Source organism: Olsenella sp. KH3B4 (assembly GCA_900111695.1).
Taxonomy (GTDB): Bacteria; Actinomycetota; Coriobacteriia; order Coriobacteriales; family Atopobiaceae; genus Tractidigestivibacter.
Genome location: FOHD01000001.1, coordinates 1 through 115,343 on the forward strand (window position 1 = coordinate 1; position 115,343 = coordinate 115,343).

Genomic DNA, 115,343 nt, shown 5'->3' on the forward strand with positions numbered 1-115,343 from the left:
CACGTGGAGCACTCGGGCGATCTCGGACCTCGAGCGCCCGGCGGCATCCATCGACCGTATATCATTCACTGTGTCCAGGGGCACGGTCATCTCCTCCATCCTTCCCGGGCGGGCTCGCCAAAGTAACCGCCCGGGGAAACCATACGGCGAGGGCCGCGCCCCCGGTCCCCGGGGCGTGGCCCTCCTGCTTAAACTGCTCAGTTTCTCGTGCTCACGGTGCTCATTTCCCAGTGATTACTCGGACCACTTCTTAGTGAACATCAACAAACGGTTCCTGGTGGCGAGCAGTTGACTGGGGAGGGTGCTTCTCTGCGGGAAGCTGGCAGGACATGGCTGCAAAGGCGCAGAACTACTGGAGCGCCACCAACTACCTCATCCTTGTTGACTGCACCTCCAACCGTACCGCCGTCTATCAGTGGGACAACGGCTGGTATGCGATACACGAGTGGTATTGCACGACTGGCGCAAACAACTGCACGATGAAGGGTCAGTACACCACCAACCTCAAGGGGTACTCGTTTGGCAGTGGGTTTACCTGCTACTACTACACGCAGTTCTACGGGAACTACCTGTTCCACTCCGTTCTCTACTATCAGAACAGCGACAGGATCATGGATGGTAGGCTTGGCATCAACGCCTCCCACGGCTGCGTGCGCCTTGACATCAACAACGCAAAGTGGATCTATGACAACATTCCTCGAGGAACCAAGGTCGTGACGTACTAGCATCGCTCGGTTTCTATTCGTTTCGCTTGGCTGGTTGTCCTGAACTCGTCCGGCTGTCTGGAATATCCCGACAGTAGGACGAGTTCTTTTGCAATCATTGCATGAGGACTTCAGGCTGTCCTCATCTTTGAGTTCCTGGTATGGCGAAGCGTTTCCAAACAAAATCTAGTGCTCTGAGGGGATTCTTGAGGCGCTAGCCTTGTCTGGTAACTCTCCTCTCTTATCAAACGGTAAGGAGAACCTCGTGCCTCATGTTTCACGACGCGGCTTTCTTGCCCTTACAGCTGGCTCTACTTCGCTTCTCTCGCTCCCCAAGGCCGTGCTTGCGGACACTGAAGAAGGCGAAGCTGTCTCTGATGCCCCCGGATCGCCATCGACAGATTTGTCGGAAGATGCCTCGGAAGACCTGCTCTACCGCATGGAGCATGACCTTCCCGAGAGCTTCCGATACTCAAGCGACAATTCTGATTGTGGGGACGCCGCTTCCAGTTCAAGCTCAAACTCAATTTCAAGCTCCCTTCGTCTGAGGAGCGTCTCCTCTGGGGATGCGTGGTCCGAGACCGATGGTGGCTACCTTTCCTCAAATGGCTCGCTCATTCCCCATGCCGTCGCCAAAGGCATCGACGTGTCTGAGCACCAAGGGAAGATCGACTGGGATTCCGTTAAGGATGCGGGCATCGACTTCGCCATTCTCCGCTGTAGCTATGGCTGGCCAGATGACGTGACCTCTGCGAAGCAGCATGACAAGGAGTTTGCACGTAATGCCTCGGAATGCGAACGCGTGGGTATTCCATACGGTATCTACCATTACTCCTACGCAATCGGCGTTACCTCGGCGGAGCAGGAGGCGCGCTACCTTCTCGCTTCGATGGGCGATGCCTCCCCATCGCTTCCCATCTATTACGACCTTGAAGACGTTACCTTGCCGTATGGCGACGCCTCGTTACTGGGAGACATGGCCACACGATTCTGCGAAGCCGTTAAGGCTGCTGGGTATACCCCTGGGGTCTATGCAAACCTCAACTGGTGGAACAACTATCTTACCGATCCACGCTTTGAAAACTGGTCGCGATGGGTTGCCCAATACAACTATAGGTGTGACTACACGGGTGGCTATCGATATTGGCAATGTACCTCTTCGGGAAAAGTAAGCGGCGTTCCTGAGAACGTGGACATCGACTTTCTCCTGCGGCGAGACTCGGTTACCGTACACCGGCTCTACAACCCATATTCAGGGGAGCACCTCTACACGCTGGACTCAGACGAGAAGGATAACCTCACTGCAGTTGGCTGGCGCTATGAGGGAACTGGCTGGTATGCGCCGACCTCAGGCGATAGTGTCCTGCGCCTCTACAACCCCTATAACGGCGAGCACCTCTATACCGTTGACGAGTCGGAGTACGAGAGTCTCCAGGAGATAGGCTGGAAGGGGGAGGGGCTTGCCTGGCATACATCCGTGCCCACCTCCGGCGAGCCGCTCTTCCGACAGTTCAACCCCTATGAAACGGTAGGGACCCACAACTACACGCTGAGCGCCTCGGAAAGGGACTCCCTCGTGCCCCTCGGTTGGAGGGACGAGGGTGTAGCTTGGTATGGAGCCTGAGAAGCGCCAGGAACCAAATGCTCCGAGCTGGTACCATTATCCCTACGTGCATTTCTAAACAAGTTGGGGGATCAGCATGGGGCGTCGTTTCCTTCGTGCGTGTGCGTGTTGGGGCGTAGCATTGGTTCTGGCTGTCGGGGTGTCGCTTGGCGTTCATGCCGACAGGGCTTTCGCCGGTGAGCCACTCCAGTCCGTCGCGATGTGGCGGGTCTACAATCCTTACTCCGGTGAGCACCTCTATACTGCCCAGTCTGGGGAGGTGGCACATCTCAGCTCGCTAGGTTGGAGATACGAGGGCATCGGCTGGTATGCTCCTGTGGAATCCTCCACACCGGTCTACAGGCTCTACAATCCTTATTCCGGGGACCATCACTACACGGTTGACAGCGGTGAGCGTAATCACCTCGTTTCTCTTGGTTGGATCTATGAGGGGGTTGCCTGGTACTCAGACGACAACCAAGGTGTCCCGCTTTTCAGGCAGTTCAATCCCTATGTCTCCATTGGCACCCACAACTATACCACCTCGAAGAGCGAGAACGACTACCTCGCCTCGATCGGGTGGAGACCCGAGAGTGTTGCTTGGTATGGGGTGGACTCGGTTCACGTTGGCACCGTGGTCAACTGCACTCCGTTTATGGGTGATAGCAGAAACTCGCAGGAACAGGTAACATCTCATCTTAAGGCGCAGCTCAAGGCACGCGGCAGGGAGTTCCCCTCGGAAGTCTATGCTTCATATGGTGCAGCTACTGCAGATGAGTTCATCGCTCGACTCTTTGAGGCTGCAACCGCAGAGGGCGTTCGTCCTGATGTCATGTATGCTCAGGCGATGCTTGAGACCGGATACCTTTCCTTTGGTGGAGCCGTCAAGCCAGAGCAGTGCAACTTCTGCGGGCTTGGCGCAACCGACTCTGGTGATGTGCCTGCAAGTTTCTCCTCCGTTTACGAGGGATTCCTCGCTCAGGCCCAGCATCTTCGTGCCTATTCTGGGAAGGCCCCGCTCTCGAGCACCATCGTCGATCCGCGCTATTCGACGTGGCTTTTTGGCAGATCCAGCACTGCTGCGGGAACCATCGAGGGCCTATCTGGCACCTGGGCAACGGATACCAGCTACGGCTTCAAGATCCTGACTATTCTCAATAGCATTTAATCGGGCTAACCTGTGACCTGCTCATATGAAAAGAAGGAAGTAACGTCTGTCAATGCTCATATTGAAAAACCCGACCAACCTTGTTCTTGCTGGTATTTCCGCTTCGGCCCTGACCCTTGGGATCCTATTCGCTCCCGCGCCAGCTGTTGCCGAAGAGGCAGAGGCACCCGTGGAGACCGTATCGGCCGGCGTCCTTGAGAGTGATTTCTCTGCCCAAGCCTCTGACCCTTCCGCTGCAAGGCTAGATTCCTCTGCCAGCAACAACGCCGTTGCCGAAGATGCCGCCTCCTCCGCCTCTCCAGATTCGTCAGGGTCCATGGCAAGCGGTCTGACAAAGGCCGACCAGACTGATGGCGTCGACGCTGTTGCGAAGTCCAAGGACGCTCTTGGTTCAGAGGCTTCTGGTCAGCGCGATGCTGCCTCTTCGGCAGAGTATGCCATCGCCGGTCAGGCCTCGGAATCCGCCACCGCCACTTCGGCTGCCGTTGCGAATTCCCTGGCTGTGTCCCCGTCTTCGAGCACAAACTCAAAGGAGTCCTCGAAGGTCCCGGTGTATCGTCTTTACAACCCCTATACTGGCGAGCATCTCTTTACGGAGGCATCGAGCGAGGCAACGAACCTCATCCCGCTCGGCTGGCAGGGAGAGTCCGTGGCGTGGTTTGTTCCGGGGTCCTCCTCAACCAAGGCATTCAGGCTATACAACCCCTATACCGGGGAGCACCACTACACCACCAACGCCGACGAGTACAATTACCTCGCTACCATCGGGTGGAGGCAGGAAGGCTCCTCCTGGCTTTCTTCTGACGAGGAGGAAGTGCCCATCTACAGGCTCTTCAACCCCTATGCTAAGCGATACACCCACCACTTCACGAAGGATGAGGCAGAGTACAACTATCTTGCGACCCTTGGATGGCAAAAGGAGAACATCGCCTGGTACGGGGCTTCTGTTCCTTCGGATGGCTGGTTTGTCACCTCTAACGGCGACGAGCTAGACATACAAGACGGCGTTGTGATGTCGGACAAGGTGGTGAGCAACAAGTCTGGTCAGAAGCGCTACCTCACCTCGGCGGGTTTCGTTGCCAAGGGGTCGACGTGGTCGTCCCCCTCAAACGGCTGCACATACGTCACGTCTTCCGATGGGACGATTACGCAGACAATCAACCCGAGGGCGGGACTTGACTACTGCTGGCTCAAGGACTCGTCCTATTGGTCCGGTGCTGGCGTGGTCAAAGAGCTGCTCATGAACAAGCACTACTCAAAGGGTCGCTATGGACAGTCAATCTCGAAGATTGTCATCCATCACAACGCGGGCAATCTCTCGACTGAGAGCATCTATCAAACTTGGCAGACAAGGGCGGCGTCTGCGCATTACCAGGTCGAAGGTAACGGCACGGTCGGCCAGCTGGTTCTCGATTGCGACACGGCGTGGCAGGCGGGCAACTGGACCATCAATATCCAGACAATCGGCATCGAGCACGCGGACTACGTTGACTCCAATGGTCGGTGGCGCATGACCAAGGCAACCATCAATTCGGGTGCACGACTCGTTGCGGCGCTCTGCCTGCAGTACAAACTCGGCAGGCCCCAGTGGGGAGTCAACATGGTTGGACACAACGAGTGCACCTCCACGGAGTGCCCTGCCTCGCTCGCAGTGGGAGGCTCGCAGCACGACGAGTACGTTGCCAAGGCCCAGGAGTGGTACGACAAGCTCTCGAGACTCTAGCGATAGCTTAGCAGCGATAAAAGAAAGCGCGCCTGGCGAAGGGATTCGCCAGGCGCGCTTTCGTTAGAAGCTCCAGTACGTATCGAGCGGCTCGTATGAGCGAAGGAGTGGGCTGTAATATGGGTCGCCCAAACCGTAGTAATCCGACCAACGCTCCCGCATGATGCCCACCTCGTGGGCAAAACGCTTGACTCGACTGGTGGAGTAGTCCGAGCCCCTCGAGACGGACTCGAAGTGCGTGAGTGCCACCTGAGGCGTGTACACCACGAGCAGCCCCATCTCCCTCAGTTTGAGGCAGAAGTCAACATCGTTGAAGGCGACGGCAAGCGATTCGTCAAGCCCGCCGACCTCCTCGAAGAGGGCTCTACTCACCATGAGGCATGCGCCGGTTACCGCAGAGAGGTCCTGCTCGCACTCAATGAGGTTGCAGTATCCGTGGTCGCTCTCAGGGAGGTCGATGCCAAAGTGGTTGGCGCAGCTCCCGCTTACGATGACGCCGGCATGCTGGATGGTGTTGTCAGGGTAGAGAAGGCGCGCGCCCACAGCCCCTACGTCCTTGCGCGAGGCGAGGCCCAACATCCGCTCTAGCCAGTCGGACGTCCTAAGCTCCATGTCGTTGTTGAGGAGTAGGAGATACTCGCCGTCCGATTCCCGTGCGCCAAAGTTTATGAGACCGGAGTAGTTGAAGCCGCCCTGTCCCTTCCACGTCGCAATGCGCACGCGCCCCTGGCTCTCGCGTTGCACGCGATCGTAGTACGAGAAGGTCTCCTCGCGCTCGCTGTTGTTCTCGATGACAACCACTTGATAGTTGTCATAGGTGGATTTCGAAAGGATGGAGTCCACGCAACGCCCGAGTAGTTCGACGTGGTCGCGCGAGGGAATGAGTATGGATACGCGCGGGTTGGATGCGGGTGGCCTATGGAACACATGGTAGGAGAAGGGCCTTTCGCCTTCACCTACCTCTGCGTCAACTCCAATCCGCTGGAAGTGCGCCCTCACGGCAGCCATGCCGGCCTCCTGGGCGTAATCCTTTGCGCCCTCATTGGTTGCGGTGGACGTCTCCCACATGCGCCAGTGATAGAGAACGCGAGGCACGTGCGTCACGCGACGAGCCTTCTCCACTGCCTGTAATGTGAGGTGGTGGTCCTGGGCGCCGTCATATTCGGGGTTGTCGAACTCCAACCTCATCAGGAGGCTGCGACGCACGGCAAGCATGTGGCAGATGTAGTTCTTGCAGGTGAGGAGGTCGATCTCGAGCTGCGGCTTGAGGAACGGCCATACGTGTCTGCCGGTGGGGTCGATTTTGTCCTCATCGCAGTAGAGGACGTCCGTCTCCGGCGTAGTGTTCACGGCTTCCGTGTAGTGGAAGAAGAGGTCTGGCTCGATTGTGTCGTCGTGGTCGACGAAGCCAACGAAGTCACCAGTCGCCGACCTTATGCCTGCGGCCGTGTTGAGTGTGATGCCCAGGTTCTTCTCGAGCGTGACACAGCGTATCCTTGCGTCCGATGCGACGGCGTCTGCAACCTGGCTTGCAAGCCCCTTGTCCTCGGGTGATGCATTGACGAGGATAAGCTCCCAGTGTGAGTACGACTGGTCGACGAATCCCGCCACGAGGTCCTCGAACTGCTCATGTGTGGTGTGAAACAGTGGCACCACGACACTCCAGGTGACCTCGTTATCAAAGCGGACTACACTCTGGAGACGCAGCTCCCAGGGTTGAACTCGCTGGCCTTGGAACCACTCGTTGTAGTAGGGGTCGCGATCGGCAGACATCGTGAGGACCTCGGTGTCGTGGATCAGGCTGTCCAGGTCGGGCTTGGCAAGCTCGAAGAACGTGTGCTGGTGAGGGTCTGCCTTGTCCCAGGCGTCGAAGATAACGGTTCGGTTGTCTCGTGGCAAAACGGCCGAGAAGACCGTCTCCCGGAACTTGACTGTACCCGAAAAACGAGAGTCAAACTGCTGAGAGCCCATGAGCGTAGGAGCGGGGTCAATGATGTTAAGCGACTGGTCGCAAATGCGTATCGCAACCTCGCCGTCCTCTCGCCAAGGCACGCGAACGGCGACTCTGACGATTGCCTTGCCCCTGTCGGGAATCGCCTTCTTGATGAAGATCGTGGAGAAGAGGAACGCGTGGCCGAGATCGTAGTCGCGAATGCGTGCGGTAAGGTCGCGATGCATTCGATAGTTCACGCGAGACTGCCACTTGGCGTCGCTGAAGCTCATGGTCGCAGAGCCTACTTCACGCCAGGCGTCACGATCTGTAATCGGCCAGTCCGATGCGAAGAGCGTGTAGGTTACAGTCGAGGCGCCAGAGTGCTCGTCGATGAGAACCACGACTGCTTCCGTTGGCGTATCCCGGAAGACCTTTGCTGGGACATTGTTGCCCTTGTCGTCCTGTGCAGTAATGTCGAGAAGGGCATCTTCCGGAATCCCATCTATGGATACCAGCTGGTAGATCTTCTCCACATGCCTGCAGATGCCCAATGAGTTGATGTTCACGAATGCCACCTTGTAGACGTTCGGGTCTAGATGCGTTACTCGATTATACGTTTGCTGTGCCCGTGGGCGGATAGGCGAGCGTTGCGTTTGTTCCGCTTGCCGGCAATTCCGATACTTACCGGGCGCTTCGCATAGAGGCATTCTCGATGGGATAACATGATCATGTTTCGAGTTTACGTAAAGGTTGGTGGTCTTCATGGGAAGAAAGCCTGTTGATGTTATGCACGTCGTGATGGCAGTTTCAGCCGCGCTATTCCTCTTTGTACTTGCGATGCCAATGCTTGCGGTTGGGGAAAGCGACTCTTCGAGCAACACGTTTCCGATGTACCGGGTCTACAACTGCTGGAGCGGCGAGCACCTCTTCACCGCTGATGCCGACGAGTACGTCTTCCTTGGTTCTATCGGATGGAAGCAGGGGGGTATGGCCTGGAAGTCACCTGCTTCTGGCAACCCCGTTTGGCGCCTTTACAATCCTTATTCCGGGAACCACTTCTACACGGGGAACGCCAATGAGTACGCCCGTCTTGGTTCCATTGGTTGGAGACAGGAGGGGCGCGCCTTCTATTCAGCTCCGGACATGAGTGCAAAACCTATTTACCGGCTTTTTAACCCTTGGCTCACCCAAGGAACTCACCTTTTCACAACCGACGCCAGCGAGTATGCCTACCTTGGCTCTGTTGGCTGGCAGCAGGAGGGAGTCGCCTTCTACGGTGCTTCTGAGAGGGTTCCCCTGTCTAAGGCATTCGCCACACTCTACGATGACGGTGAGCTAGTCATTGATGGCTCCGATGCCACTGACGCCGGACGCAAGGTTGTTGTCCATGGAAGTGCTGAGGAGCTTCTCGCTAGAACGGATTTCAGCGCCAGTGGCGGCCTCTCGGGGTCTGGCTCAAATGCGGTGTGCGCCAGGTACGCGAAGAAGATCTCCTCGCGATGCGAGTTGGTACTGAGCGGCTTCGACAACGTTGGCTTTACGAACTAGTCCTCACTTGAGGACATATCGGGTCTCTCCAACTGGGATGTTACAAGCTTCCGTTTCCTTAAGGAATTCTTCTGGGGATGTGCGACCCTCTCGGACATTTCGCCCTTGTCCAGTTGGGATACCTCGAAGGTCACGAATATGGGCTGGATGTTTAACGAGTGCTCGTCTCTTCATGACCTCACGCCCCTGGCCAGCTGGGATGTCTCAAACGTCAGCAACATGGAAGGAATGTTTACACTAAGCAACTCTGTCTCGGACCTCAGACCGTTGTCCAAGTGGAACGTCTCTAAGGTTAAAAATGCGGTGCGCATGTTCTACAGCTGGGGAAGCGTTTCTCTCAAGGATGCAACTGCCCTTGATTCTTGGCAGTTGCCGAACGATGCAAACACTACGTCAATGTTCCCGTATGGATGTAAGACACCTTCTTGGTACGTTGTCGGATAGACTGAGGCCGCAAGGTATTTTGGGCTGACGAGAGCTTGCTCTTGTGGGGGCGTTTACTTGGGGGGCTCGGCGCGAAGGCGCGCCGGGCCCCTCTGACTATAATCTCAGTACAGTCCTAGCGCACTCGGCTCTACACCCCACGGCGCAATTTAGGGGCAGTTGGGTATCTTGCGGCTGGCTGCTAGGATGTTGAACTACATCGAAATGACTAACAACAGGCACGTAGGACTTACTGTCGATGGGTAGCATCGTGCCGGACAGGAGATACGATGACCGAGTCGCTCGCGCTCTCTGTTGTAGTCCCCGCACACAACGGGGGACGACACCTTGAGGAATGTGCAATGAGCATCCTCGGGCAGTCCTTTTCCGAGCTCGAGCTTCTCTTGGTGGACGACGCCTCGGCTGACGATACTAGGGATGTCATCCTGTCGCTTGCTGAGCGTGACTCTCGAGTGCGGCCGGTTCTTCTCGACACAAACGTCGGCACACTTGGTGCGCGACAGGCGGGAGTGGCAGCCTCTTGCGGAGCCCATGTTATGTTGGTTGACCAGGATGATGAGCTTGCACCTGGGGCATTGGACCTTGTGATGGCCCATGCAGACGAGGCCGATATCGTCCACTTTGGCGTGCGGGTAGTCCCAGAAGGAGATGCTGCGAGCGGTGCTGCAGCTGGTATGCAGGGCTTTCTCACGCCAATTCCGCGACGCCTCAATGGCGCAGACATCATGCGTGTCCAGTTTGCCGAGAAAGACAGCTTTGACTGGCACGTGCACCACAAGCTCTTCTCCGGGGACCTTGCTCGCAGGGCGTGGGGCATGGCTGCGCACACGCGTTTGCTCCTCTCGGATGACATCTATCTGTGCATGATTCTCGACGCGCTTGCCTTGACATACGTCGGACTGTCTGACTCTCCGTGGTACCTCTACCATCTTGGGCGCGGCGAGACGCTTGGCTCCCGAGAGACCCTCGATGCGCTTAGAAGGACGTCAGAGCGCGAGTTTAAGGGTTGGCGTCTCATGCGTGACTTCGCCTGCGAGCACGCGACGGACATTCCCCGCGACGACTGGGACGAACGGGTTGCTGATGCGCGTGATCGAATTTTCGAGAATGTCTCGAATGAGATGATTGATGAGCTTCCAGAGGTAGAACTCCCTGAGGCGGTGGACTTGCTGCTCGGACAGTGGCCGACAGATGCCGTTGCGGGAGAGCTTTGGCGATATGTGCGTGACCGCGCATACGAGCGATACGATCGGCACGTGGAGCCTACGCGGGGCGATTCCCTTGACCAGGTACTCTGCCTTGCGCGTAAGGCGGATGCACAGGTAACCGCTGGTGAGGGGTCTTCCCGGTATCAGGAGATGCGTCGCGTTGCGCATATACATCTGCGCGAGCTTGCCGAGCGATACCCGGAGCAGGCTGAATGGCTGACGGGTGCCCCCGGTGGTCGAGAAGAGGGGACTGCCAACAGTGACGGTCCCATTGCGGGGCTCCGTCGTCTTTTCGGCAGGCTTCGCAGGTAAGGCGCGGCCGTCCGAACGCGCAGGTGTCTGTCGAGCCAGCAGCTGCCGTGCTAGCGCCTATTGAGAAGAAAATCGACCCATAACGATGTCCTAGCGGCCCATTCTGTCGATTTTCTTCTCGGCAGCGCATGGTGAACGCGAGGGGGGCCAGCGGAGGGCCAAGCCAGTCCGCAATCATCGTGGAGCCTCGCCACGCGAGTCTTGGCTTGGCTACAATAGATTGGCTAGAGCGCCTGCGTGTCCCCCTTGAACGCCGGCGCACCAAAACCGTAGCTGTTGCGGCTGGCGGCACATGGCCGTCAGAACTGCTCACTAGATATCGGCGAAAGCCGAGCGTATCAACCACGAAGAAAGGATTTATCCCGCAATGCCAAAGAAAGACACCGCCCTCAAGATCATCCCGCTAGGTGGTCTTGATGGGATCGGCAAGAACATGACCGTGTTCGAGTACGGAGACGACATGGTCATGGTTGACGCCGGCCTCATGTTCCCCGATGACGAGCAGCCAGGCATCGACCTCATCCTCCCGGACTACACCTACGTCCTTGAGAACGAGGACAAGCTGCGCGGCATCATCATCACGCATGGCCACGAGGACCACACGGGCGCCCTTCCGTATCTCCTCCAGGACCTCACCCACAAGGTCCCCATCTACTCGAGCAAGCTCACGCTTGGGATCATCCAGGGCAAGCTCGCCGAGCACAACATCAAGAGCCCCAAGTTCCGCGAGGTACAGGATGGCTCCACGGTCACGCTCGGAGCCTTCAACATCACGTTCTTCTCGATGACGCACTCCATCCCCGCCGCGTTTGGCGTCTTCATGAACACGCCCGCCGGCAACGTGATGCACACCGGTGACTTCAAGCTCGACCAGACCCCCATCGACGGCGTTCGTCCCAACTACGCCGCCATCAACCGCTTTGCGGCCGAGGGCATCGACGTCCTGCTTTCCGACTCAACCAACGCCACGCGCCCCGGCTTCACTCCTTCCGAGGCTGCCGTCGGACCGGCTCTCCGACACATCATCAAGAACGCGCCTGGCCGCGTCTTCGTCGCCTCGTTCTCGAGCCACATCCACCGACTCCAGCAGATCTGCGACGCCTCGGTGACCGTTGGCCGCAAGGTGGTCGTGACGGGCCGCTCGATGGTCACAAACACCAAGGTCGCCCGCGAGCTGGGCTATCTCCGGATTGCCGATGACGACATCATCGATGCCTATGACCTCGAGAAGATCCCGGACGAGAAGATCGTGGTCCTCTGCACCGGCAGCCAGGGCGAGCCCCTCTCGGCGCTTGCCCGCATGGCAAACGGCGAGCACAAGAGCCTCTCGATTCACGAGGGCGACACGGTCATCATCTCGGCCAACCCCATTCCCGGCAACGAGAAGAGCGTCCAGGGCATCATCAACTCGCTCTCCAAGCTGGGCTGCGACATCTACGACAAGAGCCAGGCGCTGGTTCACGTCTCTGGCCACGGTTCGCAAGAGGAGCTCAAGCTCATGCTCGCCATGGTCAAGCCACGCAACTTCATGCCGGTCCACGGCGAGGCGCAGCACCTTCGCGCCCATGCCAAGCTTGCTCAGCAGGTGGGCATCCCAGAGAAGAACATCTTCATTCTGGACAACGGCGACTCGCTCGAAGTTCGTCACGGCAAGGCCCGTCGTGGCCCCTCGGTCGACTCCGGCGTGGTCTACGTCGACGGTCTCTCCATTACCGACGCAAACCCCGTGGTTCTGCGCGATCGCCAGCGACTTGCGCAGGACGGCGTCATCACCTGCGTCGTTGCCGTTCGTTCGCGGAACCACTCTGTCGACACCATTGATCTTTCCGGGCGCGGCGTGTCGTTTGCTACGGACGAGGCGCTCATGGAAGACGCTCGCGCGCTCGTGCGTTCGCAGGTGGAGCGTATCGAGAAGGGCAATGGCGCCAGCATTGACACCGTGCGCAAGGGCGTGAGAAACTCACTATCCAACTTCCTCTGGAGCAAGACGCACACGCGGCCGATGGTGATACCGGTCGTGATGGAGGTCTAGGCACATGCCCTCAAATCGCAGATCAAACGTAGCAGGTAAGGCAGCTAAGAGGGGGTCCGGCTCGCGGAATGGCGGTTCGCGCCAGGCATCTCGCGGGAAGGGCTCCGCGGGTAAGGCGGCGCAGGAGGGCCTCTCGTCCACCCAGAATGACATCGTCGGCGTTGTCCTTGCCGTCGTGGCCGTTGCCATGTTCGTCTCGCTGGTTGCTCCTTCTTCGGCTATCGTGACGAGCATGGTTGGCCATGCGCTCACCCTGGGATTTGGTGCCGGTGCGATCCTGGTGCCCATAGCGCTCTTCATCTTTGCGTGCACCTTCTTCATGGACGAGGACGGACCCATCTCCGGTCGCGTTGCCGGAGGCCTTGTGCTCATCGTGCTCGCTGTTCTCGCCCAGCTTTCGCTCAACCAGCCTGGCGTTGCCGACAGCCCCGCCGTTGCCCTTGCTGAGCCAGCGCTCGAGTCCGCCGGCGGTTACGTAGGCGGGTTTATCGCCTTCCTGCTCGTGGGGCTCGTTGGCGTCATCGTGGGAAACGTGGTGCTTGTGGGCGTCATCGTTGCAGGGGCAGTGGTCTGTGGATTCTCCATCTCGGGCGCTGTGGCGAAGATTCATCTGCGTGCCCAGGAGGCCTCTGAGAACCGCCGCATAGCACGTGAGGAGCGCGAGGCAGAGCGTGATGCGGCGCGCGAGGTTGCGGCTCCCGCGGCGCAGGTCGCTGCTGCAGCACCTAGCCGCGCTCAGGGTTCGCTCTTTGACGAGACGGGCGAGGGTGAGACTTCGTTCATTGGCTCCCGCAAGACAAGCGTGCTGCGGCGTGGCCGCGGCAAGAAGGCAAATCCCGGCGTGGTTGGCGCCACTGCCAATGGTGAAGACTCAGAGGCTGAATCTACCACGCTTCTCGACGCAGCCCCCACGACGCTGCTCGACAAGCCCACACTGTCTGCTAAGGCAACCAAGGGGCGTGCTTCTCGCAGGTCAAAGGAGAAGGAGAGCACGCCGGCGTTTCTGGCCGGGCACGCCTCCGGCGCCAAGCCCGTTACAGCGGCTGCGGCCTCGAGCGACGAGGACGGCAAGGATCTTCCCCCTGTCGACATGCTCAAGGTGAACCCCAACTCCGGCGTGAGCGCCGAGTCCGACGAGGAGCTCTCCTCGGTTGCCGCCAAGCTCCAGGGCACGCTCGAGGAGTTCGGTCTCACCTCGCGGGTGGTTGGCTGGGTTGCTGGGCCTTCCGTCACCACCTTCAAGATCGAGATGGGCGAAGGTGAGCGCGTGAGCAAGATCACCAACCTCCAGGATGACATCGCGCTATCGCTGGCCTCTCGGTCGGTGCGCATCTTTGCGCCTATCCCCGGTACCTCCCTTGTGGGCATCGAGATTCCCAATAAGACAACGCAGCCCGTCTATCTGGGGGACGTTCTTCCCTACGTCAAGGGCGGCCCGCTCGAAGCCGCCTTTGGCCGCGACTCCGAGGGCAATCCCGTGGTAGTGGACATAGCCGGCCTGCCGCACCTTCTGGTTGCAGGCACCACCGGCTCGGGTAAGTCTGTGCTGCTCAACAGTATTGTGATGACCATTCTCATGCGCGCCACCCCCGAGGAGGTCCGTCTCATCATGGTGGACCCCAAGCGCGTCGAGTTCACGTACTACGCCGGCTTGCCTCATCTCTACGTCCCCGTGGTGACCGAGCCCAACAAGGCGGCGAGCGCGCTCTCCTGGGGTGTCACTGAGATGGAGCGCCGCCTCAAGGTCTTCGAGCACTACAAGGTGCGTGACATCAAGTCATACAACCGTGACGTCGACGGTAACAAGTATGCCGACATGGAGAACCCTCCCAAGCACATGCCGTACTTTGTCATCGTGATCGACGAGCTCTCTGACCTCATGATGGTGGCCGGCAAGGACGTCGAGGCATCGATCGTGCGCATTGCCCAGCTTGGCCGTGCCGCAGGAATTCACCTCATCGTGGCCACGCAGCGTCCCTCGGCAGACGTGGTGACGGGCCTTATCAAGGCCAACATCGACAACCGCGTGGCCCTCTCGGTCGACAATGGCATGAACTCCCGCATCATCCTTGACCAGACGGGTGCCGAGCGCCTTCTTGGCCATGGCGACATGCTCTACAAGCTGCGCGGCTCTCGTCCAAGACGCGCCCAGGGCTGCTTCGTCTCGGAGGAGGAGGTCGAGCACGTGGTGGACTTCATCAAGGAGCACCACGACACCGACTATCACGACGACATTCTCACGGCCGTATCTCCCATGACCCCCGGTGGCCCCAGCGAGGCCTCCGCGCCGGCGGACGACCCGCTGCTCTGGGAGGCCGCCGACATCGTTGTGAACTCTCAGCTGGGTTCTACGTCTAGCCTGCAGCGCGCCCTCTCGGTGGGGTACGCTAGGGCGGGAAGAATCATGGACATGCTCGAGAATAAGGGCGTCGTGGGGCCCGCCAATGGGTCGAAGCCCCGTGAGGTGCTTCTCGACAAGGAGGGCCTCGAGGACCTTAAGGCCGCCGAGCAGGATTTTGAGGAGGTGTAGCCCACCATGCCGTCGCGTCCGCGCTTCAGCGAGATGCTCCTTGACCGCCGTCGCCAGCTTGGGCTCACGGTGGGTCAGGCCTCTCAGGTCCTTAAGCTCAAGGAGCAGGTTCTCATAGCCTTCGAGGAGGGCGACTTCGAAAACATTCCCCAGAGCGGCTATGCCCAGGGCATGCTCTCCTCGTATGCGCGCTACCTCGGTCTCAATCCGCGTGAGATCGTGGACCTCTTCCAGGAGGAGCTCTACGAGCACGTGCACGGCACCTCCTCACACGAGCTTCGCCGTCGCACCAGAGACACCCAGTCCGGGCGTGGCGTACAGGGCTACGACGTCGTGAACGAGGCGGAGTCTCGCCCCAAGGCATACGTGCAGTACCGTGGCCTTCTTCCTACCTCGGGAGGGCCTGCCGGCGACATGGGTGCCTTCGCCACCACCTCCGGGCCAAGGCCCAGAACGCCCTCCTCGGTACCACTTGCCGGCTCGAGCTACCCCACCTCCTCGCGGAGCCAGACCCCCTCGTACTCGCATGCCGAGTATGTCTACGGGCGACCCTACAATGCCACCTCCGAGCGCGATAGAGACCGCGACCGCGAGAGGGACCGCTACACCTCACGACAGCGCGGCAGGCACGCGCAGCAGAGGCGCCGCGTCGACGACCCTGCAAACCGACTTTTGCGCGAGGGACAAAACGGCGTCGAAGAGAGGCGTGAGACGGCTCGCGCCTATCGTCGCGACACCTCCCGCGCCCAGAGGCTCTACGAGCGCGATAACGTGAGCACGAGGAGCGTGCGCGCCGGCGAGTACACCGACGACCTTCGCTACAACGATGGAGTCCGGCCTTATGACCGCGCCTCGACCATCTCGGGCAGGCGCTCGTCACGAAACATTGCCAGCGTTGACAGGCCCAACGTTCGCCGTCGTTCGGAAGGGCAGCGAGGGAGGCTCTCTGGCGGCTCGCGTGGTCGCGGAGGGCAGGATGGCCGCAGGACCACCCTGCTCATCATCCTTGCCCTCGCACTGGCGCTTACCCTCATCCTGGTCTTCTCGATTCGCTCCTGCGTTGGCAGCAAATCGAATACCCCCCAGGAGTCAAAGACAACTGTTCCCGTGAGCACAACCTCGACGGACTCCACGTCTACTGACACCACCTCGACCGATTCGTCGTCGACGCCAACAACCACCACATCTACGACGAGCACTGAGTCGTCTGTGGACGGCTCTTCGACCGATGGCTCGTCCTCGGACTCTTCGACGCCCACCGAAACCGTGGTTACGGTGTCTGTCGCCAGTGGCGAGACCTCCTGGCTCGAGATCACCAATGACGGCACTAGCGAGGAGGCCAGCACGGTCACAGGTCCCTGGGAGCAAAGCTACACCGTCACGGACTCCATCACCATCCGTGCCGGCAACCCCGGCGTGGTTACCGTTACCGAGAACGGGGCCCAGAAGAGCTTCGATTCCAGAGCTTCTGGCATTGGGTCCCTCACAATCCAAGGGACGCCGGCCGCCTCGACCGATGAAGCTTCCACTGATTCTTCGACGAGCAGCGGCAACACCTCGAGCGCGTCTTCGGCGAGCACGGGTACGTCTTCGTCGAAGACGTCCAACGGCACCGCCTCGACGTCCTCCAAGACGTCGAGCACCACGAGTTCTTCCAAGAGCAATTAGGTCAGGGGCCTCGATTGGCCCTCAGCTTTCGAACATCGCCCGTCGTTGACCAGATAGTCGCGCGTCGGGCGGGGGAGGATGACATATGGCAAAGGATTCCAGCTTCGACGTGGTCTCCACGGTCGACATGCAGGAGGTGGACAACGCCTTCCAGCAAGCAACCAGGGAGATTTCCCAGCGCTACGACCTCAAGGGGACCGGCGCGTCGCTCGCCCTTGCCAAGGGTGAGGGCACCTTCACGGTCGAGGCTCCTTCCGAGTTCGTCGCGGGGCAGGTGCGAGACATTCTTGGATCCAAGCTTGTCAAGCGTGGGGTTGACCTTTCCGCCCTGCGCTGGGACAAGCCGCAGGCCGCCTCGGGCATGAGCGTCCGACAGCTGGGTCACCTTGTCCAGGGGATTGACGCCGACCTTGCCAAGAAGATCTCGAAGGACATCCGAGACTCCAAGCTCAAGGCCAAGGCCACCATCGAGGGCGACAAACTCCGCGTGAGCTCTCCCTCTAAGGATGCGCTACAGCAGGTCATCGCCTTGCTCCGCGGCAACGACTATGGCCAGCCCCTCCAGTACGTCAACTACCGATAGGGTCAACCAATGCCAAGCATTCTCTTCATCACTCGTGGGTGTGCCAAGAACGAGGTAGACACCGACCGCATGCGCGCCTTGCTTTTGGGCGCAGGCTACGACGAGACGGACGACCCCGACAAGGCAGACCTTGCGCTGATCAACACCTGCTCATTTCTCGTCTCGGCTACACAGGAGTCGCTCGACACCACGCTCGAGCTCGCGCAGCAAGAGGAGGGGGAGGGGCACACGCTCCCCATCGTGATGTGCGGCTGCGTGCCCTCGCGCTATGGCGCTCCGCTCGCCGACGAGCTTCCAGAGGTCTCGGCGTTCGTGAACGCTGACGATGAGGACGGGATCGTAGGCGTGGTGGATGACGTGCTGGGCCTTGAGCGCGACGTTGCGCCAGGCGTCCCACAGGGGGTTCTTCGCACGGTTGACGGGGCAAGCGCGTACGTCAAGATTTCCGAGGGCTGCGACAGGTTTTGTGCCTTCTGCGCGATTCCCTACATCCGCGGCCGCTACCACTCCCGCGACTCGCGCGAGATCTGCGACGAGGTTCGCTCTCTTATGGAGGGCGGCGTACGTGAGATCGTGCTTATCGGGCAGGATACCGGCATCTGGGGCTCCGATTTCGAGCAGCCCCGCACCCTGGCCTCGCTCCTCCGCGAGGTTGCCGAGGTTATTCACCCCTATGGTGGCTGGGTGCGCGTTCTCTACCTGCAGCCCGAGGGCATGACCGAAGAGCTCGTCTCAACCATTCGCGACGTCCCCGAGGTGCTCCCCTACATCGACATCCCTATCCAGCACTGCTCCGCCACCGTGCTAGAGCGCATGGGCCGCAAGGGCTCCGCCGAGGAGTTCTCCGCACTCTTTGCGCACCTGCGCAAGGAGATCCCCGGCATGGTGCTTCGCACGACGGCGATGGCGGGCTTTCCAGGCGAGACGGACGAAGAGGCCCAGGAGCTGCTTGACTTCCTCCAAGACGAGGAGTTTGACTACTGCTCCGTCTTCACGTACTCCCCTGAAGAGGGTACGCGCGCCGCAGCTATGCCCGACCAGGTGCCCGACGACATCAAGACCGAGCGCACGCAGCGACTCATTGACCTCACTGAGCAGCTTGGCTTTGCCGCTGCGGAGCGGCATGTGGGCGAGCGTGTGCGTGTCATCATTGACGGCGTGGAGGATGGGCCAGACGGCGCCGAGTTCATTGGCCACGCATGGTTCCAGGCGCCGGACTCCGACGGGGTCGTGCACATCGAGAGTGGGGACCTTGCTGTTGGCGACGTCGTGACCTGCGATCTTGTCGACTCGTTCACCTACGACCTTGTAGGCGAAGTTGTCGAGGATGAGGAGAGCGCGCGATGAGCGCTGCAACCTCGAACGGAGATCACGGCCATACCCCGTCTATCTGGACGCCCGCAAATGTCGTGACCTGCATCCGCGTAGTTGCCGTCCCCCTGTGGCTCCTCGTGGCAGAGCTTTCTCCTGCCGCGGGCATTGGCTCCGCTCGGTCTGTGGGGGTCTTTCTCTTCTTTGTGGCGCTCTCCCTCACCGACAAGCTCGATGGCTATCTGGCGCGCAGCAGAAACGAGGTCACGACCTTTGGAAAGTTCCTCGACCCCATTGCCGACAAACTCGTTGTGGTGGTAGCCCTGTGCTTCCTTCTCGAGCGAGGCGAGGTCTCCTCGTGGGTGCTGCTGGTGATTGTCGCACGTGAGTTTCTCGTGTCTGGCCTGCGCATGGTGGTGGCCTCCGCAGGTACCGTGATTGCCGCATCGCCTCTGGGCAAGGGCAAGACGGCCGTCACCATGGTTGCCATCTCCGCGCTGCTCTTGGCCATGGCTCTACCTGCGGGCATAGTATCGGGTGGGTTTGAGCTCATTGGCCAGATTCTCATGGTTGCTGCCGTTATTCTCACGGCATGGTCGGGCATCGACTACTTCGTGAAGGCCTGGTCCTTCATTGCTGGGGAGCGATAGCTATGGTTCCATCAGTTATCTTCGACGGTGAGACGCTCGACGCCTGCGAGGCCCTTGTTGCCGCGTGCCGTGCTTCCGGTGTCACCGTGGGTACGGCGGAATCCTGCACCGGTGGCCTCGTTGCTTCCGCAATCACCGCCATCCCTGGGTCCTCCGAGGCCATCCGCGGTGGCGTCGTGAGCTATGCCATCCCCGTAAAGCACGAAGTTCTTGGTGTCTCGAACAGTATTCTTGACGCTCCGGGCGTGGGAGCAGTCTCAAGCGAGTGTGCTGCTGCCATGGCCGAGGGCGCTCGCCGGGTGCTTGGCTGCGACGTTGCCGTCTCGGTGACGGGCATCGCTGGCCCCGGCGGCGAGGAGCCGGGCAAGCCCGTGGGCACCGTGTGGTTGGGGCTTGCCACTCCTAGCTCGACGCGAACCTTCCCCAACCTCTTCGAGGGCAACAGGGGAGAGGTCCGTGCTCGTGCCGTTCGACGCGCTCTCGAACTTCTTGCGCAGGGCGTCAGGGATGCTGCCGAGAAGGACTAGTTCCGTTTTTTCACTACGGGTTTTTGTTGGGCGAAGCCCTCTCTGGGATGCCACATTTTCGCAGGCAGAGGCCCGTGTCTGTCAGAATCGTGGCGGCCGTGCGACAGCGGCGTGCTCGCGCGGCGTCAACCTAGTGCAAGGGCTCACCTGTACGCTTTGTCTAGCGATGTTGACTACGAACGGATGTTCGTATATCATCGAGGAAGCCAACAGATGAGGAGCGAGCATGGCCAAGAGCAAGGGAACGGTCAAAGAGGTCAACCATCCAGAGACCACTGAGGAGCGCGACAAGGCGCTTGAGGTCACTACCCAAGAGATAGAGAAGAAGTTCGGTAAGGGCGCCATCATGCGCTACGGTGATGACAGTGCCAGCCTAGAGGTCGAAGCCATCCCCACGGGATCACTTGCGCTCGATGCCGCCCTTGGCATAGGCGGCGTGCCCCGTGGCCGCATCGTCGAGATCTATGGTCCCGAGTCCTCGGGCAAGACCACACTCTCTCTCGAGATTCTGGCTGAGGCGCAAGCCATGGGAGGTGTCGTCGCATTCATCGATGCCGAGCACGCCCTTGATCCGGGCTATGCTGCTCGTATCGGCGTTGACATCGACGAAGTCCTCATCTCGCAGCCGGACACGGGCGAACAGGCGCTCGAGATTTGCGACATGCTCGTCCGTTCTGGTGCCATCGACGTGGTGGTCATAGACTCGGTGGCCGCCCTTGTCCCACGTGCCGAGATCGAGGGCGAGATTGGTGACACCACAGTGGGACTTCAGGCTCGTCTCATGAGCCAGGCCCTCCGCAAGCTCGCGGGTTCTCTCTCCAAGTCAAACACCACCTGCATCTTCATCAACCAGTTGCGCGAGAAGATCGGCGTCATGTTTGGCAACCCAGAGACCACGCCCGGCGGCCGCGCCCTCAAGTTCTTCTCGTCGGTCCGCATGGACATCAGGCGCGTGGACAGCATCAAGGTCAACGGTGAGGTCGTTGGCAACCGCGTGAGGGTCAAGGTCGTCAAGAACAAGGTCGCTCCTCCGTTCAAGTCTGCCGAGTTCGACATCATGTATGGTACGGGCATTTCCAAGGAGGGGTCGGTGCTTGACATGGCGGTCGAGTACCAGATCGTCGACAAGTCCGGTTCCTGGTTCACGTACGAGGGCGAGCGACTTGGCCAGGGCCGTGAGGCGGCCAAGACATTCCTCGCTTCCAACCCAGATCTCCTGGAGGAGATAGACCATAAGGTCCGCGTGGCCTGTGGTCTTGTCCTCGGTGATGAACGCGTTGGGGAGCCGGTCGAGGGTGCTGCTGCCAGTTCTGGGGACGTCCAGTAGTGACGCGTGCCAACAAGGGCGCATGGCCCAAGACAGACCTTGACTGGGAGGTCCGCCTGCCCCAGCGCGGAACGCGCGGCCTGGGGCAGGCGGTTCCCCGCGCCGAGGTCATACTACGAACAACCCAGCGTGGCGAGGAGCACATCCACGTGCCGCCTGCGGTGGCGCGCGCCCTCGACGCCAAGGCAAGGGCACGGGAGCTACTCCCGTCCTCGCGTGCGGAGCTCATGTTCGCGATGGGGGAGGTCTCACGGAAGTGCGCCATGGAGCGCGCGGCGGCGCTCATCGATCGTAGGGACTACTCCGAGGGAGAGCTTTCCTCTCGGCTGGCGCGTGACGGCTATGCTGCTCAGACGGTTGAGACCACGGTGCGAAGGTCTGTCGAGTGCGGTCTTGTCGACAACGCCCGCTTTGCAGACGCCTTCATTCGCTCCAAGCTTGCCCAGGGTTGGGGAAGGGTACGCATCGAGCGTGAGCTCTCGCGTCGAGGCGTCGATGCGAGCGGCGTTCCTGGCTGGCCAGAGCTCTACCTCACGGATGAGACCGAGGAAAACACTGCCTACGAACTTGCCTCCAGGCGACGTCTCACAGGCAAGAACGATTACGAGAAGATTGTTCGGTTCCTCTCCTCGAGGGGTTTCCCGCTCGGCCTTGCCACCCGCACGGCTCGTCGCGTGCTGGAAGAGCGCCGGGAGCAGGAAAATCTGTAACAGGACATACGTCTCCACTGTCCACATATTCCGTGAAGCGCGCTGGGTTTGGGTGTGGGCGGTACCACAACGGTTTGACAGGTATCAAATGCGAACATATGATTGAAAAGCCTGAGAGCGTATCTTCCGCTGGTTTACCAGCTGTGCATTGTTTTGGTTTCACTGCGTCAGCATCATGGACCGTCATGTTTTTTTGGCATCTGCGGCCGGATACCCCCGATGGCGGGTTCCCCAACGTTGTGCGTTGGGGTCTCCTGAACAATCTCGTGATTTCGTCATCTGAGGAGTAGCCATGGAACTTGTCATAGGGATTATCTGTCTAGCTGTGGGAGCTGGGTTGGCGTACTTCTTCCTCGCGGGGAAGAGCAACTCCAAGCTCAAGTCTGCAAACGAGCAGATCGAGAGCGCGCGGGGGAAGGCCGAGCGCATCACCTCTGAGGCGCGCCGTCAGGCGGACACCGCCAAGAAGGAGGCCGTTCTCGAGGCCAAGGAGGAGATTCTGCAGCTCAAGCAGAATTCCGAAGCTGAGGAGAAGAAGCGCAAGGGCGAGCTCCAGTCTATGGAGGGTCGCATCATGCAGCGCGAGGAGTCCCTCGACCGCCGCAACGATGCCTTGGATAAGCGCGAGCGTCAGCTGTCGGGGCTCCAGAGCCAGCTCGATCGTCGCAAGAACGACCTCGATGCCCTCGAGGGCAAGCAGACCACCGAGCTTGAGCGCATTGCTGGTCTCTCCAAGGACGAGGCTCATGACGAGCTCATCTCTCGCGTCCGCGCCGAGAGCGTGCGTGACGAGGCCCAGATTCTTCGCGAGGCCGAGCAGAACGTCCGCGCCAAGGCCGACAAGACCGCGCGCGAGATTATCTCGACGGCCATCCAGCGTTGTGCCGCCGACCAGGCGGGCGAGATAACCGTCACCTCCGTGCACATTCCCTCCGATGACCTTAAGGGCCGCATCATCGGCCGTGAAGGCAGGAACATCCGCACCTTTGAGCAGGTCTCTGGCGTTTCGCTCGTCATCGACGACACTCCCGAGACCGTTGTCCTCTCGAGCTTTGACCCCGTTCGTCGAGAGACGGCTCGCGTGGCCCTCGAGAACCTCATCGCTGATGGACGCATTCACCCCGCGCGCATCGAGGAGCTTTACAAGAAGGCAGAGGACCTTGTCAACGAGCGCGTTCGCGAGGCGGGCGAGCAGGCGGCCTTTGACGCCGGAATCCATGACCTTCACCCCGAGATCGTGAAGACCCTCGGTGCGCTCAAGTACCGCACCTCCTTTGGTCAGAACGTCCTCTCGCACTCCATTCAGGTTTCCGCGCTCTGCGGCATTATGGCCTCAGAGCTTGGCATGGACCCTGCCGCAGCAAAGCGTGCTGGCCTTCTGCACGACATCGGCAAGGCCATCGACCACGAGGTCGAGGGACCGCACGCGGTGATTGGCGCCGACCTTGCCCGTCGCTATGGCGAGCGTCCCGAGATCGTTCACGCCATCGAGGCGCACCACGCCGATGTCGACCCTGATACCGTTCTCGACGTTCTCGTACAGGCCGCAGACGCCATCTCCGCAGCCCGTCCCGGCGCGCGCCGCGAGTCTGCCGAGACCTACATCAAGCGCCTCGAGAAGCTCGAGGAGATCTCGAACGCCCACGAAGGCGTCGAGCGTACCTACGCCATGCAGGCTGGCCGTGAGCTTCACGTGATGGTCGAGCCCGAGAAGATCTCTGACGCGCAGGCAACCGTGCTTGCACACGACATAGCCAAGCAGATTGAGGACGAGATGGAGTACCCCGGCCAGGTCCGCGTGGTTGTCATCCGTGAGTCCCGCGCTGTCGACGTTGCCAAGTAATCGAGAGGCGGCACCGTGGCAGGTGAGCAAGGGTCCAGTTCGGGCGATCTGGCCGATTTCGTCTCTCGTATGGGTGGCGAGCGATCGCTTCGGGTCGAGGAGAACCTCGGCGAGGGCTATGTCCGCCTCCGCGTTGCGGAGGCGGAGCGCCGCCAGGCAAAGCATGACATTCGCTGCGTGGAGGACATGGTAATAGAGCTTCTCCGCAACTCTCGCGACGCGGGCGCAAAGCGCATCTACCTCGCCACATCCCGCGAAGGCGACCTTCGCACCACTACTATCCTCGACGACGGCTCTGGTGTCCCGCAAGACATGCAGGAGCGCATCTTCGAGGCCCGCGTGACGTCAAAGCTCGAGAGCGTTCATGTGGACAGATGGGGCGTTCACGGCCGAGGCATGGCACTTTACTCCGTGAGGGAGAATGCCGTGTCCGCGCATGTGGCGTCCTCCGCACTCGGCAAGGGCACGTCGATAAGCGTCGTTACCGATGCTACCAAGCTCGCCGAGCGGGCGGACCAGTCCACCTGGCCTACGCTCGGCGAGGACGAGGATGGCAAACGCACCTGCGCTCGTGGTCCTCACAACATTGTACGCACCTGCTGCGAGTTTGCGCTCGAGGAGTACGGGACCTGCGAGGTCTATGTGGGCTCTCCGGCAGAGATTGCGGCGACAGCCCGTGCCCGTGTCACCCCATCCGTCGATGGCTCCGATCTGCTCTTCATTGACGACTTGAGTGCCCTTCCTGTTTTGGAGCGTCTTCGTGCGGCAGCGGATGCCAGGGAGCTTCTCTCTGTCTGCAGGGGGCTCGGCCTGGAGATGAGCGAACGGACGGCCCACCGCGTGGTCGCGGGGCAAATCAAGCCCTTGCGAAGCGTCGCCTCGCGCATGCTTCGCAAGGCAGATGCCCCAACTGGTCCTAAGCCCATTGACCTCTACCGTGACAGGCGGGGCCTCAAGCTCTCAAAGCCCGATGCAGAGGAGTTCTCGCGTGTGCTGGCGAAAGACTTCTCCTTCATTGAGGATCGTTATTACGTCTCGTTGGTGAACGACCCCAAGGTGAGGGTTGGCAAGGGTCGCATCACCGTGACCTTTGACTTGGAGGAAGCTGACTAGACGTCCGTGCCAAGTGGTACCTCTGGAATTACACTTCCCGTTTGCATAAACTAGCTGGGACATTACAATCGTTCATATATACATTTTCACCACGGTCGTCCAATCGCACCACACTGACAACCACTGCACTATTGGAGTATCAGCAGCATGGATTTCTTGAAGGTCTCGAGCAAGTCGTCTCCGGCATCGGTTGCCGGAGCCATAGCTGGCATGGTAAAGGATGGGGTTCCCGTCAACATGCAGTGTGTGGGGGCTGGTGCGGTCAATCAGGCCGTGAAGGCGCTCGCCATTGCACGCGGTTTTCTCATCCCCACGGGCGTTGACATTTCCTGCGCCCCCACCTTCTCCGACATCGATATCGCTGGCGAGAAGCGCACGGCGATTCGCTTTGCCGTCTATGTTCACAGGCTCACCCCGCAGAGCACCTCGGCAGATGCTGTTGACAATGGGGAAGTGGTCGCGTAGATGGCTTCCCCTGACGCCCAGGTACTTGTCGGCAAGACCTACAACATCAAGACCTTTGGCTGCCAGATGAACATGCACGACTCCGAGAGGGTCTCAGGCCTTCTCGACTCGTGTGGTTGCATTGAGGTTGCCAACACCGACGATGCCGACATCGTTGTATACATGACCTGCTGCGTTCGAGAGAATGCCGATCAGCGCCTCTATGGACAGGCGTCCGCCATGGTGTCTGCCCCCACACCGCCCTCGGGCAGGCGCATCGTGGCCGTTGGCGGCTGTATTGCGCAGCGCGACGGCGAGCGGCTTCGTGCTCATATCCCCAACGTGGACGTCGTTTTTGGCACAAGCGCACTGGCGAGTCTTCCCAGGCTTCTCGCCGATGCGTTTGGGGAGCAGCCCGGTTCCATCGAGGTTGATACCGAGGAGCCTTGCACTGGCTTCTCGACTGATCTTCCCAGTCATCGCGCCGAACGCTATCACGCATGGGTTCCCATCATGAGTGGTTGCAACAACTTCTGTACGTACTGCATTGTCCCGTACGTGCGTGGCCGTGAGCGCAGCCGTACCATCGAGAGCGTTGTTGCGGAATGTCGCCTGCTCGTCGCCGATGGCGTGCGCGAGATTTGCCTTCTCGGCCAGAACGTCAATTCCTATGGCAGGAACATCTATGGCGAGCCGCGCTTCGCCGAACTCCTTCGTGCGGTTGGCGAGACGGGCATCGAGCGCATCCGCTTCACCTCGAGCAACCCCAAGGACCTCTCGGATGAGACTATCGCCGCCATGGCGGAGGTCCCTGCCGTGATGCCGCATCTTCACCTGGCGGTGCAGTCCGGCTCCACTCGTGTCCTCAAGGCGATGAACCGCAGCTACACGCGGGATGAGTACCTTGCGCTTGTCGGGCGTCTGCGTGCTGCCATCCCCGATATCGCCCTTTCCACCGACATCATCGTCGGCTTCCCCGGCGAGACCGAGGAGGACTTCCAGGACACGCTGTCGCTCGTGCGCGAGGCTGGCTTCTCCTCTGCCTTCACGTTCATCTATTCTCCCCGTCCCGGTACTCCTGCCGCCAAGATGGAAAACGATACGCCGCACGAGGTCATTCAGAATCGCTTCGATCGCCTTGCTGAGCAGGTTGCCCAGCAGGCTCATGACGCCAACCAGGATGACCTGGGACAGCTCGTAGGAGTCTTGGTCGAAGGGCCGTCTAAGCGCGACAGCTCCGTGATGGTCGGCCACAGCGAGAAGAACCGCACCGTCCACTTCCGGCTTCCCGCGGGCATTGGTGCGCAGGATGCCGTGGGTAAGATTGCTCACGTTCGCGTCGAAGAGGCCCGCACCTGGTACCTGCGCGGCTCTGTCGAAGGCGAACTTTCGTGAGCGATTCCGTGGTTTCTGGGCGGGTCGTTTGCATCGTTGGCCCTACGGCTTCGGGAAAGAGCGCGCTTTCCGAGCTCGTCGCCCAGAGCCTCGGGTCTTCCGTTATCTCCGTGGATGCCATGCAGGTGTATCGGGGCATGGATGTGGGTACCGCAAAGACACCCATCACCGAGAGGCACGCGCCTCTTCTCATGGTGGATGTCGCCGATGTGGACGAGGACTACTCGGTCCAGCGCTTCCAGTCCGACGCTCGCTCCTGTGTGGATGGGCTTCTCGGGCATGGTCTTATCCCCGTCCTATGCGGCGGCACCGGCCTCTACCTTGATGCGGTTATTGACGAAATGGACTTCCCCTCAGGTGAGCTTGGCGACGAGCGCCGGCAGAAGTACGAGCGCATAGCCGCTGAGCAAGGCGCTCAGGCGCTCCATGACCTTCTCGCTCGGCGCGATTCTAAGAGCGCGGCTCTCATACACCCCAACAACGTGCGACGCTGCGTGCGTGCGCTCGAAATGCTCGACGAGGGCGTGAGCTACGCCCAGAACCACGAGGGCCTCAAGTCCCGTGTCCCTCACTATGACGCGCGCATTTGGGCCATATCGATCCCTCGCGAGAGACTCTACGCTCGTATTGACCGGCGCGTCGACAAGATGTTCGAGGACGGGCTCGTGGATGAGGTCCGTGGTCTTCGCTTACGCGGCCTTGACCGGTCCCACACCGCTGGCCAGGCCATCGGCTACAAGGAGGTGCTTGCAGCCCTTGCGGGCGAGTGTACGCTCGCTGAGGCAAAGGCTGAGATTAAGCGCCGCACGCGTCACTATGCCAAGCGGCAACTCTCTTGGCTGAGAAGGGATGGGCGCGCTCGCTGGGTCGACGTCAATGAGGTGGAATCTGGACAAGCCTGCAGCATCATTGTCCAAGATGCGCTCGGACACACTGAGCCTTGTGACGGGCTTGGTACGGAGGAGGAATAGCCATGGCCCGCTTTGAGCCTAAGTCCACGGCCCCGGTCCGCGAGAGGGCCATCCTTGTGGGCGTTGACTTTGGGAGAAGCTCAGACTGGACCCTTGACGAGTCAATGGCCGAGCTCGCGCGTCTCGCTGACACAGATGGTGCCGACGTGGTCTTCACGCTTACGCAGCACCTTGAGTCCCCAGTTCCGCGCACGTTCATTGGCAAGGGAAAGGTTGAGGAACTCGTCTCGTACGTGCGGAACCTCGATGCGGACGTTGTAATTTTTGATGACGAGCTTACGCCTTCTCAGCAGTCTAACCTCGAGAAGATCGTGGGCGAGCCCGTCAAGATCATCGATCGTACGGCACTTATCCTCGACATCTTTGGTGTTCACGCGAAAACGCGCGAGGGGCGTCTGCAGGTACAGCTTGCGCAGCTCCAGTACGTTCTCCCCAGGCTTCGCGGCATGTGGAGTCACCTCGTTGGAGAGCAGACCCGTGGTGGCATCGGGTCGCGATTTGGTCAGGGCGAGAGCCAGCTTGAGGTTGACCGCCGTCTGGTTCGCAAGCGTATCTCGACCCTCCGTGATGAGCTTGCTCGTCTCGAAACCAGGCGAGAGGTGCAATCGAAGGCCCGCTGGGACTCCGGGGTCTATCGCGTGGCACTTGCAGGCTATACCAACGCGGGCAAATCGACACTGCTCAATGCCCTCACGGGCTCTACCGTGTACGTGCAAGACGAGCTCTTTGCGACCCTGGACCCAACAACGCGCTCGATCGAGCTCGAGGAGGGCCGAAGGGTCACCCTCACCGATACCGTGGGTTTTATCCAGAAACTACCCACCACGCTGGTGGAGGCTTTCAAGTCGACGCTTGCTGAGGTGAGGGCTGCCGACCTCGTTCTGCTCGTAGCCGACGCATCCGACCCTGGGGTGGATCGGCAGATACATGCCGTGCGTTCCGTTCTGGAGGAGATCAGTGCAAATCAGATTCCTTCCGTTCTTGTACTCAACAAGAGCGACCTCGTTACGGCTGAGGATTTGACAAACATACAGGCGAAGTATCCCGGTGCTGTTACTATCTCGGCACGCGAGGGGACCGGAATCGCTGGCCTGCTGTACCGCGTCGCCCGAGAGGCGTCACGTGGGGATGCCACTGTGACGGTTCTGGTGCCATTCTCCAAGGGCATACTCATGAAGATGGTCCACGAGCGATGCCAGGTGATACGGGAGGTCTATACCGAGCAGGGTTTGCTCGCAACAGTGAGCGCATCAGAGCGCATGCGTTTGACCCTTGCTCCGTATGCTGTGCCTGATGACGATGCGGGCGTCTGGCAGGACAGTTCTCCGGCTACGGAAGAGTAGCCACGACAGGCCAAGCGAAAGCTAAACTACGCCCGTAAGCAGAAGCAACAGAGGTTGGTGCACCACATAGACGAGAAGAGCATGACGGCCCACAAGGTTAAGAAGGGGCACGTTGGCGCGTCTCGCCCAATCAGGGTAGCCTGTTTCCTTGAGCCATGTTCCAATGGCTGTCCCTGTTAGGTACATGAGTACAAAGGGAACGAGGGGGTAGTAGTCTCCTGACGAGAATCCAGGGCCCGGAATCCCCAACCATGCAAGTCCAGAGACACGGTACAGAGAGTGGGGGAGAGCAACCGAGAGGGGACCGATGCCAATGGTCCCTGACGGGAGCCCCAAAAGCAGGATGAAGCACGCAAATAGGATTGCTCCTGCAACTGGCCCCCGGGGAAGCATGCCGAACCTCCCCAAGACCCAAGCTACCAGTGTGCAGGCAGCCATGCAGTAGATGATGCCAAACGAGATGGGTGTGTCGACTGACGCCAGAGCCGTGACAGCATAGATTGTCAACGCAACGGCCCCATAGGTAAGGCCACGCTTGAGATTGTTCCTTGAAAGCGGGCACATGCATCCTGCGATGAACAAGAACGTCCACGATATGCTTGCCCGCCAAATATCTTGGAATGGCGGCGCAAACCAGGTGAGACTGACACCCGCAAGGAATCTCAGGTCGTAGCAAAGGTGGAAGAGTACCATCGATATGACCGAGAAGCCTCTCAGGGTATCGAAGAGACCTATCCTTCCCGGCCCATTGTTTTGGGCTTTCGCAGCAGCAGATGAGACTCGGTTGGTTGTATCGTCAGGCTGATCTGCCATGATGCTTACGAGATGGACCGGACAAGTGCCGTCACACGGCCAAGGATGACCGGGTTGTCGGCATAGATGGGGCTCATGTGATCGTTCTCTGGCTGAAGGCGAATGCGGTCCTTCTCGCGATAGAAGGTCTTGACCGTTGCCGAGTCATCTATGAGGGCAACCACGATCTCTCCGTCATGAGCGTCGTGCTGCTCCTTTACCACTATGTAGTCGCCATCCAAAATGCCGGCATTGACCATCGACTCGCCACGGACTCGCAGTATGAACGAGCTGGAATCCCCAACAATGCTTGTGGGAAGCGTGAGTGACTCCTCAACGTTCTGCTCAGCAAGAATGGGCACTCCTGCAGCAACGCGTCCAACAAGCGGCAGTGTAATTGAGTTCTTGTCAACGTCCTCCTGCACCGAGACGAGCTTTGTCTGGGCTGTTCCATCCTCTGACACCTGCTTGTCAGGAACGACCTCAATCGTTCGTGGCTTCTTTGGGTCTCTGCTGATAAGGCCCATCTCTTCGAGGACCTTGAGGTGCATGTGGACAGTCGAGGGCGAAGCAAGCCCGACGGCAGAGCCAATCTCCCTCACCGAGGGAGGATAGCCGTGCTCGTCTGTATAAGAGCAGATGAAGTCATAGATTGCCCTCTGACGCTTGCTGAGCTTTCCCTTTGGCATGGCGTCTCCTCTCGTTTGAGTTAATCATACTCGCTTGGTAGAAACTTTGCAAACAAATGTTCGAATGAGGCTTGACACGAACAAATGTACGTTGATACTAGAGTACAGATGTTCGGCCTGTTTCGCAAGATTGTAATTTGTGTCCCGCCCAGCAGCTATAAAGGTTCCCGACAAGCACACAAGAGGGGAGCACATAATGACTCACACCATTCGCACGTATTCAACAGAGGGCACTACTGCCCTCGTACCTTCCTACTCGCCACTCGTACTTTTGGATGGCGGTGCTGACAAGCGCGGCAATGATTCGCTCTACCACGCTCCAAGGACTGCTTCTAAGAAACAGCAGAGTTCTCGTTGGGACGTCGTTACTGTTCTTGTCTGCACGGTCCTTGTTACAGCCAGCTTGTTTGGTGCGCTTATTGCAAGCAATGCTGCCAGTGCCTCTCGTATGGCTGTGGCTCTCTCTAACCTTCCTGCCGAGGAAATAACGGTTGCTTCGGGTGATTCCGTTTGGGGCCTTGCGGCGCGGCACAGCGTAGATGGATACAGCACCTCAGAGCTTGCTCGGTGGATCACTGAGAAGAATTCCCTCGGCTCCTGTGAGCTTCATCCCGGACAGTCTCTCCTGGTTCCTGCCTCTTCTTAACGCAGACTGCCTGCTGCGTGGTTTGTATCCCTCGGCTTCTCTTGTCTGCACCATGGGCTCATCTATTCGAGTTTGGTTATTTGCGACATCTTTATGGTGGGATTTTGGACACTTTGTGTTAAGTTCCTAATGGAGTCCATTAGGAGGTTTGATGCGCTGTCCAAAATGCGGGTGCGAGGAGTCAAAGGTCGTCGACTCCAGGCCATCGGAGAGCAATGACGCGATTCGTCGTCGGCGCGAGTGCGTGAAGTGCGGCTATCGTTTCACGACGTACGAGAGACGCGAAGATATGCCGCTCCTAGTGGTAAAAAAGGACGGTCGCAAGGAGACGTTCGACCGCCAGAAGCTCATGCGTGGCCTTCTGGCTGCTACCGTCAAACGCAGCGTGCCAGTTGAATCTCTCGATCGTCTGATTGATGACATCGAGTCTGAACTTCGTGACGAGGGCGTCAATGAGGTTGCCTCGCATGACTTGGGAAGCATGGTTCTCAAGCGATTGGTTGCCGTGGACAAGGTAGCCTACATCCGTTTTGCTTCCGTATACCGCGATTTCAAAGACGTCGATGAGTTTAGCGAGGAGCTGAGGAGTCTCAACAAATGACAGACAACAAGGTCACCCTTCCCATCAAGCGCCTAGATCCCACGGTAGAGCTTCCAAGCTACGCATATGAGGGAGACGCGGGCCTCGATTTACGCTCGAATGAAGACGTCACACTTGCCCCCTTCGAGCGAAAGCTCGTTGGTACCGGCCTTGCCATTGCCATTCCGGAGGGTTTTGCGGGCTTTGTGCAGCCCCGCAGCGGCCTCGCCCTTCGAGAGGGTCTCTCCATGGCTAACACTCCAGGTCTCATCGATGCCCACTATCGTGGTGAGCTCAAGGTCTGCGCAATTAATCTTGATCCGTCTAAAAGCATTCACATCGAGCGTGGCGAGAGAATCGCGCAGCTCGTTATCAAGCAGGTTCCCGCTGTCTCTCTCCAAGAGGTTGACGAGCTCGACGAGACAGACCGCGGCGTTGGTGGCTTTGGCTCGAGCGGAGTCTAGGGCCCTTTCCCCCTTGTTCTCCTGCCGCATGCGCACCTGAGTTGCGGCGGGTTGTCTAGTCCCTTATCTCTCGAGAAGAAAGGATGGGAATGATGGAACAATTCTTTAAGATGGGGGAGAGAGGATCATCCACGGGGCAGGAACTTCGTGCTGGCCTCACCACCTTCCTCGCCATGGCCTACATTATTGCCGTTAACCCCTCCTTGCTCGTTGCTGCGGGCGTGCCCATGAACGCTGCGGTCACCTCGACCTGTGTCGGTGCCGGTATTATGACCATATTCATGGGCCTCTTTTCCAACAGGCCACTTGCCTGCGCTTCTGGCATGGGTATTAACGCCGTCGTTGCCTTTACGCTTGCGGCCATGAACGGCGCCGACTGGCAGGTGTCGATGGCGGTCATCTTTGTCGAGGGCTGCGCGATCCTCATCCTGGTTCTCTGCGGGCTTCGTGAGGCAATCATGGATGCCATCCCCGTCTCGCTGCGCCACGCCATCTCCGTTGGCCTTGGACTCTTCATCGCCATGATTGGCCTGGCAGACGGCGGCATCATCGTTGCCAATGAGTCCACCATGGTATCTTTTGGTGACGTGACGAGCCCCACGTTCCTCGTTGGTCTCATTTCCATTGTTGCCACAGTCATCCTCTATTCGATGAACGTCAAGGGCTCCATCCTCATCGGTATCATCATCGCCGTGCTTTGCGGCATTCCCCTTGGCGTCACGCAGATGCCCGCGGGCATCGTCTCCGCCCTTGATTTCTCCTCATTTGGTGCCCCCTTCATGACGGACTCCACTGGCACTGTCGCCGTTGTCAAGGTCCTTACTACCCCCATCCTTCTCGTCTTTGCGTTCTCCCTCATGATGTCCGACTTCTTCGACACCATGGGAACCGCTATGGCCGTTGCTAAGCAGGGCGAGTTCCTCAACGACGACGGTACCGTTGAGAACATCCGCGAGATCCTGATTGCCGACTCTGCTGCTGCGGCAGTTGGTGGCCTTGTTGGCGCGTCTTCAATCACGACCTTCGTTGAGTCTGCCTCTGGTGCTGCCGACGGTGGTCGTACGGGTCTCACCTCGGTTTTCACCGGTATTCTCTTCATCATCGCGGCCTTCTTCGCGCCAGTCATCTCTATCGTGAGCAGTGCGGCAACCTGCGGTGCCCTTGTCATCGTTGGATTCCTCATGATGACTGATGTCGTCGACATCGATTGGACTGACCTTCTTGAGGGCTTCCCCGCCTTTATGGTCATCGCTGGTATTCCTCTTACATACTCGATCTCCAACGGCATCGGTATGGGTTTCATTGCCTACGTCATCGTTGCCCTGGTTACCGGCCGTGCTAGCAAGGTCAAGCCACTCATGTGGGTCTCAACCGCAGCCTTCCTCGTATATTTCCTGCTTTCATAGGCTGTCGCGGAGCGTTCCAGAAACAGTGATTCAACGGGGACCCGGAGGGATTCTCTTCCGGGCCCCCTCAAAATCAGATGATGTTTGACAACATGCTGGAGAGAGACAACCAAGCGGCTCTATGATCTTTCCGGCTTTGGACAGAAGGAGTGTGGTCTATCGCATGCACAGACACGAACGAGAGATAATCGGCGTCGATGACAGGGTCTCGGTCTCGCGCGCCATCCCGCTGGGCATCCAGCACATGATGAGCATGTTTGGCTCTACGGTTCTCGTACCGGTTCTCACGGGCCTCGACCCAAACGTGGCCATCATGTGCTCGGGCATCGGCACCATCTGCTACCTGCTCGTCACAAGGAACAAGATCCCCAGCTACCTGGGTAGCTCCTTTGCCTTCATCAGCCCAATCGTTATTATCGGCGCCACGAGAGGCCTCAATGCGGCGCTCTCCGGCGTTGTCGTGGCTGGCCTCGTGTTTCTCGCGGTGGCAGGAATCATCAAGCTTGTGGGCACCGGATGGCTTGACAGGCTTCTTCCGCCGGTCCTTGTCGCCTCCGTCATGGTCGTCATCGGCGTGGGACTTTCGGCAACGGCTGCAAAGATGGCCTTCCAGACCACGGCAGCCGATGGAACCACCGTGTTCTATGGGCTTGGCGCCATCATTGCAGCCGTCACGCTTTTCGCTGCCGTCATCTTCTCGAGCATGGGTGGTCTCATTGGTACCGTCCCCGTGCTTCTCGCCATTATTCTTGGCTATCTTGTTTCGCTTGCCTGTGGACTCGTAGATTTTCAGCCGGTCATCGATGCTGCTTGGATTGGCCTCCCCACGTTCCAGCATCCCGTCTGGGATTGGGGCGCCATCGCCCTTATTGGCCCGGTGGCCCTCGTCGTGGTAATTGAGCACATCGGTCACCTGCTTGCCGTCGGCGAGATTGTTGGCAAGGACTACCGCCCCATGCTTCCGCGGTCACTTGCCGGCGACGGCATCTCAACGGTGATCTCGGGTTTCCTGGGTGGCCCTCCAACCACCACCTATGCCGAGAACATTGGCGTCATGAGCGTTACACGCGTCTACTCGACCCAGGTTTTCTGGTATGCCGCTGGGTTCGCTCTTCTCGTCGGCGGCTTCTGCCCTAAACTCGCTGCGCTCATCCGCTCAATTCCGTCTCCCGTGATGGGTGGCGTGAGCCTCCTGCTCTTTGGCCTCATCGCCTCAAATGGTCTGCGGATGTTCGTAACCAACAAGGTTGACTTTGGCATCAACCGCAACCTCATGATTGCGTCTGTTGTCATCATCCTTGGCGTTGGCATGGAGACCTCGGGCATCTCGATCCCCATAGGCCAATATGCGCTGCCCGGTATGGCAACTTCGACGCTCGTCGGCATCATCATGAACCTCGTGCTCCCCATGCCACCTGCAGAGAAGGCGGCAGATGGTTCTGAGGATTCGGAAGCTTCGACCATGCCTGAGGAGTAGTGCGGACGTTTCGATTTGCTGGCTGCTTTACCTCTATGTACAGTTTCCCCACGGGTGCCTTTCGCGAGCTTCCCGTGGGGATTGTTATATGCAAGTCCAGAAGTGGTATATGTTACCAGCTCAGTTGGGTATAGCAGGGGAGAGCAAGCACGAGAAGAATGGACAGGGGAGAGTCACGCGCTCTGCAAGTCCCCTACCGGATTGGATTGCCATGGAAAGCACTAACCAGCAGGTAAAAGACCTTGTCATCGTCGGCGGCGGACCAGCTGGCCTCACGGCGGCCATCTATGCCCAGCGCTCACTTCTTGATGCTGTGACCCTCGAGCAAGAGGCCTTTGGGGGTCAGACCATCCTAACGAGCGAGATCGACAACTACCCAGGTCTCCCGCACACGGATGGCTACACGCTCTCGGAGGCCATGCGCTCCCAAGCGACCGACCTCGGAGCGGACGTCCGCATGGGGCAGGTGACAGGCATCGCTCACGACGGCGCGAGCGGGCTTTTCAGCCTCAGTACGCCAGACGGGGACCTTGTAACAAAGTCCGTCATTCTCGCTGGCGGAGCTACGCCCCGTCGAGCTGGCTTCCAGGGCGAGGAGAAGTTCGCATCACATGGCGTCTCATATTGCGCTACCTGTGACGGCATGTTCTACCGCGGCAAGCGTGTCTTTGTTGTGGGTGGTGGGAACTCCGCCGCTGAGGAGGCGCTTTTCCTCACACGTTTTGCTAACGAGGTTATCCTCATTGTGCGTAAGGATCACCTTCGTGCACAAGCTGCCGTCGCTCGCGAACTCGAAGCGAACGAGAAGATAACAATTAGGTACCTTACGAGTATTTTCTCGCTAGATGGCGGAGAGCTTCCGAGCTCAATAACCTTCAGAAACAACGAGACGGGCGAGACCACGGTCGAAACCTATGACGAAGGTTCCTTCGGCGTCTTTGTCTTCGTGGGCCGTGTGCCCGCAAGTCAGCTCGTCAAGGACCTTGTCGATGTTGACCCGTCGGGCTACATCATGACCGACGAGCGCATGGCAACAAGAACGGCGGGGCTGTTTGCCGCCGGCGATGTTCGCAAGACGCCGCTGCGCCAAATTGTGACGGCAGCGGCTGATGGTGCCATAGCGGCAAATAGCGCAGCTGCGTTTCTTGGAAGGCCCGTCGAGGGCTAGCGAGCCCTTCGAGTTATAGAGTCTCACTTGTGGTGTGGCGCGTCTTGGGTGGCTTATGGCCCACTAGAGACGCGCCCCTTGCTTTGCTCGCTATGCTCATCTTTAAGAGCGATAATATATCTTATGTAAAGTAGAGTAGTAAGTAGTATTTTCCGAGAGAGTATAAGGCGATGGAAGAAGCTGACGCTCGCCTGGCACCCTCCCACCCTTCAAACCCGTTGCATTCGTCGCAACGTCAGGGTTGGCCACTTGCCCTCGCTGCTTGGAGTGAGCCTCTCTGTTTGTTGCACGATATGAGATAATTTCGTAAGGACATCCTGGGCTTGCGGAGGCAATGCCATGGTCTCTCAAAGGCTGCGCAATTGGTCGATCGTACTGCTTATCGTTTTTTGTGCTCTCTTCGCCTGGATATTGTTGCACACCCAGCTACCTACAAACGTTTCTGGCGCACACCTGGATTACGTCTCGGGAACGGTGATATCCGTTGAGCCTGAATCGCACGCTTTGTCTATCCAAGTTAGCGGCTCGGATAACGACTGTACGTTCCCCGAAGACCCCATTCGATTTGTAATGCGAAATGATGAAGATCTCTTTCAAAGTGACGTTGGTGAGGAAGTCACCGTTGGCTACATCCACGGTGAAATCGGCGAAGAGGGCGCCCGACCTGGCTATTGCATCGATTTCAATACCTCGGAATCTCCCGCTGCTCGAAATCCAGAACTAGCGGATGCCCGAGATTCGTCCTCCTCGCCCGTCTACTCCTGTGAAGGGACAATTGACTCCATCGACGCTGAGAATAACATTGTCAGTATCACCGTCAGCGCAGCCTCGCCTCATACAGAAGACCTTGGAGTTACTGCTGGCGACTCGTGCTCGTTCGATTTCTCTGCATGGACCATGTCTCAAAACCTCGCCACATACCATAACGGAGACAGTATCGACGTTTGGTTCTCAAACCAAATAAATGACGATGGCTCATACAAGGCATGGTGCGCTCAGCCCACGAGCGTGACCGAATGCTCGCCTTTTGAATAACATAAAGCCGCGTTGAACCAGAAGGCACTATCTCATACTCGGTGGCGTCCATTGCGTGTCTATGCCCGCCCGTGTCATCTGCTGGAGCTTGAGACTCGCGTCACTCTCCGTGTCGGTATCCATGATGATGAGCAGGTTGTCGAGCGCAATGATGCGCGTGCTGCCCGTAGGCACAATCTCTTGTCCTGCGCGCTCGACCGTTACCACGCGCACGCTATCCGGCCACGGAATGTCACGGATGAGCATTCCCTCGATTCGGGCACCCGTACCTACCGTATATGTGTGAACAATCTTCTCGCCGGCATCTCCGTTGGCCATGGGGTCATCCGGGGTCACTCCCAGAAGCTTTGCAAGCAGATGCTCGTAGAACGGATCGACTCGTAGCACGTTTGCCGTGACGTATGCCAGGATAGCCACGATGGACACGGACAGCAGCGAGTCGAGCGACCCGGTGAGCTCGAATACAAGCACCACAGCGGTCACAGGTGCCCGCACAACGCCCGAGAAGCATCCTGCCACACCCAGAGCCACAAAGTTCACCACGTAGGCCTGTGGAAGCCCAAGCGCGTTGATGGCGATGACGCCAAAGAGTCCGCCCACCAGTGAGCCCATGGCGACCAAGGGAAAGAGCGTACCGCCGGGCGCCCCAGAGGCAAAGCTGACGGTCGTAAAGAGGTACTTGCCCAGAAGAAGCCCCATGATGGTCCACCAGGTAAGGCCACCCGTCTGCTGGATGGTCTCTACGATGGCGTCACCACCACACATGAACTGGGGAAACGTAAACGCCACAACACCAGCGATTGCAAACGGGATGGCGAGGCGAGCGTACGGAAGGTGTCGCTGGATTTTGTCGTAGCATCGCTGGGCGAAGAACATTCCGCGGTTATGCAAGGCTCCAAGCACACCGCAGGCAAGGCCGAGAACCACGACGAGTGCATAGTCGATGTGCGGAAGATCTGCAGCAAAGGAAAGGCTGAGCACCGGACGCACACCCAACACCTGCGAGACCAGAAAGTCTGAGACGACAGAAGCCGTCATGACCGAGATGATGAGAGGCGCGCTGAACTGCTTGTGTATCTCCTCAACGGCAAAGAGGACCCCCGTGAGCGGCGCGTGAAAGGCCGCAGACATGCCGGCCGCCGCCCCACAGGTGACGAGGAGGCGTTCCTCTCCCCTGCCGCGCTTGAGCGCCCTCGCCACCGCCTTACCGGACATGCCTCCAAGCTGGACGGACGGTCCCTCTCGACCAAGCGAGAGGCCGGCAAACGCACAGAGCGTCCCCTCGGCGAACTTTGCTGCGATTACTCGGTGCCAGGGCATATCGATGCGCCCGATGACCTCAGCGTCAATTTGGGGGATGCCACTCCCCTGGGTATAGGGCTCCCAGAGCAGAAGCTTGGAGACCACCACAAGGATAACGGCAAGAATGGCAAACCACGCGGCCATGAGGATGGCGTGACCTGCGAATTCGCCTGTGATCGAGCGCAGGCCCTTCTCGGCGAGCGAAAGCGCCAGGCGGTAGAGCGTTACCACTCCACCGCCAAGAAGGCCCGCAAGGGCGCCCTCCCCCACAAGATTGACCTGGAACCGCCGCGAGAGACGACGCCCTACGGTGAGCTTGCGTGCCGCTCGCTCAGTCATGCACAAACCACCACTCTCAACGCACCATTGCTCCCACAAAGCCTATCCAGCTTACTCCAAAGCACGCGTGGCTTGATACGGGGACCGGGGACAAGAAAACGCACCCCCGCATGGCGAGGGTGCGCAGACGATGCCCAATGATGGTGCAGGTCCTAGTACGAGCCGCCTCCATAGAAGCCGTAGATAGGTCCAACAATGACACCCGAGGAGGGATTGGCGGCGTGGACAATCTGCCCGTTGCCAAGGTAGATTCCCACGTGGCTACCGCCGTACTCGAAGACAAGGTCACCGTAGGAAAGTTGGTCCTGACTCGTCTTCCAGCCACCGCTTGCCTTGATGGAGCTAATCATGGAGTACGTGGTGCGACCGCGCGCGTAGCCATAGACATAGCAGACGAGGCCCGAGCAGTCGAACGCGTTGGGCCCGGTCGCCTCGTACACGTAGGGGTGACCCACAAGGGAGAGCGCTGCGGAGACGCCACCACCAGAGGGAACGTTGGAGCTGCTAGACCCACTGTTTGTGTGCGAGCTGCTGTTGGAGCTCGAGCTGCTGTTCGTGCTATTGCTTGTGCTCGTGTTGCTGCTCGAGCCACCATTTGATGAGGTAGCAGTGTTAGATGTGGTGTTAGTAGTGGTGTTGCTCGTGGCGGACTCAGCCTGCGTGGTGGTACCGCCACCGTTGGAGTTGATGGTCTCCTGGGTCTGGATGGCCTGGACAACCGTGGTGACAGAGCTCTCCTCCTGGGACTCTGCCGCAGCGGCCGCCTCAGCGGCGAGCTGCGCCTGAATCTCCTCGTTAAGGGAGTCGTAGTACTCCTGGGCCTCGGCGACCTGGTTCTGGTAGTCGGTTGTCTGAGACTGGAGGCTGTCTACCTGAGACTGCTGGTCTGCCTGCTGCTGTTCGAGGTCACTCTTCTGCTGCTCGAGCTGGTTCGAGAGCGTCTGAACCTCAGAGATGGCCTGGGCATCGGCCTCGGAGACCTTGTCGAGGTAGTAGATGTTGGAGGAAAGCTCCTCGAAGGAGGCAGATGAGAGGATGAGGTCGAGCGCGCTTGAGGAGCCAGACTTGTACGAGCTCTTCATGCGGGCGCCCAGCTCCGAGCGCTTCTCGTCCAGCTGGGTCTGCGTGTCAGAGATCTGCTGCTCGGTGTCTGCGATGTTATAGGTGGTCTGCTCGAGCTCTGAGGTAGCTGAGGAGAGCTGATCCTGCAGGGAGGAAAGCGTGGAGCCGAGCGACTCAAGTTTCGCCGATGCAGCAGAGAGATCATCCTCGGGGCTCGCCATGGCAACGGTGGGCGCAACGGTGAGCGCGCAGGGCGTTGCGAGGGCAAGAACCAATCCGGCTGTGATGATGCATCTTGCATGGGTCATTGCGTAGTCCTTTCGACGCTTGCAGAACATTCTACGTCAGGCGTAGGCAAACGGCACTGCTTTCCATACGATGGGCAGAAGGCTCTATGCAACTTGGCCGCCCCCAGACGGAAGCGGCCAAGAACGGTGCAAATGCGTGCGACTCCCCTACTTGACGGGAATGAGGGTGTAGACCTCGCGATCGGGGTACTCCTTGGCAATCACGTCGCGGGGGTTCAGGAACGTGAGCTCAAGGATGAAGGAGAAGCCCTCGATGCGGGCGCCGGACTGCTCCACGAGCTTTGCCGTGGCAGCCGCCGTGCCACCGGTAGCAACGAGGTCATCGACGATGAGAACCACATCGTCGGAGCTGAGGGCGTCCTTGTGGATCTGCAGCTCGTCGGTGCCGTACTCGAGTGAGTAGGTCTGCGAGTAGACCTCGCGGGGAAGCTTGCCGGGCTTGCGCGCCGGAACAAAGCCCGCGCCGAGCTTGTATGCCACGGGGGCGCCTACGAGAAAGCCACGGGCCTCTGCGCCAACGACCTTGGTGATACCGCGGCCAAGAAAGTGGTCGGCGATGTCATCGACGAGGTGCACGAGGCCATCAGGATCGGCGAACAGCGGGGTGATGTCCTTGAAGATGACCCCCTTCTCCGGGTAGTCGGGGATGCTCACGATGCGGCTCTCGTAGTCGAAATCAGACACGTGCGGTTCCTTTCTCGTGGGTTCTGTTGGCTATGGGCCAGGGGGCGCCCGGGGGCTAGCCCTCCATGTCCTTGAATGATTGATGCACCAGCCTGCGTATGAGCTCGGTTCGTACAACGTCGGTGAGCGCGAGCATGCGCGAGAAGGCCTGCTCGAAGCGTTCACGCGACTCGTCGGTGACTTCTGCCTCGACGCCGCCGCCCTTCTTTGCGTACACGACCAAAGCCTGCTCAAACATTGCTGACTCACGGTTGGCAGAGTTCACGTACTGGCGCAGGTTCTTTGGGCCAATACCGTAATGGCGAAGTTCATCGCAGGTGCGGATGAGCCCAATGTCATGGCCGTCGACCAAGTCGCGGCCGTGAGGAGAGCGCTTGAGCGCGATGACGCCTGCCTCGGAGAGCTGACGCACGAAGCTCACCGATACGCCTGCAACCTCGGGCATGCGGTCGATGGGATGGAACTTCTCGGCCACTTCCTCGTCTACTGGCCCCACAAGCGATACCTCGACTGCAGACTCGGCAGCGGCCACAGGCGGCTCTCCCGCATCCTGCCGGTCGAGCTCGTCCTTGATGACCGAAAGTGGCAAGAACCTATTCTTTTGCAGGTAGAGAATGGTCTCCAGCCGCTTGATGTCTCGCTGCGAGTACAGACGGTACCCGCCGGGCGTGCGAGACGGGTTGAGGAGCCCCTCGTCCTCGAGGTAGCGGACCTTCGATATGGTGAGGTCGGGATAGAGGGCCTGGAGCCGCTTCACGACCTTGCCGATGGTGAGGTATCCGGCGTCAGGCATGGTCTAGCCCTCGGCGTCGATCCTGCGCGGACGAGCGTTGGTGTGGAACACCATGCGGAAGGTGCCAATCTGGATGGTTGAACCGTCCTTGAGCGAGGCCTTGCTCACAATGGCGCCGTCAACCCAGGTGCCATTGAGGGAGCCGAGGTCCTCGACCGTAGCCCTGCCCTGAGGGCAGGCAGACAGGTCCATCTTCGCGTGGTGACGCGAGACGGTCATGTCGTTCAGGAAAACGCTGTTGCGCGGGTCGCGACCGAGCGTGATGATGGGCGTATCGAGCTCAAACGTCTCGCCAATCTGGGGACCCTTGACAATGGTCAGCGTGGGGTGCGCCGGCTTCTTCTCGGCCATGAGGTCAGGGACGGTGGCGTCTGCAGACGGCATGCGGAATATCTCGGTTGCCCCCATGTCGGTGGCGTGGTTGTTGGTGGGCTGCATCGAATCTCCCCTCAAGTGAACCTTACTCTCTCATGATACCGCTTACCTGCAGGCCACGCAGTCCATCTCGACAAGTGCGCCAAGAGGGAGGGCGGACACCGCGACCACTGAGCGCGAGGGCGCAGGCTGCGGAAAGCGCTCCGCAAAGACCTGGTCCATCGCGTCAAAGTCTTCGATGTGGGCAAGGTAGACGGTAGCCTGGGCCACGTCGGAAAGCGAGCAGCCCACTTCGGCAAGGATGGCCTCGACAATGTCAATGACCCGTGAGGTCTGCGTTGCCACCGACGCCCCGACTATGGTCTTGCCATCCGGGGCAACGGGCAGCTGGCCGGAGGTGTAGACGAACCTCCCGGCCGTCGTGCCCTGTGAGCAGGAGCCATAGGCGTCCGGCGCCAGCGCGGCGTTGATTGCATACTTCATGTGCTCTCCCTACTCCCCGTGTATTCCGCGCGCGCCAACATAGTCATTCCCGCGGCGCAGGAGCCCCCACGCGCGCAGATCCTGCTCTGAAATCTCGACAACGTCGGTTGAGTCGAGCCGCTGCATCCAGGGGAGCTGCGACCAAGCATCGAGCACGGCATTGCGCCCAACGGGCTCGACCCACGTGAACGAGAGAAGGCTGCGCCACATGATACGGGCGGCGACCTTTGGAACGAGAAGAATATAGGAGGGTGTCCCGGCGGCGATGTCGAGCGGAATGCCCATCAAGAGCGCAGGGATGTGCCCATCGAGGGTCACGCTCTCGACGGCACCACGAGCGGGAAGGGCGCGGGCGGCCTGTGGCAGGTAGTCTGCGAGAAGCTCGTTTGCCCGTGCACCCATGATGAGCAACGGGACAAGCATGCCACTTGCCTCCTCGACGGTGGTGCCTTCATAGGGAGCACCGTCGCTGCTTTTCACCTGCGAGAGGAACGTGAGCCAACCAGCCACGACTGGCCCCCTGTGCGTAGGGTCGAGCAGCACGTACTCGTGCGTGCCCGTGCGGGCAAGCAGGGCTACCGAGGTGATGGCGCCGTCTCCCGTGAGGGCCGGCTCGAATGCGCACTGTCCAACCCCAAGCTTGCGCGCACAGAACGCTGCCTCGCACAGCTCCTGTGGGTGGGCTCCGGATACAAGCCGATACGTGGCGCCAGTGAGGTCTGAGATTGCTGCTCCCTGGAGCGTGACCTCAAGCTTGTGCTCGCCAGGATACGATGCAGGGAAGGCAAGACCGGTGTCCTCTGCGCGTCCAAGGCTCCCGCCCAAAGCAAGGTGCTCTTGGTAGAGCTCACCTCGTACCGTCCCCGACGGTGCGCAACTCCCCTGCCGCTCGCGCTTGTCTGCCACAAGAACCCCTTTCTGGCGCCTCTTAGCAGGGCGTCACATGCACTTCTCTATACGGCATACCCATACAGGGGCAGTGTGAACACGTTCACCCTTGGCATACTCTTCAAAGTTAGTCGCGCGACATAATGGACGCTTCCTGCCGTTCTACCATCCTGAGTCCAAGCGGTAGACCCCACAGGCTGCCCATTGTCGACCAAGAGGTTACGCTGGAGCACGGTTGAGCTAAAGGAGAGACTCCCGCCCTCCGGCCACGTGACAGCGGTCTCGTTGTCCGTTGGCGTCACCACACATGACAGGGCGAAGTTGTCGGCAAAGGGCCGTACGCCTACGACCCACGAGCTCCTCGCCACACGCGTCCGCTTGAAGTTCGCGTATGCCCATTTGAGAAGCGACACCGTGTCCGTGAAGCGGCCGGAACTGGTCTGCGCGCCAAGGACGCAGGTGAAGAGCTCCACGCCATTGCGCTGACAGGCGCCCAGGAAGGCGGCGCTTCCCGCCACATAGCCCGTCTTGATCCCTCGAATTCCCTTGTAGGAGCCAAGGAGCTCGTCCGTCGAGTAGAAGGTCTTTTTCGCACCGGCAACGCTTACCATGACAGACCTCGTGTGCACCGTTGCCGCAATGAATGGGTACTCGGAGAGGGCGACTCTGCCCATAAGGGCAAGGTCGGAGACCGTGGAGTAGTGCCCCTCGGCATCGAGCCCGTGGGGGTTCTCGAAGTGGGTGTTGGTCATTCCCAGCTCCTGGGCCTTCTCGTTCATGAGCTCGACAAAGGCGTCCTCGGAGCCGGCCACGTTGAGGGCCACGTTCTCTGCCGCGTCGTTTGCGGAGTAGACAAGCATCACGCGGAGAAGCTCTCGCAGCGTGGGGGTGTCTCCCTCCACAAAGCCGGCGGTCTGTGAGTCCGCTCCCAGGTCCGTTGCGTGGATCTGGCAGGGAGTATCCAGGTCGATTCCCGAGTCAAGCGCCACCATTGCCGTCATGACCTTGGTGATGGAGGCCATGGGCATCTGCGTGTCCGAGTTCTTCTCGTAGAGCACATTGCCCGCAGAGTCCTCAACGATGGCGCACTGCGCCTCGCTAAGGACGGGGTCCGTGATGGCTTCCTCGTCAGCCAGCGCTGCCTGGGGCGCCAAGAGCAGCAGTGCAAAAGCGAGAAGAACTGCTGGAATGGGGTACTGGCGGAGAAACGTCACTGGTCCTTCTCCTCCTCCTGCTGCTGCCCACCAAGCGCCTCGCGGCGAATCTGGATGCCCTCCCGCGTGTAGATGACGGCGGTGGTTATCGAGCACACAAGGCCTGCGTACACAAAGAAGATGCCCAGCGTGGCCGCCTGCGCATTGAGGCCAGGGAGCCACGACACATCGAACAGCTCAAGTCCGGGGACTACGGGAGCACCCAGGAGCAGATCACAGAAGCCAAACATGAGAAGTGCCGTCGTGACCTTGCCAATGTAGACCACGTCTACAGGGCGTCGGCGGTACTTCTGGAGGACAAGCGCTCCAATGGCCAGATAGCAATCGCGTCCTATGACCAGCACGGCAACCCACACCGGGAGCTCTCCGGTGAGCACGATGGCAAGCACTCCCGTGAAGAGCAACACGCGGTCCATGATGGGGTCCATGACCTTGCCAAGCCAGCTCACCGTCTGGGTGCGCCGGGCAACTTGCCCGTCAAGGAAGTCCGTCACGGCAGCGATGGCGTAGAAGCTCAGCGCCAGCACGCGATTGGTGCCCTGCACGAAGAGCACGAGGAAGGCAATCGTGAGCGCAAGACGACACGCCGTAATGACGTTGGCAACCGTGAGAATCTTGAAGGAGGGGTTGTTGGGCGTTCCCTCCGGCGCGGTAGTAGTCCCCGAACGTTGGGCGGTCTCGGCGTCCGAGTCGGTGACGCTCCTGATCTGGGAACCCAAGCTTTCGAGATTTCTTACCACAGCCATGCCCTTCCGGTGTCATCAAACGTGACTTCGAACTATGCGGAAGCCCCTGAAGTCCTCATACTACCCCAAAAGCTTGCCTTCTCTCCCCTCCTGCCAAGGGGACCAAAACCTGAGCAGAACGAAAGGCGACTCATGCGGAGGAGCTCGGCTAGAGGACGGTCCGTTCGAGAAGACGCACGAGCACGCGAATTCCCTGCGCATACGTGCGACGAGAAATGCGCTCGTTCACGCCGTGGACGCCAGTGGCCTCCTCCTCCGGCGTTGGCCTGAAGGGAATGACACGCAGAATTGAGCCACATACCGCCTCGTAGCGAATGGCATCGGTGCCGCCACAGACAAAGGAGGGCACCACGTCGACGTCGCGGTAGTAGTGCCCGAGCGCCTCGGCGACCTCCGCATAGCCTGCACCAACAGTGGAATCCATCCTGCCGGCAGGGGTGTAGTGGACTGGCGTTGCCGTGACGCCCGTTCCTCTCAGCGCCTCCCTCACCCACGCGAGCACGTCGTCTGCCGTGGTTCCCGGCAGGAGCCGGAAGTTGATGGTCGCGCTCACGTCGCCAGGCATGACGTTGGGGGCAGCCGAGCCACCCTGGAGCATGTCGACTGCCATGGTGGTTGCCACAAAGGGGAAGAGCTCGCGTCTGGTGGCGGCGAGCGCCGCAATCTTCTCGGCGTTGCCGTCCACGTCCCTGACGAGCGTGCTGAGTGGCTCTTCGGCAATATGAGGGGCAAGCGCACGGAAGGTGTCGCGCACGATGGACGTGAGCCTGGGCGCGGGGCGCGAGTCGGCGATGCGAGTGATTGCCCGGCAGAGGCGCTCGAGGGAAGATCCGCCAAAGGGGTTCGAGGAGTGCCCGCCTTCGCCATGAGCATCAAGGCGCACGTCGAGGTAGCCCTTTTGCGAGATACACACGTCCGCGAGGACGCGGCCTTGAGCTCCCCACATGGCGCCGTCAATCATGGTTGTCGTGCCCTCGTCGAGAAGCCACGCCGCTCGGACGCCACGCTCCTTGAGAAGTGCGGCGAGCCGTGTGGCCCCCGCGCTCGCCGTCTCCTCGTCCGCACCAAAGGCAAGGACAACGGTGCGGCGGGGGCGCTTGCCGTGGGTGAGGAGGTACTCAAGCGCCTCGAGCTCCCCCATGAGCATGTCTTTGATGTCAAGCGCTCCCCTGCCCCAAACGAAGGTCTCGTCGATGTCACCAGCAAAGGCGTCGTGCTGCCAGTCCTTCTCCGTGCCTGGCACGACGGGAACCACGTCCTGGTGGGCGAGAAGGAGCACACAAGGCAGTGACGGGTCCGTTCCCGGGCAGGTGATGAGAAGGTTCCTGCCAACCTCCTCGAAGCTTGAGGCCTCCGTGACGTGGGGATAGGAAGCGCGCACGAGCGCGTGTAGCCGCTCGAAAGGAGCATCGTCGGTCTTCTCGCCGCAGTCGACGGTCTTGCACGAGAGAGCCGCCGCAAGCCTCCTGCAGGCGCTGTCGTAGTCGAGGTCTGGGTAGTCTTCCTCGTGTGCGTAATGCGCATATACATTGATACCGCTCATGGTTTCCCTCCTACCGTCCACGGCTTGGCACGCTTTTCTTTTCCATGGTAGACGGCGTAATTCGGGCAACTCACCGAGAAGGCGCCGCTTTCACGTTCAAGAAATGATTATGCAGATAAACTCAGTCTGAGGGCGCGGAAGACGCCCGGTCCCGGATGAAGGAGAAGCCATGGCGGAAGACGAGGAGTACTTCGAAGACGCCGAGCTCGACTTTGACGAGCTGGGGGATGAGGACTATGGCCTCGGGGACCAAGGCGGCTGGGCCGACGACGACCCCGAGACCATCACGCTTGAGTACGATGACGGAACCTCTGAGAAGTGCGACGTGCTGGGAATCTTCCCGTACGACGGCAGGGAGTACATCGCGCTTGCGCCCGAGGAAGACCAGGAGTCGCTCTATCTCTACGGCTACGTCGAGCACGACGACGGCTCCAACGACATAGTGCCCATCGAGGACGACGCGGAGTTCGACGCGGTGGCTGCCGAGTACCAGTCGCTGATGGAGTAACGGCGTACAAGCAACGTCTCAAACAGCAGGCGGAGCAATGACGGCCGCCCCATCCAGATGCGTCTGGGTGGGGCGGCGGTGGAAAGCACGTGCTGCGCGAGGGGTTACGCGCGGATGACGCGGATGCGACGGACGCCCTCGGCCTGAGCAAGGTAATCGATGACGTCAGTGGGAACCTCGCCGGCAATGTCGATGAGGGTGTACGCCATGGCGCCACGGCTCTTGTTCGCCATGTTCTCGATGTTGATGCCCGAGTCTGCCAGGTACTGAGAGAACTTGCCGATCATGCCCTGAACGTTCTGGTGGATGATGGCCAGGCGCTCCCCAGAGGCAATGGGGCCAAGGTCAACGGCACCAAAGTTCACGGAGTGGGTGATGTTTCCGTTCTCGATGAAGTCGCGTAGCTCCTCTGCGGCCATCACTGCGCAGTTTTCCTCTGCCTCGGTTGTGGAGGCGCCCAGGTGCGGCAGGACGATGGCATTCTTCATGTCGGCGGAGACGGGGTTGGGGAAGTCGGTCACGTAGCGTGCAATGTGGCCCTCTGCGAGCGCCGCGGCCATGGCCTGCTCGTCCACGATGGTGTTGCGGGCGAAGTTGAGCACCACGGCGCCGGGCTTCATCTGGGAGATGAGCTCAGCGTTCACCATGTTCTTGGTCGAGTCCATGGCAGGCACATGGATGGTGATGTAGTCACAGTCGGCCACAAGGCGGGAGAGGTCGTTCGCGTGCTCGATGCGGCGATCGAGGTTCCACGCGGCAGAAACAGACAGGTACGGGTCATAGCCCACGGCCTGCATGCCAAAGCGCGTGGCGGTGTTGGCAACGGCCGCGCCAATGGCGCCAAGGCCAATGACGCCCAGTCGCTTGCCGGCTAGCTCGTGGCCCGCAAACTGCTTCTTGGCCTTCTCCGCGTGCTTAGCGAGGTCGGGGTCGTCAGCATTGGCGCGCACCCACTCGATGCCGCCCACAATGTCGCGGCTTGCGAGGAGCAGGCCCGCAAAGACGAGCTCCTTCACGGCGTTGGCGTTAGCACCAGGGGTATTGAAGACGACGATGCCCTCATCGGCGCAGCGGTCGAGCGGGATGTTGTTCACACCGGCACCGGCGCGCGCGATGGCGAGAAGACCCTTGGGGAACTGGGTCTCGTGGAGGCTTGCGCTCCTCACCATGATGGCGTCGGCATCCTCAAGGGTGTCGGTGAGCTCGTACTTTGCCCCAAGTCGGTCAGTGCCCGCCTTGGCGATGTTGTTCATGCAGTGAACCTTGTACATGGAATGACTCCTTGATGGTGGTGGCTAATGACAAAGATGCGCTGGCGAGAAGAGCTAGGCCTTCTTGTGGGAGCGCTCGAAGCCATCCATGAAGTTCACAAGCGCCTCGACGCCCGCCTTGGGCATGGCGTTGTAGATGGAGGCACGCATGCCGCCGACGGTGCGGTGACCCTTGAGGTTAACGAGACCGGCCTCTGCCGCCTGGGCAACAAACTCGGCGTCGAGGTCCTTGTCGCCGGTAACGAAGGGGACATTCATGAGGGAGCGGCTGTTGGGATCGGTCACCGTGGGGTGGAAGAGCTCGGAGGCGTCGAGGTAGTCGTAGAGGACCTTGGCCTTCTCGGCGTTCCTCTCGTGCATGGCTGCAAGGCCGCCATTCTCGAGCAGCCACTGGAACACAAGGCCACACATGTAGATGCCCCAGCAGTTGGGGGTGTTGTAGAGGGAGCCCTTGTCGGCCTGGGTCTTGAAGCGAAGCATCGTGGGAACACCAGGCAGGTCATCTGGGATGAGGTCCTCGCGCACGATCACGATCTGCACGCCGGCGGGGCCAACGTTTTTCTGGACGCCCGCGTGGATGCAGCCAAACTTGGTCACGTCAACCGGCTCGGAGAGGAACATCGAGCTCTGATCGGCCACGAGCGTGTGGCCCTTGGTATTGGGCAGCGTGTGATACTGCGTGCCGTAGATGGTGTTGTTCTGGCAGATGTAGAGGTAGTCGGTGTCTTCGCGGATGGGCAGGTCGGAGCAGTCGGGGATGTAGGTGAAGTTCTTGTCGGCAGAGCTGGCCACCACGTTGGGGTCGCCAAGGATCTGCGCCTCCTGATAGGCCTTCTTGGCCCAGTTGCCGGTGATAACGAAGTCTGCCTTGCGATGCGGGGCCAGGTTGATGAAGGTGGTCGCAAAGAGCAGCGAGTCACCGCCCTGCAGGAAGAGCACCTTGTAGTTCTTGGGGATCCCCATGAGGGTGCGGATGTCGGCCTCGGCCTTGTCGATGATGCCCTGGAACACCTTTGACCTGTGGCTCATTTCCATGACGGACATGCCCGAGCCCTGATAGTCGAGGATTTCGGATCCCGCGCGAGAGAGCACCTCCTCCGGAAGTACGGCGGGGCCGGCGGAGAAGTTGTACACGCGCGCCATGTAGATCACTCCAATTTCTGGTGCATCGCGGTTTCCCGACTGCAGGCCGCCACGGGGCGTCGAACAGTCGGCTCATGTTTCACCATGATAGCTGGCCGATGACGCGTGTTTTCATCCGTTACGTTTTGATAACCTAGGCCACAGGTGGGATTTAGGGGCGCTCTTTCCCATCCTAATGAATGGCTCGCGCTTGCCGGCTGCTGATAGACTTGTGGCAGCGGATTCGAGCTAGGGGGCAATCCATGGGACAGGCGGCGGCACGCGTGAAGGCAGGGACCCTCGCAGGCGTCGACGTGGTCTTCTTCGACATCGACGACACCCTGTACGACCAGGCAAGGCCCTTTGCCTATGCGGTTCGGCGCGTCTGCGGGGACATCCCCGGTGCAAGCGATGTCGCGCTCTACGATGCGAGCCGCACGCACAGCGGTCCCATCTTTGCGGCCTTCTCGGCAGGTCGCACGCCCACTAGGGAGGAATACGCCCTCCGCATACAGCAGACGCTTGCGGACTTTGGCGTCGCAATCGACTACAGAACCGCCGTGGAGGCCCAGCGCGTCTACGCCGACGAGTCGGGCGTGGCCATGTCGCTCTCCCCTGCCATGGCATCCTGCCTGGACGCATGCCGGGAGCGTGCCCACCTGGGCGTGGGCGTCATCTCGAATGGCCGCGCGGCGCTTCAGGCGGAGAAGCTTAGCATTCTCGGCATCCAGCACTGGGTTGACCCTGGTGCGGTATTTGTCTCCCAGGCGATAGGGCTGGCAAAGCCGGACCCTGCGCTCTTCCGGTATGCCTGCAGTCACCTTGGCACGGAGCCCGCGCGCTGCGTCTATGTGGGCGACGCCTGGGACACAGACATCGTTGGGGCACATGCTGCTGGCATGCCATGCGTGTGGCTCAACAGACGCAGCCGAGCTCGGCCGCAGAACGCGAAGGGGGTCTCGCCTACCTGGGAGGTCCGCTCGGAGGAGGGGCTCTTGGCACTTCTCAGAAGCGATGCCTTCTGGCAGACGGGTCAGGCGTGACGAGCACTATGATGGGCACACGCTAAGAGAGAGGGCAGGATATGGATTCAAGGCTTGAACCACTGTTCACTCCGTGGAGCATCGGGGGATGCGAGATAAAGAACCGCATCGTCATGACGTCCATGGGCGGTACCAACATCTTTGGGTGGATGGAGCGAAATCACTTCGACCGCGATGGGGCCCGCTTCCTCATGGAGCGCGCGCAGAACAACGTGGGGTTGCTCCTCCCCGGCTGCCAGCCCGTCTACAACCCCATCGGGGGGCAGTGGCTCGACAAGAACCGCACCATGTACGAGGAGCTCAAGCCCTTCATGGAGCAGCTGCACTCCACGGGCGCAAAGATGTTCGTGCAGCTCACCGCTGGCTTTGGCCGCAGCTTCACCGTTTCAGACTCAATGGAGGAGCTCTATACCAACCCGCTCCTGCGGGCGCTGTCGCGGCCGTTTCTGGACCTTGACAAGATCTGTGCCACGGCTTCGCCCTCGCCCAACCGCTGGTCAGACAAGGTGCCTTCCCGCGAGATGACCACGGGCGAGATAGACCGCCTGGTAGAGGCGTTTGCCACCTGCGCCAAGATGCTGCGCGACGCCGGCGTGGACGGCGTCGAGGTGCACGCCGTCCACGAGGGATACCTTCTCGACCAGTTCACGCTCCCCTACGTGAACCACCGCAGCGACATCTACGGCGGCTCGCGCGAGAACCGCTACCGATTCCCGGTGCGCATCGTCCATGCCATCCACGACGCCGCGGGCGAGGACTTCCCCGTGTCCCTTCGCTACTCGGTGGTCAGCCGCACCAAGGGCTTCCGCGAGGGGGCGCTGCCCGGCGAGGACTACGTCGAGGTGGGTCGCACCATGGAGGAGTCCGAGTGGGCTGCACGCTACCTCACCGACCAGGGCTATGCGATGCTCAACTGCGACAACGGCACCTACGATGCCTGGTACTGGGCCCACCCGCCCATCTACATGCCCGAGAACTGCAACCTCGCGGACGTTGAGCATATCAAGGGCTTCGTGGACGTTCCCGTGGTCTGCGCCGGCCGCATGGACCCCTACGTGGGTGCGCAAGCCGTGGCCGAGGGCAAGCTCGACGCGGTGGGCTTTGCTCGCCAGTTCCTGGCCGACGGCGAGTGGGTCACGAAGCTGGCCGAGGGGCGCGAGAAGGACATTCGCCCCTGCATCTGCTGCCATAACGGCTGCTTCAACATGTGCCACTACAAGGGTCACGCCAACACCCAGACGCTCGAGGACTCGCTGCACCTCTCGCGCTGTGCCGTGAACCCCGAGACCATGCAGTACGAGAAGCACCACATTCGCCCAACCACCACGCCGCGGCGCGTCGCCGTGGTGGGCGGCGGCATTGGCGGCATGGAGGCAGCCCGCGTGCTCGCGCTCCGCGGCCACTGGCCTGTGATCTACGAGCAGTCTGACCACCTGGGTGGCGTCTTCCGCGAGGCCGCTTCCGCGAGCTTCAAGGGAAAGCTCCGCGACCTTCTCGCCTGGTACGAGCGACAGATGAAGGAGCTGGGCGTCGAGATCCACTACAACCGCGAGGTCATTGACGTCCAGGAGCTCGACGAGGATTACGCCATCGTCGCCACCGGCGCCACGCCAAAGCGGCTGCCGGTGCAGGGCTTCGAGCGCGCGCTGGACGCCCTCGACTATCTCGACGGCGCCGACGTGGGCCAGCGCGTGGCGGTCATCGGCGGCGGCCTCACCGGCTGCGAGGTGGCGCTCGAGCTCTACCTCTCGGGCAAGTCGCCCATCATCGTAGAGATGAAGGATGATCTGGTGGCCCAGGACGGGGTGTGTCTCGCCAACTCCAGCTATCTGCGCGAATTCTTTGCGTGGAAGAAGGTGCCGGTCTATCTGGAGACCACGGTGCGCGCCATTGGCGAGGGTTGGGTGCAGGTCTCGCACAAGGACGGCACGCTGGAGCGAATTGCTTGCGACTCGGTGGTGAGCGCGGTGGGCTACACGCCCGACCCCATCTCGGAGCCAGAAGGCCGCCATGTGCAGCTTGTTGGCGATTGCGCCGGCGTGGGCAACCTTCGTTCGGTCATCTGGCGCGCCTACGAGGCTGCGTCGCGCGTCTAGCAATGGGGGAACACGAGAAGGAGGGAGGCCAGCCCATGGAGCTGACCCAGGAGGAGCGTGACATCCTCGACGGCAAGCGCGGAGAGACGCTTGCCAAGGTGATGAGGACGCTCGTTGAGTACGGAGAGGCATTTGGCGCCACTCGCATGGTCAAGGTGACGGCACCGGGACACCTGGTGACGAGCTTTGGCATCTCGATTCTCGACGCGAACTTTCGCCTAATGGACGAGCTAATCAAGGCGGGCCTCAAGACCAAGGAGCCCTTCACCGTGGACCCGCGACCCATCGATAACGCGGACGTCCCGGCAAGCCTGGTCCAGAAGATCGTGGGTGCGGTCACCTACAGCAAGCAGGACTCCTACGAGCGGCAGCTCCGAGCCGTGGGTCTCAAGGACGACAACGCCTTCACCTGCGCCTGCTACCTGCCCGAGGTTGGCAACGAGCCCAAGCGTGGCGACATTCTCAGCTGGGCCGAATCCTCGGCGGTGGTATACGCGAACTCCGTCCTTGGTGCGCGCTGCAACAGGAACAGCGGCTTCATCGACCTCTTTGGCAACATCGTGGGCGAGGTCCCGGAGTTTGGCTTCCTCACCGACGAGGGCCGCAAGGCCACGTGGGTCGTGGACGTGGAGTGCACCGAGAAGCCCCAGGCGCAGGTGCTGGGCTCGGCCATTGGCATGAAAGTCATGGACGAGGTTCCCTACATCCGTGGCCTCGACCAGTGGCTTGGCGGAACGCTCGACAATGCGAGCAAGGCTTACCTCAAGGACATGGGTGCTGCCACTGCGTCAAACGGTGCCGTGGGGCTCTACCACGTGGCGGGGATCACGCCCGAGGCCGCAGAGCTCGGAGAATCTCTGGTGGCAGATGGCGCCAAGCACTACGTGATCGATGACGCCGAGCTCGAGCGCGTGAAGGCGAGCTACCCCAACATCTGGAAGAAGTCCGACGCCCGCCCCCGCCTGGCGTTCATCGGCTGCCCGCACTGCTCGCTTGACCAGCTCAAGGACTGGGCGCACCGCATTCCGGAGGCGCTTGCCCGCGAGGGGCGCACGCGCGTGGCGGTGCCCACGGTTGTCTCGAGCGCTCCTGACGTGCTTGCCGCCTTCGACGGCACGCCCGAGAAGCGCAAGCTCCTGGCGACGGGCGCCAAGCTCACCTACATCTGCCCGCTCATGTACATGGACAATCCCGCCACGGACCTGCCGGTGGTGACCTGCTCCAACAAACTTCGCACGTATACGAGCGCTCGCTACTTTGACGAGGACGACCTGCTCCGCATCATCGCGAGGGGAAGGATCGACTAATGGCTGAGAAGACCTTCAGGGGGCGCCCCGTCGTCGCCGGCACGGTGAGCGCGAAGGCGCTCGTAAGCCACAGCGGCTTCAACACCCTGGCAAGCTACCAGCAGCCGCTCATCCTGAAGAATGTGAAGGCGCCCTGCTCTGACCAGAACAACCCCGACCTCTACAAGAAGCCGCTGCAGGGGGCGGCGATCTGCCTGCCGCAGACCATAGGTTCAACGACAGGCGGCATGGTCCTCATGTGCGCATGCGACATGGGTGCGGGTCCGGCGTGCATGCTCTTCTCGAAGGCGATTGACCCCCTGGCGGCGGCAGGAGCCATTCTCGCGAAAAACTGGACCGAGCACCCGTTTGTCGTTGTCGACCAACTTGGAGACGAGTTTCTCGACTACGTGCGCGACGGCATGGACGTGAGCGTGGCAGAGGACGGCACCGTTACCGTAGCCGAGTAGCTGGTGGCATTGAGACGGTGGCCCTTGTGACGGTTGCCCCTGTGGCGCACGATTGGCGCCACAGGGGCAGTTTCGGCAGCGACCTCGTACGAAACCCGCGCTGTGGCGTCAACCGCTGGCAGCGCTGCTTCCCTATCGGTTGATCTCGCTGAGAAATACCGCCCCATAGCGTTCGAGCTTTGTCTTGCCAACACCGGAGACGCTGAGCAGTTCTTCCGCAGTTGTAGGCCTGCGCCGCACCATGGCGCGAAGCGTGGCGTCCGAGAAGACCACGTACGGCGGAACGCGGGAGGCGTTCGCCAACTGCTTGCGCAGAGCACGCAGCCGTTGGAACAAGCGCTCGTCCTCATCGGTGACCTCGGTCTCGCTGGGGAGCTCGCGTGTCCTGTATCTGCCTGAGACCGATTCCGTGCCCGAGCCGCCAAAGACCCGGCGGGGCCTGTTGGACCGGAGGTACTCCTCCGCCGAGCTCCCCAGACAGACCGAACAACCGCCACATCCAGCACTCCCCGACTCCGCCCCAAGCGATGACGCGTCCTGGCCAAAGTAGCGAAGCACACGCGCACGCAGGCACGAGTCGCTCATCGCGTAGCCAATCATCGACGAGAGGAGACGGTTTCTGTTGCTGAGCAGGGCGTTTCTCTCCTCCTGCGAGGTCTCGGGAGGGAACTCGGCGTTGTCGATGAAGAAGTGGCAGGTTCGTATGTCCCCCCGACTCCAGAGCAGGTAGCACTCCGCTGGCTCGCCGTCGCGGCCGGCGCGGCCCGCCTCCTGGTAGTACTCCTCGAGTGAGAGCGGCAGTCCGCAATTGACAACAAAGCGCACGTCAGATTTGTCAATTCCCATTCCAAACGCGTTAGTTGCGACCATGACGCGCACCTCGTCACGCACGAACGCCTCCTGCGAAGCGGCACGCTCGCCGTTCTCCATGCCCGCGTGGTAACTCGCCGCGGTAATCCCCGCCTCGCGCAGGGTCTCGGCAAGCTCATCAACCTTCTTGCGCGTGGTTGCGTACACAATGCCAGACCAGCTTGGATGCGCCGCGAGGTAGCCAAGCAGCCAGCGTGTGCGTTCCTTGGGCGTGAGCTCGAACGAGGACAGCCGCAGGTTGGGCCTGTCAAAGCCGTTCACCTGGACTATAGGGTCACGAAGATCGAGCAAGTGCGATACGTCCTGCCGCACGCGAGCCGTGGCGGTTGCCGTAAGAGCGCAGACAACGGGTCGGCGAGGTAGCTGGCTGACAAACGCCGGAATTCCCCGATAGGCGGGGCGGAAGTCCTGGCCCCACTGGCTTACGCAGTGTGCCTCGTCAACGGCGATCAGCGGAACGTGAACCTGCTGCACAAAGGAAACAAAGCGCTGGTCAGCAAGGCGTTCTGGCGCAACGTACATGATGTCGTACCACCCGGCGATTGCCCGCGCCATCACGACCTCCTGCTGGCGCGGGGTAAGCGTCGAGTTGAGGTAGGAGCCCCTGATGCCAGCGTCCTTGAGAGACCGCACCTGGTCGCCCATGAGTGAGATGAGCGGAGAGACCACCAGCGTGAGGCCACCGAGAAGGACGGCGGGTATCTGGTAGCAGACGGACTTGCCGGCACCCGTGGGCATCACGGCAAGGGCATCGCGACCAGAGAGAATGGCTGAGATGACCTCGGCCTGCCCTGGCCGGAAGGAGTCGTAGCCAAAGTAGGTGCTCAGGGCCTTGCGGGCATCATCAAGTGTGAGACCCTGTGTTCCAGCGACGTTCTCGCCTGCCGCCATCTCCCCCCATCCTTCTATGTCTACTTGAAGATAATGCCGTTCGCCGGCAATATCAAACCGCCTGCAGGTACTACGATACAACGCATGAGTAGACAAGAAGACACAGCAACGACAAAGTATCGGCAGATGACCGAGGAGCCCATACGGCCCCTCATCCTCTCCCTTGCCGCCCCGTCTATCGTCTCGAACCTCGTGACCAGTGTCTACAACCTCTGTGACACCTTCTTTGTAGGGTCGCTCGGGACTTCGGCCGAGGGAGCCATCGGAATCTCGTTCGTAGTCATGACCGCCATCCAGGCCGTTGGCTTTGGCATGGGCCAGGGCACCGGCAATGCCATCTCGCGATACCTGGGGGCGAGGGAGCGGGAGCGCGCCTGCATTATGGCGACCAACGGCCTTGTGACGACGCTTCTTCTCGGCACGCTCATCGCCATCCTAGGCAACGTCTTCATCGAGCTGATCTGTCTGGTGGCAGGCTCGACGAGTACGATTCTCCCCTACGCCAAGACCTTCGTAGGCATCATCCTCCTCGGCGCACCCTTCATGTGCAGCTCGCTTATGCTCAACATGCAGCTGCGCTTCGAGGGCGAGGCGCTCCACTCGATGATAGCCATCATGACGGGCGCGCTCATCAACATCGCGTTGGAGCCGCTTCTCATCTATGGAGCTGGTCTAGGCATTGCCGGCAGCGCCATCTCCACGGTGATTTGTCAGTTCATCAGCTTTTGTATTCTCGTCTGGCAGATCCAGCGCGTGGGGATAACCCCGCTCTCTCCAAAGTGGCTGAGAAGGCCCACCCGCGCCATGGTCACCAAGATCGTGAACGGAGGCCTCCCCTCCTTCGTGCGTCAGTGCATGCTCGGGGTGGCGACGACGCTTCTGAACGAGGCGGCACGGCCCTTTGGCGATGCGGCCATCGCGGCGCTCGCGATTGTGCAGCGGATTGCGAGCATAGGCAACTACGTGCAGATCGGCATTGGCCAGGGATTCCAGCCCGTGATTGGCTACAACTACGGGGCAAAGCTCTACGAGCGCATTCGTGCGGGGTACCGATTCTCCGTGCGCACGGCGTTCACTGCCGTGGCGCTTCTCGGAGTCGTGACGTTCGCACTCGCCCCGCAGCTCGTGGGGCTCTTCTCGAGCGATTCTGAAGTCCTGGAGATAGGCACGCTCGCCCTGCGCGTGGAGAGCTTTACGCTTCCCCTCACGGGAACGGCGATGATCACCAACTTCCTGCTTCAGACAACGGGTCGCATGTGGCGTGCTACCATCCTGGGCGCCTGCAGGCTCGGACTGGTGCTAGGCCCCGTGGTCCTGGTGCTGCCTCCCCTCCTGGGGCTTCTCGGCGTTCAGCTCGCCCAGCCAGTGACCGACGTCATCACGTTCCTGGTCACGATTCCCATGGCGTGGTCGATTCTCCACGAGCTTGCGGCGGAGGAGCGCCAGGTCCAGCAGGCGCCCATGGGGGCCGAGACAGCTCAGCGCCAACCGCTATAGACTGCAGAGTCAAGGTGCATAACTAGCCCGAGATTACCGTTGCCATTCGCGAGAACCACTCGTCTGCCGCGCCCTTGGGAAAGACGGTGATGTAGCTCTCGAAATACCTGCCAAACTCCGTGCGGTCGACGGCATAGCCGAGGTAGCCGTCTGCGTAGCCACACACGAGGACAGGCACCGTCGAGGCGTTTCTCAACTGCTCCCCAAACGCAAACACGACCTCGGCGGGAACAAACACGAACCTTATGCTGCTCAGGTTGACCAGCGTTGCAGCGGAGTCAATGCGAATGCGAGGAATAGCGAGCTTGGCCTCGACTATGCCCAACATCTGGCGAAGGTCGTCCTCGCGTGCGGCGATGCCCGATGCCTCGGCGGCGCCCGGATCTGCGAGAAGCCCGGCGAGGAAGCGCTTCGCCGAGAGAAGCGTCTCGTCCTCTGCTGGCACGTAGTCCAGATGAACGGGAACCTCGCTCGTTCCGCAGAGACTCAACGCGACCTCGTCGAGAGTTGACGTCGAGAAGCGCCGGGCCATCTCGAGTCCGATGCGCTCGACCTCGTCGAAGCCCTCTCCACGGCGTGTGTACCGCGTGCTCGAGTCTCCGGCATCACCTACGAGAACAACTGCGTGGGCGCCGACAAGCGCCTCGTACCTCTCGCGCAGCACACCAACGTAGTCCGTCGAGAGCAGGTGGTTCTCGCCATGGAGCACCGTTGGGTGGCAGGCCACATGGAGAATGTCTATGCGCCGTCCGGTGCGGCCGGCAGTGAAGCTGAGCACAGTCCCCGTTGTGTCGCAGCCGGCATCAACGCCATTTCGATTCGTGAACAGGCCAGAGAGGTCGCAGGTGCCAAGCCATGCAGTTGCGTCCTCCTGCCCGGTCAGCTGCGTCATGCACTTCTCGGCACAGGAAGCCATTGCCTCGATAAGCGACTCAATGAAAGCTGGGTCTGGTGGGCAGCCTGGGTCTGCGAGCTTACTCACCTTTGGCCCCGCGTGGGTGTGGATTGCGGCAACGTGCACGGCCTCTTTGGGAAGAGCGGCGCGCAGGGAAATCGCCTGACGAGCCCTTTCGGCAAGCGAAGGCTCCAGGAAGAAGACATCCGCCACGCAGAGACAGAGCGCCCTGCGACTCTCGTCCTCCCCGTCGGAGAGAATGACGCAGCGCACGCCAATGGGGTCGTGCACACCAGTGGCGGTTCTCCTGCCGTAGCCGTCCATGGCGCAGGGAACGGCAGGAGTAACGTCTTGCTGGGCGAAGGCAACCCTCATGCTACGCGGCCTTCTCAGTCGTTGGCTCCGTCGCGCGTTCGGGTTCGTCACCCTTGCTCTCGAAGCCAAGTATCAATACGAGCACGAGCGCAACAGCAAAGCTCACCGCCGCCTCCGCGAGGAACCAACCAATAGGTGCAAACGAGGCAAGCGTGAAGACGTTCACCAGGAAGTTGAAGACGATGAGCTGGACGTTGCCAAGGCCGCCTACGGCGCCGCCAACAGCACCGGCCACGACAACCATCGGTATGAGCTTTCGGTACCGCATGATAACGCCATAGATCAGGGGCTCGTTCACACCCGAGAGGATTCCGGAGATGAGGTAGGAGCCCACAAGCGTCTTGAAGCCCTTGTCCTTGGTGCGCAGGAAGACGCCAAAGCTAACGCCCAGGCATGCAAAGACGCTGGCGGCAGCGAGGGCAAAGATGGGATCCCCGCCATTGGCGTTGAGGTTTGCCATGATGATGGGGATGATTGCCCAGTGAACGCCAAAGATGACGAGAAGGCCCCAGAACGCCCCCATCACGACGCCGGCAACGACCATGTTTGCAGTCACGAGATAGTTGATTGCCGCGCCGGCCCCATTTGCCACGGTGTTGCCGATGGGACCAAGCACGAGCACCGTGAGGGGGACCATCACGGCGAGGTCAATTGCGGGGACGAGGAAGCTTCGCAGGTTCTTGGCCATGTGGGCGTTGAGGAAGCGCTCAAGGAAGCTCGTGACCCACACGGCGAGCAGGCTGGGCACGATGGTCGACGAGTAGTCAATGGCAACGATGGGAATCGAGAAGAAGCTCTTGGGGTCTCCGGTCTGCAGTCCCGTGAAGTTGGGCTCGAGAAGAGCCGCGCCGATGATAGCTCCTACGAGAGGGGTCACGCCAAGCTTCTTCGCAGCGTAGTAGCCCACGAAGATTGGCAGGAAATAGAAGATTGCATGCCCGGCGGCATACCAGACGGCAAACTGCCCGCTGTCCGAAGGGCAGACTCCCACGCCCGCAAGGATGATGAGCACGGCGGTGAGAATGCCGGCTCCGGCGAACACCGGCAGAAGCGGCGTGAGCGCACCGGAAATGTAGTCGAAGACCCTCGCCATCACGGTGCGGTGCTCCTTCTCGGCAGGCACCGCCTTCGCTGTAATGGAGGTGGAGCTGCTGAGGAGAGACTCGAGGGGCGCGTACACGGACTCGACGGCAGGCCCGATTACGACCTGGACCTGCCCGCCCTTCTCGACGACGCCCAGGACGCCATCCATGGCATCCAGCTTGTCGGCGTCTGCCTTCTGGGTATCCTTCAACGTGAAGCGGAGCCTGCTCGCGCAGTGAGTCACCGCCTCGACGTTGTCCGAACCGCCAACAAGGTCAAGGATTCCCTGTGCAAGCTGCTTCTCATCCATCTGTGCCTCCGAGCGAGATCCATCCGTTCCCAAGTGACACCCCATGCTAACGCTATTGGCAAGATGGGGTCCAAAGGAACCAACTATGTAACGAGAATCGCCGTGGAGCGGTGCGCCGCCATTTGTTGCCAGTGCCTCTCTCTTTTGAGTAGAGTCTCTTTGCTCGCGGACCGCAGACCAAGGGGTGCGCCTATCATGGGCGGCTGAGAGAAACCGCACAGAGCACAGGCCAACGGAGGAAGCCGGTCATGGAAACCTTTGACGAGCTGTATTACAGGGAACCCTATGCGCGGGAATTCGACGCGAGAGTCACGTCATGCACTGCCGCAGACGAAGGGTTCGCGATCGAGCTTGACCAGACGGCATTCTACCCAACAGGTGGCGGCCAGCCCGGTGACCGCGGTACGCTGACGGTCGGCTCCGGCGAGGACGCACTCGTAGTAAGCGTGCGCGAGGCCATACCTGGTAAAGGCACCGGCGAGGTCATCCACCTCGTTGACGCCACCCTTCCCGTTGGCGCATCTGTCCACGGCTCGCTCGATTGGACGTGGCGACGCGACAACATGGAGGCCCACACCGGCGAGCACATCATCTCGGGCATCGTGCACGCGCTTTTTGGCTACAACAACGTGGGCTTTCACATGGGTGAACGGTGCATCGAGGTGGACTTCGACGGAGTCCTCACGCCCGAGGATGTCCTCGACGTCGAGCGCCGTGCCAACGCCGCCGTGCGCGAGGACGTGCGGGTGGAGGCCCTTCTCCCCTCGCCAGACGAGCTTGCCTCGCTCGACTATCGCAGCAAGAAGGACCACGAGGGACAGATTCGCGTGGTGAGAATCGCTGGCGTCGACTCCTGCGCCTGCTGCGGGACACACGTATCCTCGACGGGACAGGTGGGTCTCATCAAGATCTTGCGACTGACCACCAAGAAGAAGCGGACCCGCCTGGAGCTGCTCTGCGGTCGGCGCGCGCTTGAGGCGTGCGAGAAGGCCATGCAGAGCCTGCGCGAGACAAGCAACTTCCTCACGGTGGGAGACGAGGAGGTCCCCGAGGCCGTGCGACGCCTCTCTGCCGAGAAGGACGAGCTAAAGCACCAGCTGAAGCAGGCTGGTCACGCGCAGATCGAGCAGTTTGTGGCAACGCTAGCCCCGAAGGATTCGCTCGCCGTGTGCTGCCTTCCGGGTCTTGACGTCGAAGACCTTCGCTACCTGTGCGAGTGCGTCCTCGAGCGCACGCCCGCCACGGTATGCGCCGGTATCTCGCCCGTTGAGGGTGATGACTCTCGCCTTGCGTACGTGATGGCCTCCTCTGGCGCGGATCTTAGGGCCGCGTGCAAGGAGCTCAACGCTCGGCTCGGTGGCCGGGGTGGAGGAAAGCCGCAGATGGTCCAGGGTAGCTGGGCAACCACGCTCGAAGTCGCGGAGTCCGCCATTCGCGAAATCTTAGGTTAGCGAACACGCCTGCGAGAATCTCTCTCCTACTGTGTGAACGCGATTGTCGGGCTTGCCTTGCAAGCCATCAGGGACCATTTAGGCATGTGCCACTTTTGTGGCATATGTCATTGACTGGATACCATAAGCCTAGGCCCGCTTTGGGGCAAACCCCGCATTCCATATCAAACGTTATTCAAGGAGAGATTTATGTACGCAGGTTATCACGAGCACCATGGGCATGGTGGACACCGTGGACACCATCACGGCGGATATCATCACGAGTACGGTTACCATCGCGATTTCGAGGGAGGAGAAGCCCAGGCTGACTCGGGTTCGGCACTTGTCTGCCCGTGCGTCGGCGTGACCAGGCAAGATATCGAACAGGCGGTCGCGAACGGCGCAAAGACGCTCGAGGACGTGGAGAACGCAACCGGGGCGGGAACACGCTGCGGGCGCTGCACGGGTGCGGTAGAGGCATGTCTCAACGAGGTGCTCGCCGCGCAGGCCTCGTAAGAGAAGCCGCGCCGAGAGGAACGAATACCAGCTTTCAGATACTGGCTGTCACCGTTCTCTTGAGGTGCGATACAAGAAGGCGGCCCCGGCTTCACGACCGGGGCCGCCTTTCTCTATACGGCCTGGATGTCCTTGACCATCACGTCCCGCCCGGTTACGAGGTAGGTGTTGTGACCCCCACAGATGGGACAGGCCTTCCCGTACTCTGTGGTGCGGTACGTCTTCTTGCAGTCACGGCAGTACGAGATGCCGGCGACAATGATCATGTTGAGCTCGCACTCCCGCATATACTCCGTGCGGAGCTTTGCCCACTCGAAGCAGTCGCGGAAGTAGCTGGGCACGATGGTGCTGACCTCACCCACCTCGAGGTCAACGCGCACCACCTTACTCACATCGTTCTTGCGCGCGGCTTCCTCCACCATGTCGATCACGTGCACGACAATGCCAAGCTCGTGCATTTACGCGTTCTCCTCGCGCGACTCGTCGCTCGAGTTGCCCGTGAACGGGTGCGTGCGGTTGAACTCCTTGTGGGTGCGGTTGTACTCGCGGCGCTTCTCGCGCATGAGCTTGGCCTCCTCGGAACCGGAGTTCGCCACGATCTTGGCCGCACGCTTGATCGCATAGCTCGCAAGGCCGGAGACCTTGTCCTCCGCCATGCGCATGTCGGTCATCTCGGGGTGGTCGCGGTAGAGGTGGATGGCGTCGAACTTGCAACGCGTGGTGCAGATGCCGCAGCCTATGCACTTATTGGGGTCGACCACGGAGGCACCGCAGCTGAGGCAGCGCTTTGTCTCGATGGCCACCTGCTCGGCCGTGAGCGTGCGGTGCGTGTCGCGGAAGCGGTCGGTGCCCTCGGGGTCCATGCCCTCCTCCTGGCGCCCTGCGTTGTCGTAGGACTCGATGAGAAGGTCGTCCTTGTCGAACTCGAGGTAGTTGTGGCGGTCACGACCAATGGTCATGCTCGCGCCATCCTGGACGCGGCGATGCAGCGACTCGGCCGCATAGTGGCCGGCAGCGATGGCGTCGATCACGAACTTGGGGCCAGTGAGGACGTCGCCACCCACAAAGATGTCGGGATCAGCGGTCTGGAACGTGAGGGCGTCTGCCTGGGGGTAGTTGCCGTGATGGAACGTCACCGAGCGGCCGTCGAGAAGCCCTCCCCACTCGATGGCCTGGCCAATGGCAAAGACCACCTGGGTGCAAGGAACGGTGATCGTCTCGTCCTCGTTGTAGAGCGGCGAGAAGCGCTTGGTCTTGGGATCGATGACCTGCGTGCAGCGCTTGAAGACAACACCCCTCACGTGGCCGGACTCGTCGGTGAGAACCTCCTTGGGGCCCCAGCCGTTCTGGACCGTGACGCCGTCTTCGAGGGTCTCGGCAATCTCGGCGTTAGTGGCAGGCATCTCGTCACGCTGCTCAAGCGAGACCATCGTCACGGTCGTGGCACCGCGGCGCTTGGCGTTTCTCGCGCAGTCAACTGCCACGTTGCCGCCACCAACAACTACAACGTCACCGTCCAAGGCGGGGTTGCCCTTGGCCATGGAGTCCTGAAGATAGTGCACGGCAATGTCGGTGCCGTTGGCGGTGTCGCCGGGGACGCCCGGACGCCTGCCGCCCTGGCAGCCAACTGCCACGAAGAAGGCCTTAAAGCCCTGCTCGCGCAGCTGGTCGAGCGTCACGTCACGACCAACCTCGACGCCGCAGCGAATCTCGACGCCCAGGCTCTTGATGATCTCGACCTCGGCAAGCAGCACGTCCTTCTCGAGCTTATAGGACGGGATGCCGTACATCATCATGCCGCCGGGCTGCTCGTGCTTCTCGAACACGACGGGAGAGTAGCCGAGAAGTGCCAGGTAGTACGCGCAGGAGAGGCCTGCCGGACCGGCACCGATGATGGCGATCTTCTGGTCGAAGTGGTCGTGGACGGAGGGAACCGCGCGGTTGGGCAGGGCGTGCTCGGCCTGCGCGAGGTCATAGTCGGCGACGAACTTCTTAACCGCATCGATGGAGACGGGCTGGTCGATGGTGCCGCGCGTGCAGGCGTCCTCGCAGCGCTTGTTGCAGATGCGGCCGCATACGGCGGGGAACGGGTTCATGGTGCGAATGAGCTCGACGGCCTCCTGGTACTTGCCCTCCTTGGCCTTCTGGAGGTAGGCCTGCACGGGTACGTGTGCGGGACAGGCGGCCTTGCAGGGGGCAGAGCCGGTGGGCCAGGTGTTGTGCATGCGCGCGGTGTCGCGGTACTTCTCGTCCCAGGCGTACTTGCCCCAGTGGATGGCATCGGGAAGAATGGCGCGCGGGTACTTGGGCTGCTCACCGTTTGCGCGGCAGAGCTTCTGGCCCAGCTTGACGGCGCCGGCGGGGCAGGACTCGACGCACAGGCCGCAGGCAACGCAGTTCTCGGGCGTGACCTTGGCAGTGTATGAGCTGCGCGACATGTTGGGCGTGTTGAAGAGCATGCTCGTTCGCAGGGCGTTGCAGATCTTCACGTCGCAGTTGCAGATGTCGAAGATCTTGTTCTCACCGTCGATGTTGGTGATCTGGTGCACAAAGCCGTTGTCCTCGGCGCGCTTGAGAATCTCGAGCGCTTCCTCGGTTGTGATGTAGTGGGCGCGGTGGGTCTCAACCGTGTAGTCAGCCATGTCGCCAACCTGGATGCACCAATCATCCGGGTCATCTGCGCAACCCTCGCCGAGTTTGGTGCGCGAGTAGCGGCAGGAGCAGATGCCAGCGGAGATGTGACCCTCGTACTTCTTGAGCCAGTACGAGATGCGCTCGAGCTTGACGGCCTCGTTCTGGAAGTTGACGGCCTCCTCAACGGGAATCACGTGCATGCCAATGCCATCGCCGCCAGGCGGGACCATCTGGGTAATACCGGCAAGCGGAATGAAGGTCATGCGCTCGAAGAAATTGGCGACCGCAGGGTTCTTGTCAATGCGGTCCTTACTCGAGTTGAAGAGCTCTGCGGAGCCGGGGACAAAGTAGGGCAGGCGCCAGCGCTTGACGCGGGGTGCGTCGGCGATGGGGCCGTCGTCGTTGTAGTGGTCTCCGTAGTCGTACTCGATGATGCCGATGACGCTCATCTGGTCGAGAAGCTCCTGCAGGTGCGCAGGTTCGATCTCAGGCGCAAGAGCCATCATCTGGTCGAAGTCATAGAACTGGCGGAGCTTCATGCGGTTGGCAAGGTCGACCATCTCGTCAGAGAGGACCTCCTTGAGACCCCAGTACTCCGGGTCGTCGGTCTTGATGCCACCGATCTTGTGCTTCACGACATCCGTGATCTTGCGCCCGAGCTTGGCCACGGCGGCGTTGCGCTCGGCTTCGTTCTGATAGATCGAGCGGGGCTGTTCAAACTGTTCCGGCATCTCTTACGCCCTCCAGAGGTCGATTTGCTGGCGAACCCAATCGGCGAGCTGGTCCATGCCCTCGCCCGTCTTGGCCGATATCTTGATGAGCTGGCAGGTGGGGTTGCGCTGCCGCAGGTAGCCCACAAAGGTATCGAGGTCAAAGTCAAAGTACGGCAGAACATCAATCTTGTTGAGAAGGACGACGTCGGCCTTCTCGAACATGAGGGGGTACTTAAGGGGCTTGTCGTCGCCCTCGGGAACCGAGAGGATGACCGCGTTCCTTGAGGCGCCCGTGTCAAACTCGGCGGGGCACACGAGGTTGCCAACGTTCTCAAGGAAGACCAGGTCAAGCCCCGTAGCATCGAGGGAATCGATGCCCGTGCGCGTCATACCTGCATCCAGGTGGCACATGCCGCCCGTATGGAGCTGAATTGCGCGCGCTCCCGTCTGGGAGATGATGTGGTCGGCGTCAACGGCACCGTCGATATCGGCCTCCATCACGCCAATGCGGTAGGTGTCCTTAAGAAGGTTGATGAGACGCGTGAGCGTGGTTGTCTTGCCCGAGCCCGGCGAGCTCATGACGTTGAGGAGAAACTGCCCGCGAGACTTAAGATCCTCTCGCACGCGGTCTGCCGCGGCGTCATTGTCGGCAAAGACGCTCTCTTTGAGCTCGATTACCTTGACTTCCTCCATGCGCTTCCTCTCCAGTGCGCTCTGTTCATGCACGGCAGACGCCCCCACAGCCCCTTACTGTGAGGGTAGGCCTTATGAGATGCTTCAACCGTGCCGTGCCATCTATATCACACATGGACATATCCTATCAGGTGTGGGGCGGGCATTCGACCACCAACGGCAAACGTTTCGCTTCTGATGCGAGGTGTCATCGAGGGCACATGGTGTGGCACCCGGGCCGTAAGATGCGAGCGACACAGCTCTTCGACCAAACCAGAAAGGCTTGGCACATGACCATGAACCCTCCAGACCACACTGCCCTCGAGCTTGCCATGTTCGACTACGACAAGGGAGACCCCCGGCGCATCCAGCACTTTGTGAAGGTGCACGCGCTGGCACGGACCATAGGCATAGCAGAGGGCTTTGACGAGAAGACCCTCCATACCCTGGAGGCGGCCGCCATCGTCCATGACAGCGGCATCCACGAGTCGGAGCGCCTCTACCACGACACGTCCGGCAAGCACCAGGAGGAGCTGGGGCCCGGCGTCGCACGACCCCTGCTCGAGGCCGCCGGCTATGAGCCAGGCGAGGTGGACCGCGTGTGCTGGCTCGTGGCGCACCACCACAGCTATGCAGACATCCACGACATGGACCTGCAGGTACTGGTCGAGGCGGACTTCTTGGTGAACATCTACGAAGACGCAATGGAGAGGCCCGATGCCCGACGCCGCATGGCCGAGTCCGCCGCACGGAAGGTATTCAAGACGAAGACCGGCCTCGCGCTGCTCAAAGACCAGTTCCTCTCGTAGTACCAAGAGCTAACAAGCTAGGCCACCGAGAAGCTCCAGACGGCGTTCGCCTGCGCACAGATGGTCGAGAGGTCCCAGTGCCACAGGCTCCGGTCACGACTGTTGGAGTCATGCACAATTGCCTTGCCGTCCGCGTCGAGCCCCTCGAGGGCAATAAAGTGCCCTACCTGGGTGAACGTGCCTGGAGCCATGACGCATATCACGGGGTGGCCGGCCTCAAGTTCTTCGGCGATGGCCTCGGGAGTGTTGGCAACTGACGTGCTGGCAAGCCCGAGCTTCTCCGCCCCCTGTGACATGAGAAGCCAGGAAGAGCCGTCCCCGTCCGTGGAGTAGCCGTTCTGGGTGCTGAAGGCCGCCATCTCGGTCGGACCGTAGGTCGTGTCTCCCGTGAGGTCGATGTAGACCATCGAGAGCGCCGTGGGGCCGCACCCCTGCTTTTCGAGGGTCCCATTGCTATAGGGGAAGTCCCTGTACTGGGGGTCGATCTGATAGAGGTAGGGCATCGAGCCTTGGCGCCACTCTTCTTTGGGCGTCGACTGCGGCGCCTGCACGACGGGTACGACCTCCTCGTCATACGCTATGGCCCGCTGCGTGCCCGTAGCGTTGAGAACGACCTCAGCGTCCTCTTCCGGCGACGAGCCATCGCTCACGAATACGGGCACGATCGCGCCTGCGGCGACAGCTAGGCATGCGATTGCGACGAGAAGGACGTTGCGGCGTGGAAGGCGCCACACGCGGCGCAAGCACCCACGTGCAGGACGTATGGACCTTCTCCTGGTTTGAGGACGGTAGTGCTCATCCCCTGGTTGCATGGTTGTCAGAACCCCTCCGCTGAATTAGAACCCCTCTGCGGCACGGGTCTTGCGAAAGATGATCCGCTTGAGCGCGTCATCGTTCTCGCGACGCTCCTCGTCCGTCTCAAACGTGAGGCCGTACTCGATGGGTATGGGCGTGCCGTCGTCGTCGACGTAGACCTCGGTGAGATAGGCAACGTTGATCAGACGACGCTCCCCGGTGTGGACGTCCTCGGCGTAGGAGTCGACGCGCACCTCCATTGAGGTGTGGCCGATGTGGGTGACCGCAGCGACAATGACAACGACATCATTGAGGTATGCCGGATGCTTGAAGGTGAGCTGGTCAACGCAGGCAGTGGTGACGTTGCCGCCGCAATGCCTCCTGGCGGCAATGCCTGCGGTCTCGTCAATCCACTCCATGAGGCGACCGCCAAAGAGCCTGTTGGCGCCATTTATGTCCTCGTAGCGAATGGACTTGATGGACTCGGTGAGGGAGTCCGAGACGGTCTTGTTGCCCTTGGGGTAGGTTGTCTCCGCCATGTGTCCCCCTAGCTGCGCGCGGTGGCATTATCGAGGGCGGTGATGACCTGCTCGGTCGTAGAAAGCTTAGTTCCAAAGCAGCGCTGCATGTGCTCGAGCGCACCCTCCTGGGTGCCTACGAGGAAGGTCCGCGTGGCATCGGTGACGACAACGGAGTCATAGCCGAGGTTCCAGGCATCGGCAAGCGTATGCAGGACGCAGATGTTCGTGTCCTCCCCTACCGCTATGACGGTCTTCACGCCAAGCTCCCGCAGGGTGAGGTCGAGGTCCGTCTGGAAGAATCCCGAGTAGCGGCGCTTGGGGATCACAAAGTCACGAGGACCGCTGCCCGCCTCGAGGGCAGGGTGCGGATGGGCCTTGCCCTTCACGCCGTGCTCTCCCCAGAGCGCAAGCTCCCGGTCAACGCCGGGGATGTGCTGGTCGCAGAGGAAGAACACGGGCATGCCGGCTCTTCTCGCAGCTTTTGTGACCTGCACGGCCTTGGCAACAAGCGCCTCCTCCTGGGGGTCGTGGTTATACAGCGAGTCGGACGAGTCCGTCACGAGAATGTCAACAACGAGCAAGGCAGTAGAGGCTGCGTCGATGGTCATGATGTCCTCCGGTTTCCATTGGGGTACGTGCACATGGTACCCTTTGGGCGGAGGCCGAGACGTCCTACACGGGACGGGCACCATTTTGCAATGCGGGGAGGAGCGAGGTCACATGGGCAATGCGCCGCAGGTCGCAAGCTCGACCGAGGAGGAGAGGCGGACATATGTGCAGCAACGGTTCCCTTGCATTGCCGACTGCGACATGTGCGGGTTCTGTGCCTCATACCACGGCCGCGACCCCGAGACGGCCTATGCCGACTACATCGCTGGGCGCGCAGAGTTTATCGAGGTCTCCCTCAGGTACAGAAGGTAGCGGGGCGACACGCGACGTCCTTCTCGCCCCCACGGGCCCTACGCCCATGCCGGCCGCAGCATCCTTCTCACCCCTACGGTCCCTACGCCCAGAGAATATCGCTTTATCTCAAAAATGCTCAGGGCTATCTGGGCAAATGCGGCAGACGTTTAAGAGATAGCGATATTCTCCGGGCTTACGTGCCCGCTAATCTTCGGGCGTGCGCGCCGGGAATGCACATATGATCCAGCCTGTCGGTAATCTGTCACCAATCTAACCGTGAAAGAGGCTCTGAACTGTGCTTTTATGCGATATCCTCTCATCCACCCACGTCAAGGGGGAGCTGAGATGGGTGAAGAGACAAGGCGGTCGTGCGATGCAAACCTTGAAGTGTCAGAGAATAGAGGCCTGTGCGCAGTCCCAAAGAGTGATGCGGAACTCAACCGCTTTTCCTATCTCAAAGGCAAAGGAGAGCTGGTCAGCCCTTACCCGGGACTCTTTGCAAGCGCCGACGTGTGGGAGCGCCTTCTTCCTAGCCAACGTGCCCGGCGCGTGATGCGCACGCTCGGTCGCATCCATGCCGATTGGCTGTTCGTGGGACCGTCCGCTGCAATCGTCCACGACCTCGCGATACCCCCATCTGCAATGTGGCCACTTTGCATCGCGAAGGTGGGCTCGGGAACGTGTAAGGGCACTTCCCTTACGAGAAGGACGCGCGTCCAGGCATGTGAGGTGGTTGTTCTCGACGGCATGCGTGTCACCACCATCGACCAAACGGCAGTCGACTGTATGCGACAGCTGCCTTTTGCAGCAGCTCTTTCTGTAGCTGACTCGTATCTCCGGACGACGAATCAGACACGCGAGTGCCTCGAGGAATTGGTGAAGCCTGCGCGCATGGGTTAAGCCGGCATTCGAAACGCGCGCATCGTCGCCGCCCACGCCGATGGACGCGCAGAGAGTTGGGGCGAGTCCGAGGCGCGGGCGGCAATGCTCGAGCTGGGGTTTGCCCTTCCCGAACTCCAGGTCCCCTACCTCGACCTCATCACCGGGCAATGCTACCGCGCGGACTTCTCGTGGGACCTTGCCGATGCTGGCACGGTGATAGACGAGATGGACGGATTCTCCAAATACACTGACAAGACCATGAGCGGTGGCGACATGGTGGGGGCGTTCGTGCGAGAACGGCAGCGAGAGTCCAGGCTCACCATCGGCGGGCGAAGCGTGATGCGCTTCACCCCGGCACAGGTAGCAAGCAGGCAATACTTCGAGATCTTGCTCGAGAGCTACGGCATACCGCGAGCCAAGCCGCTCAGCGGTTGGAAGGAGCTTAGGAGCAGATAGGCTCCCTGTGCTCGGCACCGCCGACGAGACGCCAGCTGGCTCCCAGCCAACGGAGAATATCGCTTTCTCTTAATCAGCGGCTGCATTTGCCCAGTTGGCCTACTGAGAAATTGAGAAATAGCGATATTCTCCGTGCGAAGACAGTGGTCCGGGCCCGTTTGGGGCAGCAGGCCGGATCCGCGGCCATAGCTGCAGCGAGAAGTGCCTAGGCATCCTTGGTTGCCACGATGTCGACGCCGGTATCGGCAACGTTGGCGAGAATGACGTCGCCGATGTGAACAGGCGCGGTGGCCGTGACACCAGCAACCGCGCGTACCACGTCAAAGACGCGGTCCTTGGGCACGTCGCCTGCAGTCTTGACCGAGACCATCTTCTCCGTCGCCGAGCCAACAACCGGTACCGTGGTGGTGACCACGCGAACGGGATGGGTAACCTCGTCGCGGGCGTACTTGTCGCCGCGCATGCAGGAGTTTCCGGTGACCCCCGTGATGGTTCCGTCATCCGCCAGGGTTACGTTCACGGTGCAGCCTCGAGGGCAGCGTATGCAGGTAAGCGTCCTCGTCTCCATCCTATGCCTCCTCGAGTGTGACAACGATCTTCTCAAGTCCAGGCCTGGTGAGCAGGTCCTCGCGCTTAAGCGTGACGTCTTCCATCTCGCCGGGCACCAGGATGGGCCGCCGCTTGGCAATGACGCGCTCTCCTCCCAAATACACGCAGATTCGCTTGTCCTCGAAGACGCCGCCCACACGGAACCGGACCGTGAGCTTCTCGGGCATGCGCTTGGGGTCGATGGACTGCGGGACCGTATAACGCACGCCGCCCTCGGCAACAACGGGAATGCCCGGCTGCTCCTCGTGGGCCCCCTGTTTCGCGCAGGCATCCGCCCACTTGCCGGCCGCCGCTCCGGCAGCCGTTGCCTCCTGAGAGACGTAGTCCACCAAATCGTGCACGTGCAGAACGTTGCCGCAGGCAAAGATGCCAGGGACGCTTGTCTCGAGGCTCTCGTTGACAACCGGACCACGCGTCACGCGCGAAAGCTCAACGCCAGCCGCGCGCGAGAGCTCGTTCTCGGGCAGGAGTCCCACCGAGAGGAGCAGCGTGTCACAGGGGTAGCGCTTCTCGGTTCCTGCGATGGGATGACCCTTCTCGTCCACCTGGGCAATCCAAACTGCCTCCACGCGGCTCTTGCCCTCCACGCGCGTGACCGTGTGGGAGAGCAGGAGGGGGATGCCAAAGTCATCGAGGCACTGGACGATGTTTCTCTTGAGCCCTCCCGAGTAGGGCATGAGCTCCGCAACACACGCAACGTGCGCGCCCTCGAGCGTCATGCGTCGCGCCATGATGAGGCCAATGTCTCCGGAGCCCAAAATCACGACCTCGCGCCCGGGCATGAGCCCCTCGATGTTCACCAGGCGCTGGGCGGTGCCTGCGGTGTAGACGCCGGCTGGCCTGAACCCCGGGATGTTGAGCGCGCCTCTCGGCCGCTCGCGACAGCCCATCGCAAGAACAACGGCGCCGGCGGAAATGCGCTGCATGCCGAGCGCCTCGCTCACGCAGGTCACCACGCGATCTGGCGAGACGTCCAGGACCATGGTGTCGAGAAGGAATTCCACGCCCGCCTCGTGCGCAAGCTTTTCGTAGCGAGCAGCGTATTCGGGGCCGGTGAGCTCCTCGTTGAAGGTGATGAGACCAAAGCCGTTGTGAATGCACTGGTTGAGAATGCCGCCCAGCTTCTGGTCGCGCTCAATCACCAGGACCGAACGCTTGCCCTCGCCGCGAGCGGCCGTGGCAGCAGCGAGGCCCGCAGGACCGCCGCCGATGACAATGACGTCGTAGTCGCTCATGCGCGGGCCTCCTTGGTGATGGTGTCCTTCACGTGGCCCTCGATGAATGCAGAACCCGGCCCGGACTTGGTGACGTTTTCCATGGTGACCTCGGGAAGCTCGCGCGAGAGAATCTCCATGATCTTGGGCGTGCAGAAACCTGCCTGGCAGCGGCCCATGCAAGCACCCGTCCGACGCTTCACGCCGTCGAGCGACCTCGCGCCCACAGGCCGGTGAATGGCGTCGACGATCTGCGCCTCGGTCACGTGGCAGCAGCGACAGATGACCCTCCCGTAGAGTGGGTTCTCCTCGCAGAGCCTCCCCCACTCCTCAAAGGAAAGGTCGTTCAGGTTGGGGATGCCGCGACGCGTGTCCACAAACGTGCCTGCGGGCTTCTCGTCGAGCCCCAGGATGTCGCGCACGATGCCCGCGACCATGCGCCCGATGGCGGGGGACGCCGTGAGTCCCGGCGACTCGATGGCGGAGCAGTCAACAAAGCCCGGAGTCGAGGGATTCTCGCCAATAAGGAACTCGTGCTCGGCCCGGTGCGCCCGCAGGCCCGAGAAGGACGTGATGACCTCGCGGAGAGGAACGTCGGCTACCGTGATGCCGCACTTCTCGGCCACCTCGGCAAGACCCGCCGCCGTGGTGTCGGTGCCTTCCTTGTCCTGGATGTCCTCTGCGGTTGGTCCAACTATGAGGTTGCCGTGGATGGTTGGCGAGACGAGCACGCCCTTGCCCATCTTGGACGGAAGAGCAAAGACCACGTGGTGCACGTGATTTCCCGCGGTGGTGTCGAGCAGCATGTACTGGCCTCGGCGCGGAACGATCTTGAGCTTGTCCTCACAGACCATGTTGTGGATCTTGTCGGCATAGACGCCGGCGGCGTTCACCACGCAGCGGGCACCAATGCGGCCCTGCGGGGTCTCAAGGACAAAGCCTCCTTCGGGCCTACGCGACATGCCCGTCACGGGCGCGTTGAAGATGAACTCAACGCCGTTCTCGGCGGCATTCTCCGCAAGGGCCACGTTAAGCCCGAAGGGGTCGACAATACCCGCCGTGGGTGCCCAAAGCGCGCCAACGGCATTCTGGGAGATATTGGGCTCCATGGAGCGAAGTGTGTCTCGGTCTACAATCTGCAGGTTGGGCACGCCGTTTGCCACGCCGCGCGCAAAGAGCTCGCGCAGGCCGTCCATGTCGCGCTCGCTCGTGCACACGACGAGAGACCCGATGTTTCTAACCGTGAACTGCAGCTTCTCTGCGAGCTCGTACATGAGGGCATTGCCCTCGACATTGAGGCGCGCCATGAGCGAACCAGGCATCGCGTCATAGCCCGCATGCACTATGGCCGAGTTTGCCTTGGACGTACCACAGCAGACGTCATCCTCACGCTCGACCACGCAGACGCTTGCCGTTGTCTTTGCCAGCTCGCGTGCCGTGGCGCAACCGGAGACACCGGCTCCTATGACCACGACGTCGTACTGGCGTTCACTCTCCTGCATCGACCCCTCCTCGTTCCCGATGGGTGGACGTGGCGATGGATGGACGTGACAAAGCCATCATGCGACCATCGCCGGGGCCGATTATCCACCCCAGCAGATTGCGTGCCCGCGCGCGGTGGACGGACGGTAGCTCGGCCCCGTAGAACGGCACAGCACGGCCGCGAACGGTGCTATCTGTTGATGACTTTCGGACTGCGTCAACTTTGGGGCGACCCGGTCAGTCACTGGGTAGCCGCGTCAACCCTCGGGCACAGGAAGGCCCTTTTCCGACGGTACAGTTGCGGAAACCTGGCCTGTGGCGCCAATCTGGCACCACAAGGCGCCTTGCACCGCTCGCACGTTACCGCGTCCCTTCGAACTGGCTCTCGTAGAGGTTGGCGTAGAATCCGCCCTCGCGAAGAAGCTCGTCGTGCGTACCGCGCTCGATGATGTGGCCGTCCTTCATCACGAGGATGCAGTCCGCGTCGCGTACGGTCGAAAGCCGGTGCGCCACCACAAGGGAGGTGCGGCCCTCCATCATGCGGTCGAAGGCATCCTGCACCTGCAGCTCGGTACGGGTGTCGATGGAACTCGTTGCCTCGTCGAGCAGGAGAATCGTGGGGTTGGCGAGCATCACGCGGGCGATGCAAAGTAGCTGCCGCTGGCCCTGCGAGAGAGACCCGCCGTCCTCACCCAGAAGCGTGTCGTATCCCTGTGGCAGCTGCTCGATGAACTTGTGCGCGTGGGCCTGCTTGGCCGCAGCCACCACGTCGTCTAGCGTGGCACCCGGCGTCCCGTAGGCAATGTTCTCTCGCACGGTCCCCCGGAACAGCCACGTGTCCTGAAGCACCATGCCAAAGAGCGAGCGAAGGTCTTCTCGGCGCATGGTGCTCGTGTCGTGGCCATCCACCAGGATCTGCCCGGAGTCCACGTCGTAGAAGCGCAGCAGCAGGTTGATAAGGGTTGTCTTCCCGCATCCCGTAGGTCCCACCAGGGCGATGGTCTGGCCGGGCTCCGCGACAAACGAGATGTCCTCGAGCAGCGGGCGGTCTTTCACGTACGAGAAGTTCACATGCGAGAACTCCAGCGCACCCTCGGGGTTCTCGTCCACCTCGGGCTCGGCAGGATCTGCGCTCTGGGCGGGGGCGTCGATGAGCGTGAAGAGCCGCCGTGCCGAGGCGTAGGCCGTCTGGATCTGCGTGACCACGTTTGAAATCTCGTTGAAGGGCTTCATGTACTGGTTGGCGTACGAGAGGAACGTCTGCACCTGGCCAACGGTGAGGACGCTCGGCCACCCGGAGATGACACAGACGCAGCCCACAACGGCAACGACGGCATACGTGATGTTGTTCACCACGCGCGTGGCGGGGTTCGAGAGGGAGCTCGCGAACTGCGCATGCTCCCCTACCCCAAGGAGGCGCTGGTTAATGGCATCGAATCCCGCCTGTGCGCGGTCGCCGTACGCGAAGGCGCAGACAAGCTTCTGACTGCCCACCATCTCCTCGACGTAGCCGCCAAGAGACCCCTGAAGTGCTTGCTGGTCTTTGAAGCTCTTTGCGGAGTAGCGGGCGATGAGCCAGGCCACGAGCATGGAGACTGGCGTCACGACCACAACCACAAAGCCGACGGGGACCGATATCGAGAACATGAAGGCAAGCGTGCCCACAATGGTCACCACACCGGTGAAGAGCTGCGTGAGTCCCTGGAGCAGGCCGTCGCCCACCTGGTCGGCGTCGTTCACCACGCGCGAGAGCAGGTCTCCGTGCGAATGCGCATCGACAAACGAGAGCGGCAGGTCGCGGAAGCGAGAGAAGGCGTCAATGCGCAGGTCGCGCACCGTCTCGTACGTAAGCCTGTTCGTGCAGTAGCCAGAGACCCACTGCGTCACCGCCGCACCCACAACCACGAGCGCAAGCTCCTGCAGCAGCGCCACGAGCGCGGCAACGTCAACGTTTCCGGCCGAGACCATGCAGTCGATTGCACGGCCAATCACGATGGGCACGTAGAGCTGGAGAACAACCGAGACGGCAGAGGCCACAAAGGAGGCAACCAGCGACACCCGGTGCGGCTGCGTGTAGGCAAGCAGGCGGCGCGTGACCTCGGCGGTGGTGAGGCCCGTCTCGTCTAGCCTGCCCTGGGGGTTGTCGTTGTTGTCGTTGCCAATGTCGCCCTTCACGTTGGCCATAATGGTTCCGGCGCTCGCGCCGGCAGCATACGGGTTTGCCATTACGCACCCACCTCCTCGGGACGAAGCTGCGAGAGGCAGATCTCACGATAGATGGGGCAGCTCCTCATGAGTTCGGTATGAGATCCCAGGCCAGCCATGCGACCATGGTCAAGCACGAGAATCTGGTCGCAGGACATGACCGCCGAGACGCGCTGAGACACAATCACGCAGGTAAGCTCCGAGCGGAGGCTGCGGAGCGACTGGCGGAGGCTCGCGTCCGTGCGAAAGTCGAGCGCCGAGGCAGAGTCATCGAGCACCACGATGCGCGGATGGCCCACGAGGGCTCGCGCGATGGTGAGTCGCTGGCGCTGGCCGCCCGAGAAGTTCTTGCCGCCAGCCTCAACGACGGCGTCAAGGCCACGGTCCTTACCCCGTACGAAGTCCGCCGCCTGGGCGAGCTCCAACGCGCGCCAGAGCTCGTCGTCCGTCGCGTTGGGGTCGCGCCAGCAGAGGTTGGAACGGATGGTACCCGAAACGAGGGAAGCCTGTTGGGGCACCGTCGAGACGAGCTCGCGCAGCTGCGTGAAGGGGTAGTCTCGAACATCGTGACCAAAGACACGCACCTCGCCGGTGGTGGCGTCGTAGAGCCTGGGAATGAGGTTCACAAGCGAAGACTTTCCCGAGCCCGTGCCGCCGATGATTCCAAGGGAACCTCCAGCACCCAGTCGCAGGGTGACGTTGTCCACAGCAGGCCGGGGGGCGCCGTCGTAGGTAAAGCAGACGTGGTCAAACGCAAGCGCAACCCCCGAAGCGAGGGTGCCCCGGGAGAGCTCCACCGGGGCGGTGTCCTCATCGGAGATCTGCGGCTCGCAGTCGAGAACCTCCATGATGCGCATGGCAGATGCCGTGCCGCGATTGATGGTGATGACCAAGTTGGCAACGTAGACAATGGACACAAGCATCTGCGTCATGTAGTTCACGAAGGCGATGACCTCACCTTGCGTGAGGTTGCCCGCGTTGACGCGGGCGCCGCCCATCCAGAGGATGGCGACGATGCCCAGATCCATAACCAGAAGCGTGGCGGGGTTGAGAATCGAGGAGAGCTTGCCTATGGTGACAGCAGTCTGGGTCTGGGCGTCGGCGGCCTCATGAAAGCGCTCGGCCTCGCGAGCCTCCTGCCTGAACGCCCTCACCACGCGCACGCCCGAGAGGTTCTCGCGCGTGACGAGGCTCACCTCGTCGAGGCGCGCCTGGAGCTCGCCAAAGAGGGGAACGGACTTAGACATCACGAGCCAAAAGACCACAGCGATGGCCGGCGTGCAGACGAGAAACACCAGGCCAAGCTGCGAGTCGATGAGCATGGCGCAGACCATGGAGCCTATCGCCAGGATGGGCCAGCGAATGATTTGCCTGATGCCAAGGGCAACCGTGACCTGCACCTGGTTTACGTCGTTAGTGATGCGTGTCACGAGGGAGGGGGTGCCAATGCGGTCGAGGTCCGCTGGCGCGAGCTGGTTCACCTTGGCATAGATATCATGGCGAATATCGGTTCCCGAGCCCTGTGACACAACAGCTGCCATCTTCTGGCACACCATCGTGAAGCAGAACCCCACCACCGCTAGCACGATGAGCAGGGCGCACATGCGAACCACGTATCCCTGGTCGCGATTGCTGACGCCAATGTCTATCATGCTGGCCACGATGACCGGTGTGATAAGGTCAAAGATGACCTCGACTGCCTTGCAGAGCGTGCCCGCAACGATCTTCCCCCGGTACTTGGGAAAGACGAACCTCCGCAGAATCTCGCCCAACTAGTGCTCCTCCCTCAAGTTCCCCGAATACCCATAATAGGTTTGCGGGAGCTTGAGTCACATACAGCTTTCGTTACGTCACCGTTCACGTTTTGTATGACGAGCCCGAGCGTCTACTCAATGCCAAGCTTGTCCGAGAGCTCAAGCCACTCGTCCTCGAGCGCCTCGCGCGCAGCCTCGGCATCGTCGACAGCCTTCTGGGCGGCCACGAGCTTCTCGTAGTCGGTGGGGTCGACCTCGGCGAGCGCCGCCCGCAAACGGTCCGGCTCCCCCTCGGTCTTCTCAAGCTTACGAGACACGGCGTCGAACCGCTTCTTGAGCTCACGCCGCTCCTGATTGGTGAGTTCGCCTCCTGACCCCCCGGAGGGCGCCTGGTCTTCCTGCGCGGAGTGCGCTTCGCGAAACTCCGCTCCGGAAGACGAGGCGCCCTTGGTGTCGAGGAGGTCGAGGAACTCGTCCACGCCGCCCGGGCAGTGGCGTACGTGGCCGTCGATAAGCGCGTACTGGTCGTCGGTCACGCGCTCCATGAGGAAGCGGTCATGCGAGACCATGAGGAGCGTGCCGGGCCAGGTGTCGAGGAGGTCCTCGAGAACGGCGAGCATGTCGGTGTCGAGGTCGTTGCCGGGCTCGTCAAGCACCAGGACGTTGGGTTCGTCAAGTAGGACGGTGAGCAACGCCAGACGCCTTCGCTGGCCGCCCGAGAGGTCGTGCACGAAGTTGGTGAGCTCTGAGCGCTCGAAGCCCAAGCGCTCGAGGAGTTGCGTGGGACTCTGGGGCTTGCCGTCAACGTAGTAGGTGCTCTTGTAGCGCGAAAGCACCTCCAAAACGCGCCAGCCCTCCTTCTGGGAAAGCGTGTCCAGGTGCTGCGACATCCAGCCAAAGCGCACGGACTTGCCAATGCGAACGGTGCCGGAGGTGGGCTTGAGCTTGCCTGTCATGACCTTGAGCAGCGTCGACTTGCCCGCGCCGTTGGCACCAAGGATGCCGTAGCGGTCTCCGGGGCCTATGGTCCAGGTGATGTCATCCAGAACGCGCGAGCCATCGGGGTAGGCGAACGAGACGTCCTTCATCTCGATGACCTGCTTGCCCAGCCGGCTCACCGCAAGACGCTTGAGCTCGATGGGGTTTCTCAGCGGTGGGTCATCGGCTAGAAGCGCGCGGGCCGCCTCCACCCTGAAGCGCGGCTTGCTCGAGCGCGCCTTGGCACCGTGGGCAAGCCAGTTGAGCTCTTTGCGCAGTGTGTTCTGACGGCGCTCCTCGCTCGCCGCGGCCATGCGGTCTCGTTCGACGCGCTGCTGGATGTAGGCAGAGTAGCCGCCGTCGAAGGGCTCGATCTCCTGGTCGTGGACCTCCCACATGTGCTCACAGACCTCGTCCAGAAACCAGCGGTCGTGGGTCACCACGAGAAGGGCGCCCGTCCCCTCTGGCCAGCGGGTCTTGAGGTGGTCGGCAAGCCACCGGATTGCATGCATGTCAAGGTGGTTCGTGGGCTCGTCCATGAGGATAACGTCCCAGGTACCCACAAGGAGCCGGGCAAGGTCGCAGCGACGGCGCTGGCCACCCGAGAGCGTCCCCACGGTTGCATCCCAGTCGACGTCGCCCAGGAGCTCCGAGATTATCTGGCGCACGCGTGGGTCAGAGGCCCACACGTAGTCCGGGACGTCGCCCACAACGGCTCTGCCCACGGTCCAGTCGTCCTGCAGCTCGTCATCCTGTCCCAAAAACCCAACGTGGATCCCGTTTCTCCAGGTAACAGAGCCGGCGTCGGGCTCAAGGCGGTGCGCGATGAGCTCAAGCAGCGTGGACTTGCCTTCGCCGTTCCTGCCCACGACGCCAATGCGCTCGCCTTCGTTGATGCCAATGGTCTGGTCGGCAAGCACGGGCTTGCCAGGCCACTCGTGCGAGAGGTGCTCGCAGCCTATGAGAATCCCCATTAGTCCTTCCCATCTCCCCGGGCAAATCCCCTGAGGAGCGAAATCTCCTGTGCATAGCCATCAAGCTCGTTGGGTGTCTCGAGAATCATGGGAAGCTCGGCGAGACGCGTGTTTGTGACCACGGCCTCAAAGGTGGAGAGGCCAAGCGTCCCCTGGCCGATCTTCTCATGCCTGTCCTTGTGCGAGCCAAGCGGGTTCTTTGAATCGTTCACGTGAATCGCCTTCAGGCGGTCGAGGCCAATGATGCGGTCGAACTCGTCGAGGACCCCGTCGAGGTCGTCCACGATGTCGTAGCCCGCATCGGCTACGTGGCAGGTGTCGAGGCACACGCCAAGAAGGTCGCCCTCATGCGTCCCCTCGATGATGCGAGCGAGCTCCTCGAAGCGCGACCCCACCTCGGAGCCCTTGCCCGCCATGGTCTCGAGAAGCACCGCGGTCTTCTGGCCGCGAACGAGAACCTGGTCAAGGCCCTCGCAGATGAGTCGAATGCCCTCGTCGACGCCCTGCCCCACATGGCTTCCGGGATGGAGGTTGTAGTAGTTGCCCGGGAGTCCCTCAAGAAGCTGGAGGTCGCCGGCCATTGCCTCGCGCGCAAACTCGACGGTCTGAGGCTTGGCGGAGCAGAGGTTCATGGTGTACGGAGCATGGGCAACGAGCCGTCCAAAGCCGTTCTCGGCAAGGATGCCGAGAAGTTCCGCCACATCGTCTGGGTTTGGCGTTTTGGCACGGCAGCCACGCGGGTTTCTCGTGAAGAAGGCAAAGGTGTTTGCCCCAATGCCAAGCGCGGTCTTGCCTATTTGCGCAAACCCACCCGCAACCGAGAGATGGCAGCCGATGGTGATCTCGCCGTGACGTGCCTCGCTCATGCACCCTCCCCCGCCACTGCCGTGGCAACACGGTCGCAGATGGCAGCAGCCACCTGATCGAGCGGCAGCGTGTCAAGCTGCTCAGTGCGGTCGGGCCACACAAAGGCAATCCGGCTCGTGTCGGCGCCAAACGTAGAGTCCGCACGGGACACGTCGTTTGCCACGATGAAATCGCAGCTCTTGCGCTCGAGCTTCTCTCGAGCATTCTTGAGAAGGTCGTTTGTCTCGGCTGCAAAGCCAACCACGACGCGGCCTCCCTTGGAGCGAGAGAGCTCGGCAAGGATGTCTGCGTTCTTGATAAGGCGAAGCGTGGAGAGGTCGTCCGTGCCCTTCTTGAGCTTGCGGTCCGCAGGCGAGGCAGGCGTGTAGTCCGCGACTGCCGCGGCGCATATAGCCGCGTCGGCGTTTGCGAAGGCTGCAACGGTGGCATCGCGCATCTGTGCCGCCGAGACAACCGGGACCACGCAGACTCCCCGCGGCGCCGCGAGAGAAACCGGTCCGGAGACCAGCGTCACCACGGCACCTCGGCGCGAGGCCTCGCGGGCGATGGCATAGCCCATCTTGCCTGTGGAGGCGTTGGCGATGTAGCGCACGGGGTCGATGGCCTCGTGCGTGGGGCCGGCCGTGACCACAAGCCTCATGCCAGCCATATCCTGCTTGGCAGGGGCAAGCGCGTCAAGTGCAGCGGTCACGATGTCCGAGACTTCTGCAAGCTTTCCCTCGCCCACGTCGCCGCAGGCGAGAAGGCCCGTCTGTGGCATCACAAAGCGGATGCCGCGCGAGCGAAGCGTTACAACGTTTGCCTGCGTGGCTGGGTTTCTCCACATGTGGACGTTCATGGCAGCCGCCACAAGCACTGGGCAGTGGGTGGCAAGCAGTGTGGTGGAGAGGCAATCGTCTGCAATCCCCATGGCCATCTTAGCCAGCACGTTTCCGGTTGCGGGAACAACCACCACAAGGTCAGCCCAGTCGGCCAGGAAGATGTGCGGAATGGGAGAGTCCGGGTAGGCATAGAGGTCGTCCGCCACGGGATGGCCGGAGAGCGCCTCGAACGTGGGGGTTCCCACAAAGCGCTCCGCATCTGCCGTCATAGTCACGCGAACGTCGCAGCCCGCGTGCTGCAGGCCGCGCATGACCTCGACTGCCTTGTAGACGGCGATGCCTCCCGTAACGGCGAGGACGACGCGAGGCGCCGCCGGCTCTGTATCCCTGTGCGTGCTATCGCTCACTTGCCCTCCCCCTCGACATAGGGATCGTCCACGATGAGGATGCGGTGGCAGTAGGGGCACTCGGCAACGTCGTCACCGTGCGTGAGGTCGTGGAACGAGGCGGGCTGGAGCTTCACGCGGCAAACCGAGGGGACGTTGCCCACGAGCTTCTCAACAGCAAGACCCTTGAAGCGCTTGCGCGCGGCCTCGTAGTCGCTCATGTGCTTATCAGAGATCTGGGAGACCACGCCTTTGCGCTCCGCGTCGAGCTGGACGATTTTGCGCCTAATCTGCGCACTGTCCGTCTCGAAGGACTTCTTCTGCGCGGCCTCCTCGTCATCGAGGCGCTCAAGCGTGAGGTTGGCGTTGCTCTCGGCGCGCTTGACCTTCTCAAGATCCTCGTCGAGCTGCGCGCGGTTGTGCTCGAGCTTCTCGATCTTCTTTGCAAGCCCCGTGAGGTGCGCCTCGTAGTCCTGAATCTGGCGGTAGCCGTGGCTTCCAGAGGCAACCTCGGCCTTGACCTCCTCGGTGCGCGCTCGGTAGTGCTCGAGGTCCTCCTGGTTCTCCGAGACATAGGTCTCAAGGTCCTTGCGCTGAGCAAAGATCTTGGTCTGCTCGCTCTGTATCTTTCGGCGCGCTCGAGCGATTGCCTGCATCTTCTTCTGCTGCGGCATCGCGGCCAGCGTAGACGCAAGGCGCAGCATGTCGAGGTCAATCTCCTGGAGTCTAACAAGCGCCTGTGCTTCGGTCATATGACCCTCACCTTCCTTGGTGGGTGTGCGTTCTGCTAATGGCGTGTCTTTGTTTGCTTGACGAGCGAGATGAGCTCCGCTGCAAAGGCATCAAGGTCTTCCTCGGCAACGCGCTCGTCAAATGAGATGCGAAGCGAGCCAAGCGCCTGGTCACGGCCTATGCCCATGGCCGTGAGCACGTGGCTAGCGTCAAGCGAGCCCGAGGAGCACGCGGAGCCGGCAGAGACCTCAAAGCCATGCTCGTCCAGCCCAAGGACGAGGGACTGCGAGTCCATGCCCGGCACCATGACGCTCACCATGCCGGGAAGGCGGTGCTCGTCGACCACACCCGTGGTTGTGGGGACGATGCCCGTCCCCTCTGCACAGATACGCTGGTAGAGTCTCTCGGCACGGGCGGCAACCTGCGGGCGCACGGTGGCGATGGAGCCGCAACAGGCACATGCGACCGCAGCAAAGGCAAGCGCGCCGCGCACGTCCTGCGTTCCCGCGCGCCTGCCGGACTCCTGGCCGCCACCAAAGGACTGAGGGGCGAGAGGGACGCGCCCACGGACGAGCAGGGCTCCCACACCAACCGGGCCGCCCAGCTTGTGGGCCGCAAGACTTACGGCGTCTGCCTGCGAGACATCAAGAGGAATCCGCCCAAACGCCTGCACGGCGTCAGTGTGGAAGAGCGCACCGGCGGCGTGAGCCGCAGCAGCAAGTTCAGACACAGGCTGCACCACGCCCGTCTCGTTGTTGGCGCTCATAATCGAAATAAGCGCGCAATCGGGACCAAGCACATTCTCGAGCGCGTCACGAGTGACCACACCGTCCCTACCGGGCTTCACGAGCGTCACATCAAAGCCGCGATCGCGAAGCACGCCCGTTACGTCCAGCTCGGAGTCGTGCTCGATGGCGGAGAGAACCACACGTGTGCGCTTGCGATCGCGCTGATGGGCACCGCGTGAGAGGCCGAGAAGGGCCAGGTTGTTGGACTCGGTGCCACCCGAAGTGAAGACTACGTCCGAAGGCCTAAAACCGCCGCCCACGCAGCGAACAATATCGCGGCGAGCACCGTCGAGCGCACGAGCCGCCTCTCGTCCAAGGGTGTGCAGCGAGTTGGGATTTGCCCCCGCAATGGGAGAGTCCTCGTAGGCGCGCTCCGCGACAAGAGACTCCTCTCGCGCGGGTGCGCTCGCGGCATAGTCAAGGTATACGGTTGTGCGGTTGGTCACGCTTCTCACGCTCTCCTCGTGAGACCGGCCTCGCCGGCCTCGGTAATCTTGCGGATGGCCTCGGCGCGGTTTTCCTTGCCAAAGACGGCGCTGCCAGCAACGAGCAGGCGCGCGCCCGCGGCGCAAACATCGCCCGCAGTTGCGGGAGAAATCCCACCGTCAACCTCGATGATGGGGCTCACGCGGCGCTCGTCGCACATGGCCTTGAGCTGGCGGAGCTTGCGAAGAGAGCCAGATATGAACTTCTGGCCCCCAAAGCCGGGGTTCACGGTCATCACAAGCACGAGGTCCACGTCCTCGATGATGGCGTCGAGGGCAGAGACGGGCGTACCGGGGTTGATGGCAATGCCCGCCTTGGCGCCCTTCACGCGAATGAGGCTGGCAAGACGATTGGCGTGCGCCGTAGCCTCGTAGTGGAAGGTCACGATGTCGGCACCGGCAGCAAGGTACTCCGGCACCATCTGGTCGGGGTTCGAGATCATGAGGTGCGCATCAACGGGGATCTGTGTGGCCTCCTTCACCGCAGCAAGCACGCCAGGGCCAAAGGTGAGGTTGGGCACAAAGTGGCCGTCCATCGCGTCAAAGTGCACATAGCCAGCACCTTCGATAGAGGCAAGCTCGTCCGCAAGATGTCCCAGGTCTGCAGAGAGGATGGAAGGTGCAACCTGGACGTTATTCTCTAGCATTGGTTCTCCTTTGATGCTGTATCTCGCTCTTCCATACCATAGAACTCCGTGCGCGGTACACGCGTGAGAAGTCCCTCCATTGCCTCGTCGATAGGACGTCCCTCATAGAGAACGGAGTGGACGCCGGCCGTGATGGGAACCTCGATTCCGCGCTCTTGCGCAAGCTCGAGGACCGACTCCGAAGCGGGCGCGCCCTCGACCACCATGTGCGTGCGGGCCTGATAGGCGTCAAGCGTCTCGCCCGCCACGAGGGCCCGGCCAAAGCTTCTGTTGCGCGAATGCTCGGAGGTGCAGGTAACCACGAGGTCACCCATACCGGCGAGCCCCATGCACGTCATAGGGTTGCCGCCCAAGGCAGCCACAACGCGCCCAATCTCGGCGATGCCACGGGTCATGAGGACAGCCAGAGTGTTGTCCCCCATCCCCATGCCGCTCGCAATGCCACAGGCGATGGCCACCACGTTCTTAACGGCACCACAGCACTCAACGCCACGAACATCGTCGCTCACGTAGGCCCTAAAGGTCGGACCCGAGAGAAGACCCTGGAAGTATGCAGCCGTCTCCGCATCTTCCGAGGCCACGACAGCGGCCGACACCATCCCCTTGCAAATCTCCTCTGCGTGGTTGGGGCCAGAGAGCGCAGCAACGCGAGTGGGATTGCCCAGCTCCTGAGCAGCCACCTCGTGCATGAGGAGGTGCGTTCCGCGCTCCATACCCTTGGAGAGAACGAGCACACGGGCGTTTTTAGCAAGGTGGGAAGCCAGGTTGCGGCAAGTCTCGCGCAGATATGCAGACGGGGTGGCCAGGATCGCGGCATCCACATCACGAACGGCCACGGCAAGGTCGCTTGTTGCCACAACGTTTGGCGCCAACGTATAGTCCACAAGATGGTTCGGATTCCTGTGCTCGAGGTTCATGGCATCGACAGCCTGGGACGTGCGCGCCCACAGCACTACCTCGTCGACGGCAGGCGACACGAGGCCCGTCATGGCGGTACCCCAAGAGCCAGCTCCTATGACGGCAACGCGCCTCACTTTGACTTCCCCTCATCGTGGTGGAAGGAGAAGCGCTTCTCCTCGTGGTGTGCGAGCTTGCGGATGTTCTCGCGGTGAGCCCACACGACGCAGGCGGCCACGATGACCATGGGCAGGACAGCGATGGGGGTGTAGCCAAAGACGGCCGTCCAGATGGGAAGCGAGACTGCCGCACACGAGCTGCCCAGCGAGACAAAGCGCGTGGGAAGGGCAAAGACAAGGAAGACCGCGAGAAGCCCAAAGGCGATGCGCGGGTCTAGACCCAGCGCCGCGCCAAAGCCAACCGAAATGCCCTTGCCGCCATGAAACCCAAGGTAGGGGGAGAAGACGTGACCAAGCACACATGCCGCATAGACGCACGTGAGGGCCCAGTCAAATGGCTGGCCGGGAGCGAGTGCCTTTGCCTCGGCAAAGAAACTGGAGAACGCCCAGGTGGCAAGTCCTGTGCAGAGCCAGCCCTTGCCGGCGTCAAGAAGCAAGGTGAGACCTGCCGCCCATGCACCCACGGAGCGCCCCACGTTGGTAGCGCCAATGTTTCCGGACCCCGTGTGTCGAACGTCGACGCCCTGGGAGCGTGCAATGAGCATGCCAAACGGAATGCCGCAAACAAAGTAGGCAATTGCGCACGCAATGAGCGTAGGAATTACGAGTCTCACTTGTCCCCCTCGGACTTCTTGCGGAAGCGCAGACGGATGGGTGTTCCCTCAAGGTCAAATCTCTCACGCAGGCGATTCTCGACGAAGCGCTTGTAGTTGTCGTCTACAAGGTCCGGCGCATTGCACCAAACGGTGATGACGGGAGGCTTGGAGCCGGTCTGCGTGGCGTACTGCATCTTGAGGCGCCGGCCCTTGTCGGAGACCGTGTGGCCGCCCTCGCGAATCTCCTCGAGCAGGTTGTTAAGCTCGGAGGTGCGCAGCTGGGCATCACGCGCCTGGGCAGCGGAGACGGCGAGCTGCAGGACCTTGTCGGTAGCTCGACCCGTGAGGGCCGAGATGTTCACGTAGGGCACCCACGGCGCAAACTGCATGCGCTTGTCGATGGAGGCAACCACACGGTCGCGCTGGGCCTCGGTCTCGATGAGGTCCCACTTGTTGAGGCAGAGCACCAGGGCGCAGCCACGGTCGATTGCCATGTTGGCCACCTTCTGGTCCTGCTCGGTGACGCCGTCGGTGGCATCAACCACAAGAAGGCACACGTCGGCGCGCTCCATGGCCATGAGGCCACGCACCATGCTGTAGTACTCCACGTCCTCGTGAACCAGGTTCTTCTTGCGCATGCCAGCGGTGTCTACCAGGCGAATCTTCTGCCCCTGCCACTCGATCATGGTGTCAATGGCGTCACGGGTGGTTCCCGCCACATCGGAGACGATGGAGCGCTTCTTGCCGGCAAGGCGGTTGGCCAGCGAGGACTTGCCAACGTTGGGCCTGCCCACGATGGCAAGCGAGAGAATATCCTCGTCCTCCTCTAGCTCTTCCTCGGAGGGCAGAACCGCCACGACCTCGTCGAGAAGGTCACCGGTACCATAGCCATGCGAGGCCGAGAGGGGCATGGGCTCTCCAACGCCCAGGGAATAGAAGTCCCAGAGGTTGTCGTTCTCGGTAGCGGGGTTGTCCTTCTTGTTAACCACGAGGAACACGGGCTTGTCCTGCTTGCGCAGGATCCTTGCGACTTCCTCGTCCTCGTCCGTGATGCCGGTGGAGCCGTCCACCACGAAGATGATGGCATCCGCCTCCTGGGCGGCCATCACGGCCTGCTCGCGGATGTGCGGCGCGAAGGTGTCCTTCGACTTGGCTGACTCGATGCCGCCGGTGTCGATGATCACAAAGTCGCGACCGTTCCAGTCCGCCTTGTGGTAGGAACGGTCGCGCGTGACGCCACGGCTCTCGTGCACGATGGCGTCACGGCTCTGGACAATGCGGTTAACAAGGGTTGACTTGCCGACGTTGGGTCGACCGACCACGGCGACGACAGGCAGTGACATGAGGTGCTCGCTTTCTCTTGGAGTATTTAGCACTCCCGAGCATATCACGACGGCGAGGGTGCCTTGCCGCCGACGACCCTCACCCCAAACTCTGCGTTACTGCAGAGAAGATGCTTGTGGGGTCCCCGTGGGCAATGACCGCACGTCCCCCGCGCCGCACGATCTCCTCCATCACGTGATCCTGCGTGTCCCCGTCAAGGGTCACGTGGTCAAAGTTGAACATAACTTCGGGAAGCACAATGACGCGACCGCTGAGTTCACCTGGCAACTGGGCGAGAAGGTCCTTCGAGACGATGAGACCCGTCACGTTGACGTCTCCCCCAAAGTAGTCGTTGCGGATGGGGTATGCCTTGACGCGCCCGGAGGGTGACCAGAGCTCGCAGAGAAACGAGATGGCCTCCTTGGGGGCCTCACCACAGACGAGAAGAACCCGGGCATCCTGGCGATTCAATTCGGCCTCGCTCGCGGCAAGCTCGGCAGCGTGGTCGCGAGCAAAGACCGCGGAGTCGTCGAGGAAACTCCGCAACATGCCAATGCCGTCGTAGTACTGCGGGTAGCCGTCGTAGGCCTCGGCCGGCGGAACCGTCACGCCGGCCGCAACGTAGAACTCGTCGGAAAGCTGGAAACGCGTGGTGCCAAGCACGCGCCTTGCGCGCGCCTGGTAGGGCTCGATGAGGTCAACCACGGCCTTGGCTGCCGCTGGGTCATCCGAGAAGGACTTGGAGAACCGGCGAGAGAAGCGCGTGTAGCCAAGGGGTACCACCGCAAGCGAGGTGATGCTGGGACGGGTCTCGACCCAGTCAAGCGTGCGGGCCAGCTCCAGGCCGTCGTTCACGCCTGGGCAGAGGACGATCTGCGCGTGAATCTCGATTCCCGCGGAAAGCAGGCGCTCGAGGACGTCTATGCCACGCTGGGCGTGAGGCCCAATGAGCTTGCGGCGTACCTCGGGCGTGACGGCGTGAATCGAGACGTTCATGGGCTCAAGCCGACAGGCAATGATGCGCTCCACGTCCTCGTCGGTCACGTTGGTAAGGGTGACAAAGTTTCCCTGGAGGAAGGAGAGACGGTAGTCGTCGTCGCGCAGGGAGAGGGATGGCCGAGCGTCTGCAGGCAGCATGCTCATGAAGCAGAACTGACAGGCGTTCACGCAGGTGCGAATGCCATCGAAGAGCACGTCGGTGAAGTCGATGCCCCAGTCCTCGCCGGGCTCTCGCCAGAGCTCGCAGGCGTAGGTGCCGCCGTCCCTCGGGTCAAAGACCTCAAGATCGCACGAGGCACCGTCTGCCTCCCAGCGCCAATCGATGAGGTCACGCAGCCGGTGTCCGTTGACGGTCTCGATGCGCATGCCCGGCTCGATGCCCGCCTCCCAGGCGGGGCTCTCCTCCTCGACCGACTGCACCCAGGCGCCAAGGGAGCGCTCGCGCGTGGAGGCGTAGTCCGCCCTGTCCCGCGCCATGGCTACTCCCCCACCATCGACTCTATGGCTTCCACGACAGCGTGGATCTGCGATGCCGGGGTCGAGGCGCCTGCTGTGACGCCCACGAGCCCAGCGTCAGCAAACCAGGAGGCCTTAAGCTCGTCGGCGCCCTCGACGTGGTGCGTGCGCGGGCACACTGCCGCGGCAATCTCGGCCAGGCGCGTGGTGTTGGCCGAGTTGCGGCCGCCAATGACCACCATCACGTCGGCGCGCGCGGCAAGCTCGGCACAGGCACCCTGGTGACCCGAGGTTGCCTCGCAGATGGTGTTGACAATGCGAAGCTCCTCGGTGCGAGTGAGAAGGGCTGAGACAACCTCGGTCAGGCGAGCCGCAGACTGCGTTGTCTGCACCACAACACCGGTCTTGCGCACGTGCGGCAAGGCGAGTGCCTCCTTGGCCGTACCCACGACCACGGCCTTTGGCGCATGCGCGAGGGTTGCCGTCACCTCGGGATGGCCCGCCTCGCCAACAATGACCACGCGGTAGCCCTCAGCCGAGAGCTTCTCGGCAGCGCGATGGACCTTCTTCACAAAGGGGCAGGTAGCGTCGACCACAGACGAGCAGAGCTCGCGAGCCTCGGTCTCTTCGGCTGGCGTCACGCCGTGAGTGCGAAGGACGAGCGTGCAGCCGGCCGCTTCGCGGGGGTCGCTCACGACCAAGGCGCCGCGCTCGGCAAGGCTTGCCACCACGCGCGGGTTATGGATGAGAGGACCGAGGGTGCGCACGCGAGACGTGCCCTCCGCAAGGGCGTCCTCAGTCATCTCGAGAGCGCGCTCGACGCCATAGCAGGCGCCGGCCTCGCGGGCTACCTCCACCTTTACCATGCCTACATCCTCCCCGGATGCTCTTCGCGAAGCCTGTCCCGAAGGGCGTAGACGGCGTCCATGCCGGCCTTCGACATGGCGGCAAGCTGCGCCTTCCTGCCATCGACGCCAAGGGAGTCCCAGGAGATGGGATCTCCCGCCTTGAGCCACACGCGGGAGAAGTGGTGCAGGTGGCTGCCGCGCTTCGTGATGTCACGTGCGCCAACGATGGCCACGGGCTGAACGGGAGCATGGGCGAGCTGGGCCATGAGCGAGTAGCCCTCGTGGATGGTCACGGGCTCCTCGTCACTCTTGATGCGCGTGCCCTCGGGGAAGATGAGGACGCACTCGCCACGGTCGAGGGCCGCACGCGCGCGGCGCACGGACTTCATGTCTGCGGTGCCGCGCTGAACGGGAATGGCGCCCACGCGCGTGAAGAACCACGTGACAACCGGGGACTTGTCGAACTCGCTCTTGTAGATGGTGCGCACGCGAATTCCGTGAAGCCAGAGCTGCACGATGATGATCACGGGATCGAGCATCGAGCCGTGGTTCATGACAATGACGCGCGGCGTCTTGTCGTCGACGAGCTTCTCCTTGTTCTCCACGCTCCAGCGCCAACGGAACTGGGTCCAAACCAAGCACGCGTAGACGGCGATGCCGAGAAACACGCGCGCAGGAAGCGGGAAGTTGCGCATCCCCGTATCGAAGTAGTCGTCGAAGCTGTTGCCGCGAAAGGCGCGCAGGCGCTTCTCGGGAGCCCTCTTCTGCGCGCTCACGAACGATCTCCAGACAGCGCAGCCGCCAGCCTCGGGTCAAGCGCGCAGATGGCGGCCACGACCTCGTCCACGCTGAGCGCGGAGGAGTCAATGTGGTGCGCGTCGGGCGCTGGCTTGAGTGGCGCGGTCTTCCTCGAGGAGTCAAGCTGGTCACGGCGGTTGAGGTCGGCAAGGATGCGCTCGACCTCAGCGGGATCGGCTGTGGCATTGGCATCCTTGGCCGCGTCCCCGCCCTCGCGTTGCACGGCGCGACGCAGGGCGCGCGCCGCAGGGTCGGCCGTGAGGAACACCTTCACGTCGGCCTTGGGGAAGACCACCGTGCCAATGTCTCTGCCCTCGGCAACCACGTTGCCCGTCTGGCCATAGGAACGCTGTAGCTCGACCATGGCCTCGCGCACCTCGGGGATGGCCGAGACGGCAGAGACGTTGCGATCGACCTCGGGCGTGCGGATCTCCGCGGTGACGTCACGCCCATTGGCGGTGACCGTCTGCCCTGCAGGCGAGGTTCCAAAGGTGATCGTAATCGAACGGGCCACGTTGGTCACGGCAGGGGCGTCCGCAGGGTCGATGCCCTGGCGCAGGCACTCTGCGGTGACGGAGCGATACATGGCTCCGGTGTCGAGGTACGTAAGGTGGCACCTCTCGGCAATGGCGTGGGCAACGGTAGACTTGCCAGACCCCGCGGGTCCGTCGATGGCGACGATCATGCGTCCTCCCTTTCTGCGACACCCCAGATATCCCTGAGGTCGTACGGGTTCTTCCTGGTTGAGCGCTCGATGACCTCTTCAGGCGTGAGGTTAAACCCACCCAGGTAGAAGCTCTTCCCGTTACAGGTGTAATACGCCGAGCACACGTTTGCCAGGTGCACGTTCCAGAAATGGTCATACCCCACTTCGTACATGGCAGCAATGAGAATGCGAGAGAATCCACCATGGGTGACAAGCGCGGTCCTGCCGGTAAGTGGCCGAAGCTCGTCCAAGAGGTGGTTGGCTCGAGCCGTTGCGTGTTCGAAGGACTCTGCCCCGGGCGCAGGGAGCGAGTGTCCCTTCTCGTCAAGTGGCCAGGGGAACTGCGTCCTGCCGGAGTTGCTCGACTCGAATCGCGTTCCCTCGAGCTCGCCAAAGTCAAGCTCCACAAGGTCGTCGTCCACACGCACCGGTATCCCCAGTCGCTCCCCCGCCTCCTCGGCGAGGTTGCGGCAGCGCGAGAGCGGGGAGCACCAGATGCGCTCGGGTGCAAAGGCAACGAGGGCATCCACTCCATGCTCGCGCTGTTTTTCGCCGCGAGCCGTGAGGGGGACGTCTCTCCTCCCCGAGAAGAAGTGCTCGGTGTTCGCAGGCGTCTCGGGGTGTCTCATCACGAGAATCCGCTGCCTCATGCCAAAGTCCACGCTAGTCATCCTCCCTCTGATCGCCGGAATCCCCGGCAGACAATGCCTCTATGGCCGCCACCTCGCGAGTGGTGAGCTCGCGCCAGGATCCCTCGTCGACGCCCGTGAGCGAGAGCGGCCCAAACGAGTCGCGGTGCAGCCGTAAGACCTTGTGCCCCACAGCCTGCATCATCTTCTTGACCTGGTGCTTTCTGCCCTCGTGGATGGTGAGCCCCACCACGGCGTTGGGCTCTCCCCCGCCCGTGCGTCCTGCTCCGTGTGGGGCCACAACCGAAAAGAGCGGGTCTGCCTTTCCAAGGAGCTCCGCGCCAGCGGGGGACGCCGGACCATCCTCGAGCAGAACCCCGCGCCTCAGACGCTCGAGGTCGTGCGCCGAGGGCGTGCCCGAGACCAGGGCAACGTAGTGCTTCTCGACGTGACGCGAGGGATGAAGAAGGTCCTGACCCACGTTACCGTTGGTGGTAAACAGCAGCAGGCCCGTGGTGTCCATGTCGAGGCGCCCCACGGGAAAGAGCCCGGGGAAGCGGTCTGTGGGCACGAGCTCGGCCACGGTGTGTCTTCCCTGGGGATCGCTCATCGTAGTGACGTAGCCCGAGGGCTTGTAGAGCATGAGGTAGCAGGGGCGCTCGAGGATGTGGCACTCGATGCCGTCGACACTCACAACATCGCTCGCGGGGTCGACCTTGCTGCCGAGCTCGGTCACGACCTCCCCGTTCACGCGAACGCGCCCGGCGGTCATGAGCCGCTCGGCGCCGCGTCTGCTCGCAACGCCCGCACGGGCCAGGAAGCGCTGCAGCCGCATGGGGTAGAGCCCGTCCTCGCGCACGGGATCACTCATCGCTTTCATCACCAGCCGCGTCGGCGTCGGTGTCTTCCGACTCCCCCGAACCGTCCCCCAGGAGGTCCCGCTCGTCATCGATGTCGTCAGAGGTCTCCTCGAGCGTGGACTGGAGAGAACGGCCCGAGAGCCGCTCGCGGATGAACTGCTTGGACTGCTCGTCCGGCGCGAAGTCCTCGAGGGGCGGGAGGTCGCGAATGCTCCTCAGGCCAAAGCGCTCGAGGAAGGCGCGCGTGGTGCCAAAGAGGACCGCCTGTCCATGCTCGGCGTCGTGACCCACCTCGCGCACCAGGCCCTTCTCGCGCAAGGACGTAATGACGCCATCGGAGTTCACCCCGCGGATGGCGCGCACACCCTCGCGGGAGACGGGCTGGTGGTAGGCAATGACGGCAAGCGTCTCCAGCGCCGCCTGCGAGAGGCGCCGCTGGTCCCACGAGAGCACGTAGGCAGCAACCTGGTCATGGAAGGCCGGATGCGTGAAGAGGCGCCACCCGCCTGCAACCTCGCGCAGTTGGAAGCCTCGGTTGGCGTCGGCATACTCGGCCGAGAGCTCGGCAAGCGCCGAGGCCACGTCGCCCGGTGCCGCACCCGTGGCCTTCGCCAGGTCCGTCGCCGAGACGGAGTCGTCGGACACGAGGAGAAGCGCCTCCAGGAGCCCCTTGAGAGAGTCGTTCTCAAGCCTCTCCAGATCTGCCATCACGCATCCTCTCCCGCGCTATCTTCCACCGTCGCCATGCCGTCATCTGAGCCAAGGACGTCACCAAAGCCCAGCTCTTCCAGGTCCTTCTCGTCCACGCCCTGCTCGTCAAGCTCGTAGAGAACCGAGTCGTCCATCTCGTAGGGCGTAGCCCCCTCCACGTGGTCGAGCTCGATCTCGCCAAAGTTTCGCTCCTGGTGCATGCGCAGCTTGTCCCTGTGATAGAGATCGAGCACGGCCAGGAAGTTAGCAACCACGACCTCGGGCTCGCTGGAGCCGTCGAGGAGCTCCGAGAACGTAAGATGCCCGCGCGAGCGCGCCAGGCGGTCAACCGAGGCAACCGTGAGCGCAATGGGAAGGCGCTTGGGCGCGATGTGCTCGGACTCGAGGAGGAAGGTCTCGCGGTGCGCATCGATGTCAGCGCAGATGACGGCAAGGCTGCGCAGCGTGATGCCCTCGAGGTAGTCGGGCATGAGGCCCAAGAACTCCGGGTCCGGCCCCACGGTGCGCGGCACCATGCGCGACTCGGCCTCCATGCGGCTGCCAAGGGCGGCGCCGGCATTTCTGAACTGCTTGTACGTAATGAGGCGGGCAATGAGCACCTCGCGCGCCTCGTCGGGCGAGAGGCCCGCGAGGTCGTCCTCATCATCGAGGTCTTCGTCTGCCACGTGTGGGGCGCGCACAACGCCGCCCTCGGGGACCAACGCCGCGGCCTTCATGTCCAGAAGCGTCGAGGCCACAAGGACAAAGTCGCTCGCCACGTCCAGGTCGAGGTCGCTCATGCGCTCGACCTCGGCCAGGTATTGGTCGGCCACCTCGGCAACCGAGATGGAGCCAATGGCGACCTTCTGCCTGCTCACAAGCTGCAGCAGCAGGTCGAAGGGACCGGTATACGCGTCTGTCTTCACACGCCATGACATGAGCCGCTATGCCCCCATAAGAAGATTGAAGATCGACCCGGCCGTGCGGTCGAGAATCCACCCAAGGGGGTCGACCCCAAACGCATAGGGGATGAGGTAGAGCACCACGATGAGGATGGGCATGGCATAACGCTGCACCTGGTAGTACGCCCGCCGCGAGCGCTCGCTCCTAAAGAGGGGCGAGATGACCTTGGACCCGTCGAGCGGGGGAAGCGGGATGAGGTTGAAGCACATGAGCATGAGGTTCACGTAGACGTAGGTCGAGAGAATCATGAGGACCCAGTAGGCCACCTCATACCATGGGTCCATCGCGAGCGAACCAGCCTCGAGACCCGAGGTGAAGCCCCAGTAGGCAAGGCGCCATACGGCAGCGCCAGCCAGGGCCTGCAGCAGGTTGCAGACTGGCCCCGCAAGCGCGACCAGAGCCTCGTCTCGATTTCTCGTCTTTGGGTCAAAGTACATTGGGTTGTAGGGCACGGGCTTGGCGTAGGCAAAGATGGGCCCACCAAACGCCCCCATGATGAGCGGCAAGAGAATGGATCCAAAGGGGTCGATGTGCGCGGCGGGGTTAAGCGTGAGGCGCCCAGCGCGCTTTGCCGTTGGATCCCCAAGCCTGCTGGCCATCCAACCGTGTGCCACCTCATGCGGAATGGCGGAGAGCATGACAAGCCCAACCGAGATGAGAATCGTGATGATACGCGAGGTCGAGAACACGTCACGCCCCTTTCTGACCTAGATGCGGTAAACGGCCCTTGTGAGCAGCCAGTCTATGACAAAGAGCACAATGGCGACAAGGGCAAAATCTCCCCTGAAGGCCCCGCCCATGGGCGTGCGAAAGACGAGAAGCCCAAGCACGGACTGAGGCACCACACCAGCCGCAAGGCCATTCACATCGAGAAGCACCCTGTGGAGCACGCCCACGTCGAACGAGTCAACAACGACAAGAACGCAGAGCGCCACGGCAAGCACGCGAGCAACGTGCGCGGCGGCATTGAGGGCAACGCGCACGCCGCTGCGAGAAAGGCTACGCATCCTGCTCGCCCGCCTCCATGGCCTCGGAGAGCTCGAGCCACTCCTGCTCGAGGGCGGGGATCTTCTTGGAGAGCGCGTTGTACTCGCTCATGCAGGCATTGAAGCGCTCGGTATCGTTGTAGAGCTCCTCGTCCGCCATGAGGGTCACAAGCTCGTTGTAGCGATCGTGCGCAGGGCCAAGCGCGGCCTCGACCTCCTGGAGGCGCTTCTTGGTCTTGCGCAGCGCCTTGCTCCTTCGGTTGCGCTCCTCAGCCTCGGCGCGGCGCTGCTCCTTGGTCTTGACGTTGCGGCCGGTAGGAGCCTGCTCGGAAGTGGCCTGCGCAGCGGGGGTCGCCTTCGCCTGCGCAGGCTGGCTTGCAGGCACCGCGTTCGCGGCTGCTGCGGCCTCGAGCTCGGCGCGCTTGAACTGGTAGTACTCGTAGTCGCCGTCGTAGAGCGTGACCTTATGGTCGCGCACGTCCACCACTTTGTTTGCCACGGCACGCACCAGATGCTCGTCATGGCTGATGAGCACGATGGTCCCCGGGAAGTGCAAGAGTGCCTGCTCGAGCACGTCGACCGAGTCGATGTCCAGGTGGTTGGTGGGCTCGTCAAGACAGAGGAGAGGATCTGGCGCCACAAGCATCTTGGCAAGGGCGAGACGGGCCTTCTCGCCACCAGAGAGCACCGAGACGCGCTTGTCAACGTCATCGCCATGGAAGAGGAACGCGCCCAGGAGGCGCCGCTCCTCCGAGGTGGTCCAGCCAGGGGCGACCGCGTCCATCTCCTGAAGCACGGTGTTGGCAGGGTCAAGCTGCTCAAGCTGGTGCTGGGCATAGTAGGCGCAGGTCACGTTCTGACCAAGATCGACCGAGCCTGCATCCGGCGTGAGGTGCCCATTGATGAGCTTCATGAGCGTGGACTTGCCGGCACCGTTGGGGCCAACGAGCGCCACGTGATCGCCACGATAGAGCGTGAGGTCAACGTGGTCGTAGACATGGTTCTCGCCAAAGGACTTGGATACGTCCTCAACCTTCACCACGGTGTCGCCGGTACGGGGAGGATCGGGGAACGAGAAGTGCACCTTCTTGGAGCCCTCGGGGAGTATGACCAGCTCGCTCTTGATCTGCTCGATGCGGCGCATGCGCTCCTGTGCCTGCGCTGCCTTTGTGGGCTTGTAGCGGAACTTGTCGACAAAGACCTGCATGTGGGCGATCTCGCGCTCCTGCGCCGCGCGCTTGGCGCGCATCTGCTCGAGGTTGTCCTCGCGCTGGCGCAGGTAGTCGGAGTAGTTGCCCGTGTAGGTGGTGAGGCGGCGGTTCTCGACGGCCGCCACGTGGGAGACGCAGGCATCCATGAAGGAGCGGTCGTGGCTCACGAGGAGCACGGCTCCGTCGTAGGCAGCCAGGAAGTGCTCGAGCCACTGGACGCTCTCGAGGTCGAGGTGGTTGGTGGGCTCGTCGAGAAGGAGCAGGTCAGGATGACGAAGCAGGAGCTTGGAGAGCGCAATGCGCATCTGCCAGCCACCGGAGAAATCAGCCGCAGGCTTGTCGAAGTCCTCGATGGGGAAGCCAAGACCGCCCAGGATCTGCCGTGCACGGGCATCCAGCTCATAGCCGCCGAGACGCTCGAAGCGGTCCTGGGCGTGGCCGTAGTCCTCAAGCAGGCGGTCCAGCTCGGGACCGGGCTGCGTGGTCGAGATCTTTGCCTCGAGCTCGGCTACGCGGCGCTCCCAGCCCTTCACCTCGTGCGCGGAGTCAACAACCTCCTGCAGGGCGGTCTTCTCGCCATCAATCTTGGTCTCCTGCTCCAGGTAGCCAACGGTCGTGTCCTTGGCAAAGGAGACGGTGCCCTCGTCGGGGGACTCCTGGCCCATGATGATCTTCAGGAGCGTGGTCTTGCCTGCGCCGTTGGGGCCAACCAGGGCCCAGCGCTCCCCCGCGTTGAGCTGGAGCGTGGCCTGCGTGTAAAGGACCCTTCCGCCAAACGACTTGGTGATCTTGTCTGCGAGTGCTATCACATGAACCCCTCGGGATGCCAAATTTGCCAAGGGGTGAGTATACGGTACGCTCGTGCAGAAGAGGTGTACCCCCGCGGGATTACGTTGCCGGGCAACTCAATCCCGCGCGCTAGTCGTCGACCGTGATGTGGATCGAGAAGCCCGCAATCTCGTCCTTGAAGTAGATGAGATGGGTGGAGCCATCGGGAAACTTTGCGCGGGACTCCTCGTTGAACTCGAAGCCGCGCTCCTCAAACCACTTCTGGGCAGCGTCGATGTCATCCACGTGGAAGCCTATGTGGCCCTTCTCGCCGCGGCCAGCGCCCTTCATGATCTCGATGTAGGTGTCGACAAAATAGGACGGCACGAGCTCTGTGGTGCCAAGGCCCAGAAGGGTCGCAAGCTGCTTGGTGATCTTCTCGGCGTTCTCGGGCGTGCCGCCATTGATGCCAACGTGCGCAAGACGCAGGCCAAGTGCCTTCTTGGGATCTTCCTCTGTGACTGCCATGTGGACCAACCCCTCCCCTAGATGCGAAAAATGGTAACGCGCCTCAAGGTACGACGAGGCACGCCTGTCAAGTATATGGGACGTTCTCTGGGCCTCGCATGCACATGGGTATTGTTGCAGCACATCACCACCAAACGTGGGACGCTGCCAAACAAAAAACGGCACCCAATAGGATGCCGTATCTCAAATTCTATGGTGGGCGATGCTGGATTCGAACCAGCGACCCCATCCGTGTGAAGGATGTGCTCTACCCCTGAGCCAATCGCCCGTGCGGCTTGCTATATTACCAAAACAAACCGATTTGGCAACTGAGAATTTCTACCTTCCCGTAATTGCCGCGCGAAGCATCAGCACGTATGCGTCCGCGCCCTCGGGACGCAGGTGCGTACCGTCATCCCAGAAGTACTCGTCGTGCCCTGCGCTCTGCGCATACCAGTCGATAACCTCGCAGTTGTCGTACTCCTCAGCGACCCGCTTGAACAGGTCGTTGTTGATGTCCTGAAGGGCTAGCGGCACGCGTGCCGTCACAAGGTAGACCCGCTTTCCGGGGTCAACGGCCTCAATAAGTGCTTTCACCTGGTCCTCGGTGGCAACGCCGTTGTCGCCGAGCGACCACACCACAACGTCGCCATCGTGGCCGGCGGCAACGTCTTGCGCGTATGCTTCCGGCCCGTCATAGATCTGACGTCCCACCACGGCGTCTATGTAGCCGTTGGGGAAGATGGTCTGGAACTGGTTTATGGCACCCGCAGGTACGGAGTCACCAATGAGGATGACCTTCGCATCTGTGGCACCGGTCTCGGCGTCGACGTCGTAGCTCACGTTATTGATTGACGAGAAGGCCCCGTCAAAGGCGGTTCCGGCAAAGTACGTACCAGAGTCGTCATAGCTATCGAGACTCGCCGCCTGGGCGGTGAGCGCAGACTCCTGCCCGGCGGCCATGGCCTGCGGGGTGTTTGCTGTCTCCGCGTTAAGTGGCACCAGCATGAGTACAAGCACCGCCACAACGCCCACGCCTTCCATAACAAGACGCGGCAACGGCTGTGCAAGAAGTCCGCGCGTAAGCCTCGAATGGGAGACTCCGCGCTGGGAGCTTGCCTTGTCAAGGCCAACAAACGCCGGGACTGCCGGAAGCGGCTGGGCGGGGGCCTTCTCGAGGAACTGGTACGAGAGCTCGGAGAGCACCGCGATGAGGGCAAACTCGAGCACCCAGCCCCACCAGGGCAGAGGCGTGGTACTTGCCGCAGGGTTAAGGATGATGAGCAACGGATAATGCCAGAGGTACAGCGCATAGCCGCGCTTCCCCACCTCGGCAAGTGCGGGAACGCCAAGGATGCGGCCAATCATCGTGTGGTTAGGTCGAGCAATGCACCCCACGAGAAGCGCGGAAAGGATGGCGGCAATGAGGATTCCACCGCGGTACACAAAGTGGCTGTATCCGTTGAAGGCGAACATCATAGCAACGATGACGACAAGGGAGAGGGCCGCGATGACGTCGTATGCCACTACGGGAACGCCACGCTGCCGGAGGGCAGGCACCAGCCGCTCGAGCCGGAGTCCTCTTCCGCCCGTGGCTATCGCGAGAAGCGCACCCACAAGGAGCTCGGCCGCGCGAGTATCGGGCCCATAGTAGATGCGGGCAGTATCAGCCGTGGGATCAAACTGCACCCACATGGCTACGGAAGAGGCAAGGATTAGCACGCACACAGCAATGCAGGCGTGGAGACGCTCAGGCACAAGGCGCGAGAGCAGGAGCACAGCAAGCGGCCACACGATATAGAACTGCATTACAACGCCAAGGTACCAGAAGTGCGTGAGAGGCGAAGGCGCCCCCGCCGCAGCAAAGTAGGAAACCTGCCGCACGATGTAGAAGATATTCTCGAAGAAGAGGAGCGCAGGAATTGCGTCGCTTTGAACCTTGGGAAGCAGGTAGGGCGCACGCAGCGCAGAGAGGATAACAGTCACGCCAATGACGGCAAGCATCGTGGGCCACAAGCGCACCGCCCGCTTGAGGACCAGCCTCCCATACCCGAGAGAACCCGTGCGCGCAATCTCACGCTGAACAGAGAGCGTAAAGAGATAGCCCGTGATCACAAAGAAGACCGTGACGCCAAAGAACCCACCAGGAATCCACGTGGGGTTGGCGTGGTAGAGCACTATGCCGAGAATGGCGATTACGCGCAGTCCATCCAGCCCGCCGATACGTCTTGAACCGCCGCGCGGCGCAGCATGCCGTGAGTTTCCGTCAGAAGAGGGGCCCGCTGAACGGCCACGCACGCTTGTCGCAACACTCTCCACGCTTACCTACTCCCACACGCCTGCCATCACGAGACGAACGACTCGAACGTCTACATTCTATGGCAAAGAGCAAGGGTCTTTTCGGTAGGTTTCAGGTAAGGAGGAGACCGCGTAGAAGTCGAAAGATTGCCGAGCCACCCAGGATCTCTATACCTTCTCGACAACCCTCTTAACTGCTGCCGCGGCAATGGTGACGAGAAGCGCAAGGACAAAGGCTACAGCACCGACAACAATGGGGGCAACCTGTCCGTTGGCGAAGGCGACGTCGCCGGCGCAAAGTGCACCCGTGGCCACGGTCGCCCCGGCCGAGGGGCCCACGAGACCAGGCGCGTTAGATGGGACATTGGCAACCCTGGCCCCCTTGGCGCCCACGAGAAGGGCAAGCACCGATGCTGCCACCACAAAAAGATCGGTGATGTCAACGCCAAGAACCGCAAGAACGATTCCAGCGACCACGCAGAGGCACCCCGCAATGAGCGCAACGATTCCCGAAACCTTGAGCTTCTTTGCTTCCGGAGACATGAGCCACCCCTCGCTAACAATGCCGCCCGCACACGCGGCGCAGTAACCAAACGGAACTTGTATACCCAATTGAATGGCTCGGTTTTCTTGCCACACGGACTCATCTTGCAAAAACGCTCCCCCACCCGCAAGGGAGAGGGAGCGTGCATGTCATGGTGGGCCCAGTAGGATTCGAACCTACAACCCAGGGATTATGAGTCCCCTGCGCTAACCGTTGCGCCATGAGCCCGTACGAAAAAGGGCGACGGCAAACGCCGCCGCCCTGAATGTATGGTGGAGAATAGGGGGTTCGAACCCCTGACCTCGTGACTGCCAGTCACGCGCTCTCCCAACTGAGCTAATTCCCCGTGGGTTGGTGCGGGAATTACTATACCAGACGAGATTTTTGGGTCAACAACTTTTTTGAAAAAGTTTGGGGCAACGCGTCGCGACACGAGCCGGCTACGGCCCCCCAGCCGCCAGTCCTCCTCTCGGAGAATATCGCTCTTTCTTAAACGGCGAGCAAGTTTCCGCAGTTGTTGGCTGATCCGTTTAAGAGATGGCGATATTCTCCGCCCGTCAAACGCGCTGCGCTAGGATGGGACCAAGGCCGCAGTCGAAAGGAGAACCATGAGTGCAGAACGCACGGAGTCACGCTACGTGACGGTAGAGCCGGATGTTCAGATTCACTTCTGGGATGCAGGCGAGAAGGACGCCCCGACCCTCATCTTCATCCCAGGCCTCACCTTCTCGGGCAAGGTCTTCAAGCACCAGCTGGAGCACTTCTCCAAGAGCTACCGTACGATCCTTGTTGACCCTCGCGGGCAGGGGCTCTCAACCAAGTGCCCCTTTGGCAACGACTACCAGACTCATGGGCGCGACCTTATCCGCCTGGTTGAGCACGAAGGCATCGAGAAGCCAACCCTCATTGGCTGGAGCTGCGGAAATCTTGAGGCATGGAGCTACCTCGAACAGGCAGGTGTCGACTCCGTCTCTGGATGCGTGACGGTTGACATGTCGCCGCTCCCCCACAACGAGGACCCACACGCATGGACGGAGGGCACGCCGGCGGAGCTTTCGGAGATCATGACGCGGGTGCTCAACCATCCCGAGACGGCAGCGGGTTTCTGGGACAGCTATCTGCGCGAGATTATGTGGCAGGGACCGCTCACTGAGGACCAATACGAGTGGTTCATTGACATGTCGAACCAGACGCCCTTCTGGGTCACCCACGAGCTCTTTGGTGACGCGATTCTCTCCGATTACCGGGACATCGCTCAGAAGGCATCCAAGAAGATTCCCACGCTCATGTTCATTGCCGAGCACTGGGCAGACATAGCGGAGCCCTACTGGCACAGCCTCTGCCCCAAGACGCCCACCTACGTGATGGGCGGCCACCTCATGGCCATTCAGTACCCGGAGCGCTTCAACAAGCGCCTGGAGGAGTTCCTCACAACCGGCAAGTAGCGCGGGCAAAGAGCATCAACTGCCGAGAGGGACGGTGGCATAGATGCGCGCCGTCCCTCTCGCCCCTTTGGGCTTCTCTCAATTGCAGAGAATATCGCTATTTCTGAAATGGCCGACACGTTTGCGCAGTTGGATGTCGAGGATTTTCAAGAATGGCGATAAACTCCGAGAAATGCAACCGCGTGCGGAAGGCCCCAGACCCCTACCAGCTCACGAGGTCGTCTGTGACGTCCGAGACAGTCTCTGCACCGCACATCTCCATGGCGTCAGCAAGCTCGCCCCTCAGCTGGCCGAGAAAGTCTCTCACGCCCTGCTCTCCCCCGCCGTACATCGCAACCACAAACGGACGGCACATGAGGACCGCACTCGCCCCAAGCGCAAGCGCGCGGAAGACGTCAGCGCCAGTCCTAATGCCTCCATCGACGAGAACAACAAGGTCGTCGCCAACGGCGCGCGAGATCTCCGGGAGCACCGTTGCCGTGGCCTCCACGCCATCTTGGACGCGCCCGCCGTGGTTGGAGACAACAATGCCGTCGGCACCCGCCTTGAGGGCCTTCTCGGCGCCTCGCTCGGTCATGATGCCCTTGAGAACAAAGGGCGTATCCGCCGCATGGCAGGCCTTGGCGATCTCGCGCAGCTGCGAGACATCCTTGGGGCCCGCAGGCGGCTGCTGACCCTTGAGGAACGGAAGCCCCGCACCATCGATGTCCATGGCCACGGCAACGGGATGTGCCGCAAGAGCGAGCCTCAGCTTGTCTCGCACCACGTCCTTCGACCACGGCTTGATGGTACAGATGCCGCAGCCGTCAAGGCTTGAGATGGCGCGGCACGCCCCCTCGTGAAGCGAGGCGGAAAGCCCATCGCCAGTCCACCCCAGCGTGCCTGCCCCCGCGGCACCGCGGAGCATCACGTCGTTGTAGGTCTCCATGTCGAACTTGGGGCCATAGTGGCGGTTCACGTCACCTAGCGGCCCCACCATGACGGGGAGGGACAGCACGTGACCAAAGAGCGTCACGGAGGTGTCCGGCACATACGGTTTGTGGATGGTGTCCATCCTGAGAAGGACCGACTGCCACGCCTCGTAGTTTCGAATGGCAACGGTACCCGTGCCCTTTGCCCCCGGGCCCGGGATGTGATTGCCGCATGCTTTCCCGTCGCAGACAGGGCACGCCTTGCAGATCCCCATCTGACCTCGCGCCGCCTCTACCAGCTCCGTATAGCTCATGCTGCCCATGGTTCCCCCCTATAGAACATCCCCCAATGAAAAGGGCCGCGGAAATCTCGCGGCCCACGCGAATGAGACAAAGGGACTGTCCCTTTGTCTCATGCACGCTCGGATACGACGCGATTGGCGAGAAGTGAGGCCACCTCTTCGATGGCAACCTCGGTGCGCTCGCCGGTCGCGCGAACCTTGAGCTCCACGTTGCCGTTCTTGATGGCCTTCTTGCCGCAGACCACCTGATACGGGAAGCCCATGAGGTCTGCGTCGGCAAACTTAACGCCGGGACGCTCTTTGCGGTCGTCCATGACGACCTCGACGCCCGCGGCGAGAAGCTCCTCGGCAACGCGCGTAGCCACGGGCCACACCACGTCGTCGTTCACGTCGAGGGGCACGACTTCCACCTCGTAGGGCGCAACCGCAACGGGGAACGCAATGCCGTGCTCGTCGTGGTGCTGCTCGACCACGGCCGCAAGCATGCGGGAGACGCCGATGCCGTAGCAACCCATCTGAAGGGGGCGCTCGACGCCATCGGGGTCGGCAAACGTGGCGCCCATGGTCTGCGAGTACTTGGTGCCCAGCTGGAAGACCTGGCCAACCTCGATTCCACGGGCCGCCTTGAGAGGCGCGCCGCACTTGGGGCAGATGTCGCCCGCCTTTGCGGTGATGACGTCCACCCAGCGGCCAATCGTGAAGTCGCGACCCTGGTTGGCGTGCACGTAGTGATAGCCTGCGTCGTTGGCGCCGGTGGTCCACCACGCAGAGCCGCGAAGCGATTCGTCGGCGCAAGAGCCAACGCCCTCGGGAAGGCCGACGGGACCAATGAAGCCCTTGACGAGACCGTATTGCACCAGCTCCTCGTCGCTCATCAGATGGTATGCGCCAAAGGCATGCTCGGCCTTCACGTCGTTCATCTCGTGGTCACCGGGGACAAAGCACACCCAGGGCTTTCCATCGCCATCGACAAGCGCGAGAGCCTTCCTCGTGGCGGCCTCGGGGACCTTGAGAAACGCAGCGAGGTCGGCGATGGTCTCGCAGCCAGGGGTCTCGAGCTTCTCGAGCTCTCCCTCGTCACCCTCGACGAGGTTGATGGGGGCCGTAGCAGCCTCGGTGTCAGCCGCAAAGCCGCAATCGTCGCAGTAGACAATCTCGGCCTCGCCGGCGTCTGCCAGCGCCATGAACTCGACGGAGGTGTCTCCGCCAATCTGGCCGGAGTCCGCTACCACGGGGAGCGCGCGAAGCCCCACGCGCTCGCAGATACGCGCGTACGCGGCCTTCTCGTCGTTGTAGGAGCGCTGCATGCCCTCGACATCGGCGTCGAAGGAGTAGCCGTCCTTCATGATGAACTCGCGACCGCGCATGAGGCCAAAGCGGGGGCGCAGCTCGTCGCGGAACTTGTCCTGGATCTGGTAGAGCGTCACGGGAAGCTGCTTGTAGGAGCGCAGCTCGTTGCGAACGAGGTCGGTGAAGGACTCCTCATGCGTGGGGCCAAGGGCAAACTCGCGCTCGTGACGGTCCTTGAGGCGCATGAGCTCCGGGCCGTAGGCACTCCAGCGACCCGACTGACGCCACAGCTCCCCATCGGTGAGGATGGGCACGAGCATCTCCTGGGCGCCTATGCCCTCCATCTCGTCGCGAATGACAGACTCGATCTTCAGAAGCGAGCGCCACGCAAGCGGCAGGTAGCTGTAGAGGCCCGAGGCGGACTTGCGAATCATGCCCGCACGGAGCAGGAGCCGATGGCTTGCGAGCTCGGCCTCCGCGGGGTCCTCCTTGAGCGTAGGCGCATAGAGCCCGGTCATCCTTGCATACGTTCTCACGGTGAAAGTCCTCTCCCCCGGCACCGTGGCCGGGCATCATGCGCCGAAACCGACGCCATGCAATTCTACGGCCTAACAGGCATCAAGTGCGCCGGGGAAGCGTCGCTCGATCTCGGCCATGAGTTCATCCACGATCTTGTCGGCAGGAACCTTGCGCAGGGGCCTGCCGCCCTCGAAGAGCATCGCCTGCCCGTGGCCACAGGCCACGCCAAGATCGGCGTCCGAGGCCTCGCCGGGGCCGTTCACCACACACCCCATGACCGCCACGGTGATGGGCGCCTTCACGCTGGCCAGACGCCTGCCCACCTCCTCGGCAATGGGAATCATGTCCACTTGGCAGCGCCCGCACGTGGGACAGCTCACCAGCTCAGGGGATCGCCGACGCATGCCGAGCGCCGAGAGGAGCTCCCATGCAACCGCAACCTCCTCGACCGGGTCGGCTGTAAGCGAGAGGCGCATGGTGTCGCCTATGCCCTCCTCGAGAAGGATTCCCACCCCAGCCGCGTTTTTGACCGTCCCCTGGCGAATCGTGCCAGCCTCGGTGACACCCACGTGGAGCGGCACGTCGGGCAAGGTCTTCGAAAGCTTGCGATAGGTTGCGAGCGTGGTGGGAACGCTGTGCGCCTTGGCGGAGAGAACCACGTCGAGAAAACCGCGCTCGCGGAAGTGCTCGACGAAGCCCTCGGCAGACGCCACGAGCTTCTCGGGAAGCGTGAGGTCCTGCCTGGCCGCGACCTTCTCGTCAAGAGAACCAGCGTTGACGCCTATGCGAATGGGGATGCCCGCCTCGCCGCATGCGTCGATAACGGCGTCGACACGTTCCCAAGATCCAATGTTGCCGGGGTTCACGCGAAGCGCCGCAGCCCCCCGGGCGGCAGCGCCAAGGGCCAGCCGGTAGTCAAAGTGAATGTCCGCGATCACGGGCAGCGGCGACTCGGCGCAGATGCGCTCGAAGCCGTCAAGGGAGTCCGCGTTGGGGACGGCAACGCGGATGATCTCGCAGCCCGCATCTGCAAGCCGCCTGATCTGGGCGAGGGTTGCTGCTGCGTCCGCGGTCTTGGTGGTGCACATCGACTGAACCGAGACGGGAGCGCCGCCGCCAACGGCAACGTTGCCCACCATGACGCGCCTGGTGAGGTCACGGGGAAGCTTCTGAGTGCTGGAATCCATGTCAGCCACCAATCACAAAGGTGAGAATGTCGTTTCTCATGGCCACGACAAAGACGAAGAGGAAGAAGGCAAGGCCCACGTAGCTCACGATACTCTGGGCGCGCGCGGAGACCTGTCGCCTGGAGACGGCCTGGATAATCTCTATGAGGATCTTTCCGCCGTCCAGCGGGGGGATGGGAAGTAGGTTCATGAAGCCGAGGGACATCGAGATCGCGCCAATGAAGAACGCAAGCGTGGGAACGCCGGCCGAGGCCGCCTCTGACGCCATAACCGAGATGCCAACGACGGAGCTCGACTGGTCGAGGACCTCCATGGTGTGCGAGGGCACGATGAGCTTCACGGCGTACTCCGCCACCAGCCCACCGTAGGCCACGGACCCACGAAGCGCCTGGCCAAGCGAGGGGTAGTACGTGTAGGACTGGTTGGTAATGCCCAGGTACTCAGCCGCCTCGCCGTCAACCAGGTCGACGGTCGTCTCATACGCCACTCCGTCGCGCTCGTAGCCGAGCGTGAAGTCGGTGCCAGACTCCAGATATGGCTTGATGGCGGCAACGAGGTCGTCGTAGGTGGAGATGGGAGTGCCATCCACGGACGTGATGCGGTCGCCCGGCTCAAGACCCGCAGACTCGGCAAAGGACCCCTCGGCAACACTCCCAATCACGGGTTCGTTGGAGGCGACCTGCACACCCATGACCATGAAGGACGCCGTAACCACCACCAGTGCCACGAGCAGGTTGACCGCAGGACCCGCAAGGAGCATCGCCGTCCGCCGCCAGAAGCCACAGCCGAGGTAGGTGCGTCCGCGCTCGTGCGCCAGGAACTCGCTTGCGCTCATGCCGGGATTTCGCGGCTCGCCGTAGTTGGTGGTGCCAGCCTGGGAGAAGTCATGGCCACGGTCGTACTCGGTGCGAAGATCGCCGTCGCGTCGAAGCGTCTCGAAGCTCGCCGGCCAGTCTGCCTGTCCCTTGTGCTCGCCAAGCGCAGGGTCATAATAGGGCCTCACAGCCGCCCAGTCCGTCAGCGTGGCGAGAAGCCCGTAGGCCCTGTCAAGATCACAACCAAGCTGGGAGGCAAGGTCGCTCACCGCAATCCTGCCGGAGCGCTGCACGCTCATGAGCGCGGCCCCAAGCAGCTCGTCTTTGGAGTTCTCCATACCGCAGATGCGGGTGTAGCCGCCGAGCAGAATGGGGGTTACGCCAATCTCGGTACCGTGGTCCTTGCTCTTGTGCGAGAGCCTGAAACGGCAGGGCATGCCAAGGAAGAACTCGGTCACGCGGACGCCACAGGCGCGAGCCGCCAGGTAGTGGCCGCCCTCGTGCACAAATACGAGAAGCGAGAGAACGGCCACGCCCCAGAAGACGGCAGATGCGACCCCCGTCATGCGCGAAGTCCCTTGATGAAAGACTGTGCCAGCTCCCGCGACCTTGCGTCCACCTCGGAGAGCTGCGCCAGATTGTCGACGGCAACAGCATGCGTTGCGTCCATGACCGCAGAGATAACGCGCTCGATGTCGAGGAAGCCGCACGCTCCCGCCCTAAAGGCGGCGTTGGCCACCTCGTTTGCCGCGTTGGCTGCGCACGGCATGGTGCCGCCAATACGCCCCGCCTCCTTGATGAGCGCAAGGCACCCGAAGGTCTTCTCGTCCGCCTCGCCAAAGGTGACGGGGGCCTCGTGGCACCAGTCGACAGGAACCGTCGGCGCGCTCCAACGCTCTGGATAGCTGAGCGCGTACTGGATGGGGATGCGCATGTCCGAGGGACCAAGCTGGGCCTTCACCGACCCGTCCGCGAACTCGACCATTGAGTGGATGCGACTCTGGCGCTGCACGAGCACGCGAATGTCATCGATGTCCACGCCAAAGAGGTGATGGGCCTCGACGACCTCCAGTCCCTTGTTGGTGAGCGTCGCGGAGTCAATGGTGATCTTTGGCCCCATCGTCCAGGTGGGGTGCGCAAGGGCATCGTCAACGGTCACGCGCGAGAGCTCGTCTCGCGTCATGCCATAGAAGGGGCCACCCGAGCACGTGAGCCAGATGCGCGCGAGGTCAGCGTCCCTCTCCCCAACCAGACACTGGTAGATGGCGCTGTGCTCGGAGTCGACGGGGATGAGCCTCCCGGGCTTTGCAAGCGGCATGAGAAGGTCGCCCGCAACAACGATAGACTCCTTGTTGGCATAGGCCAAGATCTTGTCGGCCTTGAGCGCCGCGTAGCCAGCCGCCATGCCAGCCTCGCCCACCACGGCGTTCACCACGCAGTCGACATCCGGAAGCTCCGTCAGCGCCATGACGGCGTCGGGACCAAAGCCAAGGGCGCAACCAGAGGGTAGCTCATCGAGGGCGACGTCGTCCTTGCGGGAGGCGTCAGCCACAGCGACGTGCGTGGCATTGAACTCCCGCGCCGCCTCGACAAGACGTTCACACGACGAGTTCACAGAGAGCGCGACAACCTTCAGGCGATCGGGATGCTGGCGACACACTTCAAGCGTCTGCATGCCAATGGAGCCCGAGCACCCAAGAACCGCGACGCGAAGAACATGCGGACGCGGAGAGCGCGCTCCAGGACGCTCGAACAAACTCATAGAATTCCCCCAAAGAAAAGTATGAAGTAGGCCGCCATGCTGCCGAAGAGCATGGAGTCAGACCTGTCGAGAAGACCGCCGTGACCAGGCATGAGGTTGCCTGAGTCCTTGACGCCAACGCCGCGCTTGAGACGGGACTCAAAAAGATCGCCCACGACTCCCGCAATGCCAACGATGAGCCCGCCGAGAAGGGCATGGGGCATCGTGAGCCCCGCGACGCCCAAGACGGCCATTGCAACCCAGATGACAACGGAGGCGATGATGCCACCGTAGAACCCCTCCCAACTCTTATGGGGCGAGATTCTTGGGGCCAGCTTGTGGACACCAATCTTCGAACCAACGGCATATGCCATGGCGTCATTAGCCCAAACGGAGAGCATGACGCCAAACGTCAGCGTTGCCCCAACGAGGCCCTTGTCGACAACGCGGATGAGGACCAGGCTCGAGAAGGTGAGCGAGGTGTAGAGCGGTCCAAAGACCGTGATGGCCACGTCGCCCACATTTGCCCGCGGCGTGAAGACGTACCATGCCGCGCAGGCTGCAAGCAGCAGGAAGAGGATGATGACCAGTCCCCTGAGACCGGTGAGATACGCCGCAATAGGAAACAGCACCGCCGCAGAGAGGCCAACTCCCTCGTTGGGCATGCGCCCGCCCATCCGCGCAATGCGGAAGAACTCGGAGCAGCAGAGCCATGCCATGGCGCTGATCATGAGCGTCGTGGCGATGGGTCCAATGTAGAGGCAGACGAGAACGACAATCGCGTATATGGCGCCCGACGTGGTGCGCGTGAGGAGTCGCTCCGTCCAGCCGCGGGCGCGCTGACCCGCAAGGGCGCCCGCTGTGCGACGGGCTTCCTTTGCATTGCGCCTGTTCTCGAGCTTGTCTATGTGGCGGTCGATGCCTACGCTCTCGCGCTTGTCCTGCTGGTCCTCGGGGCCTCTCTCACTCAAGACTCGGTGACACCCCCAAACCGGCGATGACGACCCTGGAATGCCTTGACTGCGCGCAGGAAGTCCCAGCGCGAGAAGTCAGGCCACAGGGTTGGGGTCACGTAGAACTCGGTGTAGGCAAGCTGCCAGAGCAGATAGTTTGAGAGCCGCATCTCGCCAGAGGTGCGGATGAGAAGCTCGGGGTCCGGCAGGCCTCTCGTGTACAGGCGAGACGAGAGAGCGTCCTCGTCGATGTCCTCGGGGCGCAGGGTGCCGGCGGCGACCTCGGCCGCGAGCTCGCGAGCGGCACGCGTAATCTCGGCGCGCGAGCCGTAGTTCACGGCCAGAGCAAACGTCATGCCCGTGTGGTCGGCAGTCTGATCGAGGCCCTCGCGAAAGACGTCAGCAGTCTGCTTTGGCAGGGCGTCGATGTCGCCGAAGAAACGAAGCCGCACGTTCTCCTGGTGGAAGAGCGGCAACTCGTTTAGAAGCGTAGTCGCAAAGAGGTGCATGAGGAGATCGACCTCATGCTGGGGCCTCTTCCAGTTCTCTGTTGAGAACGCGTAGACCGAAAGCACATCCAGGCCAAGGCGCACGCTCGTAGTAACAGCCTCGCGCAGAGAATCGACGCCTGCGACGTGGCCCTCCGAGCGGTCGAGCCCACGAGCCTTGGCCCACCGACCGTTGCCATCCATGATGATGGAGACGTGGCGAGGAATGCGGTTCAGGTCGACGTCAGCAAGGCTTATGTCCTCGGGGGGATTGGCGTAGTAGGCCCCCAGCTTCTTCTCGTCTATCTGCACCTAAATCTCCATGACCTCGGCGGTCTTCTCCTTGAGCATCGCGTCGACACGCTTGACGTAGTCGTCAGTGAGCTTCTGGATGGCCTTCTTCTCGCGAGAGACCTCGTCCTCAGAGAGCTCCTCGTCGCGGTCGAGCTTGTTGTTGGCGTCACGACGAACGTTGCGGATAGAGACGCGCGCCTCCTCGGCGATGTCCTTGCACTCGCGGGCGAGCTCGCGGCGACGCTCCTCCGTGGGCTTGGGGAACGGAAGACGGATGGATGCGCCGTCGTTTGAGGGCGTGATGCCCAGGTCCGAGGCCTCGATGGCCTTCTCGATGCTCCTCAGCGCGCTCTTGTCCCACGGCTCGATGACCATCATCGAGGCCTCGGGGACTTTCACGCCCGCAAGCTGCGTGATGGGCGTAGGCTGTCCGTAGTAGTCGACCTTGATGGGGTCGAGGATGTGCGGATTGGCACGCCCCGTGCGGACGCGGGAGAAGTTGGCCTGGAGCGCTTCCAGACACTTATCCATATGCTTCTTGGCTTTGTCGGTGTACTGGCTCATGCTTGCTCCTCCTCGACGACGGTGGTTCCAACGTTCTCGCCCGCGAGCGCGCTCATGAAGACGCCGTCCTGGCCCATGTCAAAGACCATGATTGGCATCTTGTTGTCATGGCAGAGCGCCGTGGCCGTTGCGTCCATGACCTTGAGGTCGCGTGCAAGAACCTCCTTGTAGGTGATGGTATCGAACTTAGTGGCTTCGGGATGGGTAACCGGATCGGCATCGTAGATGCCGTCGACCTTGGTCGCCTTCATGAGGACCTCGGCGCCAATCTCGCACGCGCGAAGGGCTGCGGCGGTGTCGGTGGTGAAGTAGGGGTTCCCCGTGCCGGCAGCAAAGATAACGATACGACCCTTCTCGAGGTGCCTGATGGCGCGGCGGCGGATGTAGGTCTCGCACACCTGATGCATCTCGATTGCGCTCATGACACGGCAGTCCATCCCATTGCGCTCGAAGCAGTCCTGCAGCGAGAGGGCATTAATAACCGTAGCGAGCATGCCCATGTTGTCTCCCTGGGCGCGGTCCATCCCGGCAGCTGCACCCTGGATGCCACGGAAGATGTTGCCGCCACCCACAACAACGGCAACCTGAACGCCATCCTCCCACACGGGTTTGATCTCCTCGGCAAGTCTCTGCGGCACCTTGGGGTCTATGCCAAAAGCCTGGTCGCCCATGAGGGCCTCGCCGGAAAGCTTCAGAAGAACGCGCTGGTACTTGTAGGTCGACAAGCCATCCTCCATTCGTCGGGATGTCACGGCCGCCAGATGTCGCAGCCGTAACCCCAACGATTCTATCAGAGCACCACGGATGCGCCGCCGCGTCCTCGGCGAGTGTAAGGTCTCTGCATACGGAGGACACGCCTAGAGCCAAAACCTGGTCAAAAGACAAGAAGCAGCCCCAACAGGCAAAGGCCTGTCGGGGCTGCAAACAATCACTTCTTATGAAGCAGCCTGTGCTACTCGCCGAAGTTGAAGCGCACGAAAGTGACGATCTTGATGTCGTCGCCGAGGGACTTGGAGACCTTCTTGGCAAGGGACGAGATGGTCTCGTTGGAGTCCTTCACAAAGACCTGCTCGGTAAGGACGCTCTCCTTGTAGAACTTCTCGAGCTTGCCGAGGGCGATCTTCTCCTGGATGGCCTCAGGCTTGCCAGACTCGGCAGCCTGCGCCTTGTAGATGCCCATCTCGTGGTCGATGACGTCCTGGGGGACATCCTCGCGTACGGCAGAGACGGGGTTGCTGGCGACGACCTGCATGGCTACGTCATGCGCGAAGGTCTTGAACTCGTCCGCATTGGCGGTCTCAGGCTTGGAGAACGAGAAGCTCACCATGTCGGCATGCTTGCCATCGTGGTGGATGTAGCAGCCAATGCCACCGTTCTCAGCGGTGAGGCGAGAGAAGCGGTTGATCTTCATGTTCTCGCCGATGACGTGAATCATCTCGGTGAGCTCGGACTCGACGGTGCCCTCACCCATGGGGCAGGCCTTCAGGGCGTCGACGTCAGCGGGGTCGTTCTTGGCGACGACCTCGGCCACGGCATGCGCGAAGTCCTTGAACTTGCCATTGGTGCCAACAAAGTCGGTCTCGCAGGTGAGCTCGACCATAGCGGCAACCTTAGCGTCATCGGAGACGTAGACGGCGATGGTGCCCTCGTTGGTCTCGCGGCCAGCGCGCTTGACGGCCTTGGCAAGACCCATCTTGCGGAGGACGTCGACGGCCTTGTCAAGGTCGCCATCGGCCTCAACGAGAGCCTTCTTGCACTCCATCATGGGAGAGTCGGTCATCTCGCGGAGCTGCTTGACGAGGGCGGCGGTAATCTGTGCCATGTGAACCTCCTAAAGGGGTTGGTTGGTGGGAGACGGGATGATTAGCTACTCGGCCGCAGGAGCCTCGGCGGCAGGAGCGGCTGCCTCATCGGTAGCGACGGGGGCGGTAGCCTCGCCGGTCTGCATCTCCTCGGCGGTCACCTGGGTCTCGCCGGTACCAGCGAGAACAGCGTCGGCCGCAAGCTCGCACATGAGGGAGACGGAGCGGATGGCGTCGTCGTTAGCGGGCACGCCGTAGTCGATAACGTCGGGGTCGGAGTTGGTGTCGAGCAGGCCAACAACGGGGATGTGCAGGCGGTTGGCCTCACGAACGGCAATCTCCTCGCGCTTGGTGTCGACGACGAAGATGGCCTGCGGGAGGGTGGTCATGTCACGGACGCCACCGAGGTTCTTCTGGAGCTTGTCGAGCTCCTTGGTGAGCAGTGCCTGCTCCTTCTTGGGGAGCGCGTTCATGCGGCCGTCCTCGACCATGGCCTCGAGCTCCTCCATGCGGGCGATACGGGAACGCATGGTCACGAAGTTGGTGAGCATGCCGCCGAGCCAGCGCTGGTTGATGTAAGGCATGTTGGCGCGCTCAGCCTGAGTCTGGATGGGCTCCTGGGCCTGCTTCTTGGTGCCCACAAAGAGGACCTTGCCGCCCTTGGCAGCGGTCTCGCGCAGGAAGGTGTAGGCCTTGTCGGCGTCGATGAGGGTCTGCTTGAGGTCGAGGATATAGATGCCGTTGCGCTCGCCAAAGATGTAGGGCTTCATCTTGGGGTTCCAGCGGCGGGTCTGGTGACCGTAGTGGCAGCCTGCGTCGAGAAGGGTCTGGATAGTAACCTTAGCAGCCATGTTTGACCTCCATTGGTTGGTCCTCCGCGCGATGTCATCCCCGAAGTGCCACCCCTGGCCTGGCTTAGAGCCTGGGGCACCACGGCCTTCAAGTCGTCACGCGTGTGTGATGTTGCCGCCTGGTAGCGGCATGCTGAGCATCTGCACAGCGATTGAAGAGTATAGCAGGTAAAAGAGGAGGCGGGCAAGCAGCGCGAAAGTCCTGCTCACGTTCACCGTTTCACCTTGAAGTGGCCCTACGACCTTACTGCGCCCTGGGATGTGCCTGGCGCGCCGCGTCTTTGAGCCTCTCGACGGAGAGGTGCGTGTAGACCTGTGTGGTCGAGAGGCTCTCGTGGCCCAGGAGCTCCTGTACGCTTCTGAGGTCGGCTCCTCCCGAAACGAGCTCCGTGGCATAGGTGTGGCGCATGGCGTGCGGCGTGAGCGTAGGGTCAATCCTTGCGAGGCGAACATGAGTCTCGAAGACGGTACGAAGGGCGGCGGCGCTCATACGACGCCCCCGAGTGGAGAGGAAGAGCGCGCCATCCAGGCCCTCCCCCTCTCCCCCCTTGCCTTTAGACGCAAGCTTAGGGCGAGCCTCGTCGAGATATCGCCTCACCCACTCCAGTGCCACCTCATAGAGGGGAACAATCCGCTCCTTTGAGCCCTTTCCAAAGAGCGTTGCCTGGCACCTGCCAAAGTCGACCGAGCTCACGTCAAGACGCGAGACTTCGGAGATACGGGCGCCGGAGGCATAGAGAAACTCCAGGAACGCACGGTCCCGTATTCCAGTTGGCTCGGTCGTATCGCACGTGGCAAGAAGCTTCTGCACGTCCTCGTCAGACATGGTCTTGGGGAGACGGCGAGGGC

Annotated in this window: 104 protein-coding genes and 3 tRNA genes (1 of these 107 running past the window's edge); 40 read left to right on the plus strand and 67 right to left on the minus strand. The window is 61.5% G+C overall.

Annotated elements, in window-relative coordinates:
- Positions 1-329: 329 nt before the first annotated feature.
- The 4 genes from BMX94_RS00005 (at position 330) to BMX94_RS10665 (ending at position 5,198) form a co-directional block, all read left to right on the plus strand.
- The gene (locus BMX94_RS00005; protein ID WP_091002256.1) at positions 330-725 is read left to right on the plus strand and encodes a L,D-transpeptidase; all 396 of its coding nucleotides are present in this window, start codon (positions 330-332) and stop codon (positions 723-725) included.
- 244 nt (positions 726-969) lie between these two features.
- Positions 970-2,328 carry a glycoside hydrolase family 25 protein gene (locus tag BMX94_RS00010; protein WP_143052226.1) on the plus strand — a complete coding sequence of 453 codons (1,359 nt, stop codon included), beginning with the start codon at positions 970-972 and terminating at the stop codon, positions 2,326-2,328.
- 199 nt (positions 2,329-2,527) lie between these two features.
- Positions 2,528-3,475 carry a glucosaminidase domain-containing protein gene (locus tag BMX94_RS00015; protein ID WP_091002258.1) on the plus strand — a complete coding sequence of 316 codons (948 nt, stop codon included), beginning with the start codon at positions 2,528-2,530 and terminating at the stop codon, positions 3,473-3,475.
- A gap of 169 nt (positions 3,476-3,644) precedes the next feature.
- A complete protein-coding gene (locus tag BMX94_RS10665; RefSeq protein ID WP_218138425.1) occupies positions 3,645-5,198 on the plus strand; it encodes an N-acetylmuramoyl-L-alanine amidase in 1,554 nt (517 codons plus the stop codon).
- Positions 5,199-5,261: 63 nt separating this feature from the next.
- Here BMX94_RS10665 and BMX94_RS00025 read toward each other — a convergent pair whose 3' ends face one another.
- Entirely contained in the window at positions 5,262-7,697 is a 2,436-nt protein-coding gene (locus BMX94_RS00025; protein ID WP_177171264.1) for a glycosyltransferase family 2 protein, read from the minus strand.
- Between the two features lie 196 nt (positions 7,698-7,893).
- Here BMX94_RS00025 and BMX94_RS00030 point away from each other — a divergent pair, with 196 nt between their 5' ends.
- The 18 genes from BMX94_RS00030 to hflX all read left to right on the plus strand — a co-directional run bounded on the left by BMX94_RS00030 (position 7,894) and on the right by hflX (position 29,090).
- On the plus strand, positions 7,894-8,679 hold the full coding sequence (locus BMX94_RS00030; protein ID WP_091002260.1) for a hypothetical protein: 786 nt from the start codon (positions 7,894-7,896) through the stop codon (positions 8,677-8,679).
- A gap of 15 nt (positions 8,680-8,694) precedes the next feature.
- The gene (locus BMX94_RS10805) at positions 8,695-9,123 is read left to right on the plus strand and encodes a BspA family leucine-rich repeat surface protein (protein WP_091002261.1); all 429 of its coding nucleotides are present in this window, start codon (positions 8,695-8,697) and stop codon (positions 9,121-9,123) included.
- Positions 9,124-9,392: 269 nt separating this feature from the next.
- Positions 9,393-10,643 carry a glycosyltransferase family 2 protein gene (locus BMX94_RS00040; protein WP_091002262.1) on the plus strand — a complete coding sequence of 417 codons (1,251 nt, stop codon included), beginning with the start codon at positions 9,393-9,395 and terminating at the stop codon, positions 10,641-10,643.
- Positions 10,644-11,010: 367 nt separating this feature from the next.
- A complete protein-coding gene (locus tag BMX94_RS00045; RefSeq protein ID WP_091002263.1) occupies positions 11,011-12,675 on the plus strand; it encodes a ribonuclease J in 1,665 nt (554 codons plus the stop codon).
- A 4-nt stretch (positions 12,676-12,679) separates the two neighbouring features.
- On the plus strand, positions 12,680-15,205 hold the full coding sequence (locus BMX94_RS00050) for an FtsK/SpoIIIE family DNA translocase (protein ID WP_091002264.1): 2,526 nt from the start codon (positions 12,680-12,682) through the stop codon (positions 15,203-15,205).
- A gap of 6 nt (positions 15,206-15,211) precedes the next feature.
- Positions 15,212-16,873, plus strand: a complete 1,662-nt coding sequence (locus BMX94_RS00055) for a helix-turn-helix domain-containing protein (protein ID WP_091002265.1) — start codon at positions 15,212-15,214, stop codon at positions 16,871-16,873.
- Between the two features lie 85 nt (positions 16,874-16,958).
- Positions 16,959-17,456, plus strand: a complete 498-nt coding sequence (locus BMX94_RS00060) for a YajQ family cyclic di-GMP-binding protein (RefSeq protein WP_091002266.1) — start codon at positions 16,959-16,961, stop codon at positions 17,454-17,456.
- 9 nt (positions 17,457-17,465) lie between these two features.
- Positions 17,466-18,803, plus strand: a complete 1,338-nt coding sequence (gene rimO, locus BMX94_RS00065) for a 30S ribosomal protein S12 methylthiotransferase RimO (RefSeq protein WP_143052228.1) — start codon at positions 17,466-17,468, stop codon at positions 18,801-18,803.
- Positions 18,800-19,417, plus strand: a complete 618-nt coding sequence (gene pgsA / locus BMX94_RS00070; RefSeq protein ID WP_091002267.1) for a CDP-diacylglycerol--glycerol-3-phosphate 3-phosphatidyltransferase — start codon at positions 18,800-18,802, stop codon at positions 19,415-19,417. The genes rimO and pgsA overlap by 4 nt, the downstream gene beginning before the upstream one ends.
- Before the next feature lie 2 nt (positions 19,418-19,419).
- Positions 19,420-19,944, plus strand: a complete 525-nt coding sequence (locus tag BMX94_RS00075) for a CinA family protein (RefSeq protein WP_091002268.1) — start codon at positions 19,420-19,422, stop codon at positions 19,942-19,944.
- A gap of 226 nt (positions 19,945-20,170) precedes the next feature.
- The gene (gene recA, locus BMX94_RS00080) at positions 20,171-21,271 is read left to right on the plus strand and encodes a recombinase RecA (protein ID WP_091002269.1); all 1,101 of its coding nucleotides are present in this window, start codon (positions 20,171-20,173) and stop codon (positions 21,269-21,271) included.
- Positions 21,271-21,981: a regulatory protein RecX gene (locus tag BMX94_RS00085; protein WP_091002270.1), complete on the plus strand. Its 711-nt coding sequence runs from the start codon at positions 21,271-21,273 to the stop codon at positions 21,979-21,981. The genes recA and BMX94_RS00085 overlap by 1 nt, the downstream gene beginning before the upstream one ends.
- A 292-nt stretch (positions 21,982-22,273) precedes the next feature.
- On the plus strand, positions 22,274-23,824 hold the full coding sequence (gene rny, locus BMX94_RS00090) for a ribonuclease Y (protein WP_091002271.1): 1,551 nt from the start codon (positions 22,274-22,276) through the stop codon (positions 23,822-23,824).
- Positions 23,825-23,893: 69 nt separating this feature from the next.
- A complete protein-coding gene (locus BMX94_RS00095) occupies positions 23,894-24,937 on the plus strand; it encodes an ATP-binding protein (RefSeq protein WP_091002831.1) in 1,044 nt (347 codons plus the stop codon).
- Between the two features lie 147 nt (positions 24,938-25,084).
- On the plus strand, positions 25,085-25,402 hold the full coding sequence (locus BMX94_RS00100) for a stage V sporulation protein S (protein ID WP_091002272.1): 318 nt from the start codon (positions 25,085-25,087) through the stop codon (positions 25,400-25,402).
- Positions 25,403-26,776 carry a tRNA (N6-isopentenyl adenosine(37)-C2)-methylthiotransferase MiaB gene (gene miaB / locus BMX94_RS00105; protein ID WP_091002273.1) on the plus strand — a complete coding sequence of 458 codons (1,374 nt, stop codon included), beginning with the start codon at positions 25,403-25,405 and terminating at the stop codon, positions 26,774-26,776.
- A complete protein-coding gene (gene miaA / locus BMX94_RS00110; protein WP_286159964.1) occupies positions 26,773-27,747 on the plus strand; it encodes a tRNA (adenosine(37)-N6)-dimethylallyltransferase MiaA in 975 nt (324 codons plus the stop codon). Before miaB ends, miaA begins: the two co-directional genes overlap by 4 nt.
- 2 nt (positions 27,748-27,749) lie before the next feature.
- Positions 27,750-29,090 (plus strand): GTPase HflX, encoded by a 1,341-nt coding sequence (gene hflX, locus BMX94_RS00115; protein ID WP_091002274.1) that lies wholly within the window; start codon positions 27,750-27,752, stop codon positions 29,088-29,090.
- A gap of 21 nt (positions 29,091-29,111) precedes the next feature.
- Here the strand turns inward: hflX and BMX94_RS00120 are convergent, their stop codons facing one another.
- Entirely contained in the window at positions 29,112-29,903 is a 792-nt protein-coding gene (locus BMX94_RS00120) for a heparan-alpha-glucosaminide N-acetyltransferase (protein ID WP_177171265.1), read from the minus strand.
- A gap of 5 nt (positions 29,904-29,908) precedes the next feature.
- A complete protein-coding gene (gene lexA, locus BMX94_RS00125; RefSeq protein WP_091002275.1) occupies positions 29,909-30,571 on the minus strand; it encodes a transcriptional repressor LexA in 663 nt (220 codons plus the stop codon).
- A gap of 797 nt (positions 30,572-31,368) precedes the next feature.
- Between lexA and nrdR the strand changes: the two genes are divergently transcribed.
- From nrdR to BMX94_RS00160, 6 genes are all read left to right on the plus strand, one after another.
- Positions 31,369-31,818 carry a transcriptional regulator NrdR gene (gene nrdR / locus BMX94_RS00135; RefSeq protein ID WP_091002277.1) on the plus strand — a complete coding sequence of 150 codons (450 nt, stop codon included), beginning with the start codon at positions 31,369-31,371 and terminating at the stop codon, positions 31,816-31,818.
- Positions 31,815-32,261: a dUTP diphosphatase gene (gene dut, locus BMX94_RS00140; protein WP_091002278.1), complete on the plus strand. Its 447-nt coding sequence runs from the start codon at positions 31,815-31,817 to the stop codon at positions 32,259-32,261. The genes nrdR and dut overlap by 4 nt, the downstream gene beginning before the upstream one ends.
- Positions 32,262-32,353: 92 nt before the next feature.
- Positions 32,354-33,667, plus strand: a complete 1,314-nt coding sequence (locus BMX94_RS00145) for an NCS2 family permease (protein WP_091002837.1) — start codon at positions 32,354-32,356, stop codon at positions 33,665-33,667.
- A gap of 163 nt (positions 33,668-33,830) precedes the next feature.
- Positions 33,831-35,144 carry a solute carrier family 23 protein gene (locus tag BMX94_RS00150; RefSeq protein ID WP_091002839.1) on the plus strand — a complete coding sequence of 438 codons (1,314 nt, stop codon included), beginning with the start codon at positions 33,831-33,833 and terminating at the stop codon, positions 35,142-35,144.
- 211 nt (positions 35,145-35,355) lie between these two features.
- The gene (locus BMX94_RS00155) at positions 35,356-36,312 is read left to right on the plus strand and encodes an NAD(P)/FAD-dependent oxidoreductase (RefSeq protein ID WP_091002279.1); all 957 of its coding nucleotides are present in this window, start codon (positions 35,356-35,358) and stop codon (positions 36,310-36,312) included.
- A gap of 339 nt (positions 36,313-36,651) precedes the next feature.
- Entirely contained in the window at positions 36,652-37,347 is a 696-nt protein-coding gene (locus BMX94_RS00160; protein WP_091002280.1) for a hypothetical protein, read from the plus strand.
- 27 nt (positions 37,348-37,374) lie between these two features.
- Here the strand turns inward: BMX94_RS00160 and BMX94_RS00165 are convergent, their stop codons facing one another.
- The 10 genes from BMX94_RS00165 to BMX94_RS00210 form a co-directional block, all read right to left on the minus strand.
- Positions 37,375-38,988, minus strand: coding sequence for a ClC family H(+)/Cl(-) exchange transporter (locus BMX94_RS00165; protein WP_091002281.1), 1,614 nt, complete (start codon positions 38,986-38,988; stop codon positions 37,375-37,377).
- Between the two features lie 152 nt (positions 38,989-39,140).
- Entirely contained in the window at positions 39,141-40,358 is a 1,218-nt protein-coding gene (locus tag BMX94_RS00170; protein WP_177171266.1) for a C40 family peptidase, read from the minus strand.
- A gap of 147 nt (positions 40,359-40,505) precedes the next feature.
- Positions 40,506-41,042, minus strand: coding sequence for an adenine phosphoribosyltransferase (locus BMX94_RS00175; protein WP_091002283.1), 537 nt, complete (start codon positions 41,040-41,042; stop codon positions 40,506-40,508).
- A gap of 55 nt (positions 41,043-41,097) precedes the next feature.
- On the minus strand, positions 41,098-41,835 hold the full coding sequence (gene ftsR, locus BMX94_RS00180; RefSeq protein WP_091002284.1) for a transcriptional regulator FtsR: 738 nt from the start codon (positions 41,833-41,835) through the stop codon (positions 41,098-41,100).
- Between the two features lie 3 nt (positions 41,836-41,838).
- Positions 41,839-42,273 (minus strand): FHA domain-containing protein, encoded by a 435-nt coding sequence (locus BMX94_RS00185; protein ID WP_091002285.1) that lies wholly within the window; start codon positions 42,271-42,273, stop codon positions 41,839-41,841.
- Positions 42,274-42,315: 42 nt separating this feature from the next.
- Entirely contained in the window at positions 42,316-42,693 is a 378-nt protein-coding gene (locus BMX94_RS00190) for a RidA family protein (RefSeq protein ID WP_091002286.1), read from the minus strand.
- Between the two features lie 9 nt (positions 42,694-42,702).
- Positions 42,703-43,599, minus strand: a complete 897-nt coding sequence (locus BMX94_RS00195; protein ID WP_143052229.1) for a hypothetical protein — start codon at positions 43,597-43,599, stop codon at positions 42,703-42,705.
- A 47-nt stretch (positions 43,600-43,646) separates the two neighbouring features.
- On the minus strand, positions 43,647-44,795 hold the full coding sequence (locus BMX94_RS00200; protein WP_177171267.1) for a D-alanyl-D-alanine carboxypeptidase family protein: 1,149 nt from the start codon (positions 44,793-44,795) through the stop codon (positions 43,647-43,649).
- Positions 44,792-45,535 (minus strand): CDP-alcohol phosphatidyltransferase family protein, encoded by a 744-nt coding sequence (locus BMX94_RS00205; RefSeq protein WP_286159965.1) that lies wholly within the window; start codon positions 45,533-45,535, stop codon positions 44,792-44,794. The genes BMX94_RS00200 and BMX94_RS00205 overlap by 4 nt, the downstream gene beginning before the upstream one ends.
- Before the next feature lie 154 nt (positions 45,536-45,689).
- Positions 45,690-47,084, minus strand: a complete 1,395-nt coding sequence (locus BMX94_RS00210; protein ID WP_091002290.1) for a M20/M25/M40 family metallo-hydrolase — start codon at positions 47,082-47,084, stop codon at positions 45,690-45,692.
- Between the two features lie 169 nt (positions 47,085-47,253).
- Here BMX94_RS00210 and BMX94_RS00215 point away from each other — a divergent pair, with 169 nt between their 5' ends.
- A complete protein-coding gene (locus BMX94_RS00215; protein WP_091002291.1) occupies positions 47,254-47,592 on the plus strand; it encodes a DUF1292 domain-containing protein in 339 nt (112 codons plus the stop codon).
- A 104-nt stretch (positions 47,593-47,696) separates the two neighbouring features.
- Here BMX94_RS00215 and BMX94_RS00220 read toward each other — a convergent pair whose 3' ends face one another.
- Together BMX94_RS00220 and serC are read right to left on the minus strand one after the other, a co-directional pair.
- Positions 47,697-48,863 (minus strand): phosphoglycerate dehydrogenase, encoded by a 1,167-nt coding sequence (locus BMX94_RS00220; protein ID WP_091002292.1) that lies wholly within the window; start codon positions 48,861-48,863, stop codon positions 47,697-47,699.
- 54 nt (positions 48,864-48,917) lie between these two features.
- Positions 48,918-50,006: a 3-phosphoserine/phosphohydroxythreonine transaminase gene (gene serC / locus BMX94_RS00225; RefSeq protein ID WP_091002293.1), complete on the minus strand. Its 1,089-nt coding sequence runs from the start codon at positions 50,004-50,006 to the stop codon at positions 48,918-48,920.
- Between the two features lie 242 nt (positions 50,007-50,248).
- Here serC and BMX94_RS00230 point away from each other — a divergent pair, with 242 nt between their 5' ends.
- From BMX94_RS00230 to BMX94_RS00245, 4 genes are read left to right on the plus strand one after another with little or no spacing between them, the layout of a single operon-like run.
- Positions 50,249-51,028 (plus strand): HAD family hydrolase, encoded by a 780-nt coding sequence (locus BMX94_RS00230; protein ID WP_177171268.1) that lies wholly within the window; start codon positions 50,249-50,251, stop codon positions 51,026-51,028.
- Positions 51,029-51,069: 41 nt separating this feature from the next.
- Positions 51,070-53,124: an oxidoreductase gene (locus BMX94_RS00235; protein ID WP_091002295.1), complete on the plus strand. Its 2,055-nt coding sequence runs from the start codon at positions 51,070-51,072 to the stop codon at positions 53,122-53,124.
- Positions 53,125-53,159: 35 nt separating this feature from the next.
- On the plus strand, positions 53,160-54,431 hold the full coding sequence (locus BMX94_RS00240) for an aconitase X (protein WP_091002296.1): 1,272 nt from the start codon (positions 53,160-53,162) through the stop codon (positions 54,429-54,431).
- Complete coding sequence (locus BMX94_RS00245) at positions 54,431-54,880, plus strand: aconitase X swivel domain-containing protein (RefSeq protein ID WP_091002297.1); 450 nt, start codon at positions 54,431-54,433, stop codon at positions 54,878-54,880. Before BMX94_RS00240 ends, BMX94_RS00245 begins: the two co-directional genes overlap by 1 nt.
- Positions 54,881-55,012: 132 nt before the next feature.
- Here BMX94_RS00245 and BMX94_RS00250 read toward each other — a convergent pair whose 3' ends face one another.
- Complete coding sequence (locus BMX94_RS00250) at positions 55,013-56,641, minus strand: RecQ family ATP-dependent DNA helicase (RefSeq protein ID WP_091002298.1); 1,629 nt, start codon at positions 56,639-56,641, stop codon at positions 55,013-55,015.
- An 84-nt stretch (positions 56,642-56,725) separates the two neighbouring features.
- Here BMX94_RS00250 and BMX94_RS00255 point away from each other — a divergent pair, with 84 nt between their 5' ends.
- Complete coding sequence (locus tag BMX94_RS00255) at positions 56,726-58,138, plus strand: MATE family efflux transporter (protein ID WP_091002299.1); 1,413 nt, start codon at positions 56,726-56,728, stop codon at positions 58,136-58,138.
- Positions 58,139-58,160: 22 nt separating this feature from the next.
- On the opposite strand, the gene BMX94_RS00260 is transcribed toward BMX94_RS00255, so the two are convergent.
- Both BMX94_RS00260 and BMX94_RS00265 read right to left on the minus strand, forming a co-directional pair.
- Positions 58,161-59,408, minus strand: a complete 1,248-nt coding sequence (locus BMX94_RS00260) for a hypothetical protein (RefSeq protein ID WP_091002300.1) — start codon at positions 59,406-59,408, stop codon at positions 58,161-58,163.
- Between the two features lies 1 nt (position 59,409).
- Entirely contained in the window at positions 59,410-60,801 is a 1,392-nt protein-coding gene (locus BMX94_RS00265; protein ID WP_177171269.1) for a PTS transporter subunit EIIC, read from the minus strand.
- 248 nt (positions 60,802-61,049) lie between these two features.
- On the opposite strand from BMX94_RS00265, the gene BMX94_RS00270 reads away from it, so the two are divergent.
- Together BMX94_RS00270 and BMX94_RS00275 are read left to right on the plus strand one after the other, a co-directional pair.
- Entirely contained in the window at positions 61,050-62,252 is a 1,203-nt protein-coding gene (locus BMX94_RS00270; protein WP_091002302.1) for an alanyl-tRNA editing protein, read from the plus strand.
- A 189-nt stretch (positions 62,253-62,441) separates the two neighbouring features.
- The gene (locus BMX94_RS00275) at positions 62,442-62,747 is read left to right on the plus strand and encodes a (2Fe-2S)-binding protein (RefSeq protein ID WP_091002303.1); all 306 of its coding nucleotides are present in this window, start codon (positions 62,442-62,444) and stop codon (positions 62,745-62,747) included.
- 113 nt (positions 62,748-62,860) lie between these two features.
- Here the strand turns inward: BMX94_RS00275 and BMX94_RS00280 are convergent, their stop codons facing one another.
- From BMX94_RS00280 to hypB, 3 genes are read right to left on the minus strand one after another with little or no spacing between them, the layout of a single operon-like run.
- The gene (locus BMX94_RS00280; protein ID WP_091002304.1) at positions 62,861-63,205 is read right to left on the minus strand and encodes a hydrogenase maturation nickel metallochaperone HypA; all 345 of its coding nucleotides are present in this window, start codon (positions 63,203-63,205) and stop codon (positions 62,861-62,863) included.
- The gene (locus BMX94_RS00285; protein WP_091002305.1) at positions 63,206-66,112 is read right to left on the minus strand and encodes an FAD-dependent oxidoreductase; all 2,907 of its coding nucleotides are present in this window, start codon (positions 66,110-66,112) and stop codon (positions 63,206-63,208) included. It lies immediately after the preceding gene.
- A gap of 3 nt (positions 66,113-66,115) precedes the next feature.
- Entirely contained in the window at positions 66,116-66,787 is a 672-nt protein-coding gene (hypB, locus tag BMX94_RS00290; protein ID WP_091002306.1) for a hydrogenase nickel incorporation protein HypB, read from the minus strand.
- A 269-nt stretch (positions 66,788-67,056) separates the two neighbouring features.
- Here hypB and BMX94_RS00295 point away from each other — a divergent pair, with 269 nt between their 5' ends.
- Complete coding sequence (locus BMX94_RS00295; protein WP_218138427.1) at positions 67,057-67,575, plus strand: HD domain-containing protein; 519 nt, start codon at positions 67,057-67,059, stop codon at positions 67,573-67,575.
- 17 nt (positions 67,576-67,592) lie between these two features.
- Here BMX94_RS00295 and BMX94_RS00300 read toward each other — a convergent pair whose 3' ends face one another.
- From BMX94_RS00300 to BMX94_RS00310, 3 genes are all read right to left on the minus strand, one after another.
- Positions 67,593-68,309: a C39 family peptidase gene (locus tag BMX94_RS00300; RefSeq protein WP_177171270.1), complete on the minus strand. Its 717-nt coding sequence runs from the start codon at positions 68,307-68,309 to the stop codon at positions 67,593-67,595.
- A gap of 102 nt (positions 68,310-68,411) precedes the next feature.
- Complete coding sequence (locus BMX94_RS00305; protein ID WP_091002308.1) at positions 68,412-68,909, minus strand: acyl-CoA thioesterase; 498 nt, start codon at positions 68,907-68,909, stop codon at positions 68,412-68,414.
- A gap of 8 nt (positions 68,910-68,917) precedes the next feature.
- Positions 68,918-69,499: a cysteine hydrolase family protein gene (locus BMX94_RS00310; protein WP_091002309.1), complete on the minus strand. Its 582-nt coding sequence runs from the start codon at positions 69,497-69,499 to the stop codon at positions 68,918-68,920.
- A gap of 112 nt (positions 69,500-69,611) precedes the next feature.
- Here BMX94_RS00310 and BMX94_RS00315 point away from each other — a divergent pair, with 112 nt between their 5' ends.
- Both BMX94_RS00315 and BMX94_RS00325 read left to right on the plus strand, forming a co-directional pair.
- Positions 69,612-69,812: a hypothetical protein gene (locus BMX94_RS00315; RefSeq protein ID WP_091002843.1), complete on the plus strand. Its 201-nt coding sequence runs from the start codon at positions 69,612-69,614 to the stop codon at positions 69,810-69,812.
- Between the two features lie 966 nt (positions 69,813-70,778).
- The gene (locus tag BMX94_RS00325; RefSeq protein WP_091002311.1) at positions 70,779-71,132 is read left to right on the plus strand and encodes a hypothetical protein; all 354 of its coding nucleotides are present in this window, start codon (positions 70,779-70,781) and stop codon (positions 71,130-71,132) included.
- A 205-nt stretch (positions 71,133-71,337) separates the two neighbouring features.
- Here the strand turns inward: BMX94_RS00325 and BMX94_RS00330 are convergent, their stop codons facing one another.
- The 31 genes from BMX94_RS00330 to BMX94_RS00480 form a co-directional block, all read right to left on the minus strand.
- The gene (locus BMX94_RS00330; RefSeq protein ID WP_091002312.1) at positions 71,338-71,700 is read right to left on the minus strand and encodes a DUF1667 domain-containing protein; all 363 of its coding nucleotides are present in this window, start codon (positions 71,698-71,700) and stop codon (positions 71,338-71,340) included.
- A 1-nt stretch (position 71,701) separates the two neighbouring features.
- On the minus strand, positions 71,702-72,976 hold the full coding sequence (locus BMX94_RS00335) for an NAD(P)/FAD-dependent oxidoreductase (protein WP_091002313.1): 1,275 nt from the start codon (positions 72,974-72,976) through the stop codon (positions 71,702-71,704).
- Entirely contained in the window at positions 72,973-74,457 is a 1,485-nt protein-coding gene (locus tag BMX94_RS00340; RefSeq protein WP_091002314.1) for an NAD(P)/FAD-dependent oxidoreductase, read from the minus strand. Before BMX94_RS00340 ends, BMX94_RS00335 begins: the two co-directional genes overlap by 4 nt.
- A gap of 340 nt (positions 74,458-74,797) precedes the next feature.
- Positions 74,798-76,663: an ABC transporter ATP-binding protein gene (locus BMX94_RS00345; RefSeq protein WP_091002315.1), complete on the minus strand. Its 1,866-nt coding sequence runs from the start codon at positions 76,661-76,663 to the stop codon at positions 74,798-74,800.
- Entirely contained in the window at positions 76,663-78,414 is a 1,752-nt protein-coding gene (locus BMX94_RS00350) for an ABC transporter ATP-binding protein (protein WP_091002316.1), read from the minus strand. Before BMX94_RS00350 ends, BMX94_RS00345 begins: the two co-directional genes overlap by 1 nt.
- A gap of 113 nt (positions 78,415-78,527) precedes the next feature.
- A complete protein-coding gene (locus tag BMX94_RS00355; RefSeq protein ID WP_091002317.1) occupies positions 78,528-80,348 on the minus strand; it encodes an ABC-F family ATP-binding cassette domain-containing protein in 1,821 nt (606 codons plus the stop codon).
- The gene (locus BMX94_RS00360) at positions 80,348-81,214 is read right to left on the minus strand and encodes a deoxyribonuclease IV (protein ID WP_091002318.1); all 867 of its coding nucleotides are present in this window, start codon (positions 81,212-81,214) and stop codon (positions 80,348-80,350) included. The genes BMX94_RS00355 and BMX94_RS00360 overlap by 1 nt, the downstream gene beginning before the upstream one ends.
- Entirely contained in the window at positions 81,211-82,443 is a 1,233-nt protein-coding gene (coaBC, locus tag BMX94_RS00365) for a bifunctional phosphopantothenoylcysteine decarboxylase/phosphopantothenate--cysteine ligase CoaBC (protein WP_091002319.1), read from the minus strand. Before coaBC ends, BMX94_RS00360 begins: the two co-directional genes overlap by 4 nt.
- Positions 82,440-83,174, minus strand: a complete 735-nt coding sequence (locus tag BMX94_RS00370; RefSeq protein WP_091002320.1) for a zinc ribbon domain-containing protein — start codon at positions 83,172-83,174, stop codon at positions 82,440-82,442. The genes coaBC and BMX94_RS00370 overlap by 4 nt, the downstream gene beginning before the upstream one ends.
- Before the next feature lie 35 nt (positions 83,175-83,209).
- Complete coding sequence (locus BMX94_RS00375; protein ID WP_072354875.1) at positions 83,210-84,388, minus strand: cysteine desulfurase family protein; 1,179 nt, start codon at positions 84,386-84,388, stop codon at positions 83,210-83,212.
- Positions 84,389-84,393: 5 nt separating this feature from the next.
- Positions 84,394-85,074 (minus strand): ribulose-phosphate 3-epimerase, encoded by a 681-nt coding sequence (gene rpe / locus BMX94_RS00380; protein WP_091002321.1) that lies wholly within the window; start codon positions 85,072-85,074, stop codon positions 84,394-84,396.
- Positions 85,068-86,108, minus strand: coding sequence for an NAD(P)H-dependent glycerol-3-phosphate dehydrogenase (locus BMX94_RS00385; protein WP_072354695.1), 1,041 nt, complete (start codon positions 86,106-86,108; stop codon positions 85,068-85,070). Before BMX94_RS00385 ends, rpe begins: the two co-directional genes overlap by 7 nt.
- Positions 86,105-86,764, minus strand: a complete 660-nt coding sequence (locus BMX94_RS00390; protein ID WP_059054357.1) for a glycerol-3-phosphate acyltransferase — start codon at positions 86,762-86,764, stop codon at positions 86,105-86,107. Before BMX94_RS00390 ends, BMX94_RS00385 begins: the two co-directional genes overlap by 4 nt.
- On the minus strand, positions 86,761-88,089 hold the full coding sequence (der, locus tag BMX94_RS00395; RefSeq protein WP_091002322.1) for a ribosome biogenesis GTPase Der: 1,329 nt from the start codon (positions 88,087-88,089) through the stop codon (positions 86,761-86,763). Before der ends, BMX94_RS00390 begins: the two co-directional genes overlap by 4 nt.
- 79 nt (positions 88,090-88,168) lie before the next feature.
- Positions 88,169-89,545: a DUF512 domain-containing protein gene (locus BMX94_RS00400; protein WP_091002323.1), complete on the minus strand. Its 1,377-nt coding sequence runs from the start codon at positions 89,543-89,545 to the stop codon at positions 88,169-88,171.
- A gap of 2 nt (positions 89,546-89,547) precedes the next feature.
- Positions 89,548-90,390, minus strand: a complete 843-nt coding sequence (gene ispH / locus BMX94_RS00405; protein WP_091002324.1) for a 4-hydroxy-3-methylbut-2-enyl diphosphate reductase — start codon at positions 90,388-90,390, stop codon at positions 89,548-89,550.
- A 2-nt stretch (positions 90,391-90,392) separates the two neighbouring features.
- Entirely contained in the window at positions 90,393-91,148 is a 756-nt protein-coding gene (locus BMX94_RS10700) for a lysophospholipid acyltransferase family protein (RefSeq protein ID WP_091002325.1), read from the minus strand.
- Complete coding sequence (cmk, locus tag BMX94_RS10705; protein WP_091002326.1) at positions 91,145-91,855, minus strand: (d)CMP kinase; 711 nt, start codon at positions 91,853-91,855, stop codon at positions 91,145-91,147. Before cmk ends, BMX94_RS10700 begins: the two co-directional genes overlap by 4 nt.
- Positions 91,852-92,547: a histidine phosphatase family protein gene (locus BMX94_RS00420; protein WP_091002328.1), complete on the minus strand. Its 696-nt coding sequence runs from the start codon at positions 92,545-92,547 to the stop codon at positions 91,852-91,854. Before BMX94_RS00420 ends, cmk begins: the two co-directional genes overlap by 4 nt.
- On the minus strand, positions 92,540-93,376 hold the full coding sequence (locus tag BMX94_RS00425) for a pseudouridine synthase (protein WP_502685904.1): 837 nt from the start codon (positions 93,374-93,376) through the stop codon (positions 92,540-92,542). The genes BMX94_RS00420 and BMX94_RS00425 overlap by 8 nt, the downstream gene beginning before the upstream one ends.
- Positions 93,369-94,073: an SMC-Scp complex subunit ScpB gene (scpB, locus tag BMX94_RS00430; RefSeq protein ID WP_091002332.1), complete on the minus strand. Its 705-nt coding sequence runs from the start codon at positions 94,071-94,073 to the stop codon at positions 93,369-93,371. Before scpB ends, BMX94_RS00425 begins: the two co-directional genes overlap by 8 nt.
- Positions 94,073-94,993, minus strand: coding sequence for a segregation and condensation protein A (locus tag BMX94_RS00435; protein WP_091002334.1), 921 nt, complete (start codon positions 94,991-94,993; stop codon positions 94,073-94,075). The genes scpB and BMX94_RS00435 overlap by 1 nt, the downstream gene beginning before the upstream one ends.
- A 6-nt stretch (positions 94,994-94,999) precedes the next feature.
- Positions 95,000-95,707, minus strand: a complete 708-nt coding sequence (locus tag BMX94_RS00440; RefSeq protein ID WP_286159966.1) for a site-2 protease family protein — start codon at positions 95,705-95,707, stop codon at positions 95,000-95,002.
- Positions 95,708-95,725: 18 nt separating this feature from the next.
- Positions 95,726-96,025, minus strand: coding sequence for a hypothetical protein (locus tag BMX94_RS00445; protein ID WP_091002336.1), 300 nt, complete (start codon positions 96,023-96,025; stop codon positions 95,726-95,728).
- Positions 96,018-98,024: an ABC-F family ATP-binding cassette domain-containing protein gene (locus tag BMX94_RS00450; RefSeq protein WP_091002338.1), complete on the minus strand. Its 2,007-nt coding sequence runs from the start codon at positions 98,022-98,024 to the stop codon at positions 96,018-96,020. The genes BMX94_RS00445 and BMX94_RS00450 overlap by 8 nt, the downstream gene beginning before the upstream one ends.
- 109 nt (positions 98,025-98,133) lie before the next feature.
- A complete protein-coding gene (locus BMX94_RS00455; RefSeq protein WP_353612411.1) occupies positions 98,134-98,676 on the minus strand; it encodes a VOC family protein in 543 nt (180 codons plus the stop codon).
- Between the two features lie 28 nt (positions 98,677-98,704).
- Positions 98,705-98,779: transfer RNA gene (locus BMX94_RS00460), tRNA-Val, on the minus strand.
- 50 nt (positions 98,780-98,829) lie between these two features.
- The gene (locus BMX94_RS00465) at positions 98,830-100,809 is read right to left on the minus strand and encodes an acyltransferase family protein (RefSeq protein WP_091002342.1); all 1,980 of its coding nucleotides are present in this window, start codon (positions 100,807-100,809) and stop codon (positions 98,830-98,832) included.
- 147 nt (positions 100,810-100,956) lie between these two features.
- The gene (locus BMX94_RS00470) at positions 100,957-101,331 is read right to left on the minus strand and encodes a hypothetical protein (RefSeq protein ID WP_091002344.1); all 375 of its coding nucleotides are present in this window, start codon (positions 101,329-101,331) and stop codon (positions 100,957-100,959) included.
- A gap of 153 nt (positions 101,332-101,484) precedes the next feature.
- Positions 101,485-101,560, minus strand: a tRNA-Ile gene (locus BMX94_RS00475).
- 42 nt (positions 101,561-101,602) lie between these two features.
- Positions 101,603-101,678 (minus strand) — tRNA-Ala (locus BMX94_RS00480).
- A 262-nt stretch (positions 101,679-101,940) separates the two neighbouring features.
- On the opposite strand from BMX94_RS00480, the gene BMX94_RS00485 reads away from it, so the two are divergent.
- On the plus strand, positions 101,941-102,777 hold the full coding sequence (locus tag BMX94_RS00485; RefSeq protein WP_091002346.1) for an alpha/beta fold hydrolase: 837 nt from the start codon (positions 101,941-101,943) through the stop codon (positions 102,775-102,777).
- 202 nt (positions 102,778-102,979) lie between these two features.
- On the opposite strand, the gene BMX94_RS00490 is transcribed toward BMX94_RS00485, so the two are convergent.
- The 12 genes from BMX94_RS00490 to BMX94_RS00545 all read right to left on the minus strand — a co-directional run.
- Positions 102,980-104,011 carry an alpha-hydroxy-acid oxidizing protein gene (locus BMX94_RS00490; protein ID WP_286159967.1) on the minus strand — a complete coding sequence of 344 codons (1,032 nt, stop codon included), beginning with the start codon at positions 104,009-104,011 and terminating at the stop codon, positions 102,980-102,982.
- 89 nt (positions 104,012-104,100) lie between these two features.
- On the minus strand, positions 104,101-105,798 hold the full coding sequence (locus BMX94_RS00495) for a proline--tRNA ligase (protein ID WP_218138437.1): 1,698 nt from the start codon (positions 105,796-105,798) through the stop codon (positions 104,101-104,103).
- Between the two features lie 90 nt (positions 105,799-105,888).
- The gene (gene ispG, locus BMX94_RS00500; RefSeq protein WP_091002351.1) at positions 105,889-106,986 is read right to left on the minus strand and encodes a flavodoxin-dependent (E)-4-hydroxy-3-methylbut-2-enyl-diphosphate synthase; all 1,098 of its coding nucleotides are present in this window, start codon (positions 106,984-106,986) and stop codon (positions 105,889-105,891) included.
- A 1-nt stretch (position 106,987) separates the two neighbouring features.
- Entirely contained in the window at positions 106,988-108,367 is a 1,380-nt protein-coding gene (locus tag BMX94_RS00505; protein ID WP_091002353.1) for a M50 family metallopeptidase, read from the minus strand.
- Positions 108,364-109,563, minus strand: a complete 1,200-nt coding sequence (gene dxr, locus BMX94_RS00510; protein ID WP_091002355.1) for a 1-deoxy-D-xylulose-5-phosphate reductoisomerase — start codon at positions 109,561-109,563, stop codon at positions 108,364-108,366. Before dxr ends, BMX94_RS00505 begins: the two co-directional genes overlap by 4 nt.
- Positions 109,560-110,513 carry a phosphatidate cytidylyltransferase gene (locus BMX94_RS00515; protein WP_177171271.1) on the minus strand — a complete coding sequence of 318 codons (954 nt, stop codon included), beginning with the start codon at positions 110,511-110,513 and terminating at the stop codon, positions 109,560-109,562. Before BMX94_RS00515 ends, dxr begins: the two co-directional genes overlap by 4 nt.
- Positions 110,510-111,295, minus strand: a complete 786-nt coding sequence (gene uppS / locus BMX94_RS00520) for an undecaprenyl pyrophosphate synthase (protein WP_091002359.1) — start codon at positions 111,293-111,295, stop codon at positions 110,510-110,512. Before uppS ends, BMX94_RS00515 begins: the two co-directional genes overlap by 4 nt.
- On the minus strand, positions 111,296-111,841 hold the full coding sequence (gene frr, locus BMX94_RS00525; RefSeq protein WP_091002361.1) for a ribosome recycling factor: 546 nt from the start codon (positions 111,839-111,841) through the stop codon (positions 111,296-111,298). It abuts the gene before it with no gap.
- A complete protein-coding gene (gene pyrH, locus BMX94_RS00530; protein WP_091002363.1) occupies positions 111,838-112,566 on the minus strand; it encodes a UMP kinase in 729 nt (242 codons plus the stop codon). Before pyrH ends, frr begins: the two co-directional genes overlap by 4 nt.
- A gap of 227 nt (positions 112,567-112,793) precedes the next feature.
- On the minus strand, positions 112,794-113,663 hold the full coding sequence (gene tsf, locus BMX94_RS00535; protein WP_091002364.1) for a translation elongation factor Ts: 870 nt from the start codon (positions 113,661-113,663) through the stop codon (positions 112,794-112,796).
- A gap of 45 nt (positions 113,664-113,708) precedes the next feature.
- The gene (gene rpsB, locus BMX94_RS00540) at positions 113,709-114,494 is read right to left on the minus strand and encodes a 30S ribosomal protein S2 (protein ID WP_091002366.1); all 786 of its coding nucleotides are present in this window, start codon (positions 114,492-114,494) and stop codon (positions 113,709-113,711) included.
- A 244-nt stretch (positions 114,495-114,738) separates the two neighbouring features.
- Positions 114,739-115,343, minus strand: the 3' portion of a protein-coding gene (locus BMX94_RS00545) for a tyrosine recombinase XerC (protein ID WP_091002368.1). Its footprint extends 376 nt past the window's final position; the window shows 605 of its 981 coding nt (coding positions 377-981); the start codon falls outside the window, past its right edge; the stop codon is at positions 114,739-114,741.

Excerpts from the sequence above, each read along its gene's own strand:
- recA (WP_091002269.1), top strand. The coding sequence starts at position 20,171 with ATGGCCAAGAGCAAGGGAACGGTCAAAGAGGTCAACCATCCAGAGACC.
- BMX94_RS00100 (WP_091002272.1), top strand. The coding sequence starts at position 25,085 with ATGGATTTCTTGAAGGTCTCGAGCAAGTCGTCTCCGGCATCGGTTGCC.
- rny (WP_091002271.1), top strand. The coding sequence starts at position 22,274 with ATGGAACTTGTCATAGGGATTATCTGTCTAGCTGTGGGAGCTGGGTTG.
- BMX94_RS00270 (WP_091002302.1), top strand. The coding sequence starts at position 61,050 with ATGGAAACCTTTGACGAGCTGTATTACAGGGAACCCTATGCGCGGGAA.
- serC (WP_091002293.1), bottom strand. The coding sequence starts at position 50,006 with ATGGCGCGCGTGTACAACTTCTCCGCCGGCCCCGCCGTACTTCCGGAG.
- BMX94_RS00330 (WP_091002312.1), bottom strand. The coding sequence starts at position 71,700 with ATGGAGACGAGGACGCTTACCTGCATACGCTGCCCTCGAGGCTGCACC.
- BMX94_RS00190 (WP_091002286.1), bottom strand. The coding sequence starts at position 42,693 with ATGAAGTATGCAATCAACGCCGCGCTGGCGCCGGACGCCTATGGCTCC.
- BMX94_RS00150 (WP_091002839.1), top strand. The coding sequence starts at position 33,831 with ATGCACAGACACGAACGAGAGATAATCGGCGTCGATGACAGGGTCTCG.
- BMX94_RS00030 (WP_091002260.1), top strand. The coding sequence starts at position 7,894 with ATGGGAAGAAAGCCTGTTGATGTTATGCACGTCGTGATGGCAGTTTCA.
- ftsR (WP_091002284.1), bottom strand. The coding sequence starts at position 41,835 with ATGCCTGACGCCGGATACCTCACCATCGGCAAGGTCGTGAAGCGGCTC.
- BMX94_RS00280 (WP_091002304.1), bottom strand. The coding sequence starts at position 63,205 with ATGCACGAGCTTGGCATTGTCGTGCACGTGATCGACATGGTGGAGGAA.
- tsf (WP_091002364.1), bottom strand. The coding sequence starts at position 113,663 with ATGGCACAGATTACCGCCGCCCTCGTCAAGCAGCTCCGCGAGATGACC.
- BMX94_RS00155 (WP_091002279.1), top strand. The coding sequence starts at position 35,356 with ATGGAAAGCACTAACCAGCAGGTAAAAGACCTTGTCATCGTCGGCGGC.
- BMX94_RS00260 (WP_091002300.1), bottom strand. The coding sequence starts at position 59,408 with ATGAGGGTTGCCTTCGCCCAGCAAGACGTTACTCCTGCCGTTCCCTGC.
- BMX94_RS00490 (WP_286159967.1), bottom strand. The coding sequence starts at position 104,011 with ATGGGCAGCATGAGCTATACGGAGCTGGTAGAGGCGGCGCGAGGTCAG.
- dxr (WP_091002355.1), bottom strand. The coding sequence starts at position 109,563 with ATGAGTTTGTTCGAGCGTCCTGGAGCGCGCTCTCCGCGTCCGCATGTT.
- frr (WP_091002361.1), bottom strand. The coding sequence starts at position 111,841 with ATGAGCCAGTACACCGACAAAGCCAAGAAGCATATGGATAAGTGTCTG.
- BMX94_RS00325 (WP_091002311.1), top strand. The coding sequence starts at position 70,779 with ATGCTCGAGCTGGGGTTTGCCCTTCCCGAACTCCAGGTCCCCTACCTC.
- BMX94_RS00315 (WP_091002843.1), top strand. The coding sequence starts at position 69,612 with ATGGGCAATGCGCCGCAGGTCGCAAGCTCGACCGAGGAGGAGAGGCGG.
- BMX94_RS00075 (WP_091002268.1), top strand. The coding sequence starts at position 19,420 with ATGGTTCCATCAGTTATCTTCGACGGTGAGACGCTCGACGCCTGCGAG.
- BMX94_RS00310 (WP_091002309.1), bottom strand. The coding sequence starts at position 69,499 with ATGACCATCGACGCAGCCTCTACTGCCTTGCTCGTTGTTGACATTCTC.
- BMX94_RS00345 (WP_091002315.1), bottom strand. The coding sequence starts at position 76,663 with ATGGCAAACCCGTATGCTGCCGGCGCGAGCGCCGGAACCATTATGGCC.
- BMX94_RS00240 (WP_091002296.1), top strand. The coding sequence starts at position 53,160 with ATGGAGCTGACCCAGGAGGAGCGTGACATCCTCGACGGCAAGCGCGGA.
- miaB (WP_091002273.1), top strand. The coding sequence starts at position 25,403 with ATGGCTTCCCCTGACGCCCAGGTACTTGTCGGCAAGACCTACAACATC.
- lexA (WP_091002275.1), bottom strand. The coding sequence starts at position 30,571 with ATGCCAAAGGGAAAGCTCAGCAAGCGTCAGAGGGCAATCTATGACTTC.
- BMX94_RS00165 (WP_091002281.1), bottom strand. The coding sequence starts at position 38,988 with ATGACTGAGCGAGCGGCACGCAAGCTCACCGTAGGGCGTCGTCTCTCG.
- BMX94_RS00170 (WP_177171266.1), bottom strand. The coding sequence starts at position 40,358 with ATGACCCATGCAAGATGCATCATCACAGCCGGATTGGTTCTTGCCCTC.
- BMX94_RS00120 (WP_177171265.1), bottom strand. The coding sequence starts at position 29,903 with ATGGCAGATCAGCCTGACGATACAACCAACCGAGTCTCATCTGCTGCT.
- BMX94_RS00425 (WP_502685904.1), bottom strand. The coding sequence starts at position 93,376 with ATGAGTGATCCCGTGCGCGAGGACGGGCTCTACCCCATGCGGCTGCAG.
- BMX94_RS00215 (WP_091002291.1), top strand. The coding sequence starts at position 47,254 with ATGGCGGAAGACGAGGAGTACTTCGAAGACGCCGAGCTCGACTTTGAC.
- BMX94_RS00005 (WP_091002256.1), top strand. The coding sequence starts at position 330 with ATGGCTGCAAAGGCGCAGAACTACTGGAGCGCCACCAACTACCTCATC.
- BMX94_RS00265 (WP_177171269.1), bottom strand. The coding sequence starts at position 60,801 with ATGGATGAGAAGCAGCTTGCACAGGGAATCCTTGACCTTGTTGGCGGT.
- BMX94_RS00285 (WP_091002305.1), bottom strand. The coding sequence starts at position 66,112 with ATGCCGGAACAGTTTGAACAGCCCCGCTCGATCTATCAGAACGAAGCC.
- BMX94_RS00145 (WP_091002837.1), top strand. The coding sequence starts at position 32,354 with ATGGAACAATTCTTTAAGATGGGGGAGAGAGGATCATCCACGGGGCAG.
- BMX94_RS00250 (WP_091002298.1), bottom strand. The coding sequence starts at position 56,641 with ATGGCGGCAGGCGAGAACGTCGCTGGAACACAGGGTCTCACACTTGAT.
- ispG (WP_091002351.1), bottom strand. The coding sequence starts at position 106,986 with ATGGATTCCAGCACTCAGAAGCTTCCCCGTGACCTCACCAGGCGCGTC.
- BMX94_RS00305 (WP_091002308.1), bottom strand. The coding sequence starts at position 68,909 with ATGGCGGAGACAACCTACCCCAAGGGCAACAAGACCGTCTCGGACTCC.
- BMX94_RS00210 (WP_091002290.1), bottom strand. The coding sequence starts at position 47,084 with ATGAGCGGTATCAATGTATATGCGCATTACGCACACGAGGAAGACTAC.
- hypB (WP_091002306.1), bottom strand. The coding sequence starts at position 66,787 with ATGGAGGAAGTCAAGGTAATCGAGCTCAAAGAGAGCGTCTTTGCCGAC.
- BMX94_RS00370 (WP_091002320.1), bottom strand. The coding sequence starts at position 83,174 with ATGACCGAAGCACAGGCGCTTGTTAGACTCCAGGAGATTGACCTCGAC.
- BMX94_RS00505 (WP_091002353.1), bottom strand. The coding sequence starts at position 108,367 with ATGACGGGGGTCGCATCTGCCGTCTTCTGGGGCGTGGCCGTTCTCTCG.
- hflX (WP_091002274.1), top strand. The coding sequence starts at position 27,750 with ATGGCCCGCTTTGAGCCTAAGTCCACGGCCCCGGTCCGCGAGAGGGCC.
- BMX94_RS00055 (WP_091002265.1), top strand. The coding sequence starts at position 15,212 with ATGCCGTCGCGTCCGCGCTTCAGCGAGATGCTCCTTGACCGCCGTCGC.
- BMX94_RS00485 (WP_091002346.1), top strand. The coding sequence starts at position 101,941 with ATGAGTGCAGAACGCACGGAGTCACGCTACGTGACGGTAGAGCCGGAT.
- BMX94_RS00050 (WP_091002264.1), top strand. The coding sequence starts at position 12,680 with ATGCCCTCAAATCGCAGATCAAACGTAGCAGGTAAGGCAGCTAAGAGG.
- BMX94_RS00355 (WP_091002317.1), bottom strand. The coding sequence starts at position 80,348 with ATGGGGATTCTCATAGGCTGCGAGCACCTCTCGCACGAGTGGCCTGGC.
- dut (WP_091002278.1), top strand. The coding sequence starts at position 31,815 with ATGACAGACAACAAGGTCACCCTTCCCATCAAGCGCCTAGATCCCACG.
- BMX94_RS00095 (WP_091002831.1), top strand. The coding sequence starts at position 23,894 with ATGGGTGGCGAGCGATCGCTTCGGGTCGAGGAGAACCTCGGCGAGGGC.
- BMX94_RS00015 (WP_091002258.1), top strand. The coding sequence starts at position 2,528 with ATGTGGCGGGTCTACAATCCTTACTCCGGTGAGCACCTCTATACTGCC.
- BMX94_RS00340 (WP_091002314.1), bottom strand. The coding sequence starts at position 74,457 with ATGCAGGAGAGTGAACGCCAGTACGACGTCGTGGTCATAGGAGCCGGT.
- BMX94_RS00040 (WP_091002262.1), top strand. The coding sequence starts at position 9,393 with ATGACCGAGTCGCTCGCGCTCTCTGTTGTAGTCCCCGCACACAACGGG.
- BMX94_RS00275 (WP_091002303.1), top strand. The coding sequence starts at position 62,442 with ATGTACGCAGGTTATCACGAGCACCATGGGCATGGTGGACACCGTGGA.
- BMX94_RS00245 (WP_091002297.1), top strand. The coding sequence starts at position 54,431 with ATGGCTGAGAAGACCTTCAGGGGGCGCCCCGTCGTCGCCGGCACGGTG.
- BMX94_RS00230 (WP_177171268.1), top strand. The coding sequence starts at position 50,249 with ATGGGACAGGCGGCGGCACGCGTGAAGGCAGGGACCCTCGCAGGCGTC.
- scpB (WP_091002332.1), bottom strand. The coding sequence starts at position 94,073 with ATGGCAGATCTGGAGAGGCTTGAGAACGACTCTCTCAAGGGGCTCCTG.
- BMX94_RS00420 (WP_091002328.1), bottom strand. The coding sequence starts at position 92,547 with ATGACTAGCGTGGACTTTGGCATGAGGCAGCGGATTCTCGTGATGAGA.
- BMX94_RS00060 (WP_091002266.1), top strand. The coding sequence starts at position 16,959 with ATGGCAAAGGATTCCAGCTTCGACGTGGTCTCCACGGTCGACATGCAG.
- BMX94_RS00495 (WP_218138437.1), bottom strand. The coding sequence starts at position 105,798 with ATGACCGGGCTCTATGCGCCTACGCTCAAGGAGGACCCCGCGGAGGCC.
- cmk (WP_091002326.1), bottom strand. The coding sequence starts at position 91,855 with ATGATCGTCGCCATCGACGGACCCGCGGGGTCTGGCAAGTCTACCGTT.
- der (WP_091002322.1), bottom strand. The coding sequence starts at position 88,089 with ATGTCACTGCCTGTCGTCGCCGTGGTCGGTCGACCCAACGTCGGCAAG.
- BMX94_RS00255 (WP_091002299.1), top strand. The coding sequence starts at position 56,726 with ATGAGTAGACAAGAAGACACAGCAACGACAAAGTATCGGCAGATGACC.
- BMX94_RS00435 (WP_091002334.1), bottom strand. The coding sequence starts at position 94,993 with ATGTCATGGCGTGTGAAGACAGACGCGTATACCGGTCCCTTCGACCTG.
- BMX94_RS00445 (WP_091002336.1), bottom strand. The coding sequence starts at position 96,025 with ATGCGTAGCCTTTCTCGCAGCGGCGTGCGCGTTGCCCTCAATGCCGCC.
- ispH (WP_091002324.1), bottom strand. The coding sequence starts at position 90,390 with ATGGTAAAGGTGGAGGTAGCCCGCGAGGCCGGCGCCTGCTATGGCGTC.
- rpe (WP_091002321.1), bottom strand. The coding sequence starts at position 85,074 with ATGCTAGAGAATAACGTCCAGGTTGCACCTTCCATCCTCTCTGCAGAC.
- pgsA (WP_091002267.1), top strand. The coding sequence starts at position 18,800 with ATGAGCGCTGCAACCTCGAACGGAGATCACGGCCATACCCCGTCTATC.
- BMX94_RS00295 (WP_218138427.1), top strand. The coding sequence starts at position 67,057 with ATGACCATGAACCCTCCAGACCACACTGCCCTCGAGCTTGCCATGTTC.
- rpsB (WP_091002366.1), bottom strand. The coding sequence starts at position 114,494 with ATGGCTGCTAAGGTTACTATCCAGACCCTTCTCGACGCAGGCTGCCAC.
- BMX94_RS00360 (WP_091002318.1), bottom strand. The coding sequence starts at position 81,214 with ATGAGCGAGGCACGTCACGGCGAGATCACCATCGGCTGCCATCTCTCG.
- BMX94_RS00470 (WP_091002344.1), bottom strand. The coding sequence starts at position 101,331 with ATGTCTCCGGAAGCAAAGAAGCTCAAGGTTTCGGGAATCGTTGCGCTC.
- BMX94_RS00220 (WP_091002292.1), bottom strand. The coding sequence starts at position 48,863 with ATGTACAAGGTTCACTGCATGAACAACATCGCCAAGGCGGGCACTGAC.
- BMX94_RS00160 (WP_091002280.1), top strand. The coding sequence starts at position 36,652 with ATGGTCTCTCAAAGGCTGCGCAATTGGTCGATCGTACTGCTTATCGTT.
- rimO (WP_143052228.1), top strand. The coding sequence starts at position 17,466 with ATGCCAAGCATTCTCTTCATCACTCGTGGGTGTGCCAAGAACGAGGTA.
- nrdR (WP_091002277.1), top strand. The coding sequence starts at position 31,369 with ATGCGCTGTCCAAAATGCGGGTGCGAGGAGTCAAAGGTCGTCGACTCC.
- BMX94_RS00185 (WP_091002285.1), bottom strand. The coding sequence starts at position 42,273 with ATGCAGCCCACCAACAACCACGCCACCGACATGGGGGCAACCGAGATA.
- BMX94_RS00335 (WP_091002313.1), bottom strand. The coding sequence starts at position 72,976 with ATGAGCGACTACGACGTCATTGTCATCGGCGGCGGTCCTGCGGGCCTC.
- BMX94_RS00045 (WP_091002263.1), top strand. The coding sequence starts at position 11,011 with ATGCCAAAGAAAGACACCGCCCTCAAGATCATCCCGCTAGGTGGTCTT.
- BMX94_RS00400 (WP_091002323.1), bottom strand. The coding sequence starts at position 89,545 with ATGGCGCGGGACAGGGCGGACTACGCCTCCACGCGCGAGCGCTCCCTT.
- BMX94_RS00235 (WP_091002295.1), top strand. The coding sequence starts at position 51,070 with ATGGATTCAAGGCTTGAACCACTGTTCACTCCGTGGAGCATCGGGGGA.